119 protein-coding genes, 1 tRNA gene, 1 rRNA gene and 3 pseudogenes (1 of these 124 only partly in view) are annotated in these 109029 nt (G+C 66.8%); 72 read left to right on the forward strand and 52 right to left on the reverse strand.

Annotation, left to right across the window (positions count from 1 at the left end; translation table 11 throughout):
• Positions 1-7 precede the first annotated feature (7 nt).
• The 20 genes from rrf (at position 8) to AC1C2R_RS14545 (ending at position 18274) form a co-directional block, all read left to right on the forward strand.
• Positions 8-124 (forward strand): 5S ribosomal RNA (gene rrf, locus AC1C2R_RS14450).
• A gap of 118 nt (positions 125-242) precedes the next feature.
• Entirely contained in the window at positions 243-1856 is a 1614-nt protein-coding gene (locus tag AC1C2R_RS14455; RefSeq protein WP_495380415.1) for a primosomal protein, read from the forward strand.
• The gene (locus AC1C2R_RS14460; protein ID WP_495380416.1) at positions 1831-2865 is read left to right on the forward strand and encodes an HAD-IIA family hydrolase; all 1035 of its coding nucleotides are present in this window, start codon (positions 1831-1833) and stop codon (positions 2863-2865) included. The genes AC1C2R_RS14455 and AC1C2R_RS14460 overlap by 26 nt, the downstream gene beginning before the upstream one ends.
• 95 nt (positions 2866-2960) lie before the next feature.
• Entirely contained in the window at positions 2961-3167 is a 207-nt protein-coding gene (locus AC1C2R_RS14465) for a hypothetical protein (protein WP_495354396.1), read from the forward strand.
• Positions 3168-3170: 3 nt separating this feature from the next.
• A complete protein-coding gene (locus AC1C2R_RS14470) occupies positions 3171-3980 on the forward strand; it encodes a TlyA family RNA methyltransferase (RefSeq protein WP_495380417.1) in 810 nt (269 codons plus the stop codon).
• Positions 3935-4891, forward strand: coding sequence for an NAD kinase (locus AC1C2R_RS14475; RefSeq protein ID WP_495354394.1), 957 nt, complete (start codon positions 3935-3937; stop codon positions 4889-4891). The genes AC1C2R_RS14470 and AC1C2R_RS14475 overlap by 46 nt, the downstream gene beginning before the upstream one ends.
• A gap of 39 nt (positions 4892-4930) precedes the next feature.
• Entirely contained in the window at positions 4931-6628 is a 1698-nt protein-coding gene (gene recN, locus AC1C2R_RS14480; protein WP_495354435.1) for a DNA repair protein RecN, read from the forward strand.
• Between the two features lie 52 nt (positions 6629-6680).
• Complete coding sequence (pyrG, locus tag AC1C2R_RS14485; protein ID WP_495354393.1) at positions 6681-8465, forward strand: CTP synthase; 1785 nt, start codon at positions 6681-6683, stop codon at positions 8463-8465.
• A complete protein-coding gene (locus tag AC1C2R_RS14490) occupies positions 8458-9132 on the forward strand; it encodes an NUDIX domain-containing protein (RefSeq protein ID WP_495380418.1) in 675 nt (224 codons plus the stop codon). The genes pyrG and AC1C2R_RS14490 overlap by 8 nt, the downstream gene beginning before the upstream one ends.
• Positions 9129-10031 carry a site-specific tyrosine recombinase XerD gene (gene xerD, locus AC1C2R_RS14495; RefSeq protein WP_495380419.1) on the forward strand — a complete coding sequence of 301 codons (903 nt, stop codon included), beginning with the start codon at positions 9129-9131 and terminating at the stop codon, positions 10029-10031. The genes AC1C2R_RS14490 and xerD overlap by 4 nt, the downstream gene beginning before the upstream one ends.
• A gap of 42 nt (positions 10032-10073) precedes the next feature.
• Positions 10074-10961, forward strand: a complete 888-nt coding sequence (locus AC1C2R_RS14500) for a ParA family protein (RefSeq protein WP_495354390.1) — start codon at positions 10074-10076, stop codon at positions 10959-10961.
• Complete coding sequence (locus AC1C2R_RS14505) at positions 10945-11775, forward strand: segregation and condensation protein A (RefSeq protein ID WP_495380420.1); 831 nt, start codon at positions 10945-10947, stop codon at positions 11773-11775. Before AC1C2R_RS14500 ends, AC1C2R_RS14505 begins: the two co-directional genes overlap by 17 nt.
• The gene (scpB, locus tag AC1C2R_RS14510; RefSeq protein ID WP_495380421.1) at positions 11765-12496 is read left to right on the forward strand and encodes an SMC-Scp complex subunit ScpB; all 732 of its coding nucleotides are present in this window, start codon (positions 11765-11767) and stop codon (positions 12494-12496) included. Before AC1C2R_RS14505 ends, scpB begins: the two co-directional genes overlap by 11 nt.
• Positions 12489-13346: a pseudouridine synthase gene (locus tag AC1C2R_RS14515; RefSeq protein ID WP_495380422.1), complete on the forward strand. Its 858-nt coding sequence runs from the start codon at positions 12489-12491 to the stop codon at positions 13344-13346. The genes scpB and AC1C2R_RS14515 overlap by 8 nt, the downstream gene beginning before the upstream one ends.
• Positions 13343-14425: a prephenate dehydrogenase gene (locus AC1C2R_RS14520; RefSeq protein ID WP_495354386.1), complete on the forward strand. Its 1083-nt coding sequence runs from the start codon at positions 13343-13345 to the stop codon at positions 14423-14425. Before AC1C2R_RS14515 ends, AC1C2R_RS14520 begins: the two co-directional genes overlap by 4 nt.
• The gene (cmk, locus tag AC1C2R_RS14525) at positions 14422-15114 is read left to right on the forward strand and encodes a (d)CMP kinase (RefSeq protein WP_495354385.1); all 693 of its coding nucleotides are present in this window, start codon (positions 14422-14424) and stop codon (positions 15112-15114) included. The genes AC1C2R_RS14520 and cmk overlap by 4 nt, the downstream gene beginning before the upstream one ends.
• 41 nt (positions 15115-15155) lie before the next feature.
• Entirely contained in the window at positions 15156-16670 is a 1515-nt protein-coding gene (der, locus tag AC1C2R_RS14530; protein ID WP_495354384.1) for a ribosome biogenesis GTPase Der, read from the forward strand.
• 7 nt (positions 16671-16677) lie between these two features.
• Complete coding sequence (locus tag AC1C2R_RS14535; RefSeq protein ID WP_495380423.1) at positions 16678-17349, forward strand: SRPBCC family protein; 672 nt, start codon at positions 16678-16680, stop codon at positions 17347-17349.
• Complete coding sequence (locus tag AC1C2R_RS14540) at positions 17316-18032, forward strand: DUF4166 domain-containing protein (RefSeq protein WP_495380424.1); 717 nt, start codon at positions 17316-17318, stop codon at positions 18030-18032. The genes AC1C2R_RS14535 and AC1C2R_RS14540 overlap by 34 nt, the downstream gene beginning before the upstream one ends.
• Positions 18033-18037: 5 nt before the next feature.
• Positions 18038-18274: a DUF167 domain-containing protein gene (locus AC1C2R_RS14545; RefSeq protein ID WP_495380425.1), complete on the forward strand. Its 237-nt coding sequence runs from the start codon at positions 18038-18040 to the stop codon at positions 18272-18274.
• 21 nt (positions 18275-18295) lie between these two features.
• On the opposite strand, the gene AC1C2R_RS14550 is transcribed toward AC1C2R_RS14545, so the two are convergent.
• Entirely contained in the window at positions 18296-18940 is a 645-nt protein-coding gene (locus tag AC1C2R_RS14550; RefSeq protein ID WP_495380426.1) for a GNAT family N-acetyltransferase, read from the reverse strand.
• A 189-nt stretch (positions 18941-19129) separates the two neighbouring features.
• Complete coding sequence (locus tag AC1C2R_RS14555; RefSeq protein WP_495380427.1) at positions 19130-20884, reverse strand: pyruvate dehydrogenase; 1755 nt, start codon at positions 20882-20884, stop codon at positions 19130-19132.
• Between the two features lie 241 nt (positions 20885-21125).
• Between AC1C2R_RS14555 and AC1C2R_RS14560 the strand changes: the two genes are divergently transcribed.
• The 4 genes from AC1C2R_RS14560 to AC1C2R_RS14575 all read left to right on the forward strand — a co-directional run bounded on the left by AC1C2R_RS14560 (position 21126) and on the right by AC1C2R_RS14575 (position 23805).
• Positions 21126-21202: transfer RNA gene (locus AC1C2R_RS14560), tRNA-Pro, on the forward strand.
• A gap of 179 nt (positions 21203-21381) precedes the next feature.
• Positions 21382-21618 carry a helix-turn-helix transcriptional regulator gene (locus tag AC1C2R_RS14565; RefSeq protein ID WP_495380428.1) on the forward strand — a complete coding sequence of 79 codons (237 nt, stop codon included), beginning with the start codon at positions 21382-21384 and terminating at the stop codon, positions 21616-21618.
• A gap of 36 nt (positions 21619-21654) precedes the next feature.
• A complete protein-coding gene (locus AC1C2R_RS14570; RefSeq protein ID WP_495380429.1) occupies positions 21655-22848 on the forward strand; it encodes a tyrosine-type recombinase/integrase in 1194 nt (397 codons plus the stop codon).
• Between the two features lie 426 nt (positions 22849-23274).
• Positions 23275-23805: a 2'-5' RNA ligase family protein gene (locus tag AC1C2R_RS14575; protein WP_495380430.1), complete on the forward strand. Its 531-nt coding sequence runs from the start codon at positions 23275-23277 to the stop codon at positions 23803-23805.
• Between the two features lie 106 nt (positions 23806-23911).
• On the opposite strand, the gene AC1C2R_RS14580 is transcribed toward AC1C2R_RS14575, so the two are convergent.
• Both AC1C2R_RS14580 and AC1C2R_RS14585 read right to left on the reverse strand, forming a co-directional pair.
• A complete protein-coding gene (locus AC1C2R_RS14580) occupies positions 23912-24832 on the reverse strand; it encodes a toll/interleukin-1 receptor domain-containing protein (protein WP_495380431.1) in 921 nt (306 codons plus the stop codon).
• 2 nt (positions 24833-24834) lie between these two features.
• Entirely contained in the window at positions 24835-25248 is a 414-nt protein-coding gene (locus AC1C2R_RS14585; RefSeq protein WP_495380432.1) for a hypothetical protein, read from the reverse strand.
• Between the two features lie 131 nt (positions 25249-25379).
• Between AC1C2R_RS14585 and AC1C2R_RS14590 the strand changes: the two genes are divergently transcribed.
• Positions 25380-25631, forward strand: coding sequence for a hypothetical protein (locus AC1C2R_RS14590; RefSeq protein ID WP_495380433.1), 252 nt, complete (start codon positions 25380-25382; stop codon positions 25629-25631).
• A gap of 77 nt (positions 25632-25708) precedes the next feature.
• Here the strand turns inward: AC1C2R_RS14590 and AC1C2R_RS14595 are convergent, their stop codons facing one another.
• Positions 25709-26137, reverse strand: coding sequence for a DUF6228 family protein (locus AC1C2R_RS14595; protein ID WP_495380434.1), 429 nt, complete (start codon positions 26135-26137; stop codon positions 25709-25711).
• Between the two features lie 106 nt (positions 26138-26243).
• On the opposite strand from AC1C2R_RS14595, the gene AC1C2R_RS14600 reads away from it, so the two are divergent.
• Positions 26244-26906 carry a hypothetical protein gene (locus AC1C2R_RS14600; protein WP_495380435.1) on the forward strand — a complete coding sequence of 221 codons (663 nt, stop codon included), beginning with the start codon at positions 26244-26246 and terminating at the stop codon, positions 26904-26906.
• Positions 26907-26948: 42 nt separating this feature from the next.
• The gene (locus AC1C2R_RS14605; RefSeq protein ID WP_495380436.1) at positions 26949-27785 is read left to right on the forward strand and encodes a PIN domain-containing protein; all 837 of its coding nucleotides are present in this window, start codon (positions 26949-26951) and stop codon (positions 27783-27785) included.
• Between the two features lie 60 nt (positions 27786-27845).
• Here AC1C2R_RS14605 and AC1C2R_RS14610 read toward each other — a convergent pair whose 3' ends face one another.
• Together AC1C2R_RS14610 and AC1C2R_RS14615 are read right to left on the reverse strand one after the other, a co-directional pair.
• Entirely contained in the window at positions 27846-29267 is a 1422-nt protein-coding gene (locus AC1C2R_RS14610) for a hypothetical protein (protein ID WP_495380437.1), read from the reverse strand.
• 100 nt (positions 29268-29367) lie between these two features.
• Entirely contained in the window at positions 29368-30453 is a 1086-nt protein-coding gene (locus AC1C2R_RS14615; RefSeq protein ID WP_495380438.1) for a hypothetical protein, read from the reverse strand.
• 211 nt (positions 30454-30664) lie between these two features.
• Here AC1C2R_RS14615 and AC1C2R_RS14620 point away from each other — a divergent pair, with 211 nt between their 5' ends.
• Together AC1C2R_RS14620 and AC1C2R_RS14625 are read left to right on the forward strand one after the other, a co-directional pair.
• A complete protein-coding gene (locus AC1C2R_RS14620; RefSeq protein ID WP_495380439.1) occupies positions 30665-31321 on the forward strand; it encodes a DUF4304 domain-containing protein in 657 nt (218 codons plus the stop codon).
• 254 nt (positions 31322-31575) lie between these two features.
• Positions 31576-31737, forward strand: a complete 162-nt coding sequence (locus tag AC1C2R_RS14625) for a hypothetical protein (protein ID WP_495380440.1) — start codon at positions 31576-31578, stop codon at positions 31735-31737.
• A gap of 8 nt (positions 31738-31745) precedes the next feature.
• Here AC1C2R_RS14625 and AC1C2R_RS14630 read toward each other — a convergent pair whose 3' ends face one another.
• Positions 31746-32057, reverse strand: a complete 312-nt coding sequence (locus tag AC1C2R_RS14630) for a hypothetical protein (RefSeq protein WP_495380441.1) — start codon at positions 32055-32057, stop codon at positions 31746-31748.
• Between the two features lie 1346 nt (positions 32058-33403).
• Between AC1C2R_RS14630 and AC1C2R_RS14635 the strand changes: the two genes are divergently transcribed.
• Positions 33404-33973: a DUF1643 domain-containing protein gene (locus tag AC1C2R_RS14635; RefSeq protein ID WP_495380442.1), complete on the forward strand. Its 570-nt coding sequence runs from the start codon at positions 33404-33406 to the stop codon at positions 33971-33973.
• A 371-nt stretch (positions 33974-34344) separates the two neighbouring features.
• Positions 34345-34791 (forward strand): hypothetical protein, encoded by a 447-nt coding sequence (locus AC1C2R_RS14640; protein WP_495380443.1) that lies wholly within the window; start codon positions 34345-34347, stop codon positions 34789-34791.
• Here the strand turns inward: AC1C2R_RS14640 and AC1C2R_RS14645 are convergent.
• On the reverse strand, positions 34732-35190 hold the full coding sequence (locus AC1C2R_RS14645) for a hypothetical protein (protein WP_495380444.1): 459 nt from the start codon (positions 35188-35190) through the stop codon (positions 34732-34734). The genes AC1C2R_RS14640 and AC1C2R_RS14645 overlap by 60 nt on opposite strands.
• Before the next feature lie 22 nt (positions 35191-35212).
• Here AC1C2R_RS14645 and AC1C2R_RS14650 point away from each other — a divergent pair, with 22 nt between their 5' ends.
• On the forward strand, positions 35213-36256 hold the full coding sequence (locus AC1C2R_RS14650; RefSeq protein WP_495380445.1) for a serine/threonine-protein kinase: 1044 nt from the start codon (positions 35213-35215) through the stop codon (positions 36254-36256).
• Positions 36257-36745: 489 nt separating this feature from the next.
• Here the strand turns inward: AC1C2R_RS14650 and AC1C2R_RS14655 are convergent, their stop codons facing one another.
• On the reverse strand, positions 36746-37618 hold the full coding sequence (locus AC1C2R_RS14655) for a helix-turn-helix transcriptional regulator (RefSeq protein WP_495380446.1): 873 nt from the start codon (positions 37616-37618) through the stop codon (positions 36746-36748).
• Between the two features lie 130 nt (positions 37619-37748).
• Between AC1C2R_RS14655 and AC1C2R_RS14660 the strand changes: the two are divergent.
• The 3 genes and pseudogenes from AC1C2R_RS14660 to AC1C2R_RS14670 form a co-directional block, all read left to right on the forward strand.
• Positions 37749-38636: pseudogene (locus AC1C2R_RS14660) on the forward strand (zinc-binding dehydrogenase); the annotation flags it as partial.
• A gap of 75 nt (positions 38637-38711) precedes the next feature.
• Positions 38712-39095: pseudogene (locus tag AC1C2R_RS14665) on the forward strand (VOC family protein); the annotation flags it as partial.
• Positions 39092-39373, forward strand: a complete 282-nt coding sequence (locus tag AC1C2R_RS14670) for a winged helix-turn-helix transcriptional regulator (protein ID WP_495354360.1) — start codon at positions 39092-39094, stop codon at positions 39371-39373. The pseudogene AC1C2R_RS14665 and the gene AC1C2R_RS14670, both read left to right, overlap by 4 nt.
• A 229-nt stretch (positions 39374-39602) precedes the next feature.
• Here AC1C2R_RS14670 and AC1C2R_RS14675 read toward each other — a convergent pair whose 3' ends face one another.
• On the reverse strand, positions 39603-40319 hold the full coding sequence (locus AC1C2R_RS14675) for an NAD(P)-dependent oxidoreductase (RefSeq protein WP_495380447.1): 717 nt from the start codon (positions 40317-40319) through the stop codon (positions 39603-39605).
• Positions 40320-40461: 142 nt separating this feature from the next.
• Positions 40462-40905 (reverse strand): MarR family winged helix-turn-helix transcriptional regulator, encoded by a 444-nt coding sequence (locus AC1C2R_RS14680; protein ID WP_495354358.1) that lies wholly within the window; start codon positions 40903-40905, stop codon positions 40462-40464.
• 152 nt (positions 40906-41057) lie between these two features.
• Here AC1C2R_RS14680 and AC1C2R_RS14685 point away from each other — a divergent pair, with 152 nt between their 5' ends.
• Both AC1C2R_RS14685 and AC1C2R_RS14690 read left to right on the forward strand, forming a co-directional pair.
• The gene (locus AC1C2R_RS14685) at positions 41058-41465 is read left to right on the forward strand and encodes a DUF2269 family protein (RefSeq protein ID WP_495380448.1); all 408 of its coding nucleotides are present in this window, start codon (positions 41058-41060) and stop codon (positions 41463-41465) included.
• Between the two features lie 144 nt (positions 41466-41609).
• Positions 41610-41735: a hypothetical protein gene (locus AC1C2R_RS14690; protein ID WP_495354356.1), complete on the forward strand. Its 126-nt coding sequence runs from the start codon at positions 41610-41612 to the stop codon at positions 41733-41735.
• Between the two features lie 69 nt (positions 41736-41804).
• Here AC1C2R_RS14690 and AC1C2R_RS14695 read toward each other — a convergent pair whose 3' ends face one another.
• Positions 41805-42629 carry a helix-turn-helix transcriptional regulator gene (locus AC1C2R_RS14695; RefSeq protein WP_495354355.1) on the reverse strand — a complete coding sequence of 275 codons (825 nt, stop codon included), beginning with the start codon at positions 42627-42629 and terminating at the stop codon, positions 41805-41807.
• A gap of 108 nt (positions 42630-42737) precedes the next feature.
• On the opposite strand from AC1C2R_RS14695, the gene AC1C2R_RS14700 reads away from it, so the two are divergent.
• The 3 genes from AC1C2R_RS14700 (at position 42738) to AC1C2R_RS14710 (ending at position 43815) form a co-directional block, all read left to right on the forward strand.
• A complete protein-coding gene (locus AC1C2R_RS14700; protein WP_495354354.1) occupies positions 42738-43040 on the forward strand; it encodes a YciI family protein in 303 nt (100 codons plus the stop codon).
• Between the two features lie 101 nt (positions 43041-43141).
• Positions 43142-43405, forward strand: coding sequence for a putative antibiotic biosynthesis monooxygenase (locus AC1C2R_RS14705; protein WP_495380449.1), 264 nt, complete (start codon positions 43142-43144; stop codon positions 43403-43405).
• A complete protein-coding gene (locus AC1C2R_RS14710) occupies positions 43402-43815 on the forward strand; it encodes a DUF4260 family protein (protein ID WP_495380450.1) in 414 nt (137 codons plus the stop codon). The genes AC1C2R_RS14705 and AC1C2R_RS14710 overlap by 4 nt, the downstream gene beginning before the upstream one ends.
• 257 nt (positions 43816-44072) lie before the next feature.
• Here AC1C2R_RS14710 and AC1C2R_RS14715 read toward each other — a convergent pair whose 3' ends face one another.
• The 3 genes from AC1C2R_RS14715 to AC1C2R_RS14725 form a co-directional block, all read right to left on the reverse strand.
• Entirely contained in the window at positions 44073-44453 is a 381-nt protein-coding gene (locus tag AC1C2R_RS14715) for a nuclear transport factor 2-like protein (protein WP_495354351.1), read from the reverse strand.
• Between the two features lie 203 nt (positions 44454-44656).
• Entirely contained in the window at positions 44657-45466 is an 810-nt protein-coding gene (locus AC1C2R_RS14720; protein ID WP_495380451.1) for a MerR family transcriptional regulator, read from the reverse strand.
• 59 nt (positions 45467-45525) lie between these two features.
• Positions 45526-46107, reverse strand: a complete 582-nt coding sequence (locus AC1C2R_RS14725; protein WP_495354348.1) for a TetR/AcrR family transcriptional regulator — start codon at positions 46105-46107, stop codon at positions 45526-45528.
• 134 nt (positions 46108-46241) lie between these two features.
• Here AC1C2R_RS14725 and AC1C2R_RS14730 point away from each other — a divergent pair, with 134 nt between their 5' ends.
• From AC1C2R_RS14730 to AC1C2R_RS14745, 4 genes are all read left to right on the forward strand, one after another.
• The gene (locus AC1C2R_RS14730; RefSeq protein WP_495380452.1) at positions 46242-46832 is read left to right on the forward strand and encodes a hypothetical protein; all 591 of its coding nucleotides are present in this window, start codon (positions 46242-46244) and stop codon (positions 46830-46832) included.
• Positions 46833-46834: 2 nt separating this feature from the next.
• Entirely contained in the window at positions 46835-48412 is a 1578-nt protein-coding gene (locus AC1C2R_RS14735) for a dihydrolipoyl dehydrogenase family protein (protein ID WP_495380453.1), read from the forward strand.
• A 42-nt stretch (positions 48413-48454) separates the two neighbouring features.
• Positions 48455-48763: an EthD domain-containing protein gene (locus AC1C2R_RS14740; RefSeq protein WP_495354345.1), complete on the forward strand. Its 309-nt coding sequence runs from the start codon at positions 48455-48457 to the stop codon at positions 48761-48763.
• A gap of 61 nt (positions 48764-48824) precedes the next feature.
• A complete protein-coding gene (locus tag AC1C2R_RS14745) occupies positions 48825-49664 on the forward strand; it encodes an alpha/beta hydrolase (protein WP_495380454.1) in 840 nt (279 codons plus the stop codon).
• 183 nt (positions 49665-49847) lie between these two features.
• Here AC1C2R_RS14745 and AC1C2R_RS14750 read toward each other — a convergent pair whose 3' ends face one another.
• From AC1C2R_RS14750 to AC1C2R_RS14760, 3 genes are read right to left on the reverse strand one after another with little or no spacing between them, the layout of a single operon-like run.
• Entirely contained in the window at positions 49848-51320 is a 1473-nt protein-coding gene (locus AC1C2R_RS14750) for an MFS transporter (RefSeq protein ID WP_495380455.1), read from the reverse strand.
• Positions 51307-51897, reverse strand: coding sequence for an SRPBCC domain-containing protein (locus tag AC1C2R_RS14755; RefSeq protein ID WP_495380456.1), 591 nt, complete (start codon positions 51895-51897; stop codon positions 51307-51309). The genes AC1C2R_RS14750 and AC1C2R_RS14755 overlap by 14 nt, the downstream gene beginning before the upstream one ends.
• Complete coding sequence (locus AC1C2R_RS14760; protein ID WP_495380457.1) at positions 51890-52213, reverse strand: ArsR/SmtB family transcription factor; 324 nt, start codon at positions 52211-52213, stop codon at positions 51890-51892. Before AC1C2R_RS14760 ends, AC1C2R_RS14755 begins: the two co-directional genes overlap by 8 nt.
• Positions 52214-52322: 109 nt before the next feature.
• Between AC1C2R_RS14760 and AC1C2R_RS14765 the strand changes: the two genes are divergently transcribed.
• Genes AC1C2R_RS14765 through AC1C2R_RS14775 form a run of 3 tightly spaced genes read left to right on the forward strand, consistent with a single transcriptional unit; the run spans position 52323 to position 53751 of the window.
• Positions 52323-52898: a dienelactone hydrolase family protein gene (locus AC1C2R_RS14765; protein WP_495380458.1), complete on the forward strand. Its 576-nt coding sequence runs from the start codon at positions 52323-52325 to the stop codon at positions 52896-52898.
• A complete protein-coding gene (locus AC1C2R_RS14770; RefSeq protein WP_495380459.1) occupies positions 52898-53242 on the forward strand; it encodes an ArsR/SmtB family transcription factor in 345 nt (114 codons plus the stop codon). Before AC1C2R_RS14765 ends, AC1C2R_RS14770 begins: the two co-directional genes overlap by 1 nt.
• Positions 53242-53751, forward strand: a complete 510-nt coding sequence (locus tag AC1C2R_RS14775) for an SRPBCC family protein (protein WP_495380460.1) — start codon at positions 53242-53244, stop codon at positions 53749-53751. Before AC1C2R_RS14770 ends, AC1C2R_RS14775 begins: the two co-directional genes overlap by 1 nt.
• 424 nt (positions 53752-54175) lie before the next feature.
• On the opposite strand, the gene AC1C2R_RS14780 is transcribed toward AC1C2R_RS14775, so the two are convergent.
• The 10 genes and pseudogenes from AC1C2R_RS14780 to AC1C2R_RS14825 form a co-directional block, all read right to left on the reverse strand.
• The gene (locus AC1C2R_RS14780; protein WP_495380461.1) at positions 54176-54745 is read right to left on the reverse strand and encodes a D-alanyl-D-alanine carboxypeptidase family protein; all 570 of its coding nucleotides are present in this window, start codon (positions 54743-54745) and stop codon (positions 54176-54178) included.
• 196 nt (positions 54746-54941) lie between these two features.
• Positions 54942-55553, reverse strand: coding sequence for a D-Ala-D-Ala dipeptidase VanX (vanX, locus tag AC1C2R_RS14785; protein WP_495381100.1), 612 nt, complete (start codon positions 55551-55553; stop codon positions 54942-54944).
• 5 nt (positions 55554-55558) lie between these two features.
• Complete coding sequence (gene vanA / locus AC1C2R_RS14790) at positions 55559-56581, reverse strand: D-alanine--(R)-lactate ligase (RefSeq protein ID WP_495380462.1); 1023 nt, start codon at positions 56579-56581, stop codon at positions 55559-55561.
• On the reverse strand, positions 56574-57620 hold the full coding sequence (locus AC1C2R_RS14795) for an NAD(P)-dependent oxidoreductase (RefSeq protein WP_495380463.1): 1047 nt from the start codon (positions 57618-57620) through the stop codon (positions 56574-56576). The genes vanA and AC1C2R_RS14795 overlap by 8 nt, the downstream gene beginning before the upstream one ends.
• A 257-nt stretch (positions 57621-57877) precedes the next feature.
• Positions 57878-58954, reverse strand: a complete 1077-nt coding sequence (locus AC1C2R_RS14800; protein ID WP_495354433.1) for a sensor histidine kinase — start codon at positions 58952-58954, stop codon at positions 57878-57880.
• A gap of 10 nt (positions 58955-58964) precedes the next feature.
• Complete coding sequence (locus tag AC1C2R_RS14805; RefSeq protein ID WP_495354332.1) at positions 58965-59657, reverse strand: response regulator transcription factor; 693 nt, start codon at positions 59655-59657, stop codon at positions 58965-58967.
• A 406-nt stretch (positions 59658-60063) separates the two neighbouring features.
• Positions 60064-60663 carry an IS5 family transposase gene (locus tag AC1C2R_RS14810; RefSeq protein WP_495381101.1) on the reverse strand — a complete coding sequence of 200 codons (600 nt, stop codon included), beginning with the start codon at positions 60661-60663 and terminating at the stop codon, positions 60064-60066.
• A 103-nt stretch (positions 60664-60766) separates the two neighbouring features.
• A pseudogene (locus AC1C2R_RS14815) lies at positions 60767-60838 on the reverse strand (transposase); the annotation flags it as partial.
• A 473-nt stretch (positions 60839-61311) separates the two neighbouring features.
• Positions 61312-62616, reverse strand: coding sequence for a Fic family protein (locus AC1C2R_RS14820; RefSeq protein ID WP_495380464.1), 1305 nt, complete (start codon positions 62614-62616; stop codon positions 61312-61314).
• A gap of 192 nt (positions 62617-62808) precedes the next feature.
• A complete protein-coding gene (locus AC1C2R_RS14825; RefSeq protein ID WP_495380465.1) occupies positions 62809-63630 on the reverse strand; it encodes a CE1 family esterase in 822 nt (273 codons plus the stop codon).
• A 67-nt stretch (positions 63631-63697) separates the two neighbouring features.
• Here AC1C2R_RS14825 and AC1C2R_RS14830 point away from each other — a divergent pair, with 67 nt between their 5' ends.
• Together AC1C2R_RS14830 and AC1C2R_RS14835 are read left to right on the forward strand one after the other, a co-directional pair.
• Positions 63698-64255 (forward strand): TetR/AcrR family transcriptional regulator, encoded by a 558-nt coding sequence (locus tag AC1C2R_RS14830; protein WP_495354329.1) that lies wholly within the window; start codon positions 63698-63700, stop codon positions 64253-64255.
• The gene (locus AC1C2R_RS14835) at positions 64252-64845 is read left to right on the forward strand and encodes a MarR family winged helix-turn-helix transcriptional regulator (RefSeq protein ID WP_495380466.1); all 594 of its coding nucleotides are present in this window, start codon (positions 64252-64254) and stop codon (positions 64843-64845) included. The genes AC1C2R_RS14830 and AC1C2R_RS14835 overlap by 4 nt, the downstream gene beginning before the upstream one ends.
• A 6-nt stretch (positions 64846-64851) precedes the next feature.
• On the opposite strand, the gene AC1C2R_RS14840 is transcribed toward AC1C2R_RS14835, so the two are convergent.
• Together AC1C2R_RS14840 and AC1C2R_RS14845 are read right to left on the reverse strand one after the other, a co-directional pair.
• Positions 64852-65490: a response regulator transcription factor gene (locus AC1C2R_RS14840; protein ID WP_495354327.1), complete on the reverse strand. Its 639-nt coding sequence runs from the start codon at positions 65488-65490 to the stop codon at positions 64852-64854.
• The gene (locus AC1C2R_RS14845) at positions 65478-66725 is read right to left on the reverse strand and encodes a sensor histidine kinase (protein ID WP_495354326.1); all 1248 of its coding nucleotides are present in this window, start codon (positions 66723-66725) and stop codon (positions 65478-65480) included. The genes AC1C2R_RS14840 and AC1C2R_RS14845 overlap by 13 nt, the downstream gene beginning before the upstream one ends.
• Before the next feature lie 109 nt (positions 66726-66834).
• On the opposite strand from AC1C2R_RS14845, the gene AC1C2R_RS14850 reads away from it, so the two are divergent.
• The 3 genes from AC1C2R_RS14850 (at position 66835) to AC1C2R_RS14860 (ending at position 73525) form a co-directional block, all read left to right on the forward strand.
• The gene (locus tag AC1C2R_RS14850; protein ID WP_495354325.1) at positions 66835-67614 is read left to right on the forward strand and encodes an ABC transporter ATP-binding protein; all 780 of its coding nucleotides are present in this window, start codon (positions 66835-66837) and stop codon (positions 67612-67614) included.
• Positions 67608-70112, forward strand: coding sequence for an FtsX-like permease family protein (locus tag AC1C2R_RS14855; protein WP_495380467.1), 2505 nt, complete (start codon positions 67608-67610; stop codon positions 70110-70112). Before AC1C2R_RS14850 ends, AC1C2R_RS14855 begins: the two co-directional genes overlap by 7 nt.
• Before the next feature lie 260 nt (positions 70113-70372).
• Complete coding sequence (locus AC1C2R_RS14860) at positions 70373-73525, forward strand: hypothetical protein (protein ID WP_495380468.1); 3153 nt, start codon at positions 70373-70375, stop codon at positions 73523-73525.
• Between the two features lie 5 nt (positions 73526-73530).
• Here the strand turns inward: AC1C2R_RS14860 and AC1C2R_RS14865 are convergent, their stop codons facing one another.
• Positions 73531-74937, reverse strand: coding sequence for an MFS transporter (locus AC1C2R_RS14865; RefSeq protein WP_495380469.1), 1407 nt, complete (start codon positions 74935-74937; stop codon positions 73531-73533).
• Between the two features lie 114 nt (positions 74938-75051).
• Here AC1C2R_RS14865 and AC1C2R_RS14870 point away from each other — a divergent pair, with 114 nt between their 5' ends.
• The gene (locus AC1C2R_RS14870; RefSeq protein WP_495380470.1) at positions 75052-75936 is read left to right on the forward strand and encodes a LysR family transcriptional regulator; all 885 of its coding nucleotides are present in this window, start codon (positions 75052-75054) and stop codon (positions 75934-75936) included.
• A 23-nt stretch (positions 75937-75959) separates the two neighbouring features.
• Here AC1C2R_RS14870 and AC1C2R_RS14875 read toward each other — a convergent pair whose 3' ends face one another.
• Positions 75960-76718: an SDR family oxidoreductase gene (locus tag AC1C2R_RS14875; protein ID WP_495380471.1), complete on the reverse strand. Its 759-nt coding sequence runs from the start codon at positions 76716-76718 to the stop codon at positions 75960-75962.
• Between the two features lie 152 nt (positions 76719-76870).
• On the opposite strand from AC1C2R_RS14875, the gene AC1C2R_RS14880 reads away from it, so the two are divergent.
• Positions 76871-77752: a helix-turn-helix domain-containing protein gene (locus AC1C2R_RS14880; protein WP_495380472.1), complete on the forward strand. Its 882-nt coding sequence runs from the start codon at positions 76871-76873 to the stop codon at positions 77750-77752.
• On the opposite strand, the gene AC1C2R_RS14885 is transcribed toward AC1C2R_RS14880, so the two are convergent.
• The 4 genes from AC1C2R_RS14885 to AC1C2R_RS14900 all read right to left on the reverse strand — a co-directional run bounded on the left by AC1C2R_RS14885 (position 77749) and on the right by AC1C2R_RS14900 (position 80987).
• On the reverse strand, positions 77749-77937 hold the full coding sequence (locus AC1C2R_RS14885) for a hypothetical protein (protein ID WP_495380473.1): 189 nt from the start codon (positions 77935-77937) through the stop codon (positions 77749-77751). The two genes, AC1C2R_RS14880 and AC1C2R_RS14885, sit on opposite strands and share 4 nt — an antisense overlap.
• Positions 77934-78869, reverse strand: a complete 936-nt coding sequence (locus AC1C2R_RS14890; RefSeq protein ID WP_495380474.1) for an SDR family oxidoreductase — start codon at positions 78867-78869, stop codon at positions 77934-77936. The genes AC1C2R_RS14885 and AC1C2R_RS14890 overlap by 4 nt, the downstream gene beginning before the upstream one ends.
• Before the next feature lie 113 nt (positions 78870-78982).
• Positions 78983-79690 carry a DUF998 domain-containing protein gene (locus AC1C2R_RS14895; protein WP_495380475.1) on the reverse strand — a complete coding sequence of 236 codons (708 nt, stop codon included), beginning with the start codon at positions 79688-79690 and terminating at the stop codon, positions 78983-78985.
• 124 nt (positions 79691-79814) lie between these two features.
• Positions 79815-80987 (reverse strand): aminotransferase-like domain-containing protein, encoded by a 1173-nt coding sequence (locus AC1C2R_RS14900; protein WP_495380476.1) that lies wholly within the window; start codon positions 80985-80987, stop codon positions 79815-79817.
• 128 nt (positions 80988-81115) lie between these two features.
• Between AC1C2R_RS14900 and AC1C2R_RS14905 the strand changes: the two genes are divergently transcribed.
• Entirely contained in the window at positions 81116-81712 is a 597-nt protein-coding gene (locus tag AC1C2R_RS14905; protein ID WP_495380477.1) for a TetR/AcrR family transcriptional regulator, read from the forward strand.
• 56 nt (positions 81713-81768) lie between these two features.
• Here AC1C2R_RS14905 and AC1C2R_RS14910 read toward each other — a convergent pair whose 3' ends face one another.
• The 4 genes from AC1C2R_RS14910 to fdxA form a co-directional block, all read right to left on the reverse strand.
• Complete coding sequence (locus tag AC1C2R_RS14910; protein WP_495380478.1) at positions 81769-82179, reverse strand: GreA/GreB family elongation factor; 411 nt, start codon at positions 82177-82179, stop codon at positions 81769-81771.
• Between the two features lie 271 nt (positions 82180-82450).
• Positions 82451-83083: a superoxide dismutase gene (locus AC1C2R_RS14915; RefSeq protein ID WP_495380479.1), complete on the reverse strand. Its 633-nt coding sequence runs from the start codon at positions 83081-83083 to the stop codon at positions 82451-82453.
• 62 nt (positions 83084-83145) lie between these two features.
• On the reverse strand, positions 83146-83685 hold the full coding sequence (locus tag AC1C2R_RS14920) for a flavin reductase family protein (RefSeq protein ID WP_495354311.1): 540 nt from the start codon (positions 83683-83685) through the stop codon (positions 83146-83148).
• A complete protein-coding gene (gene fdxA, locus AC1C2R_RS14925) occupies positions 83682-84029 on the reverse strand; it encodes a ferredoxin (RefSeq protein ID WP_495354310.1) in 348 nt (115 codons plus the stop codon). Before fdxA ends, AC1C2R_RS14920 begins: the two co-directional genes overlap by 4 nt.
• A gap of 81 nt (positions 84030-84110) precedes the next feature.
• Between fdxA and soxR the strand changes: the two genes are divergently transcribed.
• On the forward strand, positions 84111-84593 hold the full coding sequence (gene soxR / locus AC1C2R_RS14930) for a redox-sensitive transcriptional activator SoxR (RefSeq protein ID WP_495354309.1): 483 nt from the start codon (positions 84111-84113) through the stop codon (positions 84591-84593).
• 25 nt (positions 84594-84618) lie between these two features.
• Here soxR and bla read toward each other — a convergent pair whose 3' ends face one another.
• Positions 84619-85545: a class A beta-lactamase gene (gene bla, locus AC1C2R_RS14935; RefSeq protein ID WP_495380480.1), complete on the reverse strand. Its 927-nt coding sequence runs from the start codon at positions 85543-85545 to the stop codon at positions 84619-84621.
• Between the two features lie 73 nt (positions 85546-85618).
• On the opposite strand from bla, the gene AC1C2R_RS14940 reads away from it, so the two are divergent.
• The 5 genes from AC1C2R_RS14940 to AC1C2R_RS14960 all read left to right on the forward strand — a co-directional run bounded on the left by AC1C2R_RS14940 (position 85619) and on the right by AC1C2R_RS14960 (position 90798).
• A complete protein-coding gene (locus AC1C2R_RS14940; RefSeq protein WP_495380481.1) occupies positions 85619-86557 on the forward strand; it encodes a LysR family transcriptional regulator in 939 nt (312 codons plus the stop codon).
• Positions 86547-87449: a serine hydrolase gene (locus AC1C2R_RS14945; RefSeq protein ID WP_495380482.1), complete on the forward strand. Its 903-nt coding sequence runs from the start codon at positions 86547-86549 to the stop codon at positions 87447-87449. Before AC1C2R_RS14940 ends, AC1C2R_RS14945 begins: the two co-directional genes overlap by 11 nt.
• Positions 87450-87598: 149 nt before the next feature.
• The gene (locus tag AC1C2R_RS14950; protein WP_495380483.1) at positions 87599-89860 is read left to right on the forward strand and encodes an eCIS core domain-containing protein; all 2262 of its coding nucleotides are present in this window, start codon (positions 87599-87601) and stop codon (positions 89858-89860) included.
• On the forward strand, positions 89857-90543 hold the full coding sequence (locus tag AC1C2R_RS14955) for a hypothetical protein (RefSeq protein ID WP_495380484.1): 687 nt from the start codon (positions 89857-89859) through the stop codon (positions 90541-90543). Before AC1C2R_RS14950 ends, AC1C2R_RS14955 begins: the two co-directional genes overlap by 4 nt.
• 120 nt (positions 90544-90663) lie before the next feature.
• Complete coding sequence (locus tag AC1C2R_RS14960) at positions 90664-90798, forward strand: hypothetical protein (RefSeq protein WP_495380485.1); 135 nt, start codon at positions 90664-90666, stop codon at positions 90796-90798.
• Between the two features lie 24 nt (positions 90799-90822).
• Here the strand turns inward: AC1C2R_RS14960 and dhaK are convergent, their stop codons facing one another.
• The 5 genes from dhaK to AC1C2R_RS14985 form a co-directional block, all read right to left on the reverse strand.
• Complete coding sequence (gene dhaK / locus AC1C2R_RS14965; protein ID WP_495354302.1) at positions 90823-91818, reverse strand: dihydroxyacetone kinase subunit DhaK; 996 nt, start codon at positions 91816-91818, stop codon at positions 90823-90825.
• A 63-nt stretch (positions 91819-91881) separates the two neighbouring features.
• Complete coding sequence (gene dhaL, locus AC1C2R_RS14970; RefSeq protein WP_495380486.1) at positions 91882-92526, reverse strand: dihydroxyacetone kinase subunit DhaL; 645 nt, start codon at positions 92524-92526, stop codon at positions 91882-91884.
• Positions 92527-92535: 9 nt separating this feature from the next.
• Positions 92536-93318 (reverse strand): HAD-IA family hydrolase, encoded by a 783-nt coding sequence (locus AC1C2R_RS14975; protein ID WP_495380487.1) that lies wholly within the window; start codon positions 93316-93318, stop codon positions 92536-92538.
• 2 nt (positions 93319-93320) lie between these two features.
• Complete coding sequence (locus AC1C2R_RS14980) at positions 93321-94181, reverse strand: class II fructose-bisphosphate aldolase (protein ID WP_495354299.1); 861 nt, start codon at positions 94179-94181, stop codon at positions 93321-93323.
• Positions 94182-94282: 101 nt separating this feature from the next.
• Positions 94283-96094, reverse strand: coding sequence for a GAF domain-containing protein (locus AC1C2R_RS14985; RefSeq protein ID WP_495380488.1), 1812 nt, complete (start codon positions 96092-96094; stop codon positions 94283-94285).
• Here AC1C2R_RS14985 and AC1C2R_RS14990 point away from each other — a divergent pair, their 5' ends adjacent.
• A complete protein-coding gene (locus AC1C2R_RS14990) occupies positions 96095-96601 on the forward strand; it encodes a hypothetical protein (RefSeq protein WP_495380489.1) in 507 nt (168 codons plus the stop codon).
• Here the strand turns inward: AC1C2R_RS14990 and msrA are convergent.
• Together msrA and msrB are read right to left on the reverse strand one after the other, a co-directional pair.
• The gene (msrA, locus tag AC1C2R_RS14995; protein WP_495380490.1) at positions 96591-97112 is read right to left on the reverse strand and encodes a peptide-methionine (S)-S-oxide reductase MsrA; all 522 of its coding nucleotides are present in this window, start codon (positions 97110-97112) and stop codon (positions 96591-96593) included. The two genes, AC1C2R_RS14990 and msrA, sit on opposite strands and share 11 nt — an antisense overlap.
• The gene (msrB, locus tag AC1C2R_RS15000; RefSeq protein WP_495380491.1) at positions 97109-97570 is read right to left on the reverse strand and encodes a peptide-methionine (R)-S-oxide reductase MsrB; all 462 of its coding nucleotides are present in this window, start codon (positions 97568-97570) and stop codon (positions 97109-97111) included. Before msrB ends, msrA begins: the two co-directional genes overlap by 4 nt.
• 353 nt (positions 97571-97923) lie before the next feature.
• On the opposite strand from msrB, the gene AC1C2R_RS15005 reads away from it, so the two are divergent.
• From AC1C2R_RS15005 to ligD, 7 genes are all read left to right on the forward strand, one after another.
• On the forward strand, positions 97924-98856 hold the full coding sequence (locus AC1C2R_RS15005; protein ID WP_495380492.1) for an aggregation-promoting factor C-terminal-like domain-containing protein: 933 nt from the start codon (positions 97924-97926) through the stop codon (positions 98854-98856).
• 334 nt (positions 98857-99190) lie between these two features.
• Positions 99191-99961: an aggregation-promoting factor C-terminal-like domain-containing protein gene (locus AC1C2R_RS15010; protein ID WP_495380493.1), complete on the forward strand. Its 771-nt coding sequence runs from the start codon at positions 99191-99193 to the stop codon at positions 99959-99961.
• 118 nt (positions 99962-100079) lie between these two features.
• Positions 100080-101144: a YihY/virulence factor BrkB family protein gene (locus tag AC1C2R_RS15015; RefSeq protein ID WP_495380494.1), complete on the forward strand. Its 1065-nt coding sequence runs from the start codon at positions 100080-100082 to the stop codon at positions 101142-101144.
• A 40-nt stretch (positions 101145-101184) separates the two neighbouring features.
• A complete protein-coding gene (locus AC1C2R_RS15020; protein ID WP_495380495.1) occupies positions 101185-101691 on the forward strand; it encodes a nitroreductase family deazaflavin-dependent oxidoreductase in 507 nt (168 codons plus the stop codon).
• A 65-nt stretch (positions 101692-101756) separates the two neighbouring features.
• A complete protein-coding gene (locus AC1C2R_RS15025; RefSeq protein ID WP_495380496.1) occupies positions 101757-102545 on the forward strand; it encodes a lysophospholipid acyltransferase family protein in 789 nt (262 codons plus the stop codon).
• Positions 102546-102609: 64 nt separating this feature from the next.
• Entirely contained in the window at positions 102610-102900 is a 291-nt protein-coding gene (locus tag AC1C2R_RS15030; protein WP_495354289.1) for a DUF2277 domain-containing protein, read from the forward strand.
• A gap of 51 nt (positions 102901-102951) precedes the next feature.
• Positions 102952-103971, forward strand: coding sequence for a non-homologous end-joining DNA ligase (gene ligD, locus AC1C2R_RS15035; RefSeq protein ID WP_495380497.1), 1020 nt, complete (start codon positions 102952-102954; stop codon positions 103969-103971).
• A 1-nt stretch (position 103972) separates the two neighbouring features.
• Here the strand turns inward: ligD and AC1C2R_RS15040 are convergent, their stop codons facing one another.
• Positions 103973-104782, reverse strand: a complete 810-nt coding sequence (locus AC1C2R_RS15040) for an isocitrate lyase/PEP mutase family protein (protein WP_495380498.1) — start codon at positions 104780-104782, stop codon at positions 103973-103975.
• Between the two features lie 6 nt (positions 104783-104788).
• Positions 104789-105637: a cytochrome P450 family protein gene (locus AC1C2R_RS15045; RefSeq protein WP_495380499.1), complete on the reverse strand. Its 849-nt coding sequence runs from the start codon at positions 105635-105637 to the stop codon at positions 104789-104791.
• Positions 105638-105701: 64 nt separating this feature from the next.
• On the opposite strand from AC1C2R_RS15045, the gene AC1C2R_RS15050 reads away from it, so the two are divergent.
• Positions 105702-106379 (forward strand): ArsR/SmtB family transcription factor, encoded by a 678-nt coding sequence (locus AC1C2R_RS15050; protein WP_495380500.1) that lies wholly within the window; start codon positions 105702-105704, stop codon positions 106377-106379.
• A 9-nt stretch (positions 106380-106388) separates the two neighbouring features.
• Here the strand turns inward: AC1C2R_RS15050 and AC1C2R_RS15055 are convergent, their stop codons facing one another.
• A complete protein-coding gene (locus AC1C2R_RS15055; protein WP_495381102.1) occupies positions 106389-107117 on the reverse strand; it encodes a GTP pyrophosphokinase in 729 nt (242 codons plus the stop codon).
• Positions 107118-107251: 134 nt separating this feature from the next.
• Between AC1C2R_RS15055 and AC1C2R_RS15060 the strand changes: the two genes are divergently transcribed.
• Both AC1C2R_RS15060 and AC1C2R_RS15065 read left to right on the forward strand, forming a co-directional pair.
• A complete protein-coding gene (locus tag AC1C2R_RS15060; protein WP_495380501.1) occupies positions 107252-108103 on the forward strand; it encodes an MBL fold metallo-hydrolase in 852 nt (283 codons plus the stop codon).
• A protein-coding gene (locus AC1C2R_RS15065) for an epoxide hydrolase family protein (protein ID WP_495380502.1) crosses the window boundary here: on the forward strand, positions 108100-109029 show its 5' portion. It continues 207 nt past the right edge of the window; only the first 930 of its 1137 coding nucleotides appear in the window; its start codon is at positions 108100-108102; the stop codon falls past the right edge of the window. Before AC1C2R_RS15060 ends, AC1C2R_RS15065 begins: the two co-directional genes overlap by 4 nt.

The following is a 109029-nucleotide window of genomic DNA, read 5'->3' on the forward strand; positions in this document are numbered from 1 at the left end:
CAAGAGTTTCGGCGGCCATAGCGCGAGGGAAACGCCCGGACACATTCCGAACCCGGAAGCTAAGACTCGCAGCGCCGATGGTACTGCAGGGGGGACCCTGTGGGAGAGTAGGACACCGCCGGACAATCATTGAGGAGAGTGGCCACCCGAAGACGGGTGGCCATTCTTCGTTAACGGGTCGCTTCACAACGCGGCCAAGTACGGTTGAGTCCCATGAGGACTCCACACTCGACGGGACAATCGTGAGCGACTCAAGGCATGACTCTGCAGATCAGGGACGCCAGGATCGAGGCGGTCAGCGCGGCCGGAGTGGTGACGGAACCGCTCGCGGAGCTGGGGGCGGTCGCCCATCCTCGGGAGCTCGTGACGGTTCGGCGTCGAAGCGCTCGTACAGCGACGCCAAGCGCCCCGCCGGCTCGGGCGATGCGAAGAAGCCCTACGGTGATCGTGACGCGAAGAAGCCCTACGGTGATCGTGACGCGAAGAAACCGTACGGTGATCGTGACGCGAAGCGCCCCTACGGTGATCGTGACGCGAAGCGCCCCTACGGTGATCGTGACGCGAAGAAGCCCTACGGGGACCGTGACGCGAAGAAACCCTACGGGGACCGTGATGCGAAGCGCCCCTACGGTGATCGTGATGCGAAGAAGCCGTACGGTGATCGTGATGCGAAGCGCCCGTACGGTGATCGTGATGCGAAGAAGCCGTACGGGGACCGTGATGCGAAGCGCCCCTACGGTGATCGTGATGCGAAGAAGCCGTACGGTGATCGTGATGCGAAGCGCCCGTACGGTGATCGTGATGCGAAGAAGCCGTACGGGGACCGTGACGCGAAGAAGCCCTACGGGAACGCGCCGCGCGGCGGCCGACCTGCAGGCCGCGACGAGCAGCGTGACGCTCCTCGCGAGACGTACGGTGCAGCCGAGTTGCAAGTGCGCCCTCGTCACGACGCCCCCGAGATCGATGAGTCGATCGAAGCGCGCGATCTCGACAAGGGTGCTCGCGCCGAGCTCAAGACCCTGAGCAAGGAGAACGCTGACTGGGTGGCTCGTCACCTCGTCGCGGCATCCCTCTTGCTTGACGACGACCCGGAGCTCGCGCACCAGCACGCGATGTCGGCAGCTCGTCGGGCCGGCCGCGTCTCGGTCGTGCGCGAAACGCTCGCGATCACGGCGTATGCGACCGGCGACTTCGGGCTTGCCCTCCGCGAATTGCGCACCTATCGACGGATCTCCGGCAGTAACGATCAACTGCCGCTCCTGGTCGACAGTGAGCGCGGTGTCGGGCGCCCCGACCGTGCACTCGAGGTCGGGCGTGCGGTCGATCGCTCGACGCTGCCCGCTGCGGTGCAGGTCGGACTCGCGATCGCGATGTCGGGTGCACGTCTCGACCTCGGGCAGCCTGAGATCGCCCTCGCCGAACTCGAGATTCCGCAGCTCGAGCCCGACAAGGCGTTTTCGTACAGTCCCGCGCTGTTCGCCGCATACGCAGAGGTACTCGAAGAGCTCGGCCGCACGGCCCAGGCGAAGGAGTGGCGTGCTCGCGCAGATCGCGCTGAAGCGGCCCTCGGCGGCCCGGCCGAGGCCGAGTCGATCGAGATCTTCGAGATCGAGATCGACGAAACGATCGAGTCAGAACAACCGGATGCGGTCGAACCGTCGACTGACGAGACGATCGCCCATGACGCGGCGGAGTCAGAGCCGACCTCACCCGCGCCGAACACGGATGCGGCTGCCGACGACGACCCGGGTGCCGTGCTCGAAGACGACGTCGCAGCGGTGATCGCCGAAGGCGCAGCACTCGAAGACGACGAGAACGAGGGCGCGCCCGATGGGCCTGTTTCGCGCGAAGACTGAGACGTCGACCCCGCTCGACGGGGTCGACGCGGTGCTCGCCGATCTCGACGGCGTCGTCTATGCGGGAGCCGATGCGATCCCGCGTGCTGTCGAGAGCCTCAACCGCGCCAAGCAGCACCACGCAGTCGGATACATCACGAACAACGCGTCGCGAAGCGATGCATCCGTCGCCCGCCATCTTGCCGAACTCGGCCTCGATGTGGTGGCGAGCGACGTCGTCACCTCGCCGCAGGCGGCGATGAGCCTGCTCGACCAGCAGGTGGCGCCAGGCGCGCTCGTGTTCGTCGTCGGCGGCGAGGGCATCGTCACCGAACTCGAGAAGCGAGGATACCGGGTGACGCGCTCGGCCGACGACGCCCCCGACGCGCTCGTGCAGGGGTTCGCGCCCGATATCAGCTGGCGCGATCTCGCCGAGGCGAGCTTCGCACTGAACGCGAACGGCGGGCCGGATGCCGCGACGCCGGGTATTCCCTGGATCGCGACGAACATGGACTGGACGATCCCCGTTGCCGGAGGTATCGCCCCCGGTAACGGCACCCTCGTCTCGGCGGTGCACACGGCCGTCGGTCGGTTCCCGCTGGTCGCAGGCAAGCCCGAGACGCCGATCTTCGACGAGGCCAGGCGCCGATTCGCCGCTGAGCAGCCACTCGTGGTCGGAGATCGCCTCGACACCGACATCCTGGGTGCGAACCGCGCCGGCATGCTGAGCGCGATCGTGCTCACCGGAATCGACCGCGCGAAGCACCTGCTGGCCGCCGATGCGTCGAGCCGGCCGGACTTCATCCTCGCCGACCTCGATGGGCTCCACGAGCCGTACCCGGCGACTGAAGCGGTTCGCGGCGGCGCCCTACGTGTCGGCGCTGCTCGGGTTCGGGTGGTCGGCGGTCGCGTCGAGATCGTCGATGAGGGTGATGGCGGTATCGACCTGCTTCGAGCGGCGTGCGCGGCGATCTGGCAGTCGGGCACGTCGATCCACGTGCTCGAGGTGCCGGAGCGCCTCTACAGCTGACCGGCGGCCGTGCCATCATCAGAACCCGACGTGGGATTCCGAGCAGCGCCGATGTCATCGACCCGCGCGTCGGTCTGTCGGGGTAGCGTTGAGGGGTGAGCACAGAACCCGATCGAAGCCGCGAGGCGAGCACGCCCGCAGTGTCGACCGCTGGTGAGCTCGGCGAGGCATCCGAAGCGACGCCCGGCCTGCTCGCCGATATCGAAGCGCGCCCGCTCTCCGAGCGTGCCGCGGGGTATCAGAGTCTCGCCGATCGGTTGCGTGCACAGCTCGAGCAGTCCGACCCGTCGCTGCGTTCCTGACGCATGACCGAACAACGCCTCGACGCGGCCCTTGCGGCTCGCGGGCTCGCACGTTCTCGCACTCACGCCGCAACGCTGATCACCTCGGGGGTCGTGACCGTCGATGGGCGCCCGGTGACGAAGGCCGCAACGAAGGTCAGCGATGAGGCGCGACTCGGGGTCGCGGCATCCGATCACTATGTGAGCCGAGCAGCGCACAAGCTCATCGCCGGCCTCGATGGATTCGACGTCGCCGTCGAGGGCCGCGTCGTTCTCGACGCGGGAGCCTCGACCGGAGGATTCAGCCAGGTGCTGCTCGAGCGCGCCGCGCGCCAGGTATTGGCAGTCGACGTGGGTCACGGTCAGCTCGCACCAGAACTCGTCGGCGAGGCACGACTCGTGCTCGTCGAGGGCTGCAATGTGCGCCACCTCGACGCCGCACGCCTCGCCGAGCTCACCGGCATCGACGAGCGGCCATCGCTCGTCGTCGCTGACCTGTCGTTCATCTCCCTCACGGTGGTGTTGCCGGCGCTGAAAGCCACGGGGACGCAAGACGCCGACTTCGTGCTGCTCGTCAAACCGCAGTTCGAAGTCGGGCGCGGGGGCGCGCGCGAAGGCGTGGTCCGCGATGCCGGGCTCCGCTCCGAGGCGGTGTCGAACGTGCTCTGGGCGGCCTTCGACGAAGGGCTCGGCACGGTCGGCATCCTGTCCTCCCCAATCGCGGGCGGTCACGGAAACCTCGAATACCTCGTGCATCTGAGCGCGGTGCGCGGTGCGAGTCCGACAGAATGGACAGGTCGGGTCGACGAACTGGCAGGGAGGACGAAGGCGTGAATGACGCACGGCGCTTCCTCGTTGTCTCGCACACCGGCCGTCAGGCGGCCCTCGAGGCGACGAGCGAGGTGTGCGCGCAACTGCTCGCGGCCGGCGCCATCCCGGTGATCGCGGCCGAACACTGGGATGACGTGCATGTCTTCGTGCCCGAGCTCAACGGCGAGGTCGAGCGGTTCGAAGAGACCGACCCCGCCGGCATCGAGCTCGTCATCGTGCTCGGTGGCGACGGTACGATTCTGCGCGCAGCCGAGATCATGCGCGACTTCCCGGTGCCGTTGCTCGGCGTGAATCTCGGCCACGTCGGATTCCTCGCCGAGAGTGAGCGCGACGATCTCGGATACACCGTGAGCCGGGCACTCGCGCGGGATTACACCGTCGAAGAGCGGATGACCCTCTCGGTGCGTGCGAAGATCGGCACCGACGTCGTCTACGAGAGCTGGGCGCTCAACGAGGTCACGGTCGAGAAGGCGGAGCGCGAGCGGATGCTCGAGGTCGTCATCGAGGTCGACCGTCGGCCGCTCTCGTCGTTCGGGTGCGACGGCGTCGTGATGTCGACGCCGACCGGCTCCACCGCCTACTCGTTCTCGGCGGGTGGCCCGGTCGTCTGGCCGAGTCTCGAGGCCCTGCTGCTCGTTCCGCTCAGCGCCCATGCCCTGTTCGCGCGTCCGCTCGTTGTCGGCCCCGAGTCGTCCCTCGTGGTCGAGATCCTGCAGCGCACCGAGGCATCCGCAGTCATCTGGTGCGACGGCCGTCGCACCTTCGACCTGCCGCCCGGGGCTCGGGTCATCGTGCGCAGGTCTCCGGTTCCAGTGCGCCTCGCGCGACTTCACGAGGCGCCGTTCACCGATCGTCTCGTCAACAAGTTCCAGCTCCCGGTCACCGGGTGGAGGGGGCCGGTGGGGCGTGAGTGAGGCTGCATCGAAAGAAGGCAGCGATGAGTGGGGGCTGCGTTGATTGAGGAGCTCGGCATCCGCGACCTCGGCGTCATCGCCGAGGCGACCCTTCCACTCGGTCCGGGTTTCACTGCGGTGACGGGTGAGACCGGTGCAGGCAAGACCATGGTGGTGACGGCCCTCGGGCTGCTGCTCGGCTCCCGTGCCGACGCGGGCTCCGTGCGCGCCGGTGCCAAGCAGGCTTGGGTCGAGGGGCGCTGGGTGGTGCCCGACGACGGCGCGATCGCCGAACGCGTGGCCGAGACGGGCGGCGAAGTCGAGGCCGGTGAGCTGCTGCTGGGGCGCTCGGTCTCCGCTGAAGGGCGCAGCCGCGCCGTGGTGGGCGGCCGCAGTGCACCGGTCGGCGTGCTCGCCGAACTCGGCGACGAACTCGTCGTCGTGCATGGGCAGGCCGACCAGCAACGACTCCGTTCCGCGGTCGCCCAGCGTGAGGCGCTCGATCGCTTCGCGGGGCAGGCCCTGCAGAGCGTGCTCGACGAGTACCGCACGGCCTTCAACGCCTGGCGAACGGATGCCGCTGAGCTCGACCGTTTGCGTGAGGCCCACGACGCGCGCACCAGTGAGGCGGCGGAGCTGCGCGCAGCGCTCGACGAGGTCGAAGTTGCAGACCCGCAGCCCGGTGAAGACGTCGAACTCCAAGAGCGCGCCGATCGCCTGTCGAATCTCGAAGAACTCCGCCTCGCCGCTGCGCAGGCACGCACACTCGTCTCGGCTGAAGACGTCGTCGACGACGCACCCGATGCCGTGGCGCTCGTCGACGGGGCCCGTCGGCACCTCGAACGCGTGTCTGAGCACGACCCCGCCCTGCAGCCGATCACCGAGGTGCTGACGAACGCCGGATTCCTCCTCGCAGATGCTGCGGCGGAGCTGTCGGGATACCTCGCGGGTCTCGACGCCGACGGCGCTCGCGAGCTCGAAGTCGTCAACGAACGACGTGCGATGCTCGGGGGGCTCATTCGCCGCCACGGCAGTCTCGACGAAGTGCTCGAGTTCCGCCGCAGCGGGGGACTGCGGCTCATCGAGCTCGACAGCGATGATGAGCGCATCGAGGGGCTCGAGGCATCCGTCGCCGCACTCGAGGCCCAGGTCGATCTGCTCGCCGGGCAGGTGACCGTCGTACGCACCGAGGCAGCCGGCCGTTTGGCCGCCGCGGTCACGAACGAGCTCGCAGCGCTCGCGATGCCCGACGCCCAGTTGGCGGTCTCCATCGAGGCGGCGCCCGAGGCGGTCGCGCATGGCCGAGACATCGTGTCCATCCTGCTCCGCCCGCATCCAGGAGCCGAGCCCCGACCGGTCTCGCGTGGCGCGTCGGGCGGTGAGCTTTCACGGGTGATGCTTGCGATCGAGGTCGTCATCGCGGGCAGCTATCCGGTTCCGACGTTCGTCTTCGACGAGGTCGACGCGGGAGTCGGCGGTGCGGCGGCGATCGAGATCGGCCGCCGACTCGCACGACTCGCCGAACGCTCCCAAGTCATCGTCGTCACTCACCTCGCACAGGTCGCCGCGTTCGCGACGAATCACCTGAGCGTGGTGAAGGGCACCGACGGTCAGGTCACCTCGTCGAGCGTGCGCCAGCTCGCGGGCGCCGAGCGCGAGGCCGAGATGGCACGGTTGCTGTCAGGGCTCACCGACTCGGAGAGCGGACTCGCGCACGCGCGGGAATTGTTGGAGATCGCCGCAGATCGCGCGGCGTGATGCGCGGCCGAAGGCCGTGCGCGATGGGGGATCAACGGGATCCCGAGCAGAGATGGGGGAGCGCGTGGGGCATGTCGGGGCGAACGGCCGGGAACGTGAGTTAGACTATAAGCCCGTGGTGGATGAACGCGGAACAGCTCCTTCGAGCACAGACAACAATTCGATCCCTGAGTCGACGAACGGCGAGACCAAGCACATCTTTGTGACGGGTGGCGTCGTTTCTTCGTTGGGCAAGGGACTCACGGCGGCGAGTCTCGGCAATCTCCTGACAGCCAGGGGCCTGCGAGTCGTCATGCAGAAGCTCGATCCCTATCTCAATGTGGATCCGGGCACGATGAACCCGTTCCAGCACGGTGAGGTCTTCGTCACCGACGACGGCGCCGAAACCGACCTCGACATCGGGCACTACGAGCGGTTCCTCGACATCAATCTGAGCCAGGCGGCGAACGTCACGACCGGTCAGATCTACTCGACGGTCATCGCCAAAGAGCGACGTGGCGAGTATCTCGGCGACACGGTGCAGGTCATCCCGCACATCACCGACGAGATCAAGCGGCGTATGCGGCTGCAGGCCTCGGAGTCGCCGAAGCCCGATGTGATCATCACCGAGATCGGCGGCACCGTCGGCGACATCGAGTCGCAGCCGTTCATCGAGTCGGCCCGCCAGGTGCGCCACGAGCTCGGCCGCAAGAACGTGTTCTTCGTGCACGTCTCGCTCGTTCCATTCATGGGCGCATCGGGTGAACAGAAGACGAAGCCAACGCAGCACTCAGTCGCCGCGCTCCGTTCCATCGGCATCCAGCCCGACGCCCTCGTGCTCCGCAGCGACCGGCCGGTCACCGAATCGAACAAGCGCAAGATCGCGCTCATGTGCGATGTCGACGAGGCGGCCGTCGTGAACGCGGTCGACGTGCCGTCGATCTACGAGATCCCCACGATGCTGCACGACCAGGGGCTCGACTCCTACATCATCGACGCGCTCGGACTCACTGCGGCAGACGTGGACTGGTCAGGCTGGAGCGAACTGCTCGACGTCGTGCACCAGCCGAAGCACGAGGTGACGATCGGACTCGTCGGCAAGTACATCGACCTGCCCGACGCGTACCTCTCGGTCACCGAGGCGTTGCGCGCCGGTGGGTTCGCCAACGACACGAAGGTCAAGATCGAGTGGATCCCATCTGACGAGTGTCAGACGCCAGAGGGAGCCCAGAAACACTTGGCCCACCTCGACGGCATCTGCGTGCCCGGCGGATTCGGCGTGCGCGGCATCGAGGGCAAGCTCGGCGCCCTGCACTTCGCCCGTGAGAACGGCATTCCCGTGCTCGGCCTCTGCCTCGGTCTGCAGTGCATGGTCATCGAGTACTCGCGCAACGTGGCGGGCCTGCCGGGTGCATCGTCGAGCGAGTTCGATCCCGACACCGAGTTCCCCGTCATCGCGACGATGGAGGAGCAGGTCGAGATCATCGCCGGCGGCGACCTCGGCGGCACCATGCGCCTCGGTCTCTACCCGGCGAAGCTCGCCGTGGGGTCGATCGCGGCCGAGCTCTACGGCTCGACGGAGGTCTCCGAGCGGCACCGCCACCGCTACGAGGTCAACAACGTCTACCGCGATCGCATCGCACAGGCCGGCCTGACGTTCTCGGGCATGTCGCCCGATCGACACCTCGTCGAATTCGTCGAACTGCCGCGCGACGTGCACCCGTTCTACGTCGGCACCCAGGCGCACCCCGAGTTGCGCAGCCGCCCGAACGATCCGCACCCGCTGTTCCGCGGCCTCGTCGGCGCTGCGCTCGAGCGCCAGCAGGCGAGCCTGCTGTTCGACGTCAACAATGGCTGATCTGCGCGAGACCGGCGTCGGCGAGTTGCGAGAGCCGCTCGCCGACGAACGCGTCGAGGTGCCGATCGTCACGAGCGAGCGCGTCTTCGAAGGTCGTGTGTGGGACATCCGCCGTGATGCCTTCGAGTTCGGCGGCGAGACGATCGTGCGCGAGTACATGGACCACACCGGCGCCGTCGGCGTGCTGGCCCTCGACGACGACGACCGTGCGTTCCTGATCAAGCAGTACCGGCATCCGGTGCGCATGCGCGACTGGGAGATCCCCGCGGGGTTGCTCGACATCGACGGTGAAGACCCGCTTGCGGCCGCGAAACGCGAGCTGGCCGAAGAGGCCGACCTCGAGGCATCCGATTGGGCGGTGCTCACCGACTTCGCGACCTCACCGGGCGGCAGCGACGAACTGATTCGGGTCTACCTCGCTCGAGGGCTCTCGGCCACCGCCGACGCGTTCGCACGCGAGGCCGAAGAGGCCGACATGGAGACCCGCTGGGTGCCGCTCGACGAGTGCATCGACGCGGTGCTCGAGCGGCGCATCCGCAATGCGCCGCTCGCCGTCGCGGTGCTGTCCGCCGCTGCGGCGCGAGCACGCGGTTGGTCGAGCCTGGGCCAGGCGGATGCACCGTGGCCGGGCTGGGCCGTCGGTCGTTCGGAGCCGTCGCGGCGATGACCCGCACGCCGGTCGACGACTATCTGCGGCATCTCGCCGTGGAGCGGGGACTCGCGCGGAACACCATCGCCTCGTATCGTCGCGACCTCGTGATCTACGCGGACTGGCTCGCTGCTCGTGGCATCGAGGGGCCGGCGGCCGTGATGGAGCAGGACCTCAGCGATTTCATCCGGTTCCTCGGCGCCGAACGAGTGCCGACGCTGGCGACGTCATCGATCGCTCGCGTGCTGTCCGCGGTGCGGGGGCTGCATCGATTTCTCACCGAAGAAGGAGTCGTTCCCACAGACGTGTCGCGGGAGCTGCGCCCGCCGAAGCTGCCCATGCGGCTGCCGAAGGCGATCCCGGTCGACGATGTCGAGGCGCTCATCGCCGCTGCCGGCGGCGAGGAACCGACCGACCTGCGCGACATGGCCCTGCTCGAGCTCCTCTACGCCACAGGGGCGCGCGTGTCCGAAGCGGTGTCGCTGAACGTCGACGACCTCGTCGACCAAGAGGTGGTGCGACTCTTCGGCAAGGGCGGCAAGCAGCGCGTCGTTCCGCTCGGAAGCTATGCCCGGCGGGCGGTGGACGCGTATCTCGTGCGGGCCCGACCGTTGCTCTCCGCACGCGGGACGGCGACGCCCGCGCTCTTTCTCGGCGTGCGCGGCAAGCGGATGTCGCGGCAGGCCGCGTGGGAGGCGATCCGTGATGCCGCCGAGGTGGCAGGGCTCGCGACATCCGTCTCACCGCATACTCTGCGGCACTCTTTCGCGACTCATCTGCTCGAAGGCGGTGCGGATGTGCGCGTCGTGCAGGAGCTGCTCGGGCACTCCTCGGTCGCGACGACCCAGATCTACACGCTCGTCACAGCCGATACACTCCGGGAGATGTACACGGCGGCCCACCCGCGTGCTCGCTAGAATCAAGCAAGCACCCGCCCGGCCCCAGGAGAGAGTGAACACGTGACGCACCAGAAGCGCGACTCAGCGAACGGAATCGCAACGCTTCCGCCAGAGCTCGGTCCCACTGGTCGTCCTCATCGCGAATTCCCCGAGCCCAAGGCCTTGACCACCCACGGTCCGGCGCGCATCATCGCCCTCTGCAATCAGAAGGGCGGGGTCGGCAAGACGACCACCACGATCAACCTCGGGGCCACGCTCGCCGAGTACGGTCGCCGCGTGCTCGCGATCGACTTCGACCCGCAGGGTGCGCTCTCGGCGGGTCTCGGCGTGCAGACGCACGACGCGCCGACGATCTACGACCTGTTGCTCTCGCGCACGCTCGACCCGGCCGACGTGATCCAGAAGACCGGCGTCGAGAACCTCGACGTGATTCCCGCGAACATCGACCTCTCCGCGGCAGAAGTGCACCTCGTCACCGAGGTCGCCCGCGAGCAGATCCTCGCCGGAGTGCTGCGCCGGGTCGCCGACGACTACGACGTGATCCTCATCGACTGCCAGCCGTCGCTCGGCCTGCTCACCGTGAACGCGCTCACGGCGAGCCACGGCGTGGTCATCCCGCTCGAGTGCGAGTTCTTCGCGCTGCGCGGCGTGGCCCTCCTCATCGAGACGATCGACAAGGTGCGCGACCGGTTGAATCCCGCCATCGAGCTCGACGGCATCCTCGCGACGATGTACGACTCGCGCACCCTGCACTCACGTGAGGTGCTCGAGCGGGTCGTCGATGCGTTCGGCGAGAAGGTGCTCGAGACGGTCATCACGCGCACGGTCAAGTTCCCCGACGCGACCGTCGCAGCGACCCCGATCACAGAGTTCGCTCCCGAGCACCAGGCGTCGAAGTCGTACCGCCAGCTCGCCAGGGAGCTGGTGTTCCGTGGCGCGGTCGCCTGAAGCGGCTTCGGCCCCCGAGCAGCAGGTGCCCGAGGGTGGCTTCCGCGTCGCCCTCACCAACTTCGAGGGTCCGTTCGACCTCTTGCTCTCGCTCATCGCGAAGCATGAGCTCGACATCACCGAGGTGTCACTGTCGGCCGTGACCGACGAGTTCATCTCCTACCTGCGCGGGCTCGATTCCGAGGAGGAGCTCGACCGGGCGTCGGAGTTCCTCGTGGTCGCGGCGACCCTGCTCGATCTGAAGGTCGCCGGGCTGCTGCCGCAGGGTGAACTCGTCGATGCTGAAGACGTCGCGCTGCTCGAGGCGCGCGACCTGCTCTTCGCGAGGCTCCTGCAGTACCGGGCGTTCAAGGAGGCCGCGCGGTGGTTCTCGGGGCACCTCGAGCAGGAGGCGCTTCGGCACGCCCGCAACGTACGGCTCGAGGAGAAGTTCCGCCGGCGTGCGCCCGAACTCGTGTGGACGCTCTCTGCCGAGGACTTCGCCGCGCTGGCGACCCTGGCGCTCACGCCGCGAGAGATTCCCGTGGTGGGACTCGATCACCTGCACGCGCCGCTCGTCTCGATTCGCGAGCAGGCCGCGCACGTCGTGGCGGTACTCCGGCGCGGCGACCCCGTGACATTTCGCCAGCTCATCGCAGGGGTCGCGCAGCCGGGACTCGTCGTGGCGCGCTTCCTCGCCGTGCTCGAGCTCTACCGTCACGCGGCGATCGGCTTCGAACAACTCGAACCGCTCGGTGAACTGACCCTTCGATGGTCGGCCGAGAATTGGACGGATGAGAACCTCGAGAGCCTGGGGGCGGACTATGACGAGTGAGACGGATGTCGCGGCGATGAATCTCGATACCGGCGCAGAGCGCCCGAATCGACCAGAAGAGTCGCCAGCTGAGGGCAACGGCCCTGAACTGTCGATCTCGACACCACTCGACGTTCCGGGGCAACCGCGGCTCGACCTCGACCGCGCACTCGAGGCGATTCTGTTCATCGCCGACGAACCGCAGAGCGTCGTGTCGCTGGCGGCTGCGGTCGCGCGACCCGTCGCAGAGGTGCGTGCGTCGATCGCTCGACTCCGCGCCGACTACGACGGCACCGGCACGTCGGGCGAGCCGCGAACGGATGTCGCAGGGGAGCCCGAGGCTCGCGGCATCCGTCGCGGCTTCGAACTTCGCGAGGTGGGCGGTGGCTGGCGATTCTACGTCCGAGCCGAGTACGACACCCTCGTGGCGGACTTCGTGCTGACGCAGTCGTCGACCAAGCTCTCGCAGGCTGCGCTCGAGACGCTCTCGGTGATCACGTACAAGCAGCCGATCACGCGGTCGCAGGTCGCCTCCATCCGGGCGGTGAACGTGGACTCGGTGGTACGCACCCTGCTCGGTCGCGGACTCGTGACCGAAGTCGACACCGATCCCGAGACGGGCGCGATCCTCTACGGCACGACCGAGCTCCTGCTCACCAACCTCGGTATCAACTCGCTCGACGAGCTGCCGCACATCTCGCCGTTGCTCGACGACGGCCAGGAAGGATTCGACATTGACTGACGCAACCGGCTGGGGCGGCGAACCCGCTCCTGAGGGCGTTCGGCTGCAGAAGGTGCTCGCGGCGGCGGGCGTCGCGAGCCGCCGAGTCTCAGAGCAGTACATCACCGAGGGCCGGGTCGAAGTCAACGGCGAGGTCGTCACGGAGCTGGGGCGCCGCATCGATCCCGAGACCGACCTGGTCGCCGTCGACGGTGTCGCTGTGCAACTCGACCCGGCCAAGCGCTACTACATGCTGAACAAGCCGCGCGGCGTCGTCTCGTCGATGCGCGACGAGCAGGGCCGGCCCGACCTCACGAGTTTCACCGATGACCTCGAGGAGCGCGTGTTCAACGTGGGCAGACTCGACGCCGAGACGAGCGGCTTGCTGCTGCTCACGAACGACGGCGACCTCGCCCACGTGCTCGCCCACCCTTCGTTCGGCGTCTCGAAGACCTACATCGCGAAGGTCACGGGCCGAGTGAGCCCGCAGACCGTGCAGAAGCTGAAGAACGGCATCGAGCTCGAAGACGGACCGATCAAGGCCGACCGCGCACGCATCCTGCAGCAGCAGGGGGACGACGCGCATTCGATGGTCGAGTTGACGCTCCACTCGGGCCGCAACCGCATCGTGCGCCGCATGCTCGACGCCGTGGGGCATCCAGTCGTCGACCTCGTGCGTCGCAGCTTCGGGCCACTGAATCTCGGCACGCTCCGATCGGGTGAGATGCGCGAACTGACGAAGGTGGAGCGCGGCGAGCTGCTCACGATCTCGCGGGCTGCGGATGCTGGCGCGAATGAGCCCGCGAATGAGCCCGCGGAAGCAACCGCGGATAGCGCCGCGGAACCCGGCGGGCAGGCGAACGACACGTGAGCGAATCACGCCTGGTCGGGCCGGTTCGCGTCGTCGGCGTCGGCCTGCTCGGCGCCAGCATCGGCCTCGGGCTGCGGGCGAAGGGCATCGACGTGATCCTCGCCGACGCGTCGCCCACCCACCTCGCGATCGCCGTCGACTACGGTGCCGGCCGGCCCGCAGTACCCGGTGACCAGCCCCAGTTGATCGTCGTGTGCGTGCCGCCCGACGTGACGGCCGATGTCGTGGCGGCAGAGCTCGATGCCTATCCGCAGGCGATCGTCACGGATGTCGCCAGCGTCAAGCTCGCCGTCTACGAAGACCTGAAAGCACGCGGGGCCGATCTCTCGCGCTACATCGGCACGCACCCGATGGCCGGGCGAGAACGCGGTGGCCCGATGTCGGGTCGCGCCGACCTCTTCGTCGGCCGCCCATGGGTCGTCGCGGCCCACGGCGGCATCTCCTACCGAGACGGCTCGGCGATCGACGACCTCATTCTCGATCTCGGCGCCACTCTCGTCGAGCTCACGCCCGAGCAGCATGACGCGGCCGTCGCCCTCGTCTCGCACGTGCCGCAAGTGGTGTCGAGTCTCATGGCGCGCCGACTCATCGAGGCCCCCCATGCTTCGGTGAACCTCGCGGGGCAGGGTCTGCGCGATGTCACTCGGGTCGCCGCGAGCGACCCTGAACTCTGGGTGCAGATCCTCGGTCAGAACGCCGCGCCGGTCGCCGAGATCCTCCGCGGCTACCGCGACGACCTCGACCGGTTCGTCGACGCACTCGAGAACATGGATGCCCCGGGCGCGCGTCGCCGCGTGGCCGAAGAGCTCTTCGGCGGCAACACCGGTGTCGAACGGCTGCCCGGCAAGCACGGCGTCGATCGGCGCTACTCGAGCCTCATCGTCATGATCGACGACAGGCCGGGCCAGCTCGCCCGCCTCTTCAACGACGTCGGCGAGGCCGGTGCCAATATCGAAGACCTCCGCCTCGAGCACTCGCCCGGCGCGCAGATCGGCCTCGCCGAGATCTCGGTGCTGCCCGAGGTGCAACAGCATCTCACCGACGAGCTGGCCGCCCGCGGCTGGCGGATTGCAGGTTGAACGTGCCACCCGTCATCCCGTTCGTGGTCGCCGTCGACGGCCCAGCCGGCAGCGGCAAGTCGAGCGTGTCCAAAGAGGTCGCGCGCCGGCTGGGGTTCGGATTCCTCGACACGGGGGCGGCGTATCGCGCGTTGGCCTGGCATGCAGAGGCATCCGGTGTCGACACGGATGACGCGGCATCCGTCGCCTCGTGCCTCGACTCGTTCGAGTATCGCATCGGAACCGACCCGACCGGATACGCGGTGCACGTCGGCGACATCGATGTGACCGATGCGATCCGCGACCCGCAGATCTCCGCGGTGGTCAGCGCCGTCGCACGTGTTCCCGAGGTGCGTCGCCACCTCATCGAGCTGTTCCGTTCGATCATGGCGGCCGTCGACGCGCCCGGCATCATCGTCGAAGGACGCGACATCACGACGGTGGTGGCACCCGACGCCCCCGTTCGCATACTCCTCACAGCATCCGAAGCGGTTAGAATGGGCAGGCGCTCCGCCGAACTCGCCGGATCCTCGGCCGAGGCAGTGGGGGAGCAGTTGCGCAAGCGCGATGCGGCCGATTCCAAAGTCGTGGACTTCATGACCGCGGCCGACGGCGTCACGACCGTCGATTCGACTGAACTCGACTTCGACCAGACGGTCGACGCGGTGATCGGCGTGATCCGCGCAGCGCAACCGGCGCTCGCACCGTAGTCGCGACGCGACCGGCGCACACAGACTTCAGAGGAGAGACCATGACCGACCAGGGCGAAGACTTCGACGCTCCCGACGACGATCTCGCGGAGCGTCTCGCCGACGTCGATGACGAGCTCGCCGAGCAGCGGGCGACCACGCTCCGGTCGGGGCTCGCCGACTACGCGCTCGACGACGACGACCTCGAGGTGCTCGAGCTCTCCGAAGAGGGCGAGGAGGCGATTCGCTTCCTCCCCGCACTGCCGGTGATCGCGATCGTCGGTCGGCCGAACGTCGGCAAGTCGGCCCTCGTGAACCGAATCCTCGGGCGCCGTGAGGCCGTCGTCGAAGATACTCCTGGCGTCACTCGCGACCGCGTGTCGTACAAGGGCGAGTACCTCGACCGGCGGTTCACGCTCGTCGACACCGGTGGGTGGGAGCCCGACGCGAAGGGCATCGACGCATCGGTTGCCGCGCAGGCCGAGGTTGCGATCGACCTCTCCGATATCGTGCTGTTCGTGGTCGATGCCACGGTCGGTGCCACATCGACCGATGAGCACGTCGTGCGCCTGCTCCGCAAAGCGGGCAAGCCGGTGTTCCTGCTGGCGAACAAGGTCGACGACGCCCGCCAGGAGTCCGAGGCTGCTGCGCTCTGGAACCTCGGCCTCGGCGAGCCGCTCCCGGTGTCGGCCCTGCATGGTCGCGGCGTCGCCGACATGCTCGAGACCGTCTTCAAGGTGCTGCCGCAGGTTTCGGCCGTCGCGAAAGACGAGTTCGGTGGCCCGCGTCGCGTCGCGATCCTCGGTCGCCCCAACGTCGGCAAGTCGAGCCTGCTGAACAAGACCGCCGGTGAAGAGCGCGTCGTCGTGAACGAACTCGCGGGCACCACCCGTGACCCCGTCGACGAGCAGATCGAGCTGGGCGGCAAGATCTGGCGCTTCGTCGACACAGCCGGCATCCGTCGTCGCGTGCACCTGCAGCAGGGCGCCGACTTCTACGCCTCGCTGCGAACGCAGGCCGCCCTCGAGAAGGCCGAGGTCGCAGTCGTGCTGCTCGACGTCTCGCAGCCGATCTCCGAGCAAGACGTGCGCATCATCGACCTCGTGCTCGAATCGGGTCGCGCGCTCGTGCTCGCGTACAACAAGTGGGATCTGCTCGACGACGAACGTCGCCGTTATCTCGAACGCGAGATCGACCAAGACCTGCACCACGTGGCGTGGGCACCGCGGGTGAACATCTCGGCGAAGACCGGCCGGCACCTCGAGAAGCTCGTACCCGCCCTCGAGACCGCGCTCGAGTCGTGGGACACCCGCATTCCGACCGGCAAGTTCAACGCGTTCCTCACCGAGCTGACGCAGGAGCACCCGCACCCGGTGCGCGGCGGCAAGCAGCCCCGCATCCTGTTCGGCACGCAGGCAGCAAGTCGCCCGCCGACATTCGTTCTGTTCACGACCGGATTCCTCGACCCGGGCTATCGCCGCTTCATCCAGCGGCGCTTGCGCGAGATCTACGGCTTCGAAGGCTCGCCGATCGTCATCAACATGCGGGTGCGCGAGCGCCGCGAGCGCGGCAGGTAGTTCACGGATGCCGCGGCGCCCGAGTCGTTCCCGTCGAGCGGGGGAGTCGGGCGATCGCGGCATCTACGTCGAGATCCTGGTGCGCGCCGAACTCGACGAGGTCTGGCGGCTCACGCAAGAGCCGGCGTTGCATTCGCGCTGGGACCTTCGCTTCTCATCGATCGTGCCGACGTCGCAGCTGCGCGAGGGCGGCTACCGGTTCGTCTACGAACGGTCGCTGGGCGTGCACACCATCACCGGCACGGGCGTGTCGCTCGGCGAGCGTTCGCACGCCGACGGCGCGACATCAGCGCTGCGGTTCGACACGGATGACGCGTGGTCGCCGATCCGCGGCGGACGCGGCTACTGGCGATACGTGTCGACGCTCGATGGCGTGCGATTCATCACCGGATACGACTACGAGCCCGGGTTCGGGCGATGGGCCGACCTGCTCATCCGCCCGCTGGTGCGGTGGATGACCGCGTGGAGCTTCGATCGCTTGCGGATCTGGGCGGAGACCGGCGTGGAGCCGGAACGATGGCCCGCGGCATCCGTCATCATGTTCTGGCGCCGCGATCGACCACGTGCGCGACGTTGCCACACCACGCCGCCGCCGCGCGGTGTGTTCACGCACGAGCCCGAAGCTCTCGCCGCCCTGGAGGAACCGTGGCCGAAATCGCCGATGAGCCCGGCACTGTGACCGTCGGCGCGGTGTTCCCTCGTGTGCTCGGCGAGGATTTCGAGCGGCTTCATCCGATGATGCAACGACGATTCGGCGTGTCGCTCGCCGGCGGCTACGCCTGCGTCGGCAGCGGCACGATGACGAGCATTCGCCGAGGGCCGTGGTGGACGCTGCCGTTCCTGCAGTTCGGGCGACTTCGGAACATCCTGATCCCGGATGTCGGCAGTGAGGTGCCGTTCACGATCGAGAACCACCCATACCTCGATCCGTTGGGTCGGGAGACCGTCACGTTCGTGCGCGAGTACCGTGTGCCCGGCCATCGGCGAGCGAGTCGCTTCGACGCGACGATGGTAGTCGACCCTCGACGCGATGTCATCGTCGACTACCTCGGCACGCACCAGCACCTGGCCGTCGACCTCTCGCTTTCAGTCGAGCCCGACGGATCGCTGCTGCTGCGCTCGGGGGAACAGAGATTCCGCGAGGGATGGATCGACTTCAGGTTCCCGGTGCTCTTCTCCGGCTACGCCGAGCTGCGGGAGCGCTTCGACGATGAGTCGGGCGTGTACCGGGTGAAGCTCGAGGTACGCAATCGCGCGTTCGGCTTTCTCTTCGGCTACGAGGGCTGGTTCACGTGCGAGTTTCCGCGATCGGGTGAGCTGCCCGCCGATGCACGCCCGAAGCGGCACGAGGCACGGTACTGACCGAGATGGACCTCACGATCAGGGTGAAGCCCGGCAGCCGCAAGGCGCCGCTCGTGGAGCCGAACGAGGGTGATGCGTCGGCGTCGGTCACAGTGTTCGTGCGTGAGCGCGCGATCGACGGCGCCGCGAACGAGGGCGTCATCGCCGCGCTCGCGACGCACTTCAGCGTGCCGCGCAGTCGTGTGCACATTCTGCGCGGGGCATCGTCGCGTGTGAAGCGCGTGCGCATCGACGTGGACTGACCGGCACCTGCTGCGGCCCGACTACAGCCTCAATTGCGAAGATCCGTCACTCACCAGCTCGACCTGCATGATCGCTCGGTCTGGCTTCGGCCGGGAGATTTCGGTGAAGCCGGCGCCCGCGAACATCGAGACCGTGCCGTGGAAGAGCGCATCTGCTGCGACCTTCGCACGCTTCGAGGGGTCGACGGCGTAGGCCTCGATGACGGCGGCGCCGCCCGCACGGGCGAAGTCGACCGCGGCCTCGGCGAGAGCGCGACCGACACCGCGGCCACGGTGGCTTCGCGGTACGACGAAGCATGAGACGGCCCAGACGCCGGCGTCGTCGAAGTCGGGGTGGGCGGAGCCTCCGGTGACGATGCGGCTGCGGCGGAGTCTGGGGAGATTGGTTCGCGGCTCGACGGCGCACCAACCGACTGGCGTCTCACCGTCGTAGGCGATGAGCCCCGGCCCGGCGTCGGTGCTGTGCATCTGCGCTTGCAGGCGGTCGTGCAGGGCGTCATCGCCGATGCCCCGCCAGTCGCTGCCCGGGATCTTGTACCACTGGCACCAGCAATGCGCCGGGTCGCCGCGTGTGCCGAACACGGCCTCGACATCGGCGAACGGCACTTCGCTCGCCGGAACGACCCGGAGCGGTGCGGGCTCGAGATCTTCGATCAGATCGGTCATCACGTCTCGAAGATAGCGCCGACCACTGACATCCGAGCCCGCCGCTCACGACATGATGCGCGACATGCAACGCGACCACGCCGAGCTCTCAGCAGAGTTGCTGGATGCCGTCGCACCGGTCGATCGGGTAGTACATCTGATTCGGTTTCGAGAACCTCGCTGAAGTCGGCTGCTCGATGCGGTGGCGCGTCAAAGCCCAGGCAGGTGCTTGATGTTCGAGCGCGCCATCGCCACTGCTTCGGCTGCGCCGCCGTGCAGCACGGTCTTCGACATCGCAAGCGCGAATCCCTTCACCTGCTCGCCCGTGATCGCGGGCGGCAGCGAGAGCGCTCGCGGATCGGTGACGATGTCGAGCAGCGCCGGGCCGTCGTGGGCGAACGCGGTCGCAACGGCATCCTTCACTGCGTGCGGGTCGTCGACGCGCTCCGCGTGGAAGCCGATCGCCTCGGCGATGCCGGCGTAGTCGACCGGCGGAACGTCGACGCCGAATGACGGGAACCCGTCGACGAGCATCTCGAGCTTCACGAGCCCGAGGGTCGAGTTGTTGAACACGAAGATCTTGAGCGGCAGCTTGTACGCCACCGCGGTGATGAGTTCGCCGAGCAGCATCGAAAGCCCGCCGTCGCCGGCGATCGCAACGACCTGGCGGTCAGGGTAGGCGAACTGCGCGCCGATCGCGTGGGGGAGCGCATTCGCCATCGAGCCGTGGAGGAACGATCCGATGATGCGCCGATCGGGTGCGGGGGTGACGTAGCGGGCCTGCCAGACGTTGCCCATGCCGGTGTCGGCCGTGAAGACCGCGTCGTTGTCTGCGGCCTCATCGATGAGTGAGATGGCGTACTCGGGATGGATCGGCGTGACCTTCGAGACATCCGTATAGGTGCCCACGACCGTGTCGAGCAGCTTGTGGTGCTTCTTCAACGTGCGGTCGAGGAAGGCATGGTTGCTCTTCGGCGCCACGAGATCGGTGAGCCGGGCGAGCGTGACCCGCACGTCGCCGTGCACGGGGTGCGCGACGCTGACGCGCCGGCCGAGATGCGCGGCATCCGTATCGATCTGGGCGATGACGACCTTCTCAGGGTCGGGCATGAACTGTTCGTAGGGGAAATCGGTGCCGATGAGCAGCAACAGGTCGGCATCGTGGATGCCCGCGTGCGCTGCGCCGTAGCCGAGCAGGCCGGTCATGCCGACGTCGAAGGGGTTGTCGTACTGGATCCACTGCTTGCCGCGCAGGGTGTGGCCGACCGGTGCCTTGAGCAGCTCGGCGAACGCGATCACCTCGTCGTGCGCACCCTCGACTCCGGCGCCTGCGAAGATCGCGACCGTCTTCGCCTCGTCGATCGCGGCGGCAAGGCGTCGCACATCGGCTTCAGCGGGCACGAGCGTCGCGGGTTCAGTGAGCACGAGCGACGGGAACGAAGCGGATGCCTCGAACTCCGCGACATCCCCTGGCATGACGATCACCGAAACCCCGGGGCCTGCGATCGCATGCCGCAGCGCCGAGTTGACCACACGCGGCGACTGCGCAGCCGTCATGATCTGCTCGCAGTAGTTCGAGCACTCGACGAACAGGCGCTCGGGGTGCGTCTCCTGAAAGTACCCCGAACCGATCTGCGCGCTCGGGATGTGGCTCGCGATGGCGAGCACCGGTGCGCCCGAGCGATGCGCGTCATAGAGGCCGTTGATGAGGTGCAGGTTGCCAGGCCCGCAACTGCCGGCGCACACCGCGAGCTTGCCCGTGAGCTGCGCCTCGGCAGCGGCCATGAACGCGGCGGATTCCTCGTGGCGCACGTGGATCCAGTCGATGCCGCCCTTCGCCTTGCCACCCGATCGGCGCACCGCATCGACGATGGGATTCAGCGAATCCCCGACGATGCCGTAGATGTGATCGACGCCTGCATCGATGAGCTGGGCGACGAGCTGGTCGGCGATGGAGCGTGCCACGGTGTTTCCCCCTCGGAAGTGCGTATGTGCCCCCAAGTCTTGCGGGGATGATGCTCGAGGTCGAGGGCTCTCAGCTGATCGTCAGTGGCTGGAGAGGATGTCGTCTGTTGGTTGAGGACGGAGCGGAGCGACCGTCTCGAAACCCGGCGAGCGGATGCCGCGTGGGTGCCCTCGTGTGCACGAGCACGCCCTCGAATGCCGCTATGATGGTCAAGTTGTCTTCGGCGAAATCCGATGGCATCGGGCTGTGGCGCAGCTTGGTAGCGCACTTGACTGGGGGTCAAGGGGTCGCAGGTTCAAATCCTGTCAGCCCGACCAGAAAGTCCCGGAAACTCAAGGGTTTCCGGGACTTTTGAGGTTAAGAGATTTGATCCTCCCATCGAAAACCCATCACTTTCACCCCTGCAGCACCCCTGATGCGGACGTGCCGTCCGAGGCGGCCGCGTCATCTCCGGTCGGTTCCGACTGCTCCGGGGCGCGATGCGCACCTGACGGGTATGAACCCGCACGAGGATCTGCCGATCAGTTCGGCGACGGTACCCGCCGACGCATTCGGGCTCGAGCCCCTCTTGGACGTCGCCGAGCTGGCTGCCTATCTGGGTGTGCCCGTCTCGACGCTCTACGACTGGCGCACCCGCGGCAAAGGGCCGGCGGCCTACCGCTTCGGCAAGCACCTGAAGTTCGCCGTCTCGGACGTACGCGCCTGGGTGGCCGAGCAGCGGGAATCGGCGTAGTCGCCGCACCGGTGTTCCGAGGGGTGGCGAACTGACATGGGCCGGCCACGACTGACCATCGGCAGCTTCGGCGAAATCACCACCTGGATCCTGCCATCCGGGCGATTCGAAGCCCGCACCCGGTATCGCGACTGGGACGGTCGCTCACGCATCGTGCAGGCCACCGCCGACACCACCAAGGCAGCCGAGCGAGCACTGAAGAAGAAGCTCGCGGGTCGCTCGGAGCTCCAGCCCGCATGCAGCTCCGGCCACTTGACGCCGGACAGCCCCTTCGGCGACCTCGTCGCGTACTGGCTGCAGGACATCGACCTCGAGGGCCGGATCTCGAAGACGACTCGGATCCTGTACGAGCGGAACATGCGCACCCTCGTGCTGCCGGTGTTCGAGCACCTGACCTTGCGTGAGATCGGGGTGGCCCGCTGCGACCGCTTCATCAAGGAGCAGGCGAGGATCTCGTACAACCGCGCGAAGCAGTCGCGCGTCGTGCTGCGGCTCGCGCTCGAACTCGCGGTGCGGCACGAGGTGCTGCCGGCCAACCCGATGCATCACGTCTCCCGCGTCTACCGTGAGGCCCGGATGCCGGACGCCCTGACGAGCGTCGAGGTGAACGCGATCCGCGCCGTGATCGCCCGCTGGGAGTCCGGCGTGGGCCACAGCTCAGGTCCCCGGCCCGATGGGCAACTCGGCGCGATCGTCGAGGTCATGCTCGGCACGTCCGCCCGCATCGGTGAGGTGCTCGCGATCCGACGGCGCGACGTCGACGTCACCGGACCGACGCCGACGATCAGGATCGCCGGGACTATCATCAGCCGTCATGGCGAGCCGACGTTCCGGCAGGACCATCCGAAGACGGCGAAGTCCCGGCGCATCGTCGCATTGCCGTCGTTCACAGCCGAGGCGGTGCGGCGTCGACTTGCGGGCACCCTCGGCCCAGACCCGGAGTCGCTGGTGTTCCGCTCGCGCGAGGGCACTCCGCTGACCACGGCCAACGTCCGGCGTCAGCTACGACACGTGCTCGAGGGGGCAGGCATCGGCGGAGTGACACCGCACCTGTTCCGGCGCACCGTCGCGACTGCGGTGAACAACAACGCGAGCGTCGAACTCGCCGCCGAGTTGCTCGGGCACACCGATACGAAGATCACGGTGCAGCACTACATCCAACGTCGGGAACTGGTGAACCCGGCGACGGTGGAACTGCTGGAAAGAGCGTTCAGGCGGGATGAAGACTGATCGAGACGCTCGGCAGAGGAACGACGGCCAGCATGAATGCGGGTGTCCAGGACGGTCTCGCCGTACGACGCCGTCTAATCAGAATTGACGGTGGGGGCGAATCACCCCCACCGTGTGATCAGGGCTCTTCTCCCTGAGGCACAATCGCGCCGGTGACCCGTGTGCGCGTCACCCGAGCTGTACAGCCCGACTTGGACGGCATGGGCGAGGCGATGTGCGTGGCCCACATCGCTCCCATGACAGGTAGGTGCGCACGTGCTGCCTCGCGTGCAGCGCTGCGCATCTGTTGCCGTCTCCTTCACTATCTCCGATTCGAACGTCGCCCGACTCCGTCCAATCGCCGATAAAGCACAACCCCGTCCCAGCTGAGGATCCCTCCCCGGGTTGCGGGTGCACGGCTGCGCCGTCGTGGACAATCATGGCTGTATGGCGACAGAGCGAGAAAGCGCGATCGTTGTTGAGCTACCGGAGCTTGACGCAGTCCTCGACGACCACCGCCATACCCTCGATCCCTCGCGGCGGTGGGGGATGCCTGCGCACCTCACATTGCTTTACCCGTTCGTGCTGCCCGAAGCTGAGGATCACACCACACTGAGCCGGCTCGAGGCCGTCGCGAAGAGAGTGAGCCCCTTCGATGCCGTATTCGACGGCTTCGGCTGGTTCGCCGATCAGGTGGTCTGGCTCGCACCGTCGCAACCAGGCAAGTTCGAGAGCCTCATTCTCCAGGTGATTGACGCGTTTCCAGAGTGCCCTCCATACGGCGGTGCATTCGACGAGGTGATCCCTCATGTCACGATCGGCGAGGGAGGTGATGTGGAACTCATGCGTGCGGCTATGAACGCGATTCGTCCTCGGCTTCCGCTCAAGTCGAGAGTCGCGGCTCTCAGCCTTATGGACGGGTCGGCGGAACCCGGATGGTGGCATGTCGTCGAACGTGTGGCGCTCGGCGGTGCCTGATAGCGACGCTTGGACCGAGCGAGATTCGGAGCGCAGTAGTGGCGCGCCGAAACGTCGTATCCCACGCCAATTCCGCCAGCCCGATGAGGGATGTCTACCGGTCGGCCTACGACGTGAGGGTGGCACTAGCCGGGAGGATCGCGGCGGCGATCTTCGCCGCGATGTCCTGGATGCTGTCGCGGGCAGTCTCGAACCCGGCAAGATCGGGCAGGATGCCGCTGTACTCGGCTACCTGCGCGAATGTGACGTTGTGAAGTACGGGGATGAGCGTCTCCTTGTGTAGGAGAGCACCGAGTTCCCGTTCCGTCCAGAACCGACCTGTCAGGTAGGCGGGCGTGAGCAGCGCGATGCCGCATCGCGCTGACCGCAGCCCCTTATCCATCTGGAGGGCCTGACTCTTGCCGGGTATGATCGCCACTTCATCGAACCACACGGATGCGCCCAGGCGATCCAACTCTTCGCGAAGCGCGACGCCGACGTCCGCCCCGTCGATGCGCGCATAGCTGAGGAACGCGTCGTGCTCGCGCTCGGGGTGCTGTGCGGCGCGCTCCTGCAGACGGTCAGCGAGGCTCTGCTCGGCGGGCGTGTACCTGGGGCCCGTGGAAGCGGAGCGCAACTGGCGGTTGAGTTCGGCGACGGTGGCGCGATTGCGAGTGTTCGTCTGCTGGTTTTGCGTGTTGACGCGCTGGTTGTGGGCGTTCACTCGGGCGACCTCGGCGTTGTAGGCGTTAACGCGGCGCTGTTGAGCCTCGACGACCTCCCGGTTGTGCTGGTCGGCCTTGCGGTTGTACTCGTCGACCCGGCGCTTGTTCTCGCGATTCACGCGATCAACCTCTGCCTTGAACTTGCGCTCCGCTTCGCGCTGCGCCGCACGCAACTTCGCCTCGATCTGTGCCCTGCTGAGTCCTGCCATTTGCCGCCGCCCTTCCCAAATGCATTCAGCATGTCCAGAGTAGGAGTGACCACCGACATCCGGCCGCTGCGGTCGCTGCTCGCTGCCGTTGTCGCACTGGCGGTGCGGGCCCATCCTCAGGGTTGGTGCACCGGATCGGCTCGGAAATGCGCCAGGCCGTCGAGCCATTGAGCGACGTCGGCCGCGCGTCGCGACGAGCGTTCGTAGACGTCCAGGCGGTCGAGCACTTCGACCGTCCAACCGTTGAACCGGGAGACGATCGCGGCGCGACTGCGCGGGTCAAAGGGCTTGCCGGGGTCGGTCTGGTTCTTGCTCCAATTGACCTTGGCTGCCGTGAACAGCACGGCGCCCTTGTAGTGCTCCTGGTCGAGCCATTCGATCACCCAGGGCTCGGCGTTTGCGTCCAGGCTGTCCACCGCGCTCTTGAACTCGGCGATCTGCTTCACAACCGCATCGCTTGTGAAGTCGCTCTCGCTGAGGCTCAGCGAGCGGAGTATACCTCGGACGTCGGTGAAGTCGGCGGTGGTCATGTGTCGGTGTGCCCCCTTACTCGTCGCCTCGCCGGCGATCGGTGCCGCCAGCGTACGGCGGAGGCTGACGTTAGAACAGCCGGCCGCGCGACGTCATCCCATTTGGTCTTGTCATTGCCAGCGTGTCTGTGGTGCCGTTCGCGCTCGCCTTCGCTTTCAATAGCGATTCGGCTCCCGACGACACCGCATTCGTCCGAATGGCCTTCTCGCAAGTCGCCGGCGGCTCGATCGCGATCGCAACCATGTTCAACCTGGTCATTGTGAGCCTGGTGAACCGTACTCAAGCGGCGACGCCGGTGCTCATCCGGCTGCACGCCTGGTTACGCAGTACGCCGCAGTCTCTCGCTCCACCGGGCCGACAGCTGCTGGAACGAATCGGCTGACATCACGCTCCTACGCCACTCAGGGATCCTTCAACGAAGCCTCGGTCGAGGGTTGTCTCGCGGCTGCGTGACGTCTTTCACGGGTCCAAGAGGCGCGCAACCGCGAGTCGCACAGCTGAAAGTTCCTCGCCTGCCCCGACACTCATTTCGGCCTGTGCCTTCCATGTCGAGGGTGATTCGAGGCTCACGGAGACGACCACACGGGAGCCCGTATGCGAAGCGGCGAACGCGAGATCTCCTTCAAGGGAGATCCACGACTTCGTCCCGGGCCACCCGCGCCAATGACGCTCCAGCTCGGTGAAGTACTTCACCAAGCCTCGAAAGTCCGGGTACTCCGCTATCCATCGAGTAGCCCTCAACCCATCGGTGCTCACTTGCACGAGTGCTTGCTCCGGAGCACTGCCCTGCAGGCCACTAACGCCCAGGACGGATAACCCCTCGCTTTCGCTGCCAAGCAAGATGATCGGTTCCACATGTACAGTCTCGCCCACTCGCCGATCCCTCATCGCGCCGAAGTGACTCCTGGCGCAGCTGTGGGTCGCGGGGAGGTGTGCTTTCCGCTTCGCGATGGGCGAAAGTGGGAAACAAATAGGTCACCGTTAGATTGTGGCCATGCCGCCAACGCCGACTCTGACCCCCACACCGACGCTGATCCAGATCGTTGGGACCGGGGAAAGCGCACAACCGTGGTGGGGAGTGCCAGCTATCGCGGGCGCGTTCCTCTTGATCGGTGGGTTCCTGACATACCTCTATGCCCGCCACACAGAAAGAACCAAAGCGGATCGCGCTCAGCAGGAGAAGTGGGAGGAAGACGTACTCACAACGGGCTTAGCGATGCTGGCGGTTGGAGCCGAAGTGAGGAACTTCGGGTTGCTGACTCTGCGACGACTACCGTCCGAAAGCATCAAGCTCGCCGCCGAGCAGGGCTTGCCTCTCACCGAGAAGTTCACCTCTGCAGCACGGCGCTTCAGCATCACGATGCCGCCGGAGTTTCAAGCGAACTTCGATGGGTATACAGGTGCGAGCGTGATGCTTCTCGTGCCCCCATTCCAGCGCCCCGGCCAGGAACTCATGCTGAATCGCCAGTCGGAGCACGAGAGAGAACTCGTGACGCGGCTCCGCGCGATGCGAAAACTCAAGCCACTCTCCTTCCCCAAGAAGGCTGACTTCGGATCGATCAAGGGCGAAGAAATGCTCGCTCAAGGGTTGGCGTCGGACATGGATGCAGAGCGCGTCATGCAAGAGGCAGAGAAGAATGGGGAACGCTTCAGGTGATTCTGCCCCGGTCACCGATCGTTCAACGGATAACGTGACAGAGTGATCGAGCTCCGTGTCGGCGCTGAAGCGCCCGCTGCCCGTGCTGTGCTTGTCCAACTCCGGCGCGCGCTCGAGAACGTCCGGGGAGGGGAAGCCCAGCCGGTGGGCCGCCTGAACGCTTGGCGAAGCTGGAGCGCGTCGGCGCCGGCTCGCGCCAGAGCGCAGTTCACCGAACGGAGCATCCGCGACGTCATGCTCGGTGCCCAGTTCGAGATGCTCCAGACGATGGCGGTCGCCGACTATGGATCCGGTCTGAGCTTCCTCATCGACGCAGAGATCGACGCACGGATCCAGGCGCTCGATCTCGCGACGCAGCAGCTCGACGACGAAGTGAGTAGCTGGGGCCGCGGGAACCCAGCAATCATCCTCGACACGAACGTCCTCGTCGCTGCCGGGCCCAGGATGACCAAGATCCGGTGGGATGACGTGGTGAACAAGCCCACGAGGACGGCGAACTTCGTCGTCCCCATCCAGGTCGTCGAGGAACTCGACCGACTGAAGGACCGCGGCCCGGACCGGACGCGAAACAATGCTCGAGTCGCGCTGAGATGGCTCGGAGACCTCGTCTACTCCGGTAACACCCCCGCGAAGTTCATCCCCGATAACACAGATTCCGATGCGACTATTCGGGTGTGGGTCGACGACAACGAACGGGCGCCTCTACCGGAGGTCGACCGCGACATCATCGATCGAGCGGGACAACTGCAGCCGTTCGCGTCAGAGACGTTCATCGCCTCGATGGATCACAGCATGGTCTTCCGCGCTCGCGCCTACGGGCTGAAGGCCGTACACGTCGAAAACGATCACATTCCTCCGCGCGAGGACGCTAACGCCTGACTGCGCTTAGCCGCATGGCAACTCATCCGCACCGGGTCATGCACGGTCTAACCGCTGGGGCTACGCCAACCAGTCGCCGAGACTGTCGACGACCCATTTCCACGCGCTGTTGTACGCGGATTGCTCCATGCGGGCGCCGTTACGGACGAGGAAGCCCTTGATACGCTCACGCGCACGCAGCCGCGCTGCGGGAGGCGCACCCGTATCCGCTAGCTCGCGTGCGCTGGTCTCCAGCTCATCGGCGGAATCGCCGCCGAACTGACGGATAAGTTCGATGATGTCCGCCGCTGGCGTGCCGAGCGTGACGGGGCCGTTCAGATTCTGAGCGACGATTCCCTCGACGCGCTGGATGATCTGGACGTTGATCACTGACGAACTGCCGGTCTGGCCTCCCAGCTGATTTGCTGAACCGGATAGCCCCCTCGTCGCAGGGCTCGCCTCGAACGGCGACGTCGGAACAAGCCGGCCGACCAGATCACCCAGCTCCGAAGACGCTACCTCAGGCAACTCGTCGACGAGCTCCGACTCGAGCTGCTGCTGGATGCCGAGGATGAGCCGTTCCCGCGTGTGTTTTGTGTCGACGAGCACCCTTCGCGCTGCCCGGGCGTACTTCTGCACAAGCTCGCTCGCTCGCGCCGGCGCCACGCCCATGCCCTGGAGCATTTCTTCCGCAGACGCAGCGTCCTCGACGAGGTTCAGAAACCGCGCGAACTCCTGGAGCTCATCGCTTACCGTGTCTGCGGTCATCCCCGGCTCGCCGAAGAACTCGACGACGCGACCGCTTGGGGTCCTGTATCCGGACTGCCTCACAGTCTGACCTTTTACTGCGCCCAGCCAGTCATGGAACAGCTCGAGCAGGCGCGCGAACTCGTCCTCGTAGAGACGGCCCGCCGGCACGTAGATCCTGAAGAGCAGGTTGTTCAGCGTGTCCTCGACGAACGCCGTCGCGAAGACGGAGGCTTCAGCATTGCGCTTGTAGGTCGTCACGGTCAGCCCGTGCGAAGCGAGGCGTTGCTGAACTCGCTCCCTCAGTTCCTTTGGGAGCCTCCCGAAGTACTCTCGCGCCGCGAGGTCATTCCACTCGACACCGTCCCAGTCGGTAACTTCCCCCCACTCTGTTTCGCCTTCCCAATCGCTCTGCCGCTCGATCTTGACACCCGATGTCAACTCGAGATCACGGGGGCTCATGACCTCTTCGTGAACCAGCAGCAAGTAGGGCTTGGTCACAAGGCGTTCGAAAATTGCGTCGGCGGCAGGGGCGTAGTCGTGGCTGACGATTCGCGCAAAGTCCCGAGCGGTCAGCTTCACGAGGGTTCCTGTGAGATCAGGATGCTCAACGAGCTCGACGATCCGCCCCCAGTTCCTAGGAGTGGAGCTCAGCGACTTCGAGACATATGTACTGCCGGCAGTGCGGATCTTGCTGGTGACGGACTCACTGAGAACCGTACCGACGCCGAGATAGAAGCCTGCGTTATTCGTCACGCAGTCATTGTGTCAGTGAGGCGTCCGGTCGCGCGGAACTGGTCTGATACCGGGAGGACCCTGTGCACGCGGCACTGTGGCTGCGTCACGTGCGGGTGTCTTAGCCGAATAGATCCCAGGACTCGATGAGGAACCGGGAGTTCTTATCCGCAGGGTCCCCGACGTCTTCCCATCGGAACCCGAGGAGCCGTAGCCAATCGAACAGGACGTCTGCGAGCTCGCGTGCGCGACGCTGTAGCTCTTCGGGAGTGACACTCACCTGGCCCGAGGGGATCTCGCTCAGAAGAGCTTCGAAGCGATCCCACAGCGGCCCGGCCATCAGTTGCCATGCTTCCGAGTGGCGCACGTCGTCGGGGAACGGTGTGCCGAGTTCGATGCCGTATACCCGCCGCGCGGCGGCCAGATACGCCAGCACCTTCCAGACATGATGGGTCTGCTGGACGACGTCGTAGGAGAGCTTCCCCACGTCAAGATGGTGCTGGTACTCGACCGTGACGATGCGAGTGAGATCTTCCCGGAGATGCTCGAGAGCGTCGAGAGGAGGCTGGGTTTCCTGCTCTTCCCTCAGGATCTCCGGAACCCCCATCTCCGCCCGGTACTCCTCGATAATCTGGGCCGCCACACTGACGAGGTTCTCGCTCGCCCAGCCGAGACCTTCGAGGACTACCGTGTCTTCACCACGCTGGGCGATCGCCACATGCTGCGCTTCGTGGACGGCAGTTCTACGAACGTGTTGCCCTCGAGCGGCCTCGGTGTCCACGATCTCGGCGGCTTCGTACGGCTCCAAGAGCCGCTGCGCCGCGGCCGTATCGACGAACATCCATTGTGGGAAGACGACGTGGATCTCGTCGCCGACCTTCATCGTCTTCGCTGCGACCATTCCCGCGCCGCGCCGCGTGTCGAAGCTGTCCCTGTATGACCCCTCAGGTAGCCGCTGCTTCACGGACTCGACGAAGTCTCCGGTGACGACGAAAACGACCTTGTCCGCGTCCAGCGCCGCGGCGCCGAGCAAGGCGCAGATGAACACCATCAGCTCCGTGGGCTGTGGGTTGTCGGGATCCATGCCGATGTACTCGAAGTCCACCGCCTCCGCGCTCCAGCGCGAGAACGAAACCGGCTGGACCGGCGCCGGCGGCTCGTCAGATTCTGCGCTGGCCTCGTCGACCGGGTCACTAGGAAGGCTCATGATCGCATCATGGCAGGGAACATCCCCGCATCAGTCTCGCGACACAGGTCGACCCATCGAACGTGGATGTGTGCCATGCGCCGTGCCGCTGTGATGCCTGTTGGCGCCGCTCGACGTCGGCCGGTTGGAACCAGTGTCGGGATGTGCGCGCATCGCATGCGAGGAGTTCGTCCGAAGGCAAGCACTCTCCGGTGTGTGGGATGGTGTCTTCGTGACTGCACAAGCTGCGCTTAGGACGGCACTACGCGAGGTGCTCGGGCCGAACGCACGGGGCCATGGTTACAAGGGCTCGGCACCGACCTGGCGTAAGTCGAACTCGGTTGGCGACTGGGTGGTGGTGAATGTCCAGTCGTCGTCGTGGAGCAGCTCAGAGGCCCTGAAGTGTGTGATCAACATCGCGGCTGCTCCCGAGCCGTGGTTGCGCTGGCAGCGATTCCGACTTGGACCGAGCATGCCCAAGTCCATCGCCGAATTCCTCGGGCTCTACCGGGACAGGTTGCACCCCACTGGAACCCCTGTCGACCTGGACGGTTGGTGGGAAATCAAGGACCAGGTCTCCGCGACAGATGCTGTTACCGACATGGTGAGGCGATTGGAGGAGTCGGGCTGGGATCTCCTCGACTCTCTCTTGGCTCGGGACAGGATGCTGGAACGGGTACGGCGAGGCGATCTCGGCTTCGCCAAGGGGGAACACTTCAGGGAGCACTTCGCCGCGGCTGAGGCGCTGCTTCTGATGGATCAGGGTCCCAGTGAAGCTCTGGACGCGTGCCTGACCGGCCGCAGAGACGACGTGAGGCCAGCGCAGCGCGAGAACGTGGAGAAGTTCGATGACTGGGTCAGAGCACAGGCGCAGCAATCTGCGAGCTGACGCAGTGGCCTACGCCGCGCATCCACAAATGATCGTTGTGGCTATACGACCGCGGCTTGGCCACCTCAACTGGTTGACTTCGCCGCCGCCCGCTGAGGGACCGGCCTGCGGCGCGGCGGGATGTGGTCGTCTGGTCGACCGATACTAGTGACGTGGCGAGTGTCGAGGGATTGAACCAGCGGACGAATGTCGGACAGCGGGCGGCAGTTGCCGCCACCATCCGACTTTTGGGCGAGTCGGCGAAGGCTCGATTCGTGCCAACCGAGAGTGAGGACGAGATCTGGTTCGTGCTTCCCGAGTCGAAAGAAGAGGCCGGACTTCGCGACGCCGAACAGGTGCTCACTCAGGTACTGGGGCGAAAGGTCTGGATTACGCGAGATGGTGGCCGATACGCCGCTTCACCGCATTTCCCATAGGGATCCATCTACGCCAAGTGCCCAAGCGCGTTGAGAAGGTCACCTAGCCACACCAGTTCGAATGTTACGGTCGAGTCTGTGTCTGTCGAGTCTGTGTCTTGGGTGCGGTGGAGGTTGGCCCACGATTCGGTGAGCTGTCCAATCGTTGGCGACGGCGGGTCGTTCGTCACATCGTAGATATCCGGAGACGGTAGCGAATAGAAGTAATCCTCGTGCAGGGTGACGGACTCGCCTCTGGTCTGCTCTAAATGAGTGATAAGTCGGTCGAACACCTCGCGGAGTTCCCCGGTGTCGATCGTCAGCCCGCTCCACGAATCCATGCGTCAACGCTAGTGGGCCGTCGCATCCGCGATATGCCCGATAGCCGGTCGCCGACTGAGACGGTGCCTCGCTCTCGAACATGGACTGTGGGGGCGGCATCCGTCGACGGCACGATTCTTGTCTGATCCGCCCGCGATAGTGCCCCGGTCAAGATGCCTCGAACGCAACAGCCAACGGAAGGCTGATTTGCCAGCCGGGCTATCGTTGAACGGCCAAGATCGAATTCGCCCCAGCAGGACATCCTCCGAGCTCTCGGCGTCGAGCGCCGCCCTTCCGGCCTGGACACCCAGCGATTCCACGCCTCTTGCAGATCGAGGCCTTCGCTGTTTCGTCGGTGACGAAACAGAGTGGCTTGGCGCACCTTCAGAGCATGAGCATCCGGCGGAAAACTACGATCCGGCGGATCCCGCCGACCCGGTGCATCCGGTGCGGCGCGTCGCTGCCGCGGCCGGCGACCACCGGGCGTCCACGCGTCTATTGCGGGCCAGCATGCCGCAAGGCGGCCTACGACGACAGGCGGGCCCGGAAGCCGGACGCGTTTCAAGTCCGAATTGTTGAGCGCACCGTCGTGGAGACGCGTGAGACTATATCGACCGTCGACGGGGGCCACGACATTGTCGAGTGCGTCCGACGGGTTTGTGAATCGCCCCGCGCGGTTACGAATGTTCTCTCCGCTCTGCGTGGCCTGGTCAGATCGGGCATCCTAAGGCTGGACGGCAAGTGGGCGCCCGCCGTGCGCGCGATCACCGAGTTGAACCGCGCCATCCTAGATGGCTCTGCGCGTGACCCGTGGCGCCGAGGGCGTTGAAGACGATTGCATCGAGTTGACCTCTCACCGGGGATACGACTACCTCGGCAACCCGCGAGCGTAGCGCGGCCGCTGCTCGTGAAGTGGATTGTGCTCCTCACCCCGCCGATGCTCGCCGTAGTGGCGATCCGGGAGAGAGCTCGCTCGTAGTGCCCGGTGATGCATGATGGTGAACCCTCTAGACCGATTCTCCAAAATTCTCGCGCACGCCTGAAGCGTTTAGGGACCGTCACCGGGACATCCCCGCGGCGGGTTATACGGGAAGTTCAGGCGGGGTCGGTTGTCCCTTAGAGACCCATGTCGAACGCAGGCTCCGCTGGGGGACCGGCTTGCTGACACCTCGTCGTGGCAAATCCGCAGCAGCCATCACATGCGTTCATACATCGCACCGCGGACGAGAGCATCGGCGACAACTCGCGACACAACCGTCGCGCGTGTTGTCAGAGGTCCGCCATAAGCTCGCGGCATGATTAGCGTCGACGAGGCTCAGTCGTGAGAGCGAATGCCGGGAGCAACGGAGGTGGAGGCGGTCAGCGTGTGACCTCGTACCTGCCCGGCTACGAGCCCGACTTCTGGGCCCCCGACCCCGAAGAGCGCACCCACCGTTTCGCGCTCGGCAGCACTGTAAGGGCGGCAGTCGGCGCTCCTCCGCTGATCGCCATCTGCATGAACCCGTCGTACGCGGACCGCTCGCAGGCGGACAAGACTGTGAACAGGCTCATCCAGGCGAGCCGTGACAACGGTCAGCCCGGATGGCTGATGATGAACCTGTATCCGGAGCGGTCGACCAACGCATCGAACCTTTCGGACTACGACCCGGGGCTCTCGGCCGCGAACTGCGCGGCGATCGAGCACGTGATCGGGCAGTACGGAGTGACCGAGGTGCTCGGCGCATGGGGCGGGCTGAAGCACGCGACGCTGCGCCGGGCCAAGACGGACGTCCTCGACACGCTCGACCAGCTCGGCGTCAGGCTGTTCATGTTCGACGGGCTCACGACCGGTGGCGATCCGTTCCACCCGACGCCCCGCGGTCCGGCACTACTGATGAGGGGCGACAAGCGCTATCTCGACAGGTCTGGCAACCGTCTCGTGGAGCAGGTGCCCTGATGGCGTTCAGGGTGCGCATGACGCGGCGAGTTTCTCGGCTACAAGGACGCGAGTGCTCAGCGAGTAGTGATGACATCGCGAGATGTCTACGACATGCTGGGGTCATGTTGTTGATGGGTCCTGGCCCGGCTCCTGCCGGGGCGCGTCCACACTGCGGCTGAGGAATCTGATTTGCGGTTCGCACGCTCGAAGCGGCTGCTTGCAGTGTCCCACTTCTAGGACTGCAAGGTTGAGCGGAAGGCCGCAGCAAACGACGGCTCTCGACGACGACGACGCCGGCCGCAGCGCCTCATTCGAAGAGAGTCCGGAGGCCAGCGTTTCACCACGAGTATCGGAAGATAGTGGATAGTCTCGCGGAGGAAGGAGAGTCGATGGATCTCGTCGAACTGATGCGTAAAGGCGACAGGAATATCCGAGCTCACCACGGCTCCGACGCTCTCGCCACGTCCGCACGTTTGTTCCTAGATTGCGTTGCAGGCTGGGAAGAGTTCACCGTTGAAGCTGCCAGCCCTGCCGCCGAGCGCGTTCTCGGTGCAGCGATGATGCTCGACCCCTCCATTCGTGGCGGTCGTTCGACCCGCACTGTCATCCTCGACGTGAACATAGCGAGTGGCACTTTGGTAGCGAACGCAGCGCGGCGAGTGAGGGATACGGTTCGACCGGAGTGGCTCATCGCGGTCGTCATCAACTCCCTCACTGGCATCGACATGCGGTGGAGAATTGAAGGCGTGGACTCCTTGTTCGTCTGCGGCCCCACCTCAGAGATTAGCGAGAACGGCCAGGGCGGCCAGAACGGCGTCGCCGTTCACGCCCTTTGACGCAAGGCTGTCAACAAGAGCATCCAGCTCGGCCTTCTTCAGGCCGATTGCCCTTGGAGCGCCGACGGGTTCGACGACGACGACGGGTTTGCCCAATGTTTCCCGGAGCACGAAGAGTATTGCGCCCTCGCAGTGCGCACGAGAGAACGCAACCTTGCTCCGACGTGCGACCGGTGTGGTCCCCGCCACCCGTATGCCTGCGCGTTCAAAAGTGGTACCGACGAGCTTGGGGCTGAGATGCCGTGCCAAATCGACCGCTTGCTCGGATGGGTCGACCGACGCGGTTCGCAGCTCGAAGGAAGCGACGACACGTGGCTCAGCGAGCGTTCCTTCCAGAACCGCAGCATGAACGCGCGGGTTTTTTCCGCCGGGGACGACTACTACTCCGATAACAGTCATGCTCGACAGTATGGTTGCTCGGGTGAGCAAGCCTGTCCTTCCAGCGGGAACAACCATCAACGACCGGTACGAGTTGAAGGGCAAGCTTGGGTCGGACGGCGATGTCTATGAGGCTCACGACAGGTACCTCGACAAGACGGTCGCGCTAAAGCTGCTGTACTCGGATGCCGGGACGCCGCAGCCGTGGGACGAGGCGAAACGGCTCGAGCAGCTGCGGAGTAGGTTCATTGTGCCGGTGCTGAACGCGGACGTTGTCACAAGCAGTGACATCCGCTTCATCACCACGTCACTGCTTCCCCACGGCGATCTTGAGGCGGACGCCTGCCCCGTCGGGCTTTCGGTGGCCGCGGCAGTGCGCTTCGGTCATCAGATCGCTGCCGGCGTGGACGCCATCCACACTGCAGGGATGGTGCACCGCGACATCAAACCGGCGAATGCGCTCCGCGAGGGTGACATCGTCCTTGTGACTGACGTTGCTTTCTGCAGTCTTCTGAACGATGACGGTGAGGCTCCGCGAAACGGAAGCTGGTGCACTCTGGCCCCTGAGACCGCGCCTGACGATGGGCTGTGCTCCATCTCATCGGACGTCTACTCGCTTGCCGCGACCGTCTTCTACCTTCTGTCCGGTGAGTACCCGGTTGATCACACCTTGCCCCGAGGAGAGCAGCAGAGCCTCATCGCTGCGGGCGCCTTGCGCGACATCTCCGAAGTCGCGCCGCACGTACCGCGGGCCGTTGCTATGGTCGTGAGGCGAAGCATGAGCGTCGATCCCGCCGCCCGTCACGCCGCTGCATCCGACTTCGGGAACGCTCTGGCAACCGCTATCGGTCAGCGCCGCGATTGGAGGCGCACCACCCACGCCGGTCACACCTACTGCGCCCAGAGCCCGGCTTCGGGCGGTCGCAAAGCAGTCGCGGTCTGCTCCGAACCAGCCCCGCAAGGGAAGATCAAGATGCGCGCCTTTCATCCGGGGACGGGACGCGCCGTGTCCGGCGTCAGCGAAAAGGCCGCACCCGCGTCGCGAAGCTCCGCCGCGCTGCGCTCGTATTTCGCACTCTTGAGTTAACGGACGGAGCGTGGCTGCCTGCCCGCTGAAGGATGCGATCCGACGACGCGTCACGTTTAGCACGGGTCCGGTCGCGAAGGCTGCCCGAGCGTTCGAGCCGGGTCGCCTGCGTTCCCACCTTTTACCCATCAGATCGACCCGTGAGTTACCGCAATCGACCCGGTAGAATCGGAGTCAGCGAACCGCCCGGTTCCCTGTAAACACAAGGGAATCCGCGGGTTTTCGGAGATTTTCGGAGGAGACCGGTAGACGCCCGGATCCTCCAAGGGGTCGCAGGTTCAAATCCTGTCAGCCCGACCGCAAAGAAAAAGTCCCGGTGAGAGTTGATTCCTCGCCGGGACTTTTTGCATCCCAGGTCCGCGTCCAATCTGCGCGGTCAGACCAACCGCTGCCAACCGCGACTATTCGGACCCTCGTGGGGCTGAGGCTGCTCCGTCTCGAGCGGCCACGCGCAGCGTGCCCGTTCTCAGCGTGGACCGCCGGGTCGCGTCACGGTGTTTCAATGGAAACGCTGTTCGCGGCCCAGCTGGCGAGCAGCTGCAGCCGTTCGGCGCTGGGTGAGCCGGGTTCGGCGGTGTAGACCATGAGGACGAGGCCAGGTTCGGCGGTGATGGCGAGTTCTTCGTAGGCGAGCGTGAGTTCGCCGACGACGGGGTGGTTGAAGCGTTTCGTGCCGGTGCCGTGAGTGCGTACATCGTGGGCGGCCCACAGTTGACGGAAGGTGTCGCTTCGGGTGGACAGCTCGCCGACGAGGTCCTGGAGGGACTTGTTGTTGGGGTCGTGGCCGGCCCTCGCGCGCATGATCGCAACGCACATTCCGGCGAACAGCTCCCAGTCGGGGTAGAAGTCGCGGGAGGCGGGGTCGAGGAACTGGAACCGGGCGAGATTCGGTGTGCGTCCGCCGTCGCCGATGATGGGGGAGTAGAAGGCACGGCCCAGGTCGTTGGTGGCGAGGACGTCTTGGTTCTGGTTCGACACGATGGCGATGCAGTCGGTGATAGCCGAGAGCATCCACTGCAGGCTGGGCCGGTTCACGGCGTTCTTGCTCGAGCGGCGGCGCGGGCGGCCGGACAGAGGGATGCCGTCGGCAGCGCGGGCGAGATCGAACAGGTGGGTGCGTTCGGTGTCGTCGAGTTGCAGAGCGCGAGCGATGGCGCCGAGGACCGAGGAGGATGCTCCCGCTATGGCGCCGCGCTCGAGTTTGGCGTAATACCCGACGCTCGCGCCGGCGAGGGTGGCGACCTCTGAGCGGCGAAGCCCAGCCACCCGCCTATTGGGGCCGACGACAAGGCCCGCGAGCTCGGGCGTGAGTCGCGCCCGTCGTGACATGAGGAACTCACGTACCTCGGATTGATTGTCCATGCCGACGACGTTACGGCGCTCTGGGCTCCAGTGGGGTTCTCTCCTGGTACACCCTCCAGCAGAGACTTCCTCGCGCGGAGGCCCGCGTCTTGACTGGGTTCACGACCTACTTGAGATGAAGGAGCACGCTGTGCGTGGAGTGATGATGTACGGTCCGGGCGATGTCCGGCTCGAAGAGCGGGACGAATCGGAGATCGTCGAACCCACGGATGCGATCATCCGGCTGTCCGCGACGTGTATCTGCGGTTCCGATCTGTGGCCCTACCGCGGAGCCGAGCCGCTGAACACGACCCCGCAGGCGATGGGTCATGAGTACATCGGCCGGGTCGAGCAGATCGGCGCGGACGTGAAGAACGTGAACGTCGGCGACTTCGTAATCGGCTCTTTCGTGGCCTCCGACAACACCTGCGAGATCTGTCAGGCCGGCTACCAGTCCCGCTGCATCCACAACGTGATGATGGGCGAGATCGGCACCCAGGCGGAGCTCGCACGCATCCCGCTGGCCGACGGCACCCTCGTCGCCACCCCCGGGCAGCCTGAAGCCGACCTGATTCCGTCGCTCATGGCCGCATCAGACGTGCTCGGCACCGGCTGGTACGGCGCCGTTGCCGCGGAAGCCGGCCCCGGCATGACCATCGCCATCGTCGGTGACGGCGCGGTGGGCCTGTCGGCGGTCCTGGCCGCCAGACAGCTCGGAGCCGAACGGATCATCATGTTCAGCCGCCACCCCGAACGCCAGGCCCTGGCCCGCGCATTCGGAGCGACCGACATCATCGAGGAACGCGGCGACGAGGGAGCAGCGAAGGTCAAGGAGCTCACCAGCGGATACGGCGCCCACGGCACCGTCGAGGCGGTCGGCACCCAGGAATCGATGTGGCAGGCCATCAACGCCACCCGCCCCGGTGGATACGTCGGATACGTCGGAGTCTCCCACGGAGTCGAACTTGACGGCCTGAACCTGTTCTTCACCAGCGTGCACCTGCACGGCGGTCCTGCCCCGGTGCGTCACTACCTTCCACTCGAGGCCGGCCCGGTCTTGACACCGCACTTCCATTTTGGAAGTGTTGGCTGTATGAGCCTATTCATTACCTGCCCGGTCGAGAGCGTCGAGCGCGCGACCACCTTCTACACCGCCCTCGGCTGGACTCTCAACGCCGAGATGTCAGATCACAATGTGTCGTGCTTCGCGATCGCGCCCGAGCAGTACGTCATGCTCGGCAGCCGCGAGATGTACGCGAGCGTCGGCGCCACCGAGGAGTTGACCGGCGGGCCCGACACCCCCTCGAAGGTGACGGTCTCGTTCGACCTCGGCAGCCGTGAGGCGGTCGATGAACTCGTCGAGCGCGCCCGCGCTGCCGGCGGGCGTGTCGGCGTCATCGATGACTACCCCTTCATGTACCAGCGCCAGTTCGATGACCCTGACGGCTACCACTACTCGCCGTTCTGGATGAAGCCGGACACCGATCCGATCGCGTGAGCGACCTCGCCGCAGCCCTCGACATCGTCGGAGCACGGTGGGCCCTGCTCATCGTGGAGCGGCTGCTCGACGGGCCGCAGCGATACGGGGATCTGCAGCGCGACCTCGGAATGGGGACGAACATGCTCGCGACCCGCTTGCGCGAGCTCGAAGCGGCTGGCGTCCTGCACCGTCTGCCCCTCCGGCACAACACCCGGGCCTATGCGCTGACCGATCGCGGGTTCGCCTTGCGCGCGACTATCGTCGCGCTCGGACGCTGGGGCGCGGAGGAAGCCTAAAACACAAGGGAATCCGCGGGTCTTCGGAGATTTTCGGAGGCGACCGGCAGACGCCCGATTCCTCCAAGGGGTCGCAGGCCCAAAATCCTGCCAGCCCGACTCACGTCGAAGAGGGCCGCAAACGTGCGGCCCTCTTCGCGTATCCCGAGTGCGGCCCTGCTGTCGATTCGATTGCCCCCCCCCGACTGCCACGGGGCTCTGGTGAGTGGGGCGGCCCACAGCGGTCACGCTATTTGGTGTCGGTGACGACCACGGTCTGACGGACGAAGGTGTCTTCCACCGCGGACCGGAGGAGAAAGTCGGCGACGTTCGCGCGGGAGGTCGCGGGGAGGATGGGCAGTTCTGTGACGTCTTCGAGCACGGTAGCGGTGTAGTCGCTGCCGTCCCGGTCGTTCAGCGCTCCGGGGTATTCGAGGGTCCATCGCAGTTCGCTAGCGGCCAAGAGGGCATCGGCTGCGGCCTTGTCTGCGTACTTCTTCCGCAGCGCTGTGCGGAAAATCAGGCCAGCCAGGAATGAGGCTTTGGCGAGGGAGTCTCCCACTCCGAATGCGGACACGATGACGAAGCGATTGACGCCCGATATTTCTGCGGATGCGATGACTGCGCGGACCATGTCCGTGATCAGTGTCGGGGTTTCGCGGATGCTCTTGGCTCCGAGGGTGCTGATGATCGCGTCGTGTCCTTGGGCTGCGGTCGCGATCACGGCGGCATCGGTGACGTCTCCGCTGACTATTTGAGCGCGTCCGTCAACGGTGGCGCCGGCCCGCCGAACGAGGGCGGTGACCTGGTGTCCCTGGTCGAGTGCCTTTGTGACGAAGGGGACGCCGGTGCGGCCGGTTGCTCCGATAACCAGAAACTTCATAATGTTTTGCTTTCTACGGGGAGATGAATGGGTGTGCTCGTGAGCGGCGTCGGGGCGCGCACATCGTGGCAAGCACCCGTTCATCGCTCAACAATCGCGAAGCACATCGATCATGCTAGTCAAGAATGCTGACTAATAGCAGGGAGGATTGAACCCGCCGACGCCCGTTTGCCTCGACGGACGGAGTCAACGTGGCACGGTAGCGGACGACTCGGCGCTACCGGGTTCAACGCGCGTAGGTGTCGGTGATTTCGCGGAGTTGGTCGAGGATCTGTTGCAGCAAGGCATAGTTGCGTGTACCGAGGTAGGCCTCCCATTCTGCGAGGATCTCGTCGAGCGTCGCCATCGCCACGTCGACCGCGCGCTGTCCGCGTTCTTCAAGCACGATGAGACGGGCTCGGCCATCGGAGGGGTCGGGGACCCTGCGCACATAGCCCAGACGTTCAAGCTGGTCGACCAGTACGCCGGCGCTTTGCTTGCTCATCTGCGACTCGTCGGCGAGATCAGTGAGGCGTGAGCCGCCCGGGTCGATGCGTTGAAATACCCGGCACTGGGTGAGGGTCCAATCGTCGAAACCGGCATCCTGCACGGCTCGGAAGATCCGGTCTTCGGCGTATCGGTACGGGATGAACAACGACAGCCCTAAATCAACTCGCGGCTTGTCTTCCATGCTGCTCCCGCCGCCATCGCCACCTGTTCCCACGAACATCTTCCTCTCTCGACGACGTCGCAGCAGCTACATCTGGAACCGGTGCTGCGACGTGCTTATTATAGTAAATATGCTTGACTAATGAGAGCATTGACTCTTGTGAGGAAACCCCCATGTACAACATTGCGCTGTTCCTGCACCTCTTAGGTGTAGTCCTCCTCGTCGGTGCCGTGACAACGAGCTTGCTGGCGGCGCTGCGCGTACAAACCGCTGACTCTGTCGCTCAGCTGCGGTCGGTGACTGCGGTGACGAAGTGGATCGAGGCCGTGATCGTGCCGGCAATGGTGCTCATCATCGTGGCCGGCGTCTATATGGTCTCCCAGCATGGGAGTCAGGGAAAGAATCCCTGGACTGCCGGCTGGGTGGTAACTTCGTTCGCCGTCACCGTGCTGTTGTCGATAATCGACGGCACGATCGAGGGGCGGGATGCGAAGCGACTCCACGCCGCAATCGCGAGTCAACTAAACCGACAGCAGTCCCAAAACGAAACCCCGAGAGCCGTGCCCGTAGGGCCGCGGTAGGGGAACTCGACGACACGGTGCAACTCGTCGATGTTCATCCACGGGCCCGACCCGGCCAGATGGTCATTCGAGCCCCGTTCCAACACGGTGACGGCGAGGGGGGCTCTCTGTGCCGTGCAAAGCGATGTTGACTCTGACGTCGCGATGCGTACGGCCACCATCATCATCGCCACGATTCGCGGTCTCCTTCTCGACCTTCTCGCCACTGGCGACCGTGAACGAGTCCAGGTCGCCGCCGATGCGTTCATCTCCTCGCTGGCAGCGAACTGACCTGGTGATCGCGTGACAAATCCGTGGCTGCGGCGCTGAGCACGTTGTGCATGCTCGTGTGAAAGCGGCTCAGCGCGAGGGCTGTTGTACGCCGAGAGTTCGAGCAAGATCATATTTGGAAGCGTCGGCGGAACCGGGCTCCACCGTGTAGGTGATGATCCGCAGATCTGTCCCGATCGTGGTGTACACGTCGCAGTCGACGGTGATTGGACCGACGATTGGATGCAGGAAGGTCTTCTCCTCGGACCGTTGCGCGACGGAGGTGCCCTCCAGCCACATTTCTTCAAAACGGTCGATGCGACGCAATCGCTGTAGAAGCTGCTGAACGGAGCGGTCCTTGGGATACCGCAGCGTCGCGTTTCGCATATCCGTCACTAGGGCGCGCTCGAAACGTTCGATGTACGCCGCGCTCATCAGGACATTGGGCGCTGTTCCGGTGAACTGCGCTTCGATGAGGTTGTAGTCGCGGTGCGGTTGCCCGAGCATGGCCTGCCAGGACGCGTTTACGGTGAGCAGGGTCCAGTGCATCGTATAGACGCCGATCGCAACATCGGGAGCGCGGAGGAGAAGCCGCTGCACGCTTCGCGGGATGTGGGTTGGCACGTTCGTCGGCAACGGGATCGGTAGCCCCGCCGCCTGGAACAGCTGATCGCGTTCTTCGGCAGACAGCTGTAATGCGCGCGCCAACGCCCGTGCGACCTGCACCGACGGGTTTTGAGAGCGGCCTTGCTCAAGTCGAACGAGATAGTCCACGGACAGCCCTGCCAGCATCGCCACTTCCTCCCGACGAAGACCCGTCAATCGGGCGGACACCGCAGGAAGACCCACCGTCGCGGGCTTCAATCGGGCGCGCCACATGTTCAAGAGCTTGCTGAGTTCGCCACGGTCGGTCATGGCTCCATTGTGCAAGAAGCCTCGCAATGGCCACTGGTACCAGGAGTCCTACCCGCATTCTCCCGGCTGCCGCGATGCTAGTCACATCCACCTAGAAAGGAACCCATCGTGGCTGAAATCTTCACCGTCGAGTACTCCTACCCGACCGATACCACCCTCCAGAACGAGCACCGTCCCGCTCACCTGGCCTACTTGCGAGAGCGTCTGGAACAGGGTGAGCTCCTGCTTTCCGGGCCGCGGGGCCAAAACGAGGCTCCCGGCGGGCTACTCATCTACAAAGTCGCGGACCGCGCCCGCATCGACAACATCGTCGACAACGATCCTTTCGTCGTTCACAACGTTGTCGTGGACAAGCGCGTGCACAATTGGCGTCCCATCTTCGGACCGGCATCGTCCGCATTCGCTGCCTAATTCTCGGCCTGGCCGCGTGGCAGCGCCGGCGGGGATCACAATCCTTCGCCGCCGCTGCTTCGCACTTCCCACATCAACCCTGAACGATCGGACTCCCTCCCATGCGACTACCTCGCCACAAATTAGCCCTCATCAACTGGATAGCGGTGTACCCACTCATCACGCTGACTCTCTGGTTGTTACTCCCGCTCTTGACCGAGTACCCGCTTTGGATAACGACCCTCATCGTGTCTCTCATCCTCGTCTCGCTGATGAGCTTCCTTGTGATGCCCCTCATGCTGCGACTGTTCGCACTATGGCTTACGGCTCGGACCAGCGTGACCGCCCCAGAGGCGGCCCTAGCAAATGGAGAAGATCACAAATGAGAAATGGTGGCCTCACAGAGCCAGTAGTCATCCAGCGCATTGAAGGTGCCTTGATCACGGCTCTCTCGCTCGTGGGCACGATCGTCATCGCCCCAGACTGGTGGTGGATGCCGCTGGCGCTGTTCTTGGTGTTCGATCTGTCCCAACTCGGATACCTACGGTCTCCCACCGCAGGAGCAGCCTGGTACAACGCCATTCATACCTACGCCTGGGCGGCCGTTCTGGGTGTCGTCGCGCTAGTAGCCAGCAGCTTCGCGCCCGCTCTGTCGATGTGGTCCGGCATCATCGCCTTCGCCTGGGCATTCCACGTGGGAGTTGACCGGGCTCTCGGATATGGCCTGAAGTTCCCGGATGCCTTCACGCACACCCATATGGGATGGATCGGAAAGGACAGGGAAACGCGTGCCTGAGAGCGACCCCGCGGCGCGGATCGTCGACCGACGGGCGCCGGTAGCTTTCGTACCTTCAGGGCATCAACCGCACCCTGGTCCGCAGCCCGGTCGTCGGCGCGACCGGCGGCAGCAGGGTCATCGCGGCGAGGTCGCGATCCAACGCGTCGATCGGGCGGCCGAAGCCGTGCATGTCCCGGGAGTTCGCCCGCGGCAGCCAGTCAGTCAGCTGCGTATTGAAATCGACCGGTGAGCCGAACAGCCGGGGCGCAGCATCCCTATTTGTCGTATTTCCAAGGTGCGATCACGAGCTCCGCGATCTCGTCCCCGTGAATCGTGAACTGAAACCTCAGTTCCGCGACGCCCCCCGGAAAGTTGCCTTCCAAACGAGCCAGCACCACCCACCGGTCCGGTTCGTCACTGCGCTGCCCGATCAGCGTTGTGGTGTAGGTGAATTCCGTCGCCGCCGTGGTCAGCCAACGGTGGATGGCGTCCAGACCCTTGTATCGGATGCCTTCGTCGGTGACGCTCGCGTTTGACGCGAAGACATCCAAGATCGACTGCCGACCGCGTGTGTCGTCTTGCGCGCTGAGGTAGCGGACGACCACAGCAGGCAAGGCGCGAGGGTCGTAGGGAGGGAATACTTTCGATTGCGTCATATGTGTGCTCCGACTTCTGTGCAGACGTGGTGGACATGCGAGGTTCAGACGGCCTACCTGATGGGCGCGCCAAAGCGGGCTCACCGCACCCGTCGATGACGGCCCGCCCGAAGCGCGTACCGCCCGGCCGCCTTCTGATCCGCGCATGACCTCAGGTTGGGCCTTCCCCTCAGGGGAAGGTCCAACGCTTCCGTCAGCCAGTTTCAGCGCGATACACGGAAGATGGGCCAGCCGATCTCCGTTACGGCGCGTCGGTCGATTCCCGGGAACCCCGCCATGTAGGTCTCGCGTACGGGCGCGTCGGTGCCGAGCTCGTGACGTGCGACGTGCTCGCCGAGCGCGGCGTAGACGCGAGGAACCGTCTCATCCGGGCCGTCATGGATCGCGACCGCCAACTCGACAGCAGGCAGCTCCAAGATTGACGCGTCGCCGCTGACCGCATGGTCATCGAACCCCGGCATGAGCGTCAGGAAGACTGTCGCAGTCCCATACTCTTCCGCGAACAGTTCGTTGGGCCAGACTCCGCCGTACGTCGCGGTCGACGCCGGGTCCATCCGCTTGGCGATGCTCCGGAGAGCGGTGACCGATGCTCTGAACCACTCTCCAAGCTCCTCCAATGCGATGGCTTCGCGGATGGCGACGACTCGTGTTTCGGGAACGCTGCGGTGGGTTATCTCGATCGGCGGGCTGGTGGGCTCGAGTATGGCTCGCAGACTCGCTACAGCGGCACGCGTCGCGTCGAGTTTCCTTTCCATCCGCTCGAGATGATCCACCATCAGCTCCGCCCGTGCTTCAACGTTCGGCATTGCGAGGACATCTCGAACGGAATCGACGGGCACGTCGAGTCCGCGCAAAGTCCGAACGATCTGCGCATCGGCGATCTGCTCTGGCGCATACAGCCGGTAGCCGTTTTGGTCATCGACGTGAGCAGGGGTGAGCACCCCGTTCTGGTGGTAGAAGCGAAGCGCCTTAGCACTCAGACGAACCGCACGCGAGAAGTCGCCGATGGTCATGAGTGTTTCCACACGACGATTCTGCCCGACGTGAGCGGCCGCGCCGCCAGTTCGCGGAGTCACCCTTCGCCGGCGTCGGCTTCCAGGCCGCTGCGATAGACCAGGAGTCCCTCGACACCCCGCAGGAAGGTCGCGCAGATGGGTTGCGGGTCGGTCAGAGAGCCGGCGGTCATCGCGCCATCTCGGAGCATCACGAAATGCCGTGCCGCGGGTTCTGCGTCAATCTTCCCGGTCTGAGCGAAGAGCTCGATCATCGTCGTGAGAAACCACTCCCGATGGTTGAGGACGGCATGGTGGACCGGGTGGTCGGGGTCGGGGTATTCGGCCGCGGCGTTGAGGAATGCGCACCCTCGGAAGTCTGCGCCCTGGATGTCGTCGGCGATGGCCTGGGCGACTGTGCGGATGATGTCGTCGGGGTCGGCGCCGGAGTTTCGCGCGGCGTCCGTCCGGGCACGGATCGCCTCGTCGATCCGCGTGAGGTAGGCGACGAGGAGGTCGTCCTTGCTCGGGAAGTGCCGATAGAGCGTGGCGCGGGTGACCTGTGCTTCGGAGATGACGCGATCTATCCCCACAGCGCGTAGCCCGTCGGCGTAGAAGAGTCGACTGGCGGTGTCGAGCAGTCGGGTTCGTGCCTCGGACATGTGTGTTTTCTTCCTGATCGAGTGCTGTGTTCTCGAGTCTACCAGATAGATAGAACGATCGGTCTTGACAAACCGGGATCGACTGCTGCATGCTCGGTGTACCGACCGTTCTATCTATGAGAAACAGAGAGCATATGTCCGCTTCAGTCCACACCGGCGCCGGCGCAACAGGAGTTGTCTTCGACGCCACCAGTAATACGAAGGCCCTGCGAAACCTGTACTTCGTGCGATTCGGGTTCGCTCTCACCTGGGCGATCCTGCTGATCGCGACCGCGGAGTCGATCAACCCTGGCGCGATCGCCTTGCTCGTCATATACCCGTTGCTCGACGTCGTGGCAGCGATCATCGACTTCCGCTCTTCCGGTTCCAGTCGGCCGAAGGCCCCGCTCTACGTCAACATCGCACTGAGCCTGGCAGCCGCGATCGGCCTCGCCGCTGTCGTCGGCTCCGGCATCCCGGATGTCCTGCGAGTTTGGGGTGGCTGGGCGATTTCCGCGGGAATCGTCCAGTTGATCGTCGCGATTCTGCGCTGGCGCATCGGCGGCCAGCTCGCACAGATCCTGAGCGGTGGACTTTCCGTGCTCGCGGGTGCCGGCTTCTTTTTGGTGGCCAGCGGCCCGAATGCCGCGCTCATCATCGTTGCCGGCTACGCGATCCTCGGTGGCCTCTTCTTCCTGATCTCGGCAATCCAGTTGCACCTCGTCATCCGAAAGGCGGGGAAGTGATCATGACCGAAGCCATCCGACCGTCCCTCATCGCATCAGGCGTCGACATGGATTCCGTCGTCGACGTGATCGTCATCGGCGCCGGAGCGGTCGGCGAGAATGTCGCCGACCGGGTCGTGCAAGGCGGCCTGACCGTGACCATCGTCGAACGCGAACTCGTCGGCGGTGAGTGCACGTACTGGGCCTGCATGCCCACCAAAGCCCTCCTCCGCGATGCTGCGGCCCTCCGAGCTGCCCGTGCCCTTCCCGCCGCCGGGCAGGCCGTAAGCGACATCCTCGACCCGTCTCTCGTGTTCGCCCGTCGGGACCGGTTCGCGGAGCATTGGCACGACTCCGGTCAGGTCGGATGGCTGCACAGTGCCGGCATCACCCTGGTCCGCGGACACGGACGGATCACCGGCCCTCGCACGGTGACCGTCACCGACACCGGCGACGGCACGACGACGACCCTGCGGGCACGCTATGCCGTCGTCATCGCCACCGGCAGCAGCGCGTACATTCCGCCGATCGCGGGACTGGCGGACGTCCAGCCGTGGACGAACCGCGAAGCCGTGGCCACCAACAAGGTCCCGGACCGCCTGGCGATCATCGGTGGCGGAGCCGTCGGCGCCGAGATGGCGACTGCATTCAACGCACTCGGGTCCCAGGTGTCCCTGATCTCCCAGACGCGTCTGCTCTCCCGAGCCGAGCCGTTCGCCAGCGAGTACGTGACCGACGCACTCCGGTCAGCCGGCGTCGCACTGCGCCTGAATGTCGACGCCATCGAGGCTCGACGGAACGGATCCGGCACTCTCGAGATCACCCTGTCCGACGGCAGCACCGTCGCGGCGGACGACGTTCTCGTCGCCACCGGTCGTACCGCGAACACCAAGGACATCGGCCTGGACCGGCTCGGCCTGGAACCGGGCAGGTGGCTGACGGTCGACGACACCCTCGCCGTGCTCGACCGCAACGGCATACCGGTCGGCGACGACACCGCCGCCGATCCTGGCGCAGCCTGGCTCTTCGCCGCCGGCGACGTCAACCACCGTGCACCGCTGACGCACCACGGAAAGTATCAGGCTCGCGCGCTGGGCGACGCCATCGCAGCACGAGCGAACGGCGCAGAAGTCGGCCTGGACCCGTGGGGACGCCACGCCGTGACCGCAGACGAACTGGCCCTCACGCAAGTGATCTTCACCGCACCCGAGGTAGCCACCGTCGGACTCACCGCACAGGAGGCCGCGGCAGCTGGACGAGACACACGGGTCGTGGACTACGACCTCGGAAAGGTCGCCGGTGCCGCACTGCACGCAGACCAATATCGCGGCCAGGCCCGCATGGTCATCGACGCGGAACGCAACATCGTGATCGGGTTCACCGCCGTCGGCCCGGACGTCGCCGAACTCCTCCATGCCGCGACGATCGCCATCGCCGGTGAGGTGCCGCTGGACCGGCTCTGGCACGCGGTGCCCGCGTATCCGACCATCAACGAGATCTGGCTCCGCCTGCTTGAGACCGACGGCCGAGATCACGGCAAAGCCACCCACGACAGAACCCTCGTCACCGTCGACTCCGCGACCGGCGAAGCAGTCGCCTGACCGTCCCACCAGCACATCACCACTCAACGCAAGGAGCTCCACATGCCCACGAAAATCACTCTCATCTTCGACAACCCCATCGACCCCGGCGCATTCGAGTCCGGTTACCCCGAATTGGTCGACCGTGCCCGGAACGTTCCCGGTCTCCTGAAGATGGAGACCTCCAAGGTCTGGCCTAAGGAAGACGGCACCGCCACTCCGGCGTACCGCATGATCGACCTGTACTTCCCCGACTACGAGGCAGCGAACACGCCATTGGGCACGCCCGAAGCGGGGGCGTTCTTCCGGCGCGCCAGCGAACTCGCCACCGGAGGAATGACAGGACTCTTCTCCAACGTCGAAGAGTCCTGAGCCGCGTCCGGGGATCACCCGGCGAACCATCCACCACGAAAACACACGAAAGGAAACTCAAATGAACACCCAATTTCCCAAGCGCCTCACCCAGGTCGCCGTCGCCGGCGCTGCAGCGACCGCAGCGCTCGCCCTCGGAGCCGGCGCCAGCGTGGCGCAGGCCGAACCCGGCCACAACCCCGGCCAGCAGCCGGCCGAGAAGCCCACAGTCGTCCTCGTGCACGGCGCCTGGGCCGACTCGAGCGGCTGGGGCGGTGTGATCACCAAGCTCGAGAAGGATGGCTACCCGGTGCTCGCCGTCGCCAACCCGCTACGCGGCCTGGCGTCCGACTCGGCCTACGTCCGCAGCATCCTCGACTCGATCGACGGCGACGTGGTCCTCGTCGGCCACTCCTACGGCGGTGGGGTCATCACGAACGCCGCGACGGGCGCCGACAACGTCAACGCCCTGGTCTACACGGCGGCCTTCGCGCCCGACGAGGGCGAGACCTTGGGCCAGTTCAACGACCCGGTGAAGTACCCGGGCGCCGAACTGACGCCCGACTCCCTCATCGTGCGCCCCTACCCCGGCGGCCTCGACGCCACTATCGACCCGGCGCGGTTCCGGCAGATCTTCGCCGCGGACCTGCCCGCTCGTCAGGCCGAAATCATGGCCGCGACCCAGCGCCCGACCAACGTGGCGGTCCTCGAGGAGCAGACCGGCGAGCCGGCGTGGAAGACGATCCCCAGCTGGTACCAGGTCTCCAACCAGGATAAGGCCCTGTCCCCGGTCGCGCAGCGCTTCTTCGCCCAGCGGATGGGCGCGCAGACCACCTCGATCAACGCGTCGCACGCCGGGTACGTCTCGCACCCGGCCGAGACTGCGAAGCTGATCGAGACGGCCGCCCGTGCGACCAGCTGACCACCCTGTTCACGCACCGGGCGTGCGGGCCACATCGGCCCGCACGCCCGGTGCGTGCTGCACGACGGCTACCCCGACGCTCGTACGCTCCGTGTCGGATGCGGCCTCCCACACGTGGATCGGCAGCGCGCCAACCCGGGCCGTCGAGGGACATCAGCTCGTAAACGACGACTCTTCTCGGACTCATGTCGTGTGAGCTCCTGTGTCTGGGGTGGGTTGCGCCGCGGGTTTGCCGACCAAAACTGCAGCGGCGACGCCCGCTAGGGCCATGCTGAGGGAAGCGATACCGAGGGCGAGGCCGAAGCCCGCGAGTTCTGCTTCTGGCGCGGCCGTGCTCGTCGCTCCGACATCGGATGCGTATCGCACGGCGATACTCACGAATATTGCGAGGCCAAGAGCCCCGCCGGCGTGGGTCATGGTGGCTTGGATCCCCGATGCGAGCCCAGCATCTTGTTCGCCGACGCCGGACAGTGCCGTGGTCGTCATTGAGGGCAGGAGAACACCCTGGCCGAGGCCAACGACCACCATGCTGGGTGCAATCTGCCACCAGTAGTTTGCGTCCGGCGACAGGAGGGCGACAGTCAACCCCAGCCCGAGGGCGGTGAGAATGCAACCTCCAGCAAGCACCGTGCGGAGGCCCACGCGAGGAATCATGGTCGAGCCGAGGGCGAGACCCGCACCGATTGCGATACCGATCGGCAGGTAGGCGAGCCCCGCGGTCAGCGGCGTATAGTGCAGGATGCTCTGCACGTACAGGCTCAGGATGAACAGGAACGAGCCGAAGGCGGCCGCATTCACGAGCGTCACCGCATTGGCGGTCAGCCGGGTCCTGTTGGCGAAAAAGGCGGGCGGGATCAAGGGTCGGCTGCTTCGAGCCTCGATGAGGAACATCAGCGCAAGCAGCGCTACTCCCACGATGAGCGGGACAACGACGTCAAGGGCAGTCCAAGAATTCTCTGATGCCCTCAGCAGCCCGTAGATGACGGCGGCAAGTCCGAGAGTTCCGGCGAACATCCCGGAGAACTCGGGTCGAGCGGCGTGCGCCATTCGGCTTTCCCTCAAGAGGCGAGGTCCAAGCACGAGAACCAGGAGCACTACGGGAAGGGCGATGAGGAAGACATAGCGCCAACTCGCTACGTCGGTGAGCACCCCGGAGATTACGGTGCCGGTCACGCCACCGATCCCTGCGAGTGCACCCCAGACGCCGATCGCCTTTGCTCGTTCCGGTGTCTCGGGGAAGAGTACGACGATGAGCGCGAGTGCGGCGGGTGCGGCGATCGCATCGCCGATCCCTTGGATGACCCGGCCGGTGACGAGGATCCACCCAGTTGGCGCGAGGCCCGCGAGGGCGGAGCCCGCGGCGAAGACGATGACTCCCGTAAAGAACATCCTGCGTCGGCCCGCGAGGTCGGCGATGCGTCCGCCGAGCAGCAGTAGCCCTCCTGCGGTGAGCGCATATGCGTCGACGACCCAAACGAGGTTTGCGGGGCTGAGGTCGAGGTCAGTGCCGATGCGAGGAAGAGCAATGTTGACAACGGTGAGGTCGAGAACGAGAAGGAATTGCATGACCGCCAGTACTCCGAGGGCCTTCCACCGGCGTGGATCGGCCGGTGGGGCGACGCCGTTCGCGACGGGCCGCGTTTCAGAGGTCGACATCGCCGCTTCCGATTTTCTCCCGCAGGGTCCGCCCAGTCTCGAGAAGACTCTTCAAGTCGCGCAGCATGTACGGATGGCCTCCGCCCGCACCGAGGCGTTCGAAGTCCCCGCTCACCACTGCGGCCATATGAGGAGCTCCGAGGAGATCGTGCGTTACGGTCAAGCGGGAGCGGCCATCCCCCAAGCGCTTGATCGCATATCGCACTTCGGTGGCAGGCTCATCGGCGGATTCCGGATCAACCAAGAAGCGCATTCTCGTCGCAAGCAGCGAGGGCGGATCGTAGGCAATAACGACACCCTCGATGATGATGTCGGGCGCGGGAACCGTGCCGTCTCCGGCAACAACGCGAAGGTGCGGCGGTTTTTCAACGAAGTAGCGACCTCCGACCCGCGGCTCGACCACAGCACGTCCGCCGTAACCGTATCGGGCTGTCCAATCGGGATCGGTGATTGCCTCCCAAATGCGCTCGGGCGAGACGGCGATCTCGATTTCGTATATCTGAGTCGTAGCGCGGCGGCGTGATGCCGCCAGGTCTTCGTCGCGCAATCGCGGCACAACAGGAGTGTCGTCATTCATTTCCATGCTCCAATGCCTCTTTCAGTTCGGTCAGCGCTCCGACGCGCTCGGCCGTGTACTTGTCGATCCAGCGGTCGTGGATGAGCCGGATGGGCACGGGGTTCAGGTAGTGCAGCTTCCACCGTCCGGATTTTTTGGTCGTGATGAGTCCGGCCCCCTCAAGCACACCGAGATGTCGCATCACACCGAACCGGGTGAGTTCGATGTCGCGCATCAGTTCCGCAAGACTCTGCCCATCGCGGACGAACAGCCGATCCAGTAGCAGCCGCCTCGTCGAGTCGGCCAACGCTTTGAATACCAGTTCGTCGTCGTCCATAGGGCTCAATATAGGTGCCAAGGTTGTCACGTGTCAAAGTAGTCACCTATGATGCATTCGAACGAGAGATCGATCGACGTCGCCGATCGACGAGGACGAAGGAGTCATGATGGCCGAAGTACTGCTCTTCCATCACGCGCTCGGCCTCACGGAGGGTTTGCACCTCTTCGCGAACGAGCTACGTCAAGCGGGCCACACCGTGCACACGCCCGGTCTATTCGAGGGGCGCACCTTCGACTCGATCGAGGCCGGTGTCGCATACGCCGACGAGGTCGGTTGGGATGAGATCATCGCACGCGGCGAGCACGCCGCGCGTGCGCTGACCAACGAGCTCGTCTACGCAGGCTTCTCGCTCGGGGTCATGCTCGCGCAGAAGCTCGCCCAGACCCGTACCGGCACGAAAGGCGCGCTGTTCTTCTACTCCTGCGTCCCCGTCGCGGAGTTCGGCGGGTGGCCTGCCGGTGTTCCGGTGCAGATCCACGGGATGGATGCCGACCCGATCTTCATGAAGGAGGGCGATGTGGAGGCCGCCCGTGAACTCGTCGAGTCAGCCGACGCCGCCGAGCTGTTCCTCTATCCGGGCGACCAGCACTATTTCGCGGACCCCTGCTTGCCGAGCTACGACGCCGCCGCGACGAAACTCCTCACGCGACGCGTGCTCGAGTTCCTCGCGCGGCGTCAGTGATGGCCCAACCGCACGCGACATTGGTGCTTGAGGCAATTGCGGAACCGACGCGGCGACGCATCCTCGATACCGTGCGCGACGGTGAATGCTCCGTCGGCGACCTCGTCGCGCACATCGGCATGAACCAACCCGGGATTTCGCGGCATCTGAAGGTGCTGCGCGACGCTGGTCTCGTCTCCGTTCGCCGTGATGCACAGCGCCGGCTTTACCGCCTTCGGGCCGAGCCGCTGCAGGATCTCGACGCCTGGCTCGAGCCTTACCGCGCGGAGTGGTCAGGCCGTCTGGACGCACTTGAACGGCACTTGGAACGCACTTCCCCCGAAATCCACAAGAAGGAGAACTGATGATCACCGAACTGGCTACCCTCGAGCGCACCGCGATGGGGGGCCTCGTTCGTTTCGAACGGCGACTTCCCTACCCAATCGGGGACGTGTGGGCGGCGCTCACTGAGCCGGAGCGGCTGGCCGATTGGTGGCCGCCGGTCGCGACCGACGTCACCGTCGACCTCCGCGAAGGCGGATCGATGACTTTCGACTGGCCCGACGGCCCGGAACTCGAGTTCCGCTTCCTGCGCATCACGCCACCGACGCTTCTCGAACACACGCACACGAGCCCCGGCTCGTGGATGCGGTATGAACTCGACCCGACGGATGAGGGGACGCTCTTGCGTGCCACGTACTTTACGCCCGAACCGGACCAGGCTATCGAGCGCGGCGACGTCGTCGGCGGCCACTACGGCTTCGACCGTCTCGAGGCGGCGCTCTCAGGACACCCCATCCCAGTTGATTTTCAGGCCTTTGCGTCACTGCAAAGCGTCTACGCCGAACGGGGTCTCGCGGCGGCGACCACGTGATTCGTTTCGATCGCCCGTCAGAAGTAGGGGCGTCGAAGTGCTCTTAATCGAGCAGAGAGAGGACAACGCTGTTCGGCACGATTGAATTTGACCGAAATGGTGGCTCGCGTACCAATGTCTTCAGGCCGGTGCGAGGAGAGATAAGAAATGAGCATAGCGAGAACGACACGAGTGACGTGCGGACCGCGAACGTTTCAACCGGGGCGGCAGAAGGTGACGTCTACACGTCGTTGCCGGCGGCCATGACCGGGAGGGCAAGCCCTGCGAAGGCGGCTATCGGAGACGAACCGGTCTTTGTCTATATCGCCAGCCTTCCGCAACCGCAGCGTGACATCGCCGAGGCGGTAGACGCGCTGGCTGCCAAGACGTTGCGGAATCACCCCACTTGCGGTGGCAGCGCTCAGTCGACGATACGGTCCCGAGTTCAGCCGCGGCCGTCTGCCTTCATCGGCGGGCATGTGCCGCCCGCGGTGGTGAGCAACTCGAAATGCCAGATCTCGTTCGAGTAGACCTGGCAGAGACCCCATCGCGAGCCGAAGCGATTGAGGAAGTCCATCGCATCAGCCATCTCAAGGTCCACGGCGTGACCCGAGACGTGAGCGGAATCGGTGCCCCGCTTCGCCCATTTCGCGCCTTCCCCCTCGCTGCCGTACTTCTGAACGGCCTGCTCGAAGAGGAAGTCCTGGTAGCGCTCCGACCGCCAGCCGTCGACGATCGTGATCGAGATTCCGCGCTCGTCCTCTGCCGCCGTGTTGGCGGACCGGAGCGCGGCGAGCAGCTCCGGGGCCAGCTTGGTGACCGCGGGCTTGTCGCTGTCCAGTGTGAGTGCGTCGCCTGTGGGAATATGGCCGTCCGCGTCGGTGAGCCCGGCTGCGCTCGCCCCGGGCAGGAGGGTCTCGACCAGTTCCGGTCCAGCGGCACACGCCGTCAATGCGACGGTGAGCGCGAGCGCTGTCAGGGCGACAGCGGTACGGGCGCCGCGGCGGTGCTTCATCGGTGCTGTTCCTTCGATTCGCCGGGTGTGCCCGGAGCGGCAGCCGACTGCGTGGTCCCCGTGACGGGAGCGACGGCGGTGGGTGATGGGGTGCTGGAGCAACCGGCCAAGAGCAGTGCGGCGCCGATGGCGGTGACGGACGCCAAACGTCGGGGAAGAAGCGGGTTCATGGAACTCCTCGGTTCAGTCGTTTTGGTTACGACGCAATGGGAAAGTCGAAATAGCTGTTGGGGTAGGGTTCGTCGCGGAGAACGTAATGCCACCATTCGTGGGTATACGGGTCGAACCCGCTGTCTTCCATGACGGAACACAGAATCCGGCGATTTTCCGCGTCAGTCTCCGCAACTCCTTGTGCCCCGTGATGCGAACGCTGATCCATGAGGTCGTGACCTCCGCCCATGGATGCGAGCTCCCCGGTGTCCAGCCTGTAGAGCGTCAGGTCAATGGCGCTTCCTCGGCTGTGGCCGGATTCCGGTGCGACGTACCCATTGGTGAACATCGCCGCCCGGTCGATGTTGGGGTAGAACCTCTGTTTTGTGCGCCCGTCGTCTGGTTGTTCCGACCATTGCATGAAGCGATTGACCGCGCGTTGGGGACGGTAGGCGTCCCAGATCAGCAAGCCGAAGCCGAGCGCGGCTGCCCGGGTCTTCGCCGTTCGAAGCGCCTCCGCCAGGGCAATTGAGCCCACTACGCGGTTGACTTCATATCCATCGACGGGCAGTCCGGTGAAGTTGTCCCAGGTCGCGTACTTGGCGTCCCACCGGACACCGTCCAGCACTTCGTCCAGAAAGACGAACCCGCGTTCCATCATGCTCACCGCCCCATCGCCAGCGTGATGCAGCGGTCGATCAAGTCGGAGAAGCTAATGCCGGCCGCGGCCATCATGCGCGGGTAGCGGCTGTACGAAGTGAATCCGGGCATGGTGTTCACTTCGTTGAGCACGATACGTCCGTCCTCTTGCAGGAACATGTCCACGCGGGCAAGACCCGTGCAGCCGAGTACCGCATAGATGGACTTGGCCGTTTCCTGGATCTGTGCACGCGTCTCGACCGGTAGATCCGCGGGAACAGTGATGGTCGAGTTTTCGGAGCCCTTTTCGGGCTCGGCTTCCTGATGGATACGGAAGATGCCGTGCCGGAGCTGGATCTGATCCACTTCTCCGACGATCAGCTCAGAACCGTTGCCGAGCACCGCGCAGCCGACCTCGATGCCCGAGATTGCCTGCTCGAGCAGTACCTTGTTGTCGTATTGGCGCGCGGTCGCGATGGCGGCGTCAAGGTCGTCGGGGTTATCGACCTTTCTCACGCCGAACGACGAGCCTGAACGCGCCGGCTTCACGAAGACGGGGTAGGCGAGTTGGTCTGGCGCTGCAGTGCCGGCGCGGTTCAGGACAATGAATTCAGGGGTGTCGATTCCCGCGCTTCTGGCGACGGTGTGCGCCAGCGACTTGTCCATGCAGATGGCCGAGCTTTGAATGTCGCAGCCCACATAGGGGATACCGGAAAGTTCGAGCAGGCCCTGCACCGCACCGTCTTCACCCGATTTGCCGTGCAGGACCGGGAAGACCGCATCGAGACGGACGGCTTGGTCGTCCACGACCAGTAGGCCGTGTGTCTTCGTGTCCGGTGAGATCACCGCTCGGCGGCAGTCACCGGCCTCCCAGTCCGGGCTCGGCCGCTCGCAGATTTGCCAGACACCGGATCGGGTGATGCCGATGTAGATCGGCTCGTACTTTTGGGTGTCGATGCCCGCGGCGACCTCCATCGCAGACTTGACCGATACGGCGTGTTCTTCGGATGCGCCCCCGAACAGGATCGCGATTCTTGGCTTAGTCATTTGACCGGCCCCTTTCGTAATTCAGGCAGTTCATGAGGGTCATCTCGACGGTGTCGTACAGCGCCCGCTCGGTGTAGTAGGCGGTGTGCGGCGTGATCACGACGTTGGGTAGTGCCTGCAGCCTGGGCAGGAATGGATGATCGGCCGCCCGCTCTGCACAGTCGAAGTAGAAGTGCCCTTCCTCGCCCTCGAGGACGTCCAGCCCCGCGCCGGCCAATGTTCCGCGCTCCAAGGCTGTAATCAGCGCGTCGGTGTCCACGAGCGCCCCGCGTCCAGTGTTGATAAGGAACGCGCCGGGCTTCATCATTTCGGTCTCCTCGCGCCCAATGAAGTGGTGCGTGTCCGCATTCAGCGGCAGGTGAAGCGTGATCAGGTCGCTTTCGCGCAGCAACTTGTCGAGCGAAGTGCGGTTCGCCGGTGGTGCAGCGCTCGGGCGGTTGCCGTGTGCCAGCACGCGGCAACCGAAACCCCGCAGCCGCTCGATGACGGCACTACCGATATGGCCGTCCCCGACTACGCCGACCGTCATGTCGCGTAGTTCTCGGCCTCGGATGTGGCCCAACCGAAAATCGTTTCGTTCCGCCGCGAGGATGGTTTCCTTCGCGTTGCGGATCACGATCAACATCAGCATCAGGGTGTAGTCGGCGACCCCGTCCGGCGCGTATACGACGTTCTCGATGGTGATACCGAATTCGTCGGCGGCGTGCAGGTCGATGTGGTCGAAGCCGATGCTGCGAGTGGAGATGTGCTCAACGCCAGCTGCCTTCAGCGCACGAAGCGTTGACCGGGAAATCTCGGATTTGTGTCCCACACTGATGCATCGGTCTCCCGGCCCGGCAATGGCGCCAACTTCCGTGAGCACAGCGGCCGTGATCGTCGTGGTGACCCCGAGACGCAGTGACAGTTCATTGAACGCATCCGCCTCATCCTGCTCGCAGCCGTAGACGGTAATGCCGACACGCGGAACAGGCTGACGGTCGAGGATGGCGAGGGGGCCGGCGCTTCGGCTGCTGTTCCTGCTGGTTTCGCTGTGGGACATGCCACCAGTCAAGACGGCGGGATGTTCCCAGCCCGTATGAGGATTTCGATATGTCGGCAATATCAACCGGCGGGTGGGTCAGATTCGCTCGACCAGTTCACCGGCCCTGGCAGGCGAGCTGCACCCCTGAGCTCCGGCCTTAATGTCGGCGCTCGGAATCAGCAGCGGAAGACCATCAGTGGTCTCGAAGTCCACTCGATCGAGACGCCGCGGACGTCAAGGATTGGCCCCGACAGCTCAGCGCTGTCACACTCGTGTCATCTGCGATTGTGCAGCGGAGCGGCCGGCAAGTGTGCCGTGGCGCGTAGTCCGCCGTCGGGGCGCGGCACGATGGTGAGCGTCCCGTCGTGGGCTTGGGTGATGCTCTTAACGATCGCCAGACCGAGGCCGACGCCCGCATGGTCGCTGTGTATCCGTTCGGTGCCGCGCTGGAACGGTTCGGTGAGTGTTGAGACCAGTTCCGGCCTGAGCTTCTCGCCGGTGTTCTCAACGGTGAGCACGACGACGTCGGGGCCGGTGGTGGTACTCAACTGCACGGTGCCGTGTTCCGGCAAGTTGTGCACGATGGCGTTGTGCAGGAGGTTCGTGGTCATCTGCAGCAGCAGCGCGTGCGAGCCAGTGGCAACAGCGACGTCCCCGGACGTCTCGATCGTGACGCCTCGCTTCTCCGCGAGGGAGAGCAGTGTTTCGACGGCTTCTTCGGCGATGAGCGACAGGTCGATGTGTTCTCGGGTAAAGGCGCGCTGGTCAGTGCGACTGAGGAGCAGCAGCGCCTCGGTGAGGTCGATGGCTCGGGTGTTGACGGCGTGGAGACGTTCGATGAGGTCGCCGGTAACGCTCGCCGGATCGTTTCGAGCGACTTCGAGCAGCGTCTGGGTGATTGCCAGCGGGGTACGGAGTTCATGGGACGCGTTGGCGGCGAATCGCTCCTGTTCGGCGACGTGCGCTTCGAGCCGTGCGAGCATCGCGTCGAAGATGTCCGCGAGTTCGCGGAACTCGTCGTTGCGACCTTCCAACTCGATCCGATGCGCCAGTGATCCGTTCGCCGCCCTGCGCGTGGCATCCGTGATTCGTGTCAGCGGAGCGAGCATGCGGCCGGCGAGTATCCACCCGCCGAGCAGACCGAACAGCAGCAGAAAGAACAGGGTCCAGGCCGCAGGCGGGACGAAGGCGCGCACGAGGTCGCCGCGGTTGGGCACGAGCGGACCGGGCCCCGTGATCTGATCGTCGGGCACGTAGCGCAGGAGGAATACCCACACGACCGCGAGCAGAAGGACACCCGTAACCATGAGGAACCCGGCGTAGCTCAGAGTGAGTTTGAGTCGGACGCTCAGCCCAGGCTGCCTAGCCACGAGCGTCTCCTTCAGCGCCGTCCGTTCCTGCATCGATGCGGTAGCCGACGCCGGGGACCGTCGCGATGATCCAGGGTTCGCCAAGACGCTTGCGTAGCGCCGAGACGGTGATCCGCACGGCATTGGTGAACGGATCGGCATTCTCGTCCCATGCCTGTTCGAGAAGTTCCTCAGCACTGAGCACCCCGCCCTCAGCCGCGACGAGCACTTCGAGCACGGCGAACTGCTTCCGGGTGAGCGCAACGTAGCGACCGTCGCGATAGACCTCGCGGCGAAACGGGTCCAACCGTAGGCCCGCGATCTCGCGCACGGGCGGCCGATGGTGTGCGCGTCTTCTGTCGAGCGCCCGGAGCCTGAGCACGAGCTCTCTCAGTTCGAAAGGTTTCGTGAGATAGTCGTCGGCGCCAAGTTCGAACCCCGACGCCTTATCATCGAGCCGGTCAGCAGCGGTGAGCATGAGAATCGGCATACCACTGCCGGAAGCGACGATGCGCGCGGCAATCTCGTCACCAGACGGGCCGGGGATGTCCCGGTCGAGCACAGCGATGTCGTAGGCGTTGATGCTCAGCAGCTCAAGAGCGGTATCACCATCAACGGCGATGTCGGCCGCGATTGCCTCCAAGCGCAAACCATCACGAACAGCTTCCGCCAGAAAAGGCTCGTCCTCGACGATCAACACGCGCATGCCCCCAACCCTACGAGGCGGCACATATCGACGGCGTACTGAAACACGGCCTGCGATTCGATCACGCGTAACCTACCGGCTGAGAAGCTGACCCATTCAGAGTGATCACTTCGGGGCTTATTCGACTATGAGTCGGACCAGTCGGGCCCCTATTCATAGCTGGTTGGCGCGCAGCGAACTCCCTTACAAGACGTCCCGGCCGGGTTTGGATGTGTGCGCGTCGGAGGTGAGAAGCGTGAGATGTTCGCCGCGGCAGATCAAACGACGACTGCGGTCGCCGAGGCGTGGGTTCGGGTTTGGTCGGCGCCCGAGGGCACTTTGCCCCGAACATTCACGACAGATATTGAGACGAACGCCCCTATCGGTCGGCAGAACTCTCATTCCTATCCACTGACGGTAGGGCCGGCTATGGCAACCAGGTGAGGATCGCGGCGAGGACGACGGCACCGCGATAGATGACGGCGTGACGGTCGTACCTGGTGGCGAGGCCCCGCCATTCCTTCATGAGGTTGAACGCGCACTCGACGGTGTGCCGGCGTTTGTACTGCTCCCGGTCGTAGCTGACAGGGAGGCCGCCTGCGGTGCCGCGTCGCCGCCGGTTGGCTTTCTGGTCGCGTTTCTCCGGGATGACGGCTCGGATTTGGCGACGGCGCAGGTCAGCGCGGATCGCCCGCGATGAGTACGCTCGGTCCGCGAGCACCGCGACCGGCCGGGTCCGTGGCCGACCGACGTCGGGTCGCAGCACACGGACGTGGTCCAGGAGCGGGAGGAACATTGGCGAGTCTGCGGCCTGCCCCGGGCCGATGAGGATCGCGAGCGGACGACCTCGGCCGTCGACGGAGTGGTGGATCTTCGTGGACAGGCGGCCACGCGACCGGCCGATGGCGTGATCCGGTGGCTCGGTGCGGGGATTCCTGTGATTCGACATATCTCCCTGTGACCCGGCCGAGCCTTGTTGCGTGCTGGTGTGCGCGGACGATCGTGGAGTCCACGCTGACCGCCCAATCGATCCCGCTGACCGAGTCCGCGACGGTCATCAGGGTGGCGAGGATTCGGTCCCAGGTGCCGTCTACAGAGAACCAGCGGTGCCGCTTCCACACCGTCTGCCACGGCCCGAACCGTTCCGGCAGATCCCTCCACGGCACACCGGTCCGGTACCGGAAGATGATGCCCTCAACCACCGACGGTGATCACGCCACGGACGACTCCGCCCCGCCGGATGCGGCATCAGAACCTCGAGCCGTTCCCACTGAGAATCCGAGAGTTCACGACCACGAGCCACCTGACCAGCATCCCGCACCGACCAGCCCCTTCGCGACTTGGGAGACGCTCCCTAGTGCCCGGCATCGGCGGCAAAAGGCGGTAGACCCCGCAGCCAGACTGGACGGCCCAGCACCCGCCTCTATCTCGTCGGCGCCCGAAGGGACCCGCCAGCGGGCCGTCAACCTACCCGGATGCTGCCCGCCCCACGCGAAGCGACCCCATTGGGCACCGGCCATGTAGCGTACGTCCCTGCAGGTGCGACAACGATCTCACCGGCCCGATCCCGACGATCACGATTGCCGGAACGATCATCAGCGCAGCGCAGCGCATCGCAGCGCATCTGTTGATGCCGACTGCAACCCCCTGATCGAGGCTCGGGAGGCGGCATCCGTCAGGTGAGGCTGCGTCCTCCGTGCGGGGGCGGCTGCAAGCGACCGAACTGGCCGATCTCGGGTAGAGGCGGTCCCTGCTTCGGTCTGCGTCCGGCCGTGTCACCGGCTCCGACGCGGTTGCTGCGCTCGGTGATTGCGACGAGCGCGAGGTGCCGGTCTGCGGTCCAGCAGATGAGCCGTCCACGCTGGTCCTTCGTACGGCCGAGGATGCCGGCGTCGGCCAGTTCGACCAGAGCGTTGTGCGCAGCGGTCGTCGAGACGCCGTGCTGCTGGGCGGCTGACTCGACGGTGAGGACGGGTTCGGTCGCGAGCCTGTCGAGGATGCGGCCGATGACGGCGCCGCGTCGCGGGACCGCGGGGCTGTGGCCCTGGGCTCGGCGGTGGGCGATGAGTTCCTCGCGCGTGCGTTCATCGAGCGCTGCGACGTCGGCGGACAGTCGCACGGCGTTGCCCGCGGCACGCTCGGTGGCCTGGGCGAAAGCGATGACCCAGTCGTCGAGTTGTGGCGGGTCGGCGCGGAAGGCGGTGAGACCGGCGATGTACGCGTTGGTGTCGCCCGCGAAGACCGTGCTGATGGGGATGAGGATGTTTCGAAGCGCGTCGGCCCGGTGGAGCACTGTATGGATGAGTGCACGCCCGGTGCGGCCGTTGCCGTCGATGAAGGGGTGGATCGTCTCGAACTGCGCGTGGGCGATCGCGGCGCGCACGACCGCGTTGCCGGTCGTCTCGGTCACGAAGCGCGCGAGATCTGCGACCAGCCGTGGCACTTCGGTTTCCGGCGGTGGGATGAACTCGGCGCGCAGGGGACTCCAGTCCGGACCACCGACCCAGTTCTGCTCGGTGCGCAACCCCGGCTCGAGCGTCGGCTCGATGGCGTGCTGCAGGCCCTCGATGTCGGCCACGGTGATGGGCCGGGAGCGATCGGCGAGCGCGGCGATGGCGGCTTCGGTCGCGCGCACGTTGCCGACCACGTCGAGCGCGACCCGGCTGCCCTCGCGCAGTGCCTCGGCGATCGCCAGCCGCTTCGGGCTGATGCGGTTGCCCTCGATCCACGACGACGAGATGCTCTCGGACCGGATCAGCAGGTGGTTCAGGTAGGCGCCGCGGGACCCGATGCGCTCGTCGGCGCGCGCGAGCACCGCTACTGCGTCTTCGGCAGCCGACCGCGCTTCTCCACCGAGGAGTAGGAGCGCGGCCCCCAGTTCGTCGGGGACGAAGGCGCGATAGTGGCCGGGAGCGCGATCCTTGCGCCCGAGCTGACCAGCGTCATCGGGGTCCCATACCCGTTCGATGAATGTCGGCATCGAGGCCTCCTCAGGTGGGCGGAATTCACTGGTAAATCAATCTTAAGGTATCTAACATTGATTTCGGCCAAGAATGGCCGGCGGCGCGCTGTTCAGGTGCTTCTCCCGATCGACAGCCGGGCATAGTCAAAGTCCGGCTCGCCCGCGGCCCGCCGGCGCCCGGCCTCGGGCGCCGCGCGGCCCGTCACGGCCTCATCGAGCACTGCCCGGCTGTCGTGCCCGTGCGGTGATACCGAAGAAGCGCTCAATCTCCTCGCCCAGATCAAGATCCTGGTGTGATGGCCCGATGACGAGCCGACCGGGCGACGTTGTGCGGTTCGGAATCACATGGCCGGTTCCGATCTGCGTCACGAGGCGAACGCCGTCCCAGTCGGTGCGTTCAAGATCACCGTCGCGGCGAGTGACGGGTTCCGTCGCGGGCGCATAGCGACGGGCTGTCGCCTGAGCGGACTGTACTCGCCCGCGGGTGCGGCCGAGAATCTTGGTCGCTCCACCGTCGTAAGGCACTATCGGGTCGGCTGTTCCGTGCAGGAGGAGGGTCGGGATCGCGGCTGGTCTGACATTGACGAGCGAGAAGTCGTCGTCGAGGGGCAGGCCTGCGGCAACGATCACAGCACCAGCGAGGAGGGCGGGTTTCTCTCGCAGGACGCGATGCAGAAGCTGACCACCGTTCGAGTATCCGATGGCGATCGTGGGTCGGTCGAAGCGTCGGACGACTGCGCTCACGAATGAGACGTCGTCGATATCTGCCTTTTGCGCCCGCGATATCTTCTGCCTGCGGGCATCGTTCCACGCCCGGCCGTGGCCGTTCAGATAGATGAGGTCAGCGCCGATACGCTCGGCCAAGGCGTCAAGGGTCCGACCGCTGAAGCGCTGCATCGTCCGGCCTTGTTGTGACGTGCCGTGCAGAGCGAGCAGCAGTGGTGCTTCGCTCAGGGGGAATGCGGGCGTGACATGGATGTAGCTGCGTCGGTGCCCGCCGGCGTCGATCGATTCGTTGCGCTGAGTGGTCATGGTGTCATGCTAAACGCAAAACCGGATACATTATCCGTTTCGGTGAATGATCTATTAAGCTGAATGCATGACCGCACTTCGCCCCGACGCCTCTCGCAACCGCGAGCGGATCCTCGAGGCCGCGAGAATCCTGCGCTCCGACGGCGATGCCCTGCACCTCAACGCCGTGGCACATCGCGCCGGCGTCGGAGTCGGGACGGTGTATCGCCACTTCTCGTCGAGCGAGGTGCTGATGGAAGCGCTCGTCGAGCACCGATTCCTGGAGATGGCCGACGCTGCTCGAGCGGCGGCGACCGACCCTGACAAGTTCGAAGCCATCCGAACGTTCATCGCCCAGTCGATGCAGATCTACATCGACGACCCGGATTTCGCCGGCGCTGTCTTGGCGTCAACGGCGGCGCGCGAGGAGACGCGTGCGCTTCGCGCTGATCTCTTCGCGGCATTCTCGACCTTGGTCTCTCGCGCCGCTCAGTATTTCCGGACAGATCTGGAGCCCGCCGACATCATGATTCTGCTCTGTGGGTTGGGCTACTCCGCACGATTGCGACCCGAACGCGCCTCCGACTACCTCGACGTGCTTTTCGACGGGATCGTCGCACCACCCTTCGCTAACCTTGTTCCATGACCGGATCCGGCCCTGATCTCGCGCTGCTCCTGCTCGCCAGCTACCGCAAACTCGCCGATACCGCGGTGCTCGGACTGGCGGCACGCGGGTTCGAAGACGTACGACCCTCATTCCACTACGCGATGACCGCGATCGACCTCGGGGCGGGGAGCGCGTCGGAGCTTGGCCGGGCGCTCGCGGTGAGCAAGCAGGCGGCGGCCAAGACCATCGCGCTTCTCGGCGAGCGCGGTTGGGTGGCGATCGAGGATGACGCGCTGGATCGTCGGCGCAAGAAGGTCACGGTGACGGATGCGGGTCAGCGGCTGATGCGCGAGGGCGCTTCGATATTCGACGAGCTGCGAGGGGAGTGGGCCGCGCAGGTCGGCGCGGAACAGCTCGACCGCCTCGAGGATCACCTCGCGGTGTTCGTTGGCGATGACACGATCCGGCTGGACGCCCCAGGCTGGGTCGCTGACGCGATGGTCGAGCATCCCGAGCCGCGCGTCGTTCCGCACCCGAGCGACGCAGGGAACGGGCCAGTGACGAAACCACCCGCGCCGAGGGTGTCGATGACCGGCCCTGTTCGAATGGATGCCGGTGAAGAACCATAGCCTCCATCAGGTTCGCAAATACGCCAGCACGGCGAGAACGCGACGATGGCCGCTGTCGCTGGTCGACAGCCCGAGCTTCGCGAAGATGTTGCCGATGTGCTTGCTCACCGCTGTCTCGCTGACGAAAAGTCGCCCGGCGATCGTGGTGTTGTCGAGGCCCTCCGCCATGAGCCCGAGCACCTCCCGCTCTCGCGGGGTGAGCGATTGGATCGGGTCATCTGCGCGACGCCGGCTCAGCAGCTGCGAGATCACCTCCGGATCCATCACGGTGCCGCCGTCGGCGACCCTGCGCAACGCGTCGGTGAACTCAGTGACCTTGCCGACGCGTTCTTTGAGCAGGTAGCCGAGACCGCCGGCGCCCTCTGCCAGCAACTGTCCCGCATAGCGGTCCTCGACGTACGCGGAGAGGACCAGCACCGGAAATCCCGGTCGCCGCCGGCGCGCGACTTCGGCCGCCTTCAGACCCTCATTCGTGAACGTGGGCGGCATCCGCACGTCGAGCACCGCAGCATCCGTATCGTCGAGCAGCGCCAGAAAGTCGTCGGCATTGTCGACCGCCGCCACCACATCGAAGCCCTCACTGCGCAGCAACATGGCGAGTCCCTCGCGCAGCAAAGCATCGTCTTCGGCTATCACCACCCGCATGGCAGTACCACCCTCATGTTCGTCGGGCCGCCGACCGGGCTGGTCAGCAGCAGCGTTCCTTCGAACGCCTCGATGCGGCGACGGATGCCCGCGATGCCGCCGCCCGGGCGCTCGACCGCGCCGCCGCGTCCGTCATCCTCGATGACGATCAGCAGGCCCTCGACCCCCACCGATGGATCGTACCGAACGGAGACCGTCGCTCTGGTGGCGCCGCTGTACTTGTTGAGGTTCGTCACCGCCTCGGCGACGATGTAGTACGCCGCGGATTCCACGGCGGTCGGCACCCGGTCCAGTCCGACCACATCGAGGGAGCAGGGCACGGACGAGCGTCCGGCCACCGACGACAGCGCGCACTCCAGCCCGAGCTCATCCAGGATCGGCGGATAGATGTCGTGCACCATGGTGCGCAGCTCGGCAAGCGCATCCGTTGCGGCTTGCTGCGCACGCTGAAGCTGCGGGAGAGCGTCACCCGGGCTCGTCTCGAACGACCGTTCCGCCATCCCGAGCATCATGACGACACTCACCAAACGATTCTGCGCACCGTCGTGCAGGTCTTGCTCAATGCGCCGCAACTCAGACGAGTGTGCGTCGAGCGCGGCCGCGCGGCTGGCCGTCAGCGCCGTGACCCTCGCGGCAAGTTCGTCCTCGCGGCTCGGGGTCAGAATCTTGTTCTGCGCCCACCTCTGCGCAAATGCCAGCCCGGGAACGATCCACCAGGCGAGGAGGGCATAGCCAACGGCGACAAGGGGCGTCCAGGCGGCCGCGGCCCACGATGTCACCGGAAACGGACTCGATATGGGGTCGTTGGAGGGCGCCAGATACCAATACGCGGGGACGATGAGCGCGTTGACGGCGGCGAGCGGCAATGCGATGGTCAGAAGATTGACGAACGGCACGATCGCACCGTGCCCGATCAGCCACAGTAGATCCCTACCCGTTGACCGCGAGAAAGCGATGCGCAGGCTCTCGGTGAAGGTCGGATCGGCCGGGATCGGACTGTATGCCGACTCGACGTCCCTACGGGAGTTCGGTGCACTGCGAGTGCGCGCGCGTGATGCCCACCATCGCAACGGTCGCACGATCAGCGGCACGATGAGCCATCCGCCGCTGAGCACCAGCAGCGGCATCAGGATCACGCCGATCACCACGAATGCGAGCGAAACGAAACCGGCTCCCAGTTCGACGACCAGATAGCGCAGGGCGCGCCACCATCGTCGAAGTCGGTCGCGGCTCATCCGTTCAGTCTGCCGTAGTGCGCGCGCGCAAGGGGTGGAGCCAGCCACACCATTAACTGGGTAGCGGCCAGGATCGTTGCGGCGAGCGGCAATCCGTAACGTCCATGACATGAGCATTCAGGCATCCGAAACACAGACATCCAGGCTGTCAGGCCCGCACCCGGGCCAGGCGATACGCCTCGAGACGGTCGTCAAGAAATACGGCACCGGCCCGTCAGCAGTGATCGCTCTTCGCGGCATCGATCTCACCCTGGAGCGGGGGTCGTTCACCGCCATCATGGGGCCATCCGGTTCGGGAAAGAGCACGTTTCTGCACACCGCGGCGGGCCTCGACGCTCCGACGAGCGGCTCCGTCTGGATCGGCGACACCGATATCTCACGGATGCGGGCCAACAAGCTCGCGAAGTTCCGGCGTCAGCACGTCGGGTTCGTCTTCCAGGCCTACAACCTGCTTCCTGCTCTGACGGTCGAGCAGAACGTGACGCTGCCCCTGCTTCTGGCCGGCAAGAGCGTGGAGGACGGCTGGCTCGACCGCATCATCCGCTCGGTTGGCCTCGACGAACTTCGACAGCGGCGCCCGGCGGAGCTCTCCGGCGGTCAGCAGCAGCGGGTGGCCATCGCACGGGCGCTCATCACGCGGCCTGACGCCGTCTTCGCCGACGAACCGACGGGCGCGCTCGACTCGCGAACCGGTCGCCAGGTGCTTGACCTGCTCGCACAGATGACACGCGAACTGAACCAGACGGTCATCATGGTGACCCACGACCCGGCGGTCGCATCCCGCGCCGACCGGGTCATCTTTCTCGCCGACGGTGCATTCGTCGGATACCAGGACGGCGCATCGACGCAGGAGATCGTCGACCGCATGACCGAGTTGGGGAAATGGTGAACACACTCATCCGGGCGGGAATCCGCCAAAACAAGGGAACGCTCATCGGCGTCTTCGTCGCCGTTCTCACCGCGACGATGCTCGCGACCGGACTCGGCGTTCTGATCGAATCCGGCTCACGCGGCGGGGTCGACCCCGAACGCTACGCCGCCGCCGACGTGATCGTGGGTGGAAAGCAGTCGTTCGAGACCCCAGAGGGGACGACGTACTCCCTCCCGGAGCGCGTGCCGCTCTCCGCCGATGGGCTCGCTCTGATTCGAACGCTTCCGAATGCGGCGAGCGTCGTCACGGACACCACGGTTCCGATGTCGTGGGACGGATCGCCGATCGAAGCCCACGGGTGGAGTTCCGCGGCGCTCACCCCGTATGAGGTCAGTGACGGGAACGCCCCCCGCGCAGCGGACCAGGTCGTCGTTGACGGCAGCTTGGCGTCGCGCACCGAGGTCGGCGACACCGTCACGCTCGCTCACGGCGGCACCAACGCCGAGTATCGTGTCGTCGGGATCGCCACTGCTGCTTCGGGCAACGACCCCGCCCGTGCGGGGCACGTCTTCCTGACTGATGCCGCGGCAGCCGCACTGGCGCCGCGCGGCGGTGCCGGCGACGTCGTCGGAGTATTCGCGCGTTCAGGCGTCTCGCCGAGTGATCTGGCGAGTGAGATTCGCGCACAGGTGCCCGGTGCCGTCACATATACGGGCAATGACCGCGGCGCCGCCGAGTTTCTCGACGCCGGTGCCGCCCGAGCAACGCTCGTCGCGATCGGTTCGTCGTTCGCCGGCACAGCCATCCTGATTGCTCTGTTCGTGGTCGCAGGCACACTGTCGCTGTCCATTCAGCGGCGAAGGCGCGACTTCGCTCTGATGCGCGCCATCGGCTCCACCCCCATGCAGATCCATCGACTCATCGCACAAGAGGTGCTCCTCGTCGCAGGCGCTGGCGCACTCGTCGGAGTGATCCCCGGCTTCTTTCTGGCGGCCGCGATGCGATTCGGCTTCGCGCAAGCGGGGGTGATTCCTGAGGACTTCGCGCTCACCTTCGGCCCGATTCCTGCGCTGATCGCCGTCGTGGTCATGGTCGTGGCGTCCCAACTCGCCGCTGCGGTCGCTGCTCGGCGGCCCGCGCGCATCAATCCGATCGAAGCACTGCAAGAAGCATCGACCACGCCGTCCCGTCTGGGGCGTGGCCGCACGATCACCGGCATCATCCTCGGAGTCATCGGCTTGCTCGCAAGTGCCATTCCGCTGTTCGTCCCCGGTACGATCGCGGTCGCCGGCCCGGCCGCAGCCGCACTGCTCCTCATCATTGCCGTCGGCTTGCTCGGGCCACGCCTTGTGCGTACCGCCATCACGGTATTCGGTGGGCCGCTACGGCACTTGAAGTCGCCCTCAGCCTTCCTCGCGGCCGCGAATGCGCGCAGTAATTCGCGTCGACTCGCCGCAGCGATCGTCCCACTGGCGCTCGGCATCGGTCTCGGCCTCGTGCAGGTGGGTACGCAGTCGATTATCGCGGCCGAGGCCACCACGCAGTCGCACGCCGGGGTGACGGCCGACTTGATGGTGACAGGCGGAGCATCCGGACTCTCTGAGGACGCCGTCGCTTCCATCGCCCAGACTTCGGGTGTGAGTGCAGCGAACCCGGTGGCGCTCAGTCAGATGATCTTCAGCTTCGTTCAGCTCGGCGATCCGACGTCCGAGCAGTATCCGGTACAGGGGATCGATCCGGCAGCGACTGCCTCAACGTTGGATTTGGGCGTGGTGGCAGGCACGCTCGAGTCTCTGACCGGTGCGGACACCGTCGCGTTGAGTTCCGACGCGGCGCTGGCGGCGGGCGTGGGCGTCGGCGATACAGTCAGCGGGCATCTCGGTGACGGAACGGCGGTCACCTCGAGCGTGGTTGCCATCTACACCCGCGGTTTGGGCTTCGGCGACGTGACGATGACGAATCCCGCGTTGCTCGCCCACACGACGACCAGCCTCAGCAATTATGTGCTCGTGGGCACGCAGCCGGGGCAGCTGGCGCACGTGCAGAAGGCACTGGACGAGGCCGGATTCACCGTGGCGAACCGCAGCGAGCTCCGCGCGGCAGGCGACAGCGCGCGCGATGCGAACTCACTCGTCAACCTGATCGCGCTCGCCGTCATCCTCGGCTACATCGCGATTGCCGTGGTGAACACGTTGGTGATGGCAACGGGGGAGCGGCGGCGTGAGTTCGCGCTGATGCAATTGGTCGGAGCGACGCGCAGGCAGGTGCGGGCGATGATGCGCACGGAGTCTGCAATGGTCGTGGTGCTCGCCGCAGCGCTCGGAGTACTGGTGGCCCTACCCCCGTTGATCGGGATCAGCTTCGGTATTTCGGGACAGCTGCTGCCGAACGTCTCGCCGATCGAGTCCGCCGCGATCGTCGGCTCTCTGAGCATCATCGGCCTGATCTCGCTCGCTGTCGCGACACGGGCTGCGATGCGGAGCGCGCCGATCGCCGAGATCGGTTCGCGCCAGTAGCGTCTACTGGGCCTGCGTGAAACGCACCCTGCCACCCGATGGGTCGCAAGGTGCGTTCGCGCGGGCCTGCTGCTGCCCGCTCGGGCAGCGAGCCGTGCGCGGTCCGCTGCGCGGCCGTACTGGACGTACTGCTCCCGGCGCGCGGTGATGGAAGCTGAGGGAAGCCAGGAGGAGGTCTGCCGATCCAAGAGCGAGGCGAGCAGGGCAGGCACGGCGAGCGAGTCGACCCGGGTGCGAAACGCGCGGGCGGCGCGACGCCCGTGAAGCGCGCCGCACAGCGCGCGCAGGCATCGCTCAATGCCCCGTGGATGCTGCGGGCCGACGACGTCATCGATCTGCAGCGGGACGCGGGCAACCGCGCGGTCGCGGCACACGTGCAGCGCGATCTCGAGCCCGACTCGCTCGCGGGACGGCATGCGCGCGAGCCGATCCCGAAGGGCGGTCCCGACATCCGGCCGGCGTTGCAAGCCCGGTATCCGGCGCTGCTCGGCGCCCTCACCTCGGTGCAGCTCGAGCACTGGCAGCGGGTCGTCGACCATTTCACGATCGCATGGCACATCGACGCCCGCGTGCGGCGGCTGTGGGATGACTTCGCCTATTACGGCACGGTCCGCGAGCAGCATCCCGACTACCTGAAGGAGCGGCGCCGGCTGCTTGGCGCCGTGCCGCCGAAACCCGACGAGCACCTCAGCGTGGACGTGCGGCTGCTGCTCGCTGACGATGTGAGCGAGCCGCCCGAGTGGGACGTCAAGGCAGAGACCGACTTCCGTCAGTGGGCCGTCGAGCAGATTACGAAGCGGCCGCTCGAGCTCAGTATGCGGCCGGTGCCCGGCGAAGCGCTCGGGCAGCACCCGATGCCTGGCATCGTCTACAAGACGAAGGGCTTCGTGACCGCCGACGACCTGCGCAATGACTACCCCGAAGAGTACGCGCGGCGTGTGTCGAACCGCGAAGAGCTCGCGAAGCTGCGAGAGGCGCTCAAAGAGACGACCGACGTGTGGCACGAGCTGCAGCCGATGCACCTCGAGCGAAGCGCCATCAACGCCGAGCGCATCGGCTTCGGGGCGATCCGACACGTCTCTGAAGCGCTCGGCTCGGGCAGCGATCCCTACCCCACGATCCGCATCTGGGACCAGCCGCGCCAGCTCATCGAGCGCGCGTGGCCGCTGCTGCGCGAGCGCAAGTACGAACTCGCCGTGCCGCTCATCGCCATGGCCGAGCAGTCGACCGCCGACGCGGCCAAGCGCTTCTCCGCCTATGAGAACCGCGTCATGACGGGCGCGGGCACCGCCGTGAAATGGCTCAACCGGCTGAAGACCGCAGGCACTATCGCCGCTGGAATCGCCTCGGGCGGGCTCGGCCTCACGGGCTCGGCCCTCGTCGCCGGCGGCTACACCTTCGCGCAGGAGGGACTCGGCCGCGCGGCTGAAATGCACTACGGCCAGCGTACGAGCCTCGGACTCGCAAGCCTCGTGCAGGCCGCGGGCGTGAGCGCCATCATGACCTACCTCGGCGGCGCCCTGCAGGCCAGATTCCAGGTCGCGATCAAGGCGCGCATCGACCGTATCCCCGACCTCGTGGGCACGAAGCTCGCAGAACTCACCGCGAGCGCGATGGCCGCCGGCACCTCGTCGGTCTACATGACGGCGACCGAGACCGTTCTGAAGTCCGTCGTCGAGGGCAAGGCGCTGCCGAAGAACGCGAACGAGTTCGCCGACCTCATCGTCGACGGCGTGGTGCAGAACGTCGCCATGGACCTCGGCCTCGCCCGCGTCAACAGCCGAGTCGCGAAGGAGTACGAGGCATGGCGCGGCGGCTCGCGCGGACCCGCAGTCATGGTGCCGGAGACCGCAGTCACGGATGCCGGGGGCGGGGCTGGGCGAGCGGCACCCGCGGTCGACGTGCCGGGCGCGACCGGAAAGACGGGCGCCCGGCTCTCGGATGTCGCCGTGCGATCGCTGCTCACCGAGGCAGGCGGATGGCAACGGCTCCACGCCGAGCTGCAGGGCGGAACCGGCCTGGGCGCGAACCTGCCGTTGCCCGAGCGGCACGCACTCATCGCGCGGTTCGAGGCGCATCGCGAGGGGCTCGCGCGCAACGCGGGTGCGGTGTTCGGCGGCGAGGTCGTCATCATCGACTCGGGTGGCGGGCGTCAGGTCGAGGTGCGCTTCACGGGCGACGAGGCGGCGCAGCACGTGCAGCACGCGACCGAGTACCTCGACGCGAAGTCGCCCGGGTGGGGGCGACAGACCGACGTGCGGCTCGTGGCCGAACCCGCCTCGACGCGGTCGCCGCAGGCGACGACGGGCGGCCCCGGCGGCAGGGATGCCGCACGCGTCGTCGATCACCTCGGTGCTGAGGCGCGGGCGCTCGCCACGGAGTTCGTCCCCCTCTACGACCGTTACCGCCGCATGACCCCCGAAGCGCGATTCGACGCCCTGCTCGAGATCACGAACCGGCAGCTCACGGCGTCGGGTGCGCCGCAGCTCATTCCCAACCATTTGCACAACCCGACCCCCGACCAGTTCGGCAAGCAGCCCGCCTCGGTGTGGGAGCTGCACATCAACCGCGATCTCGTGTCGCAGCGGGATCCGACACCAGAGCAGTTCGCCGATGCGTGCGACACGATCGCCCACGAGGCGCGGCACGCGCTGCAGTGGTTCCGCATGGCTCGGCTGCGCATCGAGCGCGCGATGCCGGGCGCGACCTATGCCGACGTGCGGTCGCGCGCTGAAGGCGACGTCGTGCTGCGGAACTTCGATGCGCAGACGGTGAAGGCCGCCTGGGAGGCGCAGTCCGGAGCACGGCCCGCGGAGTCGTTCCGCGCGGGGGAGCTGCACCATGACGCCGCGGCCGCCTTCTACGACAGCGTGTTCGGCGCGAACGGTCCGACTCGGAATCGGATCTACGACATGACGAAGATCCGAAAGAACGAGCTCGGCGTCGCGATGCGTCGCCTCGACTTCATCTCACGGCTCGGCCTGCCCGAGAACAACCGGCAACTCGGCGACGCGCGTGCGCGCTACCAGGAAGCCCTCGACGCGCACACTCGAGCGCACAACGACTACGAGATGCTCATCGAGGAAATCGACGCCCGCATCCACGGGCAGGATGTCGCGGCCGCCGTGCTCAACGACGCCCGGATGCTCCCGCAGGTGCGCGATCGGGCGCGCGAGGCGCACCGTGCGTTCATCCTCGCCAGTCGCGAGACTCGGGATCCCTCTGCTCGAGGGACTCATGCCGCCCGAACGACTGCGCGAGCCGACGCCTTCCGCCGGTATGAAGAGGCCATGGAGACGCTGCGTCGGCTCCAGCAGCGCCTCGAGGCGCATGCGGCCGCGGCGGCAAGGGCGGCCGCCACGGGTGGTGGCGGCGCAGGCGGAACGGCCGGCGGCGGGGCATCCACTCGCTGAACCGGTCAGCTCGGCGAGCCGGGTCGCGAGGCGCGGGTGAGCAACACGTATGCGCAGCATCCGAGGGCGGCGATGATGGCCGCGGTGAGCAGCGACGCCGTACCACCGGTGTCGTGTTGCGGTGCGGCGATGAGAGCGCCCATCACGGCGACGCCGAGTGTTGCGCCCACCTGGCGGACGGCGTTGAATATGCCGCCGACGCTGCCCGCGGTTCCATCTGGCGCCGCTGACAGCACAGCGGAGATCAATGCGGGGAGGGTGAAGGAGACTCCGAACCCGACGATGGCAAGTCCGACTGCGGTCGGAATCGGCGGGAAGCGAACGGTGACGGCCACGGTGAGCACCGCGCTGCCGAACGCGAGCAGCGTCAGACCGCCGATGATCGGAGGTCGTGGTCCGTAACGGGCCACGATCCGGCCCGTCAAGAGAGGGTTCAGCGCACACGGGATCGTGAGCGGTAGCAGGAACATCCCGATCTGGAGAGGCGTCAGGTCGAGGTTCTGGAACAGCAGCAAGGGCAGCGCGAATATCGCGCCAGTGAGTACGAAGTTCACGGCGGCGCCGGCGATCAGCCCGGCGACGACACCCCGCGCTCGGAGCACCTGTGGTGCGAACACGGGCAAGGCACTTCGCCGTTCGACGATGATGAGGGCCGCGGCAACGGCAATCGCAGCCGCTCCCGACACCGTGGCGAGCACGATGTCCCGGCCGCCGAACGAGATCAGCGAGCCGCTGAGAAGGGCCAGCGTCGCGCCGGCGAGCAACTGCGCGCCGACGTCGATCCGACGTTGGGTCAGAGGAGCGGCGAATCCGGAACCGGCGACCAGTACCAGGACGATGACGGCGATCGGCACGTTGACGATGAACACGGCGCGCCATCCCGCGAACGCCACCAGCGCGCCACCGATGATGGGTCCGGAGGCGAGCCCGACACCGCTGATCGCGGTCCAGGCTGCCAGCGCTCGGGAGCGTGCGGCGGGCTCGTGGTACAGGCGGGTGATCATCGCCATCGACGAGGGGATGCACAGCGCGGCCGCCACGCCCAGCAGCGCGCGCAACGCGACCAGCAGCCCGACCGACGGCGCGAAGGCGGTCAGCAGGGACAGCAGCCCGAACCCGGCGATCCCGACTCGGAACACTCGGTGGGCGCCGAACCGATCGGCGATTGCGCCGGCCGAGAGCACGAACGCCGCCAGCGTGATCGTGTATCCGTTCACCACCCACTGCAGTCCGCCGACCGAGGCGTGCAGAGACCGAACGATGTCAGGTTCGGCAACGGAGAGCACGGTTGTGTCGAGGAGGACCATGAAGTAGCCGAGCGACAGGCCGAGCAGTGCCCGGAAGCGTCCAGGATGCGTCGCAGAGCTCACTGAGTGCTGGACATACGACTGGCGCTGGCGAGCGTTCACCATGTATTCCTCCCACGGAATCGAATCGAGTTCGGAGCCAATCCTGTGCGGGACGAGCGAAGTCAGCGACCGGCTGAGCCGTATGCTGATTTCGGAGAATCCGAACGGAGGTGCGCGGTGGAGCTCAGACAACTGGCGGTATTCGAGGCCATCGTTCGCGAAGGAACGGTCGGCGGTGCGGCGATCGCGCTCGACCGTGCGCCCTCGTCGATATCCGAACAACTGCGCACGCTCGAACAATCACTCGGCGTCACATTGTTCGAGCGGAAGTCGCGCGGTATGCAGCTGACGCCGGCCGGACAGCGGCTGCAACGGTGGGCCCGCGGCCTTCTCGACACGGCTGATGATGCTCGCCGTGACGTGGCCGCGACTCCAGTCGAGGTCCGGCTCGGCGCCCTCGAAACCGTCATGGCGATCCACGTGCCCCGCATGCTGGCCCGGCTCAGCGCCCGACGTTCGGGCATCCAGGTGAAGAAGAGCTGGACGGCCAGCCGCGTCGCCCTCCTCGAAGACCTCGGCAGCGGGGCGATCGACGCTGGACTCCTGCTCGACCTGGGCGAGGGCCTCGGTGAACTCGGATTCGAGACGCCACCAGGCGACTTCGCCTACCTCGACATCGAACCGGTGTCACTCTCCCTTGTAGTGGCGGCGTCGCATCCGCTCGCGCAATCGGCGCCGCCGGAACCCGACAACTTCGAGGTCTACCCGCTCGTCGGCACCAGCCCTGGTTGCTCGTTCTGGCTCGCGGCCGACAAGATGATCGCCCCGCGCACCCCGCGGGTCGAAGCAGGCAGCGTTGCGATCGCGAAAGCCTGGACGATTCACGGCGACGGGCTGGCGCTGCTTCCGGACTTCGCCATCACGACCGAACTCGCTGCCGGCGAACTCGTGCGCCTTCCGGTCGAGACACCGCAGCTCGAACTTCGCCTGGTCTGGCGCTCCGACCGCGAAGGGCGCCCCGGCGTCCGCGACCTCCTCTACGCCATCGCCGATCCGGCGTAGAACCGGGCCCCGCCGCGCACGTTCTACATGCTCGACGGCACGGTGCGCCCGAGAAGTGTGTCGAGCGGCTGCGAGCGGCGTTCGAGGAGTTCTGCATAGGTGCCGGCGCGTTCTGCCCACCGAAGCGTCTGTGCGCGCTCGACCACGATCTCGTTCGGGGTCGGGGTCACCGTCATGAGACCGATGACCTCGTCGAGGAATTGGTCCAGTGGCAGGGCAGCTGGGTTGATCTTCTCCTGGCCGGCCGTTGCGACCGCCGGCGGCACGAGTTCGGTGACCTCGACACCAGTGCCAACGAGCTGTGCGCGGAGCGATTCGGTGTACGCGTGCACGCCCGCCTTCGACGCGCCATACGTGGGCATGGCGGGGAACGGAAGGAACGCGATGCCGGAGGTCACCGTGATGATGTCGCCGCCACCGCGGTTGATCAGGTGCGGAGTGAACGCGTCGATCACACGAATCGTGCCGAGGAGGTTGACGGTGATGGTCGTCTCAGCCTGGGCGAAATGCGCAGGGTCGCGGAGGTCCTCGATGGTCATGACACCCGACATCGTCACCACGACGTCGAGGTCGGGATGGTTCAGGAGAACCTCGTCACGAGCCCGGAGGACGGATGCCGCGTCGGTCACGTCGATCTCGACCGCCTCGAGATCCTCGACTTTGCCGGTGTCACGCCCCCCGACGATGACGGTGCTTCCCGCGCCGACGAAACGTCGTGCCAGCCCGAGCCCGATGCCCGACGTTCCTCCGACGATCAGAACGGTGCGATTGCTGATATCCATGTCTGTGTTCTCTCCATCCGATGAGCGGTACGTGCCGATGACCGGTACGTCTCACCATGGTCACCCGAACGGAACAGCTCAGGAAGGACCCCATCGGTCCGGGGAGTGACAGGACCCCTTTCACCCGCTGCCGCACGGATATCGTGGCCTCTATGGATGTTGACGGCCAAGCGAATGTCGACGGCGAGGCGAATCGGCTCGGTGAGTACCTCCGCGCGCGGCGCGCGTTGGTCACTCCCGAACAGCTCGGGATCGCCGTCGACTCGAACCGTCGCGTGCCGGGTTTGCGCCGCGAAGAAGTCGCGTTCCTTGCCGGCGTCAGTGCCGACTACTACCTCAGGCTCGAACGAGGGCGGGACAGCAACCCCTCTTCACAGGTCTTGGAGTCGTTGGCCCGTGTTCTGCGACTCGACGAAGTTGAAACCGAGTACCTGCTGGGCCTCGGCGGACCTCGCCCGCGAGTCCGGCGGCGGCGGCACACCGAGCGAGTTCCTGCGCGGTTGCACCACCTGCTGGCCGCCCTCGACATGCCGGCATTCATCGAAGGGCGGCATTTCGACGTGCTCGCCTCGAACCCGCTCGCCGTCGCGTTCTCGCCTCGCCTCACGCCGGGGCAGAATCGGCTGCGGTCCCTGCTCTTGGATCCCGAAGAGCGCGAGTTCCACGAGAACTGGGATCGGGCCGTGGTCGAGTTCGTCGCATCGTTCCGGCGCTCCATCGGCGACGACGTCACCGATGCGCGCGCCGTCGAACTCGTCGGCGAACTCTCACTCGCGAGTGCTCGATTCCGATCGCTCTGGGCGCGACACGACGTGCGGCAACTCGACGGGGGCAGCACGATCGTGAACCACCCGACGGTCGGCGAGCTTCGCCTTCACCGCGAGAAGCTTCCCATCGGCGATCTCATCCTCGTGCTCTACTACCCCGACGAACGCAGCGACAGCGCAGAGAAGCTCCACCTGCTCTCCTCGAGCCGATCAACCGACGCACACCCGCGCTCCTCCGAGCGTTCGCATCCCGAAGCGCAGGGTTAGATGAGGAGCACCACCCCCGTGACGGCGAGCCAGAGCGACCACGCGATGTACGTGAACGGCGTGAGCATCGCCGCGAGCCTCCAGCCGTTCCGCTCGAACGGGCCGACGAATTCGAGCGAGCACACCACGAGCACCGTGCCGATCACGACGATCAACAGGATGCAGGCTGCGGGCGACGTCGTCATCGATGACCCTCCTCGGTCGTACCGGTGTTCACACCGACCAGCTCTGCGCTGACCCGCCAGAGGCGCTCGGCGTCGGCTCGATCCTCGCTTCGTCTCGAGGACCTCACGCGCTTGCCGTTCGAGAAGTATCCGCCGGTGACCTGCTCGAGTTCGGGCGCTGCGGCGAGGTGGATCGAGGTCAGAGCGCCTCGGGCGGGCGTCTTCATGAATGGCTTGATCAGGGGAACGATGACGCGTTGCACCGTCGCCGGGTCCTCGGCGCCGAACGAGGTGCGCACCACGCCGGGATGCAGCGCGTTGGAGGTGACCCCGCTGCCCTGCAGTCTTCGGGCGAGTTCGTAGGCGAACAGCAGATTCGCGAGCTTCGACTGGTCGTAGGCGCGGGAGCCGGAGTAGGTGCGTCCGCCCTGGAGGTCGTCGAAGTCGATGCGTCCCGTGCGGTGGGCGTTCGACGAGACCGTGACGATCCTCGATGGTGCGTCGGCCTTCAGCCGGTCGAGGAGGAGGTTCGTCAGCAGGAAGGGCGCGAGGTGGTTGACGGCGAAGGTGCGTTCGAGGCCGTCAGCGGTGATGTGCCGGGTCTGCCAGAATCCGCCGACGTTGTTCACCAGCACGTCGATGCGCGGCAGGCGCCCCAGCACCTCGGCCGCGACGCGTCGCACCTCGGCTTGCGACGAGAGGTCGGCGACGAATGCGTCCACTGGACCGTCAGCGGCCTCACGGATGTCGCGTGCAGCGGCCTCGGTGCGCTGCCGATCACGCCCGACGATCGCGAGGTGCGCACCCGTTCGGGCCAGCCCGAGCGCGGTCGCCTTGCCGATGCCGCCCGTCGCGCCGGTCACGAGCACGACGCGTTGCCGGGGCGGAGTCGAGGCCGACGCGGTATCCGATGGGGGTTCCGAGTGATCGCGGCGCTCTGCTCCTCGCGACATGGCCCCTCCCTTGGCTCGGACGAACCCAGTATGCTCCGGAACTCACCTGGCCACAGGTGCCCGTGCTCGTGGACACCGACCGTGTTTCGACGATCGCCTTGCGCTGATCCCGATCAGTTGTGGGAGATGCGAGATGGAGCCGCCGGAACCGATGAGGTCGGAGCGGCGACGTCGCCCGGGCCGTCGAGGAGCAAGCGGAGTGAGATCGCGGCGACGAAGCCGAACGAGATCGCAGTCCCCACGACCAGCCGCAGGCTCAGGCTCGCGAGATCGGGCCACGCGCTGACTCCGATGTTGAGCACGAGGGCGACGATGCACAGCCCAACCCATCCAGGCCTTCCATCCGAGGCGAACCGGCGTGCGAGCACGATGCAGGCGACGATCCACGACACGGTCGCGATGCCGAATCCGATCTCGTGCACGATGCCGTGCCAGCTGACGTCGGGAGCCCCTTGTGGCGCGCCGGGCGGGAAGCCTGCGCCTGCGTCCGTGACGAAGACCCCGGCGATGATCAGGCCGATGCCGTTGAGTGCGATCAGGATGGGCGCCCAGGTCGACGCGCACCCTGGGCGGAGTCGGCGCCGCAGGCCGAGAGCGCATGCAACGTACAGCGCGCCCGCCAGCACGAAGCTCGAGACCTGTATCCATCCCAGCTCACCGAGGCTGAGCAGGCTCAGCGGATGACGAGTCGGATCGAAGCCGTCGCGAGTGAAGGCTTGCAGCGCCCAGACGAGGAGGAACACTGGTCCGGCGACGACGCCGCAGACGAGGAGTCGGGTCGTTGTTCTCTCGCCGCGGGCAGCGGTATCGGATGTCGACATGGTGGAACCCTTTCCCGAGCCCTCGTACCTCCGATGGAGGACGGCAGCTCGATGTTCAACAGTGAACTAAGAAGTTCAGTATTGCAGACTGAACCAATTGGTTCAATGTCCGGTTCCCCGACATTCAGAACGACCGCGCCAAACGGCTGAGTCCCTCCCCGATCGTGGCGGGTGGGTAGGTGGTGAACGAGAGCCGCAACGTGGTCGGGTCCGGCCGATCGGCGTAGAACGGCGCTCCCGGCACGTATGCGACCGAGTGCTCGATCGCGCGGGTGAGCTGGTGAGCGGCGTCGTGCCCGGGTGGCAGGGTGACCCACACGAACATCCCGCCCTGCGGGGAGTTCCACGTGCTTCCGCCCGGAAGTGCGTGCGGCAGCGCCGCGAGCATCGTGTCTCGGCGCTCACGGTAGGCCGCGCGAATCCGATCGAGCGACGGCTCGAGGGTGCCGGCGTGCAGATACTGGGCGGCGGCAGCCTGATCGACGGTCGACGTGTGCAGATCGGCGGCCTGCTTCGTCACGACGACGGTCGAGTGGAGATCGGCCCGGGTGCGGATCCAGCCGAGGCGAAGGCCGGGGGCGAGGATCTTGGAGAAACTGCCGACGGTGATGACGTGCTCGGCGGAAAGTGCGGCGAGGTACGGCAGAGGATCGCCCGAGTAGCGCAACTCGCGATAGGGCTCGTCTTCGATGATGCGGAACCCGTGAGTGGCGGCGAGCCGGGCGAGCCCCTCGCGCGTCGCGAGGTCGAGGGAGGCGCCGGTCGGGTTCTGGAACGTCGGCACCGTGTACATGAGCTTCGGGCGGTGCTGCTGCGCCAGCCGGCCCAGGGCGTCGAGGTCGACGCCATCGGCATTCACCGGGACGCTGACGACGCGGGCGCCCGCCAGGGTGAACGCTTGGAGTGCGGCGAGGTAACTCGGGCGCTCGACGAGCACCATGTCGCCTGGATCGAGCAGTGCGAGCGCCAGGAGGCTCAGCGCTTGCTGCGACCCCGTCGTGATGAGGATCTCGTCGCTCGTCGTCGGCAGGCCCTGGGCGGTGTACCGATCGGCGATGAACTCGCGAAGGGCGACGTTTCCTTCGGTCGTCGAATACTGCAGGCCGCGCGGATCGCCGAGCGCCGTCTCGAATGCGGCTCGAAGCCCCTCGAGGTCGAAGAGTTCGGGAGCCGGCAGGCCACCGGCGAACGAGATGACGTCGGGATCGGCGGTGAGCGCGAGCAGATCGCGAACCGGAGAGCGCGTCGTGCCGCCGGAACGTCGAGACAGATGGGGGAGTGGAGCTGGAACAGGCATGAAGACCTTGTCGGCAGAGTGACGGAATCGCTGGGATCAGGCGGCCGCTCGATCGTGTCACTGGCCGGTGGGTCTCGTCATCGTGGTGGGATGGCGGGTTCGAAGCTTTACGGTACAGAATGTATCGTATGACGGCAACGACGTTGGGGCGACCGCGGCACGAGAACATCGACCGTGCCGTTCTCGATGCCGCTGTGCGGATCGTCGAACTCGAGAACTACCAGGCGTTGACGATCGGCCGCGTCGCCAAGGATGCCTCGACGACGCGTGCCGCCGTGTACCGGCGGTTTCGCACCACCGCAGAACTCGTCATCGCAGTGCTGAGCGACCGGTTCGGCACCGATCCCGGCGTCGACACCGGCGACCTCGAGACCGACCTGCGCACGATCCAGCGGCATCGCCTGGAACTGTTCAACCACCCGCTGATCGTGCGCGGCCTTCCGGGCCTGATCGACGACCTCTCGGTGCAGCCCGACGCCGCTCGGCGTTTCTCCGAGGAGTTCCTCGGCCCCCGGCGTACGGCGACGACTCGCGCGGTGCAGCGCGCGATCGATCGCGGCGAGCTCGATGCATCCGTGGATGTGGAGTGGATCAGCGACCTGCTCACCGGCCCGCTCCTGATGCGAGCGCTACTGCCGGGTCTTCAGGCGATCGATTCGGCGCTCGTCGAGCACACGATCAGCGTCGCTCTCGTCGAACTCGGCGCGAAGGCGCGCTCGCGGTAGTCCTCCGCGAGCGCATCGCACAGCGTCACCGAACCCGAGTCGTGCGGGCTGGTGCTTCAGCCGAAGGGCACCGCTTCGAGCACCGTGACCTGCACGGTGCGGTTCGGCGCCTCGTATGCGACGGAGTCGCCGACGTACCGGCCGGTGATCGCCGCGCCGAGCGGGGAGGTCGGTGAGTACACGTCGAGGTCGACGCTTCCATCGAGGTCGGCGAGCTCACGACTGCCGAGCAGGAAGCTCGTCGGCTCGGCGTCGTCGTCGAATCGCACCGTGATGCGCATTCCGGGCTCGACGAGTCCGTCGTCGGGCTTGAGACCCACCTCGGCGTTGCGCACCATCGCGCGAAGCTCGGTGGTGCGTGCCTGTTCGGTGTCGGTCAGCGTTCGCCCGGGCCGCGAGAGTTCGGCGAGTTCGGCTTCGAGCCGCTCCAGTGCGGCCGGCGTCATCCATACGGATTCGATGGTCATCGGGGAGTCCCTCCCTCTCGGCGACCCCGCGGAGTCGTCTGGCAAAGAACTTCCCATCCTAGCCGACGTGCCGGATTTCGCGGCATCAGGAACCGCTTGCGCAGCGACCCGTTCTACCCGCTCAGCCAGGCGATCAATGTTCCGATCGCGGTGAGGAGGATCAGCGCGAGGAGTCCGTAGCGCCGTATCTGCACCGCGAGCAGCGCGACCGACGGGCGCCGGCGTCGTCGACGCCGGCGCCGGGGCGCGCGAGGGGGTTCGGTCGGAGTGCTCAGTTGGCGCTCGGCACGATGAGACCTCGTGTCGCTGTGCGAACTGCGGTGAAGCGGGCCTGCACGTCGGCCCAGTCGACGATCTCCCAGAACGCCTTCACATAGTCGGCGCGCACGTTGCGGTAGTCGAGGTAGTACGCGTGCTCCCACACGTCGAGCTGCAGCAGCGGCGTGACGCCGAGCGGCGCGTTGCCCTGCTGATCGAAGAGCTGGAAGATCACGGGCCGGGCGCCCACGCTGTCCCAGGCGAGCACTGCCCAGCCCGAGCCCTGCACGCCGAGCGCGGTCGCCGTGAAGTGGGCACGGAACGCATCGAACGAGCCGAAGCCGTCGTCGATGGCCGCCGCGAGCTCGCCCTCGGGCGAACCCCCGCCGTCGGGCGACATGTTCTGCCAGAAGACGCTGTGGTTGATGTGGCCGCCGAGGTTGAATGCCAGGTCTTTCTCGAGCTTGTTGACGTTCGCGAGGTTGCCGCTCTCGCGGGCCTCGGCGAGCTGCTCGAGCGCGGTGTTCGCGCCGGTCACATATGCCTGGTGGTGCTTGGAGTGGTGCAACTCCATGGTCGCCGCCGAGATGTGGGGCGCGAGCGCTGAGTAGTCGTAGGGCAGGTCGGGCAGTGAATAGGCCGGCATTCGGATGCTTCCTTTCGATGTGCCGTTCGCGGTTGCGATGCGGCGGGTGGCGCGTGGCGGGGTCAGAGCTCGGGTATGTCGTGGTCGAGGCGGTGGAAGCGGCGATCGCGGTAGACGAGCGAGGGTGCTGGGGGCCCGAGGAACACCTCGAGCACCTCGGCGACGACGAGGGAGGAACTGCCGACCGGCACGGTCTGCAGCGTGCGACAGCGCAGGGCGGCGCGCGCGTCGGCGAGCCACGGCTCACCGGTCTCGAGCAGCGACCAGCCCTGTTCGGTCGTGAACCGGGGCTCGCCCGATCGCGCGAACGCGCGGGCGACGTCGACCTGATGTGCGGCGAGGAAGTGCACGACGAGGGTTCTGGCGGCGAGCAGCGCGCCGGCCGAACCCGTCGCTCGCGTCACCGAGAATGAGAGCGCAGGCGGGTCGGCCGCGACCGAAGCGACGCTCGACGCCGTCAGGCCGACCGGTCCGTCGGGCGTCATGCCCGTGATCAGTGCGATGCCGGCGGGGTGACCACGGAAGGCGGCCTTGAACCCTTCGGCGGCGTCGGACGTATCGGCGGTCACGATCGGGTCGCGCACTGCGGCGGCATCCGTCATGAATGCGACGCCTGCGGGGGGAGCGCGGTGATCACCGGGTGGTCGAAGCTGAGCATTCCGGTCTTGGCGGCGCCGCCGGGGGAGCCGAGAGCCGGTGCCCCGCCGTTCGAGATCTCGAAGAACTCGACGTTGGCCTTGTAGTAGTCGGCCCACATCTCGGGGAGGTCGTCTTCGTAGTAGATGGCCTCGACGGGGCACACGGGTTCGCAGGCGCCGCAGTCGACGCATTCATCGGGGTGGATGTAGAGCGAACGCTCACCCTCGTAGATGCAGTCGACGGGACATTCGTCGATGCAGGCCTTGTCTTTCACGTCGACGCATGGCAGCGCGATCACATACGTCACGGGGTGACCACCAACTTCACGATTCGCATGTCTCTACCGTAAAACCTCAAGTAGCCTTGAAGTCAAAACGAGAGGGCGCGGATGTCGCAGCGTGACGAGCACGAGACGGTGACGACGTCGACCGCGCGACACGCACCCGACGAGCTGCTGACCGTCGGGGAGATGAGTCGGCGCACCGGCGTCGCGCCGTCGGCGTTGCGGTTCTACGAAGACCTCGGCCTCATCGCCTCGCATCGCACGGGCGGCAACCAGCGGCGGTACCCACGACACATGCTGCGGCGCGTCTCACTCATCTCGGTCGCGAAGCGGCTCGGCATTCCCCTCTCCGACGTGCAGACCGCGTTCGAGAACGTGCCGCTCGACACGACGCCGAGCCATGAGGACTGGCAGCGGGCCTCACGCCGCTGGAAGCGACAGCTCGAACAGCGCCGCCACGGCATCGAACGCCTCGAGCGCGAACTCACCGGATGCATCGGCTGCGGGTGCCTCTCGATGAAGGCGTGCGGGCTGCTGAACCCCGACGACGCACTCGGCGACGACGGGTCGGGCCCGCAACGGCTCTGACCCCCTCGGCGAGAGGGCGGGCGCCTCAGACCGCCGCGACGAGACGCGTCACTTCGGCCAGCACCTCGTTGTTGTATGTCGCGTCGGCACGATCGGTGCGCGTCATGATCGCGAGGATGAGGGGCTCGGCAGTCGGCCGCCAGAGCACACCGGCGTCGTTGACCACCCCGTAGTCGCCGCCACCGGTCTTGTCGGCGAGCTCGTACGGAGCGGTGAGGCCGGCTCGCATCCGGGCGCCCGATGTGGTGTTGCGGAGCATCCACTCCTGGAGTCGAGCAGCGGCGAGCACGCCGGCGCGCTGCTCGAGGATGAGCGCCCGGTACAGGTCGGCGATATCGTCGGGCGTCGACGTGTCGCGCTCGTCGCCGGGCAACGCGTCGTTGAGCTCGGGTTCCCACCGGTCGAGTCGCGTCGCCTTCGCACCGAGCGATGACGCGAACGAGGTGGCCGCCGACGGGCCGCCGAGTTCGCGGAGGATCAGGTTGCCGGCGGTGTTGTCGCTGAAGCGCAGCGCCGCGTCGGCGAGCTCTTCGGGTGTGGCCTGATAGGTCGTCGTCTTGTCGAGCACTTGCGAGTTCTCGACGATGTCGGCGCGGGTGAAGGGAATCGGCGTCGCCCAGTAGTCCTCGTCGTAGCCGCGCGCTTGCACGAGGGCGGCTGCCGCGAGGGTCTTGAACAGGGAGCACATCGGGAAGAGCTCACTGCCGCGGTACCGGAATGAGCGTCGCGAATCGTGCCAGAGGGCGGTGACGCCGATGGTGACGGATGTCGCGCGCTCGAGTTCGGCGACCGCCCGCGCCAGTTGGCGGTGACTGCCGACCGCGGGCGAGGCCGGCGCGGGGACTGCAGGCGGCGAGGTCGAGAAGACGGCCGCGGCCGCCCCGACGGTGGCAATGCCGCCGAAGGCCAGCAACGAGCGGCGGGAGACGGGGGATGTCGGTCGATTCGTCATGTCCGGAGTCTGACCCGCGGTCGGCGATGCAGACAAAGGCGGGAACGCGGCGATCGATGCAAGAATCGCATGCATGTCGCGACACCTCGATCTGCGAGCCGCGTGCGAGGCCTTCGTCTCCGTCGCCGAACACGAGAGCTTCACGGCCGGCGCAACGGGTGCGGGGGTCACGCAATCCGTGGCGAGCCGTCGCGTCGCGGCACTCGAACAGCACCTCGGGGCGCGGCTCTTCGAACGATCGTCGCGGCGGGTGGAGCTGACGGAGTTCGGTCGCGGTGTGCTGCCGAGCGCCATCAAACTCGTCGATGCGGCGCACGAGCTCTCCGACGACGCAGAGCGGTCACGTCGGCTTCCAGTGACGGTCGGCGTGCCGCATCGCATCGACGAAGTGGAAGCGGCGAAGCTGACCGCCGGCGCAGCGCTCCGGTCGATGAACGTGGAACTCGTTTCCGCTGGCCCCACAGAACGGGCCGAGTCCCTCGCCGCCGGGCGCACGAGGCTCAATCTCGAGCCCATCGCACCCGATCGCGCTCAATGGGCGGAACCACTCGGCGTCGCGGGGTCCGCACCGACCTCGCGCGATCGGGAGTTCTATTTCGCCGAGCTTCGCCCGCGCCGGGGCATCCGTCGCGTCGCACGACTGTGGTTGCAGCCCGAAGACGACGTGCCGCACGTGCGGGATCGCCTGGAACGGGTGAGAAACGGCGCCGGACTCACGCCGGCACAGCTCCGCATATCGCCATCGAACATCAACGCGATGGCCGCGGTGCTCGGAGGTGAGGACCTCGTGCTCTGCACCTCGGCGGAGAGCGAGTCATTCGGTCTCCAGTGGCGGGCGCTCGGCGACCTCCACCTCGTGCGCGGGTACGCCCTCGCCTACCGGGAGGGGCAACTCGCGTCGCGATTCCTCGAGATCGCCGGCCCATATCTCGCCGCACTGCTGCACTCGAGCGAGGTCAGCGGCTTCTCCGTCTCCACTCCGCCGACGACGGGGCGCTCTGGTGGACACTGACCGGGCAGTACTGCGCGAAGCAGCCGACGTGCTCAGCGAGGCGGGCCTGCGTGCGTCGATCGCAGTGCGTGACCTCGGCAACGGCCGTGAGCTCTCGCTGGCCGCCGACGACGCCTACCCGCTCGCATCCGTCGTCAAGCTCCCACTCGCGCTCGCCGTGCTGCAACGCGTCGCCGCCGGGACGATCGACCCGGCGCGCCGGGTGACACTCGATCCGGGCGATCGCACGCCGGGTGTCACGGGCTACTGCCGATTCCGGCACCCGACGACCGTGTCGGTCGAAGACCTGCTCTACATGGCCGTGTGCCTGAGCGATGATACGGCGGCGGACGCCCTGTTCGCGCTCTGCCCGCCTGACGCGGTCACCGCGTCGCTTCGCGAGTCGGGCATCACGGGCATCAGCGTGCGTCATTCGATCCGAGACCTGCATCTCACGCTCGCCAGCACGCTCCCGCCCGAGCAGATGCCGCAAGCGCTCGCGCTCGCCATCCGCGCCTCCACACGCGGCGGCGGCCACCTCATTCCGCAACTCGACGTGTCGAGCGCGAACGCCGGTACCGCGAACGCCTGCGTCGAACTGCTCGATCGCATCTGGCGAGACCCGTCGCTCAGCGGTCAGCGCGATCAGATGCGCGGTCTGCTGGGCATGAACGTCATGCGTCACCGACTCGCCCCCGACCTGGAATCGGACGATGCCGTGTGGCACTCCAAGACCGGCACGTTCCTGCATCTTCGCCATGAGGTCGGCGTGCTCGAGCACGCCGACGGTGGCGTCTTCGCGATCGCCGTGCTCAGCGAGTCATCCGTGCCCGCGCAGCGTCAGCCGCTCGCAGAACAGGCTCTCGGCTTCGCCGCGAAGCTCCTGCACGACCGGGTGCGATCAGCGGCCTGACCGATGTGTTCGGCCTCCTCGCGCCGCTGCGCCGGCGCGCCGCACCAGGGCGATCGGGGCCGCCGGGATGCCCGTTCGGGCGACCATCGCCGCCCGAACGGCCGGTCGGGCCACTTGCCGCCGGCCCGGCCGGGGCGGAGACTGATTCGATGGCTGGTCTAGCGCCGTCGGCTGCCACCGCGATACGGACCGGGATGCCGCCCGCGGCAGTTCACCGGATCGACCGTCGCCCCGCGCCCGCGCCCGCGCCCTCGCCGAGCGTCGCCGCGCCTCAGCGACTGCGTTCCCTGCCCGACGGCACCGCCGCCCGCTCGACCGCGTTCGCCCTGCAGCGCCTCGCAGGCAACCGAGCCGTGAGCGACGAGCTCGCGGTGCGCAAGCCCATCGCCGCCCGGCAGGCGCAATCGGCCCCACGGGCCGGTCGCGTGCTGCGCCCCGACGTGCGCTCGACCGCCGAGCGCCGGTTCGGCTGGGACTTCCGCGACGTGCGCCTGCACGACGACGCCGCGACCGGGGAGCGCGTGCACGCCGCGGGCGCCAAGGCGCTCACCACGGGTGACGACATCGCGGTCGCCGGGCCCACGGGCGACCTCGAGAGTGAACGCAATCGGGGCCTGCTGCACCACGAGCTGTCGCACGTCGTCCAGCAGTCCCGCGACCGCAGGCGACCGGTGCCCGGCGGTGCCGCCGAGCGGCTCTCGAAGACGCCGGTGCGACCGCAGCCGGCGCCCACCGTGACTGCCGTGGTCGCCGGGGGCGAGCTCGGCTCAGGGCGCACCATGAACGTCACAGCGACCGCGGCCGGCAACGCTCCGCTCACCTGGACGCTCGTCGGAGCCCCAGCCGGCGTCACGGTCACCCCGCGGGGTCGCCGCGGCGCCGTCATCCGCTCGGCACCGGCCGCCCTCGGCACGGTGCCGGCCGGCGGCGGAACGAACTTCCAGGTGCAGGCGGCACTGACTGCGACTCCCGCCGACCTGGCCGTCTCGGGCAATGTGCTCTTCGTCACCGTCGACTCCATGGTGGTCAATCCCACCCCGGCGCAGATCGCCGTTCCCATCTTCGGCGGCGGGACGCAGGCGGCTCCCGCCAATGTGCTCGACCCGAACCGGGACGGACTCGTCGGGAGCACCGGCAACGTGGTCGTCACGACGCAGCCGGCCGGCAGAGTGGCGACCGCCACCCTTCGGCAGGCATCGGGTGCGACCGTCGCCGGCCTCGTGATCACCCCGGGCGACAAGACCGGTCCGCTCCGTGTGCGCGCCACGGACCCCGCGACCGCCACGTTCAACGAGGACGCACGCCACCGCATCGACTCGATGCCGAAGAAGGTCAACGGCATCGGCCCGTCGGGGGGCATGGGCGCGGTGGCCGGCAGCTACGGCCCGCTCAACCCGGTGCGGTTCAGCCAGACCGACGGCACCGCCCCGAGTGTGCGAGTGATCGGCGAGACCATCACCGCGGGGGGCTCCGACGCGTTCGGGCTCACGGCGAGGGTCAACCTGGCGCTCGGCGGACCCAACCCCGCACCGATCGGAGGGCTCTCGGCGCCCGCGAACAACTGGAACGACAGCCTCCGCACCGGCCACGCGGGAGTCGACGTCAACCGGTTCGTCGGGAAGAACGCGCCCGGCGGATCGCTACCCGCGGTCTGGCAGCTCCGGCAGGGCTTCCACGCGTTCGGCTGGGACGGCACCCGCTCACCGGTGGAGTTCGACAACGGGCTCCACATCCGCTCCCTCATCAGGCAGGGCAACAACTTCCGTTTCCGCACCGAGCACCGCTTCCCGGGCGGAGGCGTCGTGGCTCCTCTGGAGGCCTACGCGGCAGTGAACCCGCTCATCGTGCTGAACAACATCGCGACCGCGGCCAACGCGCCCGCCGCGGCCGGCGGCGTTGCGGCGGACGGCGTGGCGACCGGCAACGTCACCGTCAACACGACCGTGGCCGGCCGTAACGTGATCTGGAGCGTCGTGACCGGTCCCATCGCCATTCCGGGCGCGGCCGTCCCCGTGGGCGGACCCGTCGTCGTCACCTCGGGCCTCCGATCCGGCAACTTCCCCGTGAAGGTCGTCGACCAGGCCCTTCCGAACCGCGAAGGCACCGGTCGCGTTCGTCTCGTGAACGTGGCGCTCAACGGGCTCGCGGCGGTGCCGTCACCGGTGCCGGCGGGCACGCTCTCCGCGAACCTCGCGCTCAACGCGGCTCCGGGCGGCCGCACGGTCGTCTGGACCGTGGACGGCGCGGCGGCCGCGGCGGGCGTCACCGTGGTCGGCATCGCCGCTGCAGCTCCCGTCGCCACGACCGCGGTGCTCACCCGTCCGGCGGCGTTCACGGGCGCGGTCACCGTCACCGCGGTCGACAACGTGCTCGCGAACAAGCGCACGACACTGAGGGTGCGATTCCTGTGACGGGCGATGCTCGAGGCGAGGTGGCGACCGCGGGCCGCATCATCGTCGTGGACTTCCGGGTCGACGAAGAACCGGCGCCGGCCGGCGGTCCGGTGCCGTTCACGGCTGTCATCTCGCTCCACGCGGGCGCCACGGTCGGCCTCGTGGTCGGCGCCTCCCGCTCGACCGGTCGCAGCGATGAGTATGCGTTCACGGCAGCCGGACCCGACGGGGTACCGCTCGCCGACCCCTACGCGGACGCCGTCGAGGTCGGCGGCCTCGAGGGTGCATTCCCGCTCACTTCGGATGCCCCGCGGGTCGAGCGGATGCCGCTGAACCACTTCCTCGCGCTCGAACACGTGCGCGACCTGCTCGCCGACGGCGAGTCGGCCGAGCTCAACGTGCATTGCGCTCGGCGTATCCGGCTCGACGACGCGGGGCCCGGCGAGCCACCGAGTGCGACGGCCGAACTCCTCGTGACTCTGCGGCGGGACGACGACGCCCTGCGGCGATGGGCCGACGAGACCGCGGCGCTCGTGCTCGAGGGTCAGGATGTCGACGTGGTGCGGGAACAACGAGTGCTCGAGCTCCTGACCGCGCGCTCCGAACCAGTCGCCGACGCGCTCGACGCGCTCACGCGCCACGCCGACGGCCCCATCGCCGCACGCGCCCGATACGCGCTCGAGGCGCTGCGCGGGGGCTGACGCCGTGACCGACGTTCACCCGGCGAGCGCCCGCAACTCGTCGCCGCGATGAACTCATCGACCTCGTGATCCCCGGCGGCTCACCTCGGCACATGATGGTCGCAGCGCCCACGGCGTTCGATGTGCGCGAGTACGCGCAGACCGCGCACGGCAGCCTTCGCGACCGGCTCGACCTTCGCCCGGTTCGTCTGGTCGGGGCTCGACGGCCTGGCGATCGTGCAGGACGCACTCGACGGCCTCGGCGTCCCGGACTGAACCAGAGCGCCCGACATCGCAGTCTCAAAAGATGCGCACCCCGATCTCTGCGGGTGCCGCGAGCAGGCCCTCGATCTCGTCATCGAGGCGGACCAGCGTCAGCGAGAACCCGGCCATGTCGAGTGACGTGCAGTATTCGCCGACATAGCTGCGGGCGACCGTGATGCCGCGTGCGGCGAGCTGCTCGTGCGCGTGGCCGTACGCGATGTACAGCTCGCTGATGGGCGTGCCGCCGAGCCCGTTGATCATGAGCGCGACTCGGTCGCCGCTCTCGAACGGCAGGTCGCTGACGACCGGCTCGAGCAGGATGTCGACGAGCTCGTCGCCGGGCACGATCTTCGCGCGCCGGCGGCCCGGTTCGCCGTGGATGCCGACGCCGATCTCGATCTCATCGTCGCCGAGTTCGAACAACGGCGATCCCTTCGCCGGGGGCGTGCAGGCCGTGAGCGCGAGACCCATCGTGCGGGTCACGGAGTTGACCTTCTCCCCGATGCGCACGACCTCGTCGAGGTCGGCACCGGCCTCGGATGCCGCGCCCACCGCCTTGATCACGAAGAAGTTGCCCGCGACACCGCGGCGGCCGACCGTCCAGGTCGAGTCCTGCACGGCGACGTCGTCGTCGATGAAGAGGGTTCGCACGTTCAGACCGTCGGCGAGGCTCATCTCCTCCGCCATGTCGAAGGCCATGCGGTCGCCCGTGTAGTTGTTCACGAGCAGGAGCACTCCCTTCGGCGAGTTCAGCAGTTTCGTCGTCTCGTAGACGTAGTCCATCGGCGGGGCGGCGAACACGTCGCCGGGACACGCGCCGTCGAGCATCCCCCTGCCGACCGCCATGACGTGCGCCGGCTCGTGGCCGGAGCCGGAGCCCTGGATGATCGAGACCTTGTCGTCGCGCGGGGCATCCGCTCGCATGATGAGGTTGTACTCCGGCACGTAGCGCAGGGTCTCGGGGTTGGCGAGGGCGAGGCCCTTGAGCATCTCCGGCACGAACTGCTGCGGGTCATTGACGATCTTCTTCATCTGCTCTTCTCCATTGCTCGGTGTTGCCTGACGGTTCCTCGGGTGTCGCGTGACGTCTTCGGCTCAGCTCACGCCGTCTTTGCTTCCCCACCCGGCGGCGAGGGCTTCGAGGATCACGGCGACGCCCACCGCACCCGCATCGGGGGAGCCGATGCTGCGTTCGCCGGTGTAGGCGGCCCGGCCCCGCTTCGCGATCATCGGTGTCGTGGCGTCCGCCGCAGCGCGGGTGGCCGCGGCCGCTGCCGACACGATCGCCTCGGGGTCGTCGCCGGCTGCGACACCGGACTCGATCGAGTCGGTGAGCGGAGCCAACGCGTCGAGAAGGGTCTTGTCGCCGAGTTCCGCGTTGCCACGCGCCATGATGCCCGCGATGGCGGAGCGGAGCATGGCGACCACATCGTCGCCGCTGATCTCCGTCTGCCCCTTCACCGCGGATGCCGCCCGCAGGAAGGCCGTACCCCAGATCGGGCCGGAGGTGCCCCCGATCCGGCCTGTGATGGCGACGGCGATCTTCGTGAGGAACGTGCTGACATCCGTACGGTCGTAGGAATCCCAGTCGCTCAGTACGATCTCGAAGCCTCGGGCGAGGGAATAGCCGAAGTCCCCGTCGCCCACGACGGAGTCCAGTTCGCCGAAGTACTTCTCGTTGTCGACGGATGTCTGGGCGATCGTGCGCACCACGAACTCGACGTCGGTGAAGCTCGTCATCTGTCCTCCTCAGGACTCGGGGCGGGGTTGGTCGAGAATCGCAACGAGGTCGTCGAGGGTGACCTCGACGCCCGGGTGGATGCCGAGCGGGTCGGCGATGACACGCGCGGCCTCCGTTTCGTCTCCGAGGGAGCTGACCACGAGTGAAGCGCCCGAGAAGTCCTCGTCGACCGTGTACGCGCTCACCGTGACGACAGTGCGCAGACCGGCGGCGACGGATGCCTCGACGCCGTTGCCGCTGTCTTCGATGACGATCGCGGCATCCGCTGCGGCTCCGAGTTCTTCGAGGGCGAGCAGGTAGATGTCGGGCGCGGGCTTCTTTCGCGCGACGATGTCGCCCGCGAACACCCGGAAGCCGGCCGCCGCCTCGGTGCCCACCGCGCGCTCGAGCACGGCGCGAACCGACGGCTCGGCCGATGTCGAGGCCACGGCGAGGCCCCACCCCGCGGCGGCGGCCTCCGCGGTGATGCGTGCGATCCCGGGTCGAGCAGGCAGCGCCCCCGAGTCGACGAGCTCGGTGTAGATCGCGGTCTTCCGCCGGTGCCATCGAGCCAGCAGTTCGCGCTGCCCCTCCTCGTCGGCGGGAAGGCCGTTGGCCGCGACGAACTCCGGCGTCAGCAGGCTCGCCATGCGCTCCTTGCCCCCGCCGATCAGCACCTTCTGGGCATAGTCGGCATCGCTCCACTCCACGGGAACGCCGAACTCGGCGAAGGTGCGATTGAACGCGGGCAGGTGGCCGTTTCGCTCGGTATCGGCGAGCACGCCGTCGCAGTCGAAGATGAGGAACGGCATGCTCACCACGCCTTGCCCGTGCTGCCGAACTTGGCGGCAAGGCCCGTCGTGAGGTCGACGATGTGTTGGCGCACGTCCGCGAAGAGCGACGGCGGATCCCACTTGTCGCGTTCCTCGGCACCTTTGAGGAACGCGAGGCTCGACGTCATGAACTCGATCTTGAGGGCGGTCGAGATGTTGACCTTGGCGCAGCCGCGCGCAATGAGGTCGGTGAACTGGTCATCGGTCATGCCGCTGCCGCCGTGCAAGGCGATCGGTGTCGACGTAGCGGCCACGAGGTCGGTCACGCGCTCGAAGTCGAGGTCGGGGGTCGACGAGTACACACCGTGGGCGTTGCCGATCGACGGCGCGAAGACGTCGACGCCGGTCTCGCGGATGAACTCGATCGCGACGTCGAGGCTCTGCCGACGAGTCGCCGTCTCGACCCCGATGCCGTCTTCCACACCCTGGATCGCCTCGATCTCACCCTCGACGTGCGCGCCATAGCGGCGCGCCTCCGCGACGACCTCGACCGTCTGGCGTTGGTTCTCCTCGACGGGCATCGTCGATGCGTCGAAGAGCACCGAGTTCCAGCCGCGGGCGAGGCAGTCGCTGATCACCTGCCGGTCGGGGCAGTGGTCGAGGTGCAGCGTGACGGGCACCTCGATTCCTCGCGTCATCGTCTCCCACATCGCGTAGAGCACGTCGAGACCGATCGACTGGACCGTCTTGACCGAGGTCTGCACGATGACCGGCGACCGCGCCTCGACCGCTCCGGCGAGCACCGCCTCGAGCGTGAGGTCGTTGACGACGTTGATGGCGGGCACGCCGTATTTCTGCGCGAAGGCCCGATCGACGATGTCCTTGAGAGACACGACTGCCATGGGGGGAACCTCCTCGTCGCCCGCTTCTTCAGCGTAGGCAGGTGCATCCTCCCGCGACATGAGTGCTTCCCCTACCCGGGGGTAGGGATTTCCTCCACAGCTCAGTGATGCACCGACTGCCCGGCGAGCACCGTGCGGTTGGCGGAGCCGGTCTTGCGCAGGATGGCGCCGACGTGCTTCTCGACGGTCTTCACCGAGATTCGCAGCTCGGTCGCGATCTGCTTGTCGGGCAGGCCCCGTTCGACCAGCGTTCGTACCTCCCGCTCGCGGGCGGTGAGGTGATCGTCGGGGGCGGCCGTGAGCGAGGCGGTGAAACGGCTCAGGAACTCGGAGGTCACGAGCGAATCGCCGCGGGCTGCAGCGACGATGGACCGCGCGAGGGCGGCCGGATCTGCGTCGTGTTCGACGAATCCGACGGCGCCGATCTGCGCGGCAGCCCGGACTCGGTCGTCGGTCACCGAGTCGATGAGCAGCACGACGGCGGCGGCGGGATCGACGGCGCGGAGGTACGCAGTGAGCTGCACCCCGTCGATGTGCGAGAGGTCGAGGTCGGAGAGCACGACGTGCGGACGAAGCAGCTCGAACGCCTCGACGGCCTGCACGGCGTCGCCGATCTCGCCGACGACCTGGATGTCGGGCTCGATCTGGCTGAGCATGCGCACGAGGCCCGCGCGAACCACGGGACGCTCGTGCACGATGAGGACCCGCCAGCGCGAGCGGGAAGCCTCGGAGAGCGCCGAATCGAAGCACGGCACGTCGGCGCGTATGCGCGTGCCCCATTGCGGTGTCGAGTCGATGTGGAGCGTCCCTCCGAGATGCCGGGCCCGGGCGGCGAGCCCCTGCAGCCCGAGACCCCTGGCGAGGCTCGAAGGTGTCCCGGTGATCGAGGAGAGGTCGAAGCCGCATCCGTCGTCCTCGATGAGCGCTGTCACGGTCTGCCCGCCGTAGACGAGACCGACACGCACCTGCCGCGCGCGGGCGTGCTCAAGCACGTTCGTCAACGACTCCTGCACGATGCGGAACAACTGCCGGGCCGTTTCGGGCGCGAGGGTCTCGGGCTCGCCGACCACGACGAGCCGAGTGTCGATCGCCGCCGTCGACTGCACCCATGCGAGTTCGAGCGCGACCGCCTCGTTGAGGGAACGGCCGTCGAGCAGCGCCGGCCCGAGTCCGAGCACCGTGAGCCGGGTCTCGCCGAGTGCAGAACGAGCGGCCGCACGTGCGTCGGCGAGGGCAACTGCCGCATTGCTTTCGCTGCCGAGCTCGCGTTCCGCAGCATCGAGGTGCAGCAGCACGGTGGCGAGTCCGCGCCCGACCGTATCGTGCACATCGCGCACGACGCGCTCGCGCTCGGCCATGATCGCAGCGTCGCTCTCCCTCTCTGCGGCCAGGGCATGCAGTCGCGCGTTGGTGATCGCGATGGCCGCATGCGTCGCGAACAGCTCCACGAGCGTCGCGTCCTCGTCGGTGAATCGTCGACCGTGCTCACGGCTGAAGACCACGCAAGTGCCGATGATCGCGCCGTCCCAGCGGATCGGCACGCCGATGACGCCGTGCAGTGATGCCCCGTCCTCGGTGGTGATGTGCCCGCCGCGCACATCGGCGTACTCGTCGAAGACGACCGAACGGCGAGCGCGAACCACTTCGCCGGTGACACCCTCATCGAGCGGGAAGGTGCGGCCGGAGAGGCATCCGACGCCGACGTCGACCTCCTTGCGGTAGGTGCCCGCGAGCTCATCGACCGTACAGATCGACCCGCTCTCGCAGCCGAGCAGCTCCATCGTGTGACGCAGGATGCGTTCAAGCAGCGGCGCGAGTGCGAACTGCCCCGCGAGGTCTGTGGCCATGGCGGCGAGCGCGTCGAAACGCGCGTCTCGCGGCGCGGCGGCCGCCGAACGTTCCAACGAAGCCATGTGCGACGATCCTCACCGATTGCACTGCACACCCTGCACCTGCCCAGCCCATCATGCGCCTCGGGGGACCTTTTTCGCCAGACCGATCCGTCAGGTCGACGACAGCATCAGCGGCACACTCGGCCTCGACGGCCTGACGATCGTGCAGAACGCGCATCGACGATCGAGCACGACGGCGTCGAACTCGGAGTCCTGCGCGACAACATGCCGTTCGGTCGCCCGGGGCCGGGCGAGTTCGGCACCTACTTCATCGGGTGCACCCGGTACACCTGGGTGATCGAACTCATGCTCCAGCATGTTCATCGGCGATCCGCCGGGCTTCCACGATCGCATCCTCGACGTCTCGACCGCGGTCACGGAGTCCATGTTCTTCGTGCCATCGAACAGACACTCAGAAGTCTTGCGATCGATGAGCGGATGCCGCGGCATCCGCTCACTGAACGACGAAGCGGCCGCCCCGGCGTTTTGCCGGGACGGCCGCTCTTCTCTCCGCGAGTCAGGCCGTAGTCGCGTTGTCGCGCTTCGGCAGCTTCCACCCCGGCCGCACGAAGTGGCACGTGTAGCCGTTGGGGTACTTCTCGAGGTAGTCCTGGTGCTCGGGCTCGGCCTCCCAGAACGGGCCGGCGGGGGAGACCTCGGTCGTCGCCGGACCCGGCCAGAGGCCGGAGGCGTCGACGTCGGCGATCGTCTCGTACGCGACGACCTCCTGCTCGTCGTTCGTCGGGAAGATCGCCGAGCGGTAGCTCGTGCCGATGTCGTTGCCCTGGCGGTCCTTCGTCGACGGGTCGTGGATCTGGAAGAAGAACTCCAGAAGGCCCCGGTACGACTCCGTCTCGGGGTCGAACACGATCTCGATCGCCTCGGCGTGCGTGCCGTGGTTGCGGTAGGTCGCGTTCGGCACGTCGCCGCCCGTGTAACCCACGCGCGTGCTGATCACACCCGGGCGCTTGCGGATCAGGTCCTCCATGCCCCAGAAACAGCCGCCGGCGAGAATGGCGGTCTCGGTTCGTGCAGTCATCGTGCGTTCTCCTGGTTCTCGAAGAGGGTGCGGTATCGACCGTATCCCGCATCGTCCAACTCGGCGAGTGGGATGAAGCGGAGGGCCCCGGAGTTCATGCAGTACCGAAGGCCGCCGTCATCGACCGGCCCGTCGTCGAAGACGTGCCCGAGGTGACTGTCGGCACCTGCCGAGCGCACTTCGACGCGCTTCATGAACAGTGAACGATCGGTGTGCTCGGTCACGGCATCGGGGTCGATCGGCTTCGTGAAGCTCGGCCAACCCGAACGGCTGTCGTACTTGTCGGTCGAGGCGAAGAGCGGCTGCCCGGAGACGACGTCGACGTAGATGCCGGGCTCATGGTTGTTCCAGTACTCGTTGCGGAAGGCGGGCTCGGTGCCGCCGTCTTGCGTGACCCGGTACTGATTCGGAGTGAGGCGGGCGAGGGCCTCGGGAGTCTTGCGGTAGTCCTGTGACACGTTTCCTCCAAGCTCGGCGCCGCTGGCTGCGGCGTCACCATGGAAAACCACGGCGGGCGCAGAAGTGTTCCGCATTCCGGGTCGCCGGGCTGTGGGTTCGCTGTGAGGCGCAGAAGTGTTCCGCATTCCGGGTCGCCGGGCTGTGGGTTCGCTGTGAACGGGGGGCCCGCTGCCGAGTTCGCCCACTCGTGACGTTCACGGGGTGCGCGGACATCCGGCACGGCGGGCTTGCAAACGAGCGGATCCGTTCGCTTAGCTGTCGGGATTGGCAACTTCCGCGGGCGGAGGGCGCTCGCGGATCGTCGCATTCCGGGGATCAGCCGCTGAGTCGCGTTCCCCGCTTGGGGAGAAGCATGAGCGAAGCAACCGAACCATCGACCGCTGCACGGCGCGCGCCGGGTGGATCGACCGGACTCGGCACACGCCGCAGTCGACCGCCCGGTCGACGGTGGCGTGCGTTCGTCTCCGCAGGGGCCGTGGTCGGCCTCGCGGCTACGGCCGGCACCGGAATACTCGCGCAAGACGCCGTCGTCGACCGCGAAGCGAGCATCGAGAAGACCGCCGTGCTCACCGAGGCGACGAACCTCGATGCGAGCCAGCTCGGTGCGCACGGCGGAATCCTGACCGCTCGGGCGAGCCAAGACGCGACCGATGCGCTCAGCGGCGCCGAGGCGGAACTCGCGGCGGCGAGCGGCAAGTCCGACGCGGCCGACCTGGCGGCATCCGTCTCGGCCCTCAGGTCGTTCGAATTCTTGGCGCCCGAACGCGTGTTCGCCCTCGCCGATCTGACGCGCGCGCACGCGGCGACCGTGCACGCGGCGGTCGCGGAGTTCGACCGGATCGCTGCGGAGCGAGCCGCCGCGGAGCAGGCCGCAGCGGAGAAGGCGGCGGCGGAGAAGGCGGCGGCGGAGCAGGCCGCAGCTGAGCAAGCTGAAGGTGCACCGCCCGCGCCCGGCGCCCCCGCGCCTGGCGCGCCGGCGAATCCGAGTGAGGCACAGGTCATCGCCCGCGACATGATCGCCGCGCGATACGGGTGGGGCGACGATCAGTTCGGCTGTCTGGTGGCTCTCTGGAATCGTGAGTCGGGCTGGAACGTGTACGCCGGCAACCCGAACGGCGCCTACGGAATCCCGCAGGCGCTGCCGGGAAGCAAGATGGCCGCCGCCGGTGCCGACTGGCAGACGAGCGCGGCAACGCAGATCAGCTGGGGCCTCGGCTACGTTGCCGGAAGGTATGGCACCGCGTGCGGTGCATGGGCGCATTTCGAAGCGAACAACTGGTACTGACTCGCGCTGAGAGCTCCGACAGCGCGCGTGCGAGGCGCTCGCGCACGTTGATGACATTCACAGGTGAACATGAGGTTCTGTCCAGAACCTCTCGGCAGACTGGCTCCTTCGCCCGGGCACCCCCGCCTGTGGATCGTCGATCAAGGATCGCCATGCGCCCTGCGCCTCGGCGATCCGCCTTGTGAAAGTTATGCAGAACCCGACTTCTTCTTCTGAAACTCCTTCGTCCGAACACCGCGAGTCCACGGCCCTTCGCCCCAGGCCCGGCCGCAATCGTCCCCTCTGGAGGAGCGGCCCGATCCTCGCGGCCGCTGCGGTCGCCCTCGTCGGCGCCATGGTCGGCACCGGTTTCGCAGTGCAGTCCGCGGTGGCAGCGCAGAGCGAGAGCATCGCCGCGACCGAGACCCTCACCGCCGCTGCGAACCTCGACATCGAGCAGCTCGGTTCTCACGCCGGCATCCTCGAAGCTCGCGCGGTGAAGCAGGCCAACGACACGCTCACCGTCGCCAACGACACGATCGCGGCGGCACAGGGCAAGGTCGACACCACGGTGCTCGCCTCCTCCGTCGCCGCACTCGACGACTACGAACTGCTCGCCCCCGAGCGGGTCTTCGAGCTCGCGAACCAGACGCAGGCCCACGTCGCGCCGGTGCGGGCAGCGGTGGCCGAAGTCGATCGGTTCGCCGCCGAACAGGCTGCGGCCGCGGCCGCAGCGGCGGAAGCCGCCGCCGCTGCCGCTGCCGAAGCGGAGGAGGCCGCGACGCCCACGACCTCGACTCGCCCGACCGGACCCGCGAACCCCAGCGGAGCCCAGGCGACCGCTCGCGACCTCATGGCCTCCCTGTACGGCTGGGGCGACGACCAGTTCGGCTGCCTCGTCTCCCTCTGGAACCGCGAGTCCGGTTGGAACGTCTACGCCTCGAACTCCTCGAGTGGCGCATACGGGATTCCCCAGGCCCTGCCCGGGAGCAAGATGGGCAGCGCCGGTGCCGACTGGCAGACCAGTGCAGCGACCCAGATCACGTGGGGCCTCGGCTACATCGCTGGCCGCTACTCCACGCCGTGCGGCGCCTGGGACCACTCGGAGTCCGCCGGCTGGTATTGATCGCAGCCGAATGATTCGAGCGGCGGTGTCGTCGGGTTCAGCCCGATGGCACCGCCGTTCGGTATTCACGGTTGTCAAGCGGCTGCGCGGCACCTCCGTGCCTCGATAGCCTGACGGCATGGACGAGCACGGGGGAGCCGGCCGGGATACCGGCAATGCGACGTCATCGGCGAGTGGCGGCATCGTCGCGCTCGGAAAACGCGTGATGGCCTGGGCGTTGGCCAGGAAGCCCGTTCGTGCGTTCCTGCTGTATCAGGAGCACCACGGCGCCATGCTCGCCGACAGTGTGAGCTACCGCGTGCTCTTCTCGGTCTTCGCGGGTGTCTTCCTGGGGTTCGCCATCGCCGGAGTCTGGCTGGCTGGGAACCCCGACGTGTTCGATGCGCTCATCGCCACGCTCGGTACGGCGATCCCCGGCCTCGTCGGCGACGGCGGGCTCATCGACCCCGACGACCTCGTGCAGCCGCTGACTCTCAGCATCGCGGGCATCATCGCGTTGGTCGGGCTCGTCGGAGCGGCCATCGGGGCGATCCGCTCGCTGCGCACGGCGTTCCGCGCGATCGGCGATCAGGCCGATGACCAGACGTTCTTCCTCTGGCTGCTGCTGCGCGACCTGCTGCTCGCCGTGGGCTTCGGTGCCGCTCTCGCGGCCGCAGCAGCGGTGACCTTCTTCAGCACGACGGCGCTGAGCACCGTTCTCGGCTGGCTCGGTATCGCCGCGCACAACGCCGTGTTCGATGCCGGCACCCGACTCGTCTCGATCGTCGTGATCTTCACCATCGACACGCTCGTGATCGCCGTGATGTTCCGCGTGCTCTCGGGCCTGCGCCCGAGCGCTCGTTCGCTCTGGACCGGGGCGGTCATCGGCGGCATCGGGCTGTCCGTGCTGCAGGTGCTCTCGAGCCTCTTCGTCGGCGGCGCGACGAGCAACCCGCTGCTCGCATCCTTCGGATCGCTCATCGCCCTGCTCATCTGGTTCAACCTGTCGTGCCAGGTGATCCTCGTCGCCGCGGCGTACATCGTCACGGGCGTCGACGAGGAGCACGACCGCGTGCACGCGCGCCACGGCGCTCCGACGATCGCGATTCGGCGTATGCAGCACGCCGAGCGACGGGCAGCGGATGCCGCGACTGAACTGGCAGCGGCGCGCGACGCGGTCGAGCGCGAGCGGACGGGCGGTTGACGGGGGCGACATGAAGGCCGCTGCACGCAAGAATGGGCAGATGCCGACCGTGTTGCACCTCGTCCGATCCGTGATCTCGCCGCTCACCCGCGCCCGTCTGTTCCGCTGGAGTGCTCCCCGAGTGCTGCCGTCGGTCGAGCGGGTGTTCGGGGCGGTCTCCGGCGGCCGGGTGCAACTGAGCGCACTCCTCGTTCCGTCGCTCGTGCTGCACACGACGGGCGCGAAGTCGGGGCAGTTGCGAGATACCGCGCTCATGTACGCCCCAGACGGTCACGGGCGCGCGATCGTTGCAGGCACGAGCTTCGCGCGCGATCGGCATCCAGGCTGGACCTACAACCTGCTCGCGCACCCCGATGCCGTCATCACGGTGCGAGGCATACGGATGCCGGTGCGTGCGAGCGTGATCGGCAGTGGCGAACGCGATGCCGCGTGGGCCCGCATCGAAGCCCAGTGGCCGGGATACCGTGCGTACGAGCGCGACTCGGGTCGTGTCGTGCGATTGTTCCTGCTTCGGCCGGTCGCCGGGTCGCACGACGCCTCGATGTGAGGAGTGTGCACGATGCGTGACGAATGCCACAGGCCGTGCTCAGCACCCGCGACTACGCTGTGGACATGACGCGACGCCGCAGCGAACCCATCTACAGCGCGGCCATCGTGGCCGGGCGCGGGCTCTTCGGATTCTGGGGGCTGAAGCGCAGCGTCACTGGCGTCGAGAACGTGCCCAGGTCCGGTGGCGCGGTGCTCGCGATGACGCATTTCGGGTACTTCGAGTTCGCACTCGTCGAATGGGTGACCTGGCTGGCGACGCGCCGGCACATTCGGTTCATGGCCAAGCAGGGTGTCTTCGACAAGCCCGTCATCGGCCATCTCCTCCGCGGCATGAAGCACATCGCCGTCGACATGAAGGCCGGTGCCGCCGCCTACGCGAAGGCGGTCACCGCGCTGCGAGAAGGTGAACTGCTGGGCGTGTTCCCCGAGGCCGGCGTGAGCGCCTCCTTCACCGTGCGCGAACTCAAGACCGGTGCGGCGCGACTTGCGGCAGAGGCGGGCGTACCGATCATCCCGGTCGCGGTCTGGGGCGGTCATCGATTGATGACCAAGGGGCATCGAATCCGATTCTTCGAACGGTTCGGGGTGCCGGTGAGCTTCGCCTTCGGGGCACCGATCACGGTCGGCGCGAACGACGACCCGCGAACCGTGACCGAGCGACTTCGAGAGACGATGCAGGCCCTCGTCGATCGACTCCAGGCCGAGTACCCCGGCAACGGCACCGGCAAGTGGTGGCAGCCTCGAAAGCTCGGTGGTACCGCGCCGACGCCCGAAGAGGCGGCTGCCGCGGATGCCGCACGCGATGCGGCGCGTGCGGCGGCGCGTGACGGCGGCATCGCCCCGGCCGGCTGAACCGGTACGCGCAGCATCGCACGTCACCCGAGACATCCTCGATTCCACGGGTTAGGCTCGGAACATGTGCAGGAACATTCACACCCTCCACAATTTCGAGCCTGAGACCACCGACGACGAGGTGCACGCGGCTGCACTGCAGTTCGTGCGCAAGGTCAGCGGTTCGACGAAGCCCTCCAAGGCCAACGCCGAGGCGTTCGACCGCGCAGTCGCCGAGATCGCGCACGTCACGCGCCATCTGCTCGACGACCTCGTCACCACCGCACCGCCGAAGAACCGCGAGGTCGAGGCCGCCAAGGCCCGTGAGCGGGCGGCTGGTCGGTACGCCGCGATGCCGGCCGCGCAGACGGCGTGATCCCGCGAGGCGGCCGGGCGACGCGCCCACCGGGGGAGTAGCGTCGCTTCCATGGCCGATGCCGTCACTCTCACCGTTCCGGGTCCGCACGGCGATCGCGACGTGCGGATCTCCAGTCCGACACGGGTGCTCTGGCCAGAGGCCGGCATCACGAAGCTCGAACTCGCCGAGTACCTCATCGCGGTCGGCGGACCGTTCGTCGAGGCGAACGGCGACCGCCCGGTGTCACTGCAACGCTTTCCGGCGGGCGTCGACGGCGAGCAGTTCTTCTCGAAGAATCCACCGAAGGGCGCTCCCGAGTGGGTGCGGTCGGTGCCCGTGACCTACCCGAGCGGGCGCACGCATCCGCAGCTCGTGATCGACGAGCCCGCCGCTGCGGTGTGGGCCGCGCAGATGAACACGATCGTGTTCCATCCGTGGGCTTCGCGCGCCGAGACCCCCGACTTCCCCGATCAGCTGCGCATCGACCTCGATCCGCAGCCGGGCACGGGATTCAGCGAAGCCGTGCCCGTGGCGCTCGCGCTTCGCGAGCTCTTCGGCGAGGTGGGCCTCACCGGCTTCGTGAAGAGCTCGGGCAGCCGCGGCATCCACGTCTTCGCGCCGATCGAGCCCGAGCACGAGTTCCTCGACGTGCGGCACGCGGTGATCGCACTCGGCCGCGAGCTCGAGCGGCGGATGCCGCAACAGGTCACCACCAACTGGTGGAAAGAGGAGCGGGGCGACCGCATCTTCATCGACTTCAACCAGGCCAACCGCGATCGCACGATGGCGGGCGCCTACTGCCCGCGGCCGCTGCCGGTGGCCTCGGTGTCGTGCCCGCTCGAGTGGGACGAGCTCGAACAGACCGATCCGAGCGAGCACACCGTGCGCACCGTGCCCGAACGGCTGCAGCGAATCGGCGACCCCTGGAAGGGCATGCACGATGCGCCCGGCCGCATCGACACACTGCTCGAGTGGTGGCAGCGCGACCTCGACAACGGACTCGGCGAGTTGCCGTTCCCGCCCGACTTCCCGAAGATGCCGGGCGAGCCGCCGCGCGTGCAGCCCAGCCGGGCGAAGCAGCAGCCCTGATTCACCCGCGCGGGAGCGGCAGCGCTGCGACGACGTCGTACGAGGGCGTCGGTGCGCCGTCGACCGAGTCGCCGGCGAGTGCGGCGATGACCGAGCTGATCGAGCCGAGCGCGGTGCGGAACAGCAGCGACCCGGTGCTGATCCTCGCCACTCCGAGCGCCGCGAGCTCTGCGACGCTCAGGTTCGGCTGCACGAGCACGTTGAGCGGTGCGTTGATCTCGCCGGCGAGTGCGGCGATGGTCGCCGGCGTGAGCACGCCGGGCACGAAGATACCGGATGCCCCGGTCGCCAGATACCGTCGGGCGCGCGACACGGCACTGCGGTGCCGTTCCCCTGAGCGGATGCCGCTTCGCGCGTGGTCCTCGACCCAGAACGGGTCGGTACGGGCGTTCAGGTAGAGCTCCGGCGCAGCTGCGGCGATCGCTGCGACTTTCGCCGCGGCCAGATCAGGGTCGACGAGGCGCCCGTCGGCGTCGGAATCCTCGATGTTCACGCCGACGCAGCCGAGGGCCGCGAGCTGGGCGGCGAAGCGGCCGACCGCATCCGGATCGTCTGAGAACCCGGCTTCGAGGTCGACGGTCAGGGCGACGTCGTGCTCGGCGGCACGTCGAGCGAGATCGAGGGATTCCGGTGCGATCGCACCATCGCCGTCGCGCTTGCCCGCGGCGACGGCGATGCCGAGACTCGTCGTGCCGATCGCGTCGTGGCCGGCGGCGTGGAGCCAGCGCACCGAGGCGAGGTCCCATGCGTTCGGCAGGAGGAACGGGTCGCCCGGCCGGTGCAGGGCGGCGAATTCAGCGAGCGTGAGCATGTGCTGTCATCTCCCCACGGTGCGTGCGGCGTCATCGGTGCGTGCGACGTCGATGATCGCCGTGGCGATCGCGAGCGCGGGATGCGGTGCGGGGCATGCACGAGGTCCGGCGCCGAAGGCGAGCACTCGGGCAGCGTGATCTGCATCGGCAGCGCGGTCCGGGCCGTCAAGTCGCAGCGTGACGACGTCATGATCGCCGCGATCGGGCAGCAGACGCCTCGTGAACGGCACCGGAGAATCGTCACGCAGCACGGCCTCGACGAGCGCCCGCGTGGGCTCCGCTTGGGTGGTGGCCGCGCGCTCGAGCGCTCGCTCGATGAGCGTCGCCGTCGCCGCGTACGCCTGCACGAGCAATTGCGTGCGCAGCACCCGATCGGTCTCGTCGAACGCTCCCGCTGCGGCGATCAGCTCGTCCACCGCGGCATCCGTGGCCGACGGATGGGCCGTCTCGCCGCTCGGATACGCCGACGCCACCGTCGCGACGAGCGCCGGCAACGAGTCGGGGTCGCGGAAGCCGAGCGCCGCGCCGAGCGTCACGACCGGAATTCGACGGGCCAGCACGGCCATCGCATCAGCGCGGTGCGTGCTTCCGCGAGCCACGCCCCAGCGATGGTCGACGAGGGCGGATCGCGTACGTTCGGCGGCCGCGCGAGCGAGGAGCGCCGGGTCGAGCGCGGCGAGGATCGCGTCGATGCGCGCCCGTCGAGCATCGTGTTCGGCACCGTTCACGAACCTCGACGCACGTGCGCGGAAGCGCTCCAACGACGTGTCGGCCGATCCTGCTGGTTCGGGAACCCGAGCGGCGGGGTCGGAGAGAATCCGTGCGACATCGGCGCGGTCGATGATCTCGGTCATGCCTCGACGCTATGCCCGGCACGCTTCGGTGGGCGACGAAGTGTCATCGTCGTATCGTGGAGCCATGCATGGAGATGCCGATCTCGCAGAACCCGCCCGCCTCATGGGCGAACCGGCCAGGGCGGCGATGCTCGTGGCGCTCCTCGACGGTCGCTCGCTCCCGGCGAGCGAGCTCGCCGCGATCGCAGGCATCGCCCCACCGACCGCGAGCGCGCACCTCGCGCAACTGCTCGGCGGCGGCCTCGTCACCGACCGGAAGCTCGGCCGGCATCGTTACTTCACGCTCGCGGGCCCAAACGTGGCGAATGCCGTCGAGGCCCTGCAGCTCATCGCGCCGCGCCGTGCCGTGACCTCGTATGCCCAGTCCGCCACCACCGAACGGCTCGCGCTCGCGCGCTCCTGTTACGACCACTTCGCCGGGCGGCTCGCGCTCGACCTCACGGACGCGCTCGTCGGGGAGGGCGTGATCGCGCCGCTGGTCGCAGGCGAGTCCGGCCACGTGCTCGATCCGCACACACCGCTCGCACAGCGCCTGCGCGTCGCCGAGCTTGCGGGCCCTTCCCGCCGGCCCGCCGTACGCGGCTGCCTCGACTGGACCGAGCGGCGCCCGCACATCGCCGGCCGCCTCGGCGAGCACCTGCTTGCCCGGCTCCTCGCCGAGGGCTGGGTCGTGCGGCGCTCCGGCGATCGCTCACTGCGGGTGACCGACGAAGGCGAGCGGGCATTCGCCTCGCTCGGGTGAGACGCCTGCTCAGACCTCGATGCCCACCTGGCCTTCGACAGGGTGGACGTGTGCCGACGCCGCGGGTTGCGGGGAGCCGTGCACCTCGCGGTGCAGCCGCTCCATGCGCGCATCGAGCTCGGCCGCCGTGTGTGCGGCATCAGTCAGCCCGTCGAGCAGCTCCTGCGGCACCTGCCGGTCGTACTTGTAGTAGATCTTGTGCTCGAGGCTCGCCCAGAAGTCCATCGCGATCGTGCGGATCTGCACCTCGACGGCCACCGGGTGCGCACCCGTGGAGAGGAACACCGGCACCTCGACGATGACGTGCAGGCTCTGGTAGCCGTTGGCCTTCGGCTCCTTGATGTAGTCCTTGACCCGCATCACCTGGATGTCGCGCTGCGCCGTGAGCAGCTCGAAGATACGGTACGCGTCGGAGACGAAGCTGCAGGTCACCCGCACGCCCGCGATGTCGGTGATCGTGCCTCGGATCGTCTCGAACGTGGGATCGATGCCCTTGCGCTGCATCTTCTCGACGACGCTGTCGAGACTCTTCAGCCGGCTCGAGATGTGCTCGATGGGGTTGTAGTCGTGGGTCTGGCTGAACTCCTCGCGCAGGATCGAGAGCTTCGTGATCACCTCGTCCATGCCGAACTTGTACCGGAGCATGAACCGCTCGGTCTCGTCGCGGAGCGCGCGCATCTCATCGAGCGTCTGGCCGTCGATGGTCTCGAGGGTGCGTTGCGCACGCGCCGTGAGCATGGGCGGTGTTGCGGCGTGCCTGGTTGGCGGCGTTCCGTCGAGCGGGGTCACGGATGCCACGCTACGACCTGAAGCTCTGGATTCCCTTTGATCGCCGCGTCCGTTCGCCGATGGCGCATCGCTAGTCTCGAGACATGGCAGATTGGCGCACCGTCGCACCCGGCATCCATCAGCGCCGGTACGACCCGTTCGACATCTCGATCGTCGTGATCGAGGGGGATGACGGTCTCCTCCTCGTCGACACCCGGGTGCAGCCGAGCGAGGCCGAAGAACTCGCCGCCGACATCGGGGCCCATTTCGAACGACCGGTGCGCTGGGTCGTCAACACCCACGCGCACTTCGACCACACGTTCGGCAACCAGGTCTTCGGGCCGGGTACGACGACGGATGCCGCGATCTACGGCCATGCCCGCATCCACGCGCACTTCTCCGAATTCGAGGGCCCGCGGCTCGCCGCCTGGCGAGCCGACCCCGCGCGTGAGCCCGATCGGCAGTGGGACGACGTGGTGCTCACCGCCCCGACGCATCCGCTCGCAGAACCCCTGATGCTCGACCTCGGGGGCCGTCTCGTCGAGCTGGTGCCACAGCTGCCGGCGCACACCGACACCGACCTCGTGGTGTTCGTGCCCGACGAACGGGTGTGGATCGTCGGCGACCTCATCGAGGAGTCCGGGCCCGTGATGTACGGATCGGGCAGCTTCCCCCTCGACTGGCCGGGCGTGCTCGAGTCGCTCGTCGCTCGGATGCGGCACGATGACCGCGTCATCCCGGGTCACGGCAGGGTCGTCGATCGTGCGTTCGTCGAGCGGCAGGCCGATGAGCTCCGGCTGATAGCCGACCGGTTCCGCGCGGCGCACGACGCCGGCTTCACGGCCGCCGAGGCGCTCGCAGCCCACGACGATTGGACGATCCCCGTCGATGGGCTCGTCGGCGCCGTCGAACGCGCCTACCTGGCACTCGATCGTGCCGCGGAGGCCGGCGCGTGACGGGCATCGACGAGCCGTTCGAGATCAACGTCTCCGCAGGCGAACTCGACGAGTTGCGCACGCGGTTGCGGCAGACACGATTCGTCGAGGCGAGCAGCGCGCGCCCCTGGGCAGCGGGCGTTGATCCCACCTACCTTTCCGAGCTCGTCGCCGAGTGGGCCGACGGGTTCGACTGGAGCGCGGTCGAGGCAGGGCTCAATCGCCTCGACCACCGCGTGGCGGTCGTGCACGGCACTCGACTGCACTTCGTGCGCATGAGCGTCGGTGCGGCCGACGGGCCGGTGCTGCCGCTCCTGCTCATGCACGGCTGGCCCTCGAGCTTTCTCGAGATGCTGCCTCTCGCCCGCGCGCTGCACGATGAAGGGGTGGCTCGAGGCATCCGGTTCGACCTCGTCATCCCCTCGATGCCCGGCTTCCTCTTCTCGGAACTGCCCGATGGCCCGCTGACCAGGGAGGCCATGGCCGATCTGATGGCGGAGCTCATGCTGCAACTGATCGGCGAGACGCGCTTCGGGGTGTTCGGCGGTGACATCGGCGGTACGGTGGCCGCCTGGATCGCCGCGAAGTACCCGGATCGCGTGCTCGGGCTCTACATGATCCACCCGCCGGTCCCGGCCGAGTTCGCCGAGCCCGTGACCGACGCCGAACAGCGGTTGTTCGACGCCGAGGCTGCGTTCGACGAAGGCGACCAGGGCTACAGCGCGATCATGGGCACGAGACCCGACACGATCGGCGCTGCACTCATCGATTCGCCGGCTGGCCTGCTCGCGTGGATCATCGACAAGCTGCGCGACTGGAGCGACGGCGGCGGCGACCTCGAGCGCCGGTTCGATCGCGAGAGCCTGCTCACGCTCGCGACCCTCTCCTGGTCGACCGGTTCGATCGGCACGTCGTTCCGTCAGTACTTCGACTTTCCGGCGAACCGA

The organism is Agromyces sp. Y182, assembly GCF_059445385.1.

Coding starts and splice junctions, on each gene's coding strand:
- ligD (WP_495380497.1), top strand. CDS start 102,952: ATGGCCGATGCCGTCACTCTCACCGTTCCGGGTCCGCACGGCGATCGC.
- AC1C2R_RS15050 (WP_495380500.1), top strand. CDS start 105,702: ATGCATGGAGATGCCGATCTCGCAGAACCCGCCCGCCTCATGGGCGAA.
- AC1C2R_RS14905 (WP_495380477.1), top strand. CDS start 81,116: ATGACGGCAACGACGTTGGGGCGACCGCGGCACGAGAACATCGACCGT.
- AC1C2R_RS15010 (WP_495380493.1), top strand. CDS start 99,191: ATGGTCGGCACCGGTTTCGCAGTGCAGTCCGCGGTGGCAGCGCAGAGC.
- bla (WP_495380480.1), bottom strand. CDS start 85,545: ATGACGAATCGACCGACATCCCCCGTCTCCCGCCGCTCGTTGCTGGCC.
- AC1C2R_RS14740 (WP_495354345.1), top strand. CDS start 48,455: ATGCCCACGAAAATCACTCTCATCTTCGACAACCCCATCGACCCCGGC.
- AC1C2R_RS14775 (WP_495380460.1), top strand. CDS start 53,242: ATGATCACCGAACTGGCTACCCTCGAGCGCACCGCGATGGGGGGCCTC.
- AC1C2R_RS14845 (WP_495354326.1), bottom strand. CDS start 66,725: ATGAGCCGCGACCGACTTCGACGATGGTGGCGCGCCCTGCGCTATCTG.
- AC1C2R_RS14765 (WP_495380458.1), top strand. CDS start 52,323: ATGGCCGAAGTACTGCTCTTCCATCACGCGCTCGGCCTCACGGAGGGT.
- AC1C2R_RS14705 (WP_495380449.1), top strand. CDS start 43,142: ATGCGACTACCTCGCCACAAATTAGCCCTCATCAACTGGATAGCGGTG.
- AC1C2R_RS14715 (WP_495354351.1), bottom strand. CDS start 44,453: ATGACGCAATCGAAAGTATTCCCTCCCTACGACCCTCGCGCCTTGCCT.
- AC1C2R_RS14795 (WP_495380463.1), bottom strand. CDS start 57,620: ATGTCCCACAGCGAAACCAGCAGGAACAGCAGCCGAAGCGCCGGCCCC.
- AC1C2R_RS14585 (WP_495380432.1), bottom strand. CDS start 25,248: ATGACCACCGCCGACTTCACCGACGTCCGAGGTATACTCCGCTCGCTG.
- AC1C2R_RS14745 (WP_495380454.1), top strand. CDS start 48,825: ATGAACACCCAATTTCCCAAGCGCCTCACCCAGGTCGCCGTCGCCGGC.
- AC1C2R_RS14885 (WP_495380473.1), bottom strand. CDS start 77,937: ATGACGACGTCGCCCGCAGCCTGCATCCTGTTGATCGTCGTGATCGGC.
- AC1C2R_RS14640 (WP_495380443.1), top strand. CDS start 34,345: ATGGATCTCGTCGAACTGATGCGTAAAGGCGACAGGAATATCCGAGCT.
- pyrG (WP_495354393.1), top strand. CDS start 6,681: ATGGGGGAGCGCGTGGGGCATGTCGGGGCGAACGGCCGGGAACGTGAG.
- AC1C2R_RS14685 (WP_495380448.1), top strand. CDS start 41,058: ATGTACAACATTGCGCTGTTCCTGCACCTCTTAGGTGTAGTCCTCCTC.
- vanX (WP_495381100.1), bottom strand. CDS start 55,553: ATGGAACGCGGGTTCGTCTTTCTGGACGAAGTGCTGGACGGTGTCCGG.
- AC1C2R_RS15030 (WP_495354289.1), top strand. CDS start 102,610: ATGTGCAGGAACATTCACACCCTCCACAATTTCGAGCCTGAGACCACC.
- AC1C2R_RS14980 (WP_495354299.1), bottom strand. CDS start 94,181: ATGGCAGTCGTGTCTCTCAAGGACATCGTCGATCGGGCCTTCGCGCAG.
- AC1C2R_RS14600 (WP_495380435.1), top strand. CDS start 26,244: ATGCCGCCAACGCCGACTCTGACCCCCACACCGACGCTGATCCAGATC.
- AC1C2R_RS15045 (WP_495380499.1), bottom strand. CDS start 105,637: ATGACCGAGATCATCGACCGCGCCGATGTCGCACGGATTCTCTCCGAC.
- xerD (WP_495380419.1), top strand. CDS start 9,129: ATGACCCGCACGCCGGTCGACGACTATCTGCGGCATCTCGCCGTGGAG.
- dhaL (WP_495380486.1), bottom strand. CDS start 92,526: ATGACGAGCTTCACCGACGTCGAGTTCGTGGTGCGCACGATCGCCCAG.
- AC1C2R_RS14850 (WP_495354325.1), top strand. CDS start 66,835: ATGAGCATTCAGGCATCCGAAACACAGACATCCAGGCTGTCAGGCCCG.
- AC1C2R_RS14475 (WP_495354394.1), top strand. CDS start 3,935: ATGGACAGGTCGGGTCGACGAACTGGCAGGGAGGACGAAGGCGTGAAT.
- AC1C2R_RS14615 (WP_495380438.1), bottom strand. CDS start 30,453: ATGAGCCTTCCTAGTGACCCGGTCGACGAGGCCAGCGCAGAATCTGAC.
- scpB (WP_495380421.1), top strand. CDS start 11,765: ATGACGAGTGAGACGGATGTCGCGGCGATGAATCTCGATACCGGCGCA.
- AC1C2R_RS14760 (WP_495380457.1), bottom strand. CDS start 52,213: ATGGACGACGACGAACTGGTATTCAAAGCGTTGGCCGACTCGACGAGG.
- AC1C2R_RS14575 (WP_495380430.1), top strand. CDS start 23,275: ATGGCGACAGAGCGAGAAAGCGCGATCGTTGTTGAGCTACCGGAGCTT.
- AC1C2R_RS14780 (WP_495380461.1), bottom strand. CDS start 54,745: ATGAAGCACCGCCGCGGCGCCCGTACCGCTGTCGCCCTGACAGCGCTC.
- AC1C2R_RS14985 (WP_495380488.1), bottom strand. CDS start 96,094: ATGGCTTCGTTGGAACGTTCGGCGGCCGCCGCGCCGCGAGACGCGCGT.
- AC1C2R_RS14940 (WP_495380481.1), top strand. CDS start 85,619: ATGTCGCGACACCTCGATCTGCGAGCCGCGTGCGAGGCCTTCGTCTCC.
- AC1C2R_RS14960 (WP_495380485.1), top strand. CDS start 90,664: ATGTGCGCGAGTACGCGCAGACCGCGCACGGCAGCCTTCGCGACCGGC.
- AC1C2R_RS14895 (WP_495380475.1), bottom strand. CDS start 79,690: ATGTCGACATCCGATACCGCTGCCCGCGGCGAGAGAACAACGACCCGA.
- AC1C2R_RS14865 (WP_495380469.1), bottom strand. CDS start 74,937: ATGGTGAACGCTCGCCAGCGCCAGTCGTATGTCCAGCACTCAGTGAGC.
- AC1C2R_RS14630 (WP_495380441.1), bottom strand. CDS start 32,057: ATGGATTCGTGGAGCGGGCTGACGATCGACACCGGGGAACTCCGCGAG.
- AC1C2R_RS14950 (WP_495380483.1), top strand. CDS start 87,599: ATGGCTGGTCTAGCGCCGTCGGCTGCCACCGCGATACGGACCGGGATG.
- AC1C2R_RS14565 (WP_495380428.1), top strand. CDS start 21,382: ATGAACCCGCACGAGGATCTGCCGATCAGTTCGGCGACGGTACCCGCC.
- AC1C2R_RS14690 (WP_495354356.1), top strand. CDS start 41,610: ATGCGTACGGCCACCATCATCATCGCCACGATTCGCGGTCTCCTTCTC.
- AC1C2R_RS14915 (WP_495380479.1), bottom strand. CDS start 83,083: ATGCCGGCCTATTCACTGCCCGACCTGCCCTACGACTACTCAGCGCTC.
- AC1C2R_RS14645 (WP_495380444.1), bottom strand. CDS start 35,190: ATGACTGTTATCGGAGTAGTAGTCGTCCCCGGCGGAAAAAACCCGCGC.
- AC1C2R_RS14550 (WP_495380426.1), bottom strand. CDS start 18,940: ATGACCGATCTGATCGAAGATCTCGAGCCCGCACCGCTCCGGGTCGTT.
- AC1C2R_RS14805 (WP_495354332.1), bottom strand. CDS start 59,657: ATGCGCGTGTTGATCGTCGAGGACGAGCCTTTTCTGGCGGAAGCTGTT.
- AC1C2R_RS14880 (WP_495380472.1), top strand. CDS start 76,871: ATGGATGTTGACGGCCAAGCGAATGTCGACGGCGAGGCGAATCGGCTC.
- AC1C2R_RS14910 (WP_495380478.1), bottom strand. CDS start 82,179: ATGACCATCGAATCCGTATGGATGACGCCGGCCGCACTGGAGCGGCTC.
- AC1C2R_RS14695 (WP_495354355.1), bottom strand. CDS start 42,629: ATGACCGACCGTGGCGAACTCAGCAAGCTCTTGAACATGTGGCGCGCC.
- AC1C2R_RS14830 (WP_495354329.1), top strand. CDS start 63,698: ATGACCGCACTTCGCCCCGACGCCTCTCGCAACCGCGAGCGGATCCTC.
- AC1C2R_RS14875 (WP_495380471.1), bottom strand. CDS start 76,718: ATGGATATCAGCAATCGCACCGTTCTGATCGTCGGAGGAACGTCGGGC.
- soxR (WP_495354309.1), top strand. CDS start 84,111: ATGTCGCAGCGTGACGAGCACGAGACGGTGACGACGTCGACCGCGCGA.
- AC1C2R_RS15020 (WP_495380495.1), top strand. CDS start 101,185: ATGCCGACCGTGTTGCACCTCGTCCGATCCGTGATCTCGCCGCTCACC.
- dhaK (WP_495354302.1), bottom strand. CDS start 91,818: ATGAAGAAGATCGTCAATGACCCGCAGCAGTTCGTGCCGGAGATGCTC.
- AC1C2R_RS14890 (WP_495380474.1), bottom strand. CDS start 78,869: ATGTCGCGAGGAGCAGAGCGCCGCGATCACTCGGAACCCCCATCGGAT.
- AC1C2R_RS15060 (WP_495380501.1), top strand. CDS start 107,252: ATGGCAGATTGGCGCACCGTCGCACCCGGCATCCATCAGCGCCGGTAC.
- AC1C2R_RS14570 (WP_495380429.1), top strand. CDS start 21,655: ATGGGCCGGCCACGACTGACCATCGGCAGCTTCGGCGAAATCACCACC.
- AC1C2R_RS14720 (WP_495380451.1), bottom strand. CDS start 45,466: ATGACCATCGGCGACTTCTCGCGTGCGGTTCGTCTGAGTGCTAAGGCG.
- AC1C2R_RS14825 (WP_495380465.1), bottom strand. CDS start 63,630: ATGACCACTCAGCGCAACGAATCGATCGACGCCGGCGGGCACCGACGC.
- AC1C2R_RS14730 (WP_495380452.1), top strand. CDS start 46,242: ATGTCCGCTTCAGTCCACACCGGCGCCGGCGCAACAGGAGTTGTCTTC.
- AC1C2R_RS15015 (WP_495380494.1), top strand. CDS start 100,080: ATGGACGAGCACGGGGGAGCCGGCCGGGATACCGGCAATGCGACGTCA.
- AC1C2R_RS14595 (WP_495380434.1), bottom strand. CDS start 26,137: ATGAGGGATCGGCGAGTGGGCGAGACTGTACATGTGGAACCGATCATC.
- der (WP_495354384.1), top strand. CDS start 15,156: ATGACCGACCAGGGCGAAGACTTCGACGCTCCCGACGACGATCTCGCG.
- AC1C2R_RS14710 (WP_495380450.1), top strand. CDS start 43,402: ATGAGAAATGGTGGCCTCACAGAGCCAGTAGTCATCCAGCGCATTGAA.
- AC1C2R_RS14835 (WP_495380466.1), top strand. CDS start 64,252: ATGACCGGATCCGGCCCTGATCTCGCGCTGCTCCTGCTCGCCAGCTAC.
- AC1C2R_RS14750 (WP_495380455.1), bottom strand. CDS start 51,320: ATGTCGACCTCTGAAACGCGGCCCGTCGCGAACGGCGTCGCCCCACCG.
- AC1C2R_RS14855 (WP_495380467.1), top strand. CDS start 67,608: ATGGTGAACACACTCATCCGGGCGGGAATCCGCCAAAACAAGGGAACG.
- AC1C2R_RS14490 (WP_495380418.1), top strand. CDS start 8,458: ATGGCTGATCTGCGCGAGACCGGCGTCGGCGAGTTGCGAGAGCCGCTC.
- AC1C2R_RS15025 (WP_495380496.1), top strand. CDS start 101,757: ATGACGCGACGCCGCAGCGAACCCATCTACAGCGCGGCCATCGTGGCC.
- AC1C2R_RS14920 (WP_495354311.1), bottom strand. CDS start 83,685: ATGACGGATGCCGCCGCAGTGCGCGACCCGATCGTGACCGCCGATACG.
- msrA (WP_495380490.1), bottom strand. CDS start 97,112: ATGACTGCACGAACCGAGACCGCCATTCTCGCCGGCGGCTGTTTCTGG.
- AC1C2R_RS14840 (WP_495354327.1), bottom strand. CDS start 65,490: ATGCGGGTGGTGATAGCCGAAGACGATGCTTTGCTGCGCGAGGGACTC.
- AC1C2R_RS14470 (WP_495380417.1), top strand. CDS start 3,171: ATGACCGAACAACGCCTCGACGCGGCCCTTGCGGCTCGCGGGCTCGCA.
- AC1C2R_RS14820 (WP_495380464.1), bottom strand. CDS start 62,616: ATGCCGACATTCATCGAACGGGTATGGGACCCCGATGACGCTGGTCAG.
- AC1C2R_RS14770 (WP_495380459.1), top strand. CDS start 52,898: ATGGCCCAACCGCACGCGACATTGGTGCTTGAGGCAATTGCGGAACCG.
- AC1C2R_RS14675 (WP_495380447.1), bottom strand. CDS start 40,319: ATGAACGGGTGCTTGCCACGATGTGCGCGCCCCGACGCCGCTCACGAG.
- AC1C2R_RS14735 (WP_495380453.1), top strand. CDS start 46,835: ATGACCGAAGCCATCCGACCGTCCCTCATCGCATCAGGCGTCGACATG.
- AC1C2R_RS14725 (WP_495354348.1), bottom strand. CDS start 46,107: ATGTCCGAGGCACGAACCCGACTGCTCGACACCGCCAGTCGACTCTTC.
- AC1C2R_RS14580 (WP_495380431.1), bottom strand. CDS start 24,832: ATGGGCCCGCACCGCCAGTGCGACAACGGCAGCGAGCAGCGACCGCAG.
- AC1C2R_RS14975 (WP_495380487.1), bottom strand. CDS start 93,318: ATGCCGTTCCTCATCTTCGACTGCGACGGCGTGCTCGCCGATACCGAG.
- AC1C2R_RS15055 (WP_495381102.1), bottom strand. CDS start 107,117: ATGCTCACGGCGCGTGCGCAACGCACCCTCGAGACCATCGACGGCCAG.
- AC1C2R_RS15040 (WP_495380498.1), bottom strand. CDS start 104,782: ATGCTCACGCTCGCTGAATTCGCCGCCCTGCACCGGCCGGGCGACCCG.
- AC1C2R_RS14655 (WP_495380446.1), bottom strand. CDS start 37,618: ATGGACAATCAATCCGAGGTACGTGAGTTCCTCATGTCACGACGGGCG.
- AC1C2R_RS14900 (WP_495380476.1), bottom strand. CDS start 80,987: ATGCCTGTTCCAGCTCCACTCCCCCATCTGTCTCGACGTTCCGGCGGC.
- AC1C2R_RS14460 (WP_495380416.1), top strand. CDS start 1,831: ATGGGCCTGTTTCGCGCGAAGACTGAGACGTCGACCCCGCTCGACGGG.
- AC1C2R_RS14535 (WP_495380423.1), top strand. CDS start 16,678: ATGCCGCGGCGCCCGAGTCGTTCCCGTCGAGCGGGGGAGTCGGGCGAT.
- AC1C2R_RS15005 (WP_495380492.1), top strand. CDS start 97,924: ATGAGCGAAGCAACCGAACCATCGACCGCTGCACGGCGCGCGCCGGGT.
- vanA (WP_495380462.1), bottom strand. CDS start 56,581: ATGACTAAGCCAAGAATCGCGATCCTGTTCGGGGGCGCATCCGAAGAA.
- AC1C2R_RS14755 (WP_495380456.1), bottom strand. CDS start 51,897: ATGAATGACGACACTCCTGTTGTGCCGCGATTGCGCGACGAAGACCTG.
- AC1C2R_RS14680 (WP_495354358.1), bottom strand. CDS start 40,905: ATGGAAGACAAGCCGCGAGTTGATTTAGGGCTGTCGTTGTTCATCCCG.
- AC1C2R_RS14545 (WP_495380425.1), top strand. CDS start 18,038: ATGGACCTCACGATCAGGGTGAAGCCCGGCAGCCGCAAGGCGCCGCTC.